Annotated in this window: 83 protein-coding genes, 1 tRNA gene and 1 other RNA gene (2 of these 85 cut by a window edge); 45 read left to right on the top strand and 40 right to left on the bottom strand. The window is 56.5% G+C overall.

All coding sequences use genetic code 11. The features are described from left to right. On the bottom strand, window positions 1-1,321 hold the 5' portion of the coding sequence (locus IEX36_RS04900) for a S9 family peptidase (protein WP_188758163.1). Its footprint begins 764 nt before the window's first position; the window shows 1,321 of its 2,085 coding nt (coding positions 1-1,321); its start codon is at window positions 1,319-1,321; the stop codon falls past the left edge of the window. 141 nt (window positions 1,322-1,462) lie between these two features. Here IEX36_RS04900 and IEX36_RS04895 point away from each other — a divergent pair, with 141 nt between their 5' ends. The 3 genes from IEX36_RS04895 to IEX36_RS04885 all read left to right on the top strand — a co-directional run bounded on the left by IEX36_RS04895 (window position 1,463) and on the right by IEX36_RS04885 (window position 3,742). Next, window positions 1,463-2,161, top strand: coding sequence for a DUF4142 domain-containing protein (locus IEX36_RS04895; protein WP_188758162.1), 699 nt, complete (start codon window positions 1,463-1,465; stop codon window positions 2,159-2,161). 67 nt (window positions 2,162-2,228) lie between these two features. Beyond that, the gene (locus IEX36_RS04890) at window positions 2,229-3,041 is read left to right on the top strand and encodes a TPM domain-containing protein (RefSeq protein WP_188758161.1); all 813 of its coding nucleotides are present in this window, start codon (window positions 2,229-2,231) and stop codon (window positions 3,039-3,041) included. Between the two features lie 119 nt (window positions 3,042-3,160). Then, a complete protein-coding gene (locus IEX36_RS04885; RefSeq protein ID WP_188758160.1) occupies window positions 3,161-3,742 on the top strand; it encodes a LemA family protein in 582 nt (193 codons plus the stop codon). An 87-nt stretch (window positions 3,743-3,829) separates the two neighbouring features. On the opposite strand, the gene IEX36_RS04880 is transcribed toward IEX36_RS04885, so the two are convergent. Then, a complete protein-coding gene (locus IEX36_RS04880) occupies window positions 3,830-4,177 on the bottom strand; it encodes an STAS domain-containing protein (RefSeq protein WP_188758159.1) in 348 nt (115 codons plus the stop codon). A 14-nt stretch (window positions 4,178-4,191) separates the two neighbouring features. Beyond that, complete coding sequence (locus IEX36_RS04875) at window positions 4,192-4,632, bottom strand: ATP-binding protein (RefSeq protein ID WP_229668720.1); 441 nt, start codon at window positions 4,630-4,632, stop codon at window positions 4,192-4,194. A 294-nt stretch (window positions 4,633-4,926) separates the two neighbouring features. Between IEX36_RS04875 and IEX36_RS04870 the strand changes: the two genes are divergently transcribed. The 3 genes from IEX36_RS04870 to IEX36_RS04860 are packed head-to-tail and all read left to right on the top strand — an operon-like array spanning window position 4,927 to window position 8,561. Beyond that, window positions 4,927-6,207 carry a magnesium transporter MgtE N-terminal domain-containing protein gene (locus IEX36_RS04870; protein WP_188758157.1) on the top strand — a complete coding sequence of 427 codons (1,281 nt, stop codon included), beginning with the start codon at window positions 4,927-4,929 and terminating at the stop codon, window positions 6,205-6,207. A 39-nt stretch (window positions 6,208-6,246) separates the two neighbouring features. Next, complete coding sequence (locus IEX36_RS04865) at window positions 6,247-7,314, top strand: CgeB family protein (protein WP_188758156.1); 1,068 nt, start codon at window positions 6,247-6,249, stop codon at window positions 7,312-7,314. Continuing rightward, window positions 7,311-8,561, top strand: coding sequence for an Nramp family divalent metal transporter (locus tag IEX36_RS04860; RefSeq protein WP_188758155.1), 1,251 nt, complete (start codon window positions 7,311-7,313; stop codon window positions 8,559-8,561). The genes IEX36_RS04865 and IEX36_RS04860 overlap by 4 nt, the downstream gene beginning before the upstream one ends. Before the next feature lie 4 nt (window positions 8,562-8,565). Here IEX36_RS04860 and IEX36_RS04855 read toward each other — a convergent pair whose 3' ends face one another. From IEX36_RS04855 to IEX36_RS04835, 5 genes are all read right to left on the bottom strand, one after another. Then, window positions 8,566-9,027 carry a (deoxy)nucleoside triphosphate pyrophosphohydrolase gene (locus tag IEX36_RS04855; protein ID WP_188758154.1) on the bottom strand — a complete coding sequence of 154 codons (462 nt, stop codon included), beginning with the start codon at window positions 9,025-9,027 and terminating at the stop codon, window positions 8,566-8,568. 39 nt (window positions 9,028-9,066) lie between these two features. Next, window positions 9,067-9,792 (bottom strand): HAD family hydrolase, encoded by a 726-nt coding sequence (locus IEX36_RS04850; protein ID WP_229668719.1) that lies wholly within the window; start codon window positions 9,790-9,792, stop codon window positions 9,067-9,069. Between the two features lie 339 nt (window positions 9,793-10,131). Next, window positions 10,132-10,818, bottom strand: coding sequence for a LolA family protein (locus IEX36_RS04845; protein WP_188758152.1), 687 nt, complete (start codon window positions 10,816-10,818; stop codon window positions 10,132-10,134). Continuing rightward, window positions 10,818-11,333, bottom strand: coding sequence for a prepilin-type N-terminal cleavage/methylation domain-containing protein (locus tag IEX36_RS04840; protein ID WP_188758151.1), 516 nt, complete (start codon window positions 11,331-11,333; stop codon window positions 10,818-10,820). Before IEX36_RS04840 ends, IEX36_RS04845 begins: the two co-directional genes overlap by 1 nt. Window positions 11,334-11,613: 280 nt before the next feature. Continuing rightward, window positions 11,614-12,927 carry a M16 family metallopeptidase gene (locus IEX36_RS04835; protein ID WP_188758150.1) on the bottom strand — a complete coding sequence of 438 codons (1,314 nt, stop codon included), beginning with the start codon at window positions 12,925-12,927 and terminating at the stop codon, window positions 11,614-11,616. 136 nt (window positions 12,928-13,063) lie between these two features. On the opposite strand from IEX36_RS04835, the gene rlmN reads away from it, so the two are divergent. Continuing rightward, complete coding sequence (gene rlmN, locus IEX36_RS04830) at window positions 13,064-14,236, top strand: dual-specificity RNA methyltransferase RlmN (RefSeq protein WP_308422278.1); 1,173 nt, start codon at window positions 13,064-13,066, stop codon at window positions 14,234-14,236. 7 nt (window positions 14,237-14,243) lie between these two features. Here rlmN and IEX36_RS04825 read toward each other — a convergent pair whose 3' ends face one another. The 5 genes from IEX36_RS04825 to IEX36_RS04805 all read right to left on the bottom strand — a co-directional run bounded on the left by IEX36_RS04825 (window position 14,244) and on the right by IEX36_RS04805 (window position 18,661). Next, complete coding sequence (locus tag IEX36_RS04825) at window positions 14,244-14,783, bottom strand: outer membrane beta-barrel protein (protein ID WP_188758148.1); 540 nt, start codon at window positions 14,781-14,783, stop codon at window positions 14,244-14,246. A gap of 250 nt (window positions 14,784-15,033) precedes the next feature. Further along, window positions 15,034-15,606: a GNAT family N-acetyltransferase gene (locus IEX36_RS04820; RefSeq protein ID WP_188758147.1), complete on the bottom strand. Its 573-nt coding sequence runs from the start codon at window positions 15,604-15,606 to the stop codon at window positions 15,034-15,036. 383 nt (window positions 15,607-15,989) lie between these two features. Continuing rightward, complete coding sequence (locus IEX36_RS04815; protein WP_229668963.1) at window positions 15,990-17,057, bottom strand: gluconeogenesis factor YvcK family protein; 1,068 nt, start codon at window positions 17,055-17,057, stop codon at window positions 15,990-15,992. 349 nt (window positions 17,058-17,406) lie between these two features. Continuing rightward, window positions 17,407-17,961 (bottom strand): tetratricopeptide repeat protein, encoded by a 555-nt coding sequence (locus IEX36_RS04810; RefSeq protein ID WP_188758146.1) that lies wholly within the window; start codon window positions 17,959-17,961, stop codon window positions 17,407-17,409. A gap of 106 nt (window positions 17,962-18,067) precedes the next feature. After that, window positions 18,068-18,661, bottom strand: coding sequence for a DUF4254 domain-containing protein (locus tag IEX36_RS04805; RefSeq protein ID WP_188758145.1), 594 nt, complete (start codon window positions 18,659-18,661; stop codon window positions 18,068-18,070). 119 nt (window positions 18,662-18,780) lie between these two features. Here IEX36_RS04805 and IEX36_RS04800 point away from each other — a divergent pair, with 119 nt between their 5' ends. Genes IEX36_RS04800 through rfaD form a run of 3 tightly spaced genes read left to right on the top strand, consistent with a single transcriptional unit; the run spans window position 18,781 to window position 22,359 of the window. Then, window positions 18,781-19,869 (top strand): glycosyltransferase family 9 protein, encoded by a 1,089-nt coding sequence (locus tag IEX36_RS04800; protein WP_188758144.1) that lies wholly within the window; start codon window positions 18,781-18,783, stop codon window positions 19,867-19,869. A gap of 39 nt (window positions 19,870-19,908) precedes the next feature. Further along, window positions 19,909-21,384, top strand: a complete 1,476-nt coding sequence (gene hldE, locus IEX36_RS04795; RefSeq protein ID WP_188758143.1) for a bifunctional D-glycero-beta-D-manno-heptose-7-phosphate kinase/D-glycero-beta-D-manno-heptose 1-phosphate adenylyltransferase HldE — start codon at window positions 19,909-19,911, stop codon at window positions 21,382-21,384. Between the two features lie 3 nt (window positions 21,385-21,387). After that, entirely contained in the window at window positions 21,388-22,359 is a 972-nt protein-coding gene (gene rfaD, locus IEX36_RS04790) for an ADP-glyceromanno-heptose 6-epimerase (protein WP_188758142.1), read from the top strand. An 83-nt stretch (window positions 22,360-22,442) separates the two neighbouring features. Here rfaD and IEX36_RS04785 read toward each other — a convergent pair. Then, window positions 22,443-22,518: transfer RNA gene (locus IEX36_RS04785), tRNA-Lys, on the bottom strand. Window positions 22,519-22,816: 298 nt separating this feature from the next. Between IEX36_RS04785 and IEX36_RS04780 the strand changes: the two genes are divergently transcribed. Continuing rightward, window positions 22,817-24,799: a cellulose synthase operon protein YhjQ/BcsQ gene (locus IEX36_RS04780; RefSeq protein WP_188758141.1), complete on the top strand. Its 1,983-nt coding sequence runs from the start codon at window positions 22,817-22,819 to the stop codon at window positions 24,797-24,799. Beyond that, a complete protein-coding gene (gene bcsA / locus IEX36_RS04775; RefSeq protein WP_188758140.1) occupies window positions 24,796-29,268 on the top strand; it encodes a UDP-forming cellulose synthase catalytic subunit in 4,473 nt (1,490 codons plus the stop codon). Before IEX36_RS04780 ends, bcsA begins: the two co-directional genes overlap by 4 nt. Before the next feature lie 8 nt (window positions 29,269-29,276). Here the strand turns inward: bcsA and argJ are convergent, their stop codons facing one another. Then, on the bottom strand, window positions 29,277-30,485 hold the full coding sequence (gene argJ / locus IEX36_RS04770; RefSeq protein ID WP_188759831.1) for a bifunctional glutamate N-acetyltransferase/amino-acid acetyltransferase ArgJ: 1,209 nt from the start codon (window positions 30,483-30,485) through the stop codon (window positions 29,277-29,279). A 226-nt stretch (window positions 30,486-30,711) separates the two neighbouring features. On the opposite strand from argJ, the gene bglX reads away from it, so the two are divergent. From bglX to IEX36_RS04745, 5 genes are all read left to right on the top strand, one after another. Further along, window positions 30,712-33,015, top strand: coding sequence for a beta-glucosidase BglX (gene bglX / locus IEX36_RS04765; RefSeq protein WP_188759830.1), 2,304 nt, complete (start codon window positions 30,712-30,714; stop codon window positions 33,013-33,015). 304 nt (window positions 33,016-33,319) lie between these two features. Further along, on the top strand, window positions 33,320-34,486 hold the full coding sequence (locus IEX36_RS04760) for a hypothetical protein (protein WP_229668718.1): 1,167 nt from the start codon (window positions 33,320-33,322) through the stop codon (window positions 34,484-34,486). 326 nt (window positions 34,487-34,812) lie between these two features. Further along, window positions 34,813-38,358 (top strand): TonB-dependent receptor, encoded by a 3,546-nt coding sequence (locus IEX36_RS04755; protein ID WP_188758138.1) that lies wholly within the window; start codon window positions 34,813-34,815, stop codon window positions 38,356-38,358. A 95-nt stretch (window positions 38,359-38,453) separates the two neighbouring features. Continuing rightward, window positions 38,454-39,800 (top strand): alpha-L-fucosidase, encoded by a 1,347-nt coding sequence (locus IEX36_RS04750; protein ID WP_229668717.1) that lies wholly within the window; start codon window positions 38,454-38,456, stop codon window positions 39,798-39,800. Window positions 39,801-39,818: 18 nt separating this feature from the next. Next, window positions 39,819-42,824, top strand: a complete 3,006-nt coding sequence (locus IEX36_RS04745; protein ID WP_188758137.1) for a glycoside hydrolase domain-containing protein — start codon at window positions 39,819-39,821, stop codon at window positions 42,822-42,824. 144 nt (window positions 42,825-42,968) lie between these two features. Here the strand turns inward: IEX36_RS04745 and IEX36_RS04740 are convergent, their stop codons facing one another. Then, the gene (locus IEX36_RS04740; protein WP_188758136.1) at window positions 42,969-43,709 is read right to left on the bottom strand and encodes a hypothetical protein; all 741 of its coding nucleotides are present in this window, start codon (window positions 43,707-43,709) and stop codon (window positions 42,969-42,971) included. 150 nt (window positions 43,710-43,859) lie between these two features. On the opposite strand from IEX36_RS04740, the gene IEX36_RS04735 reads away from it, so the two are divergent. Next, the gene (locus tag IEX36_RS04735; protein WP_188759828.1) at window positions 43,860-46,271 is read left to right on the top strand and encodes a glycoside hydrolase family 2 TIM barrel-domain containing protein; all 2,412 of its coding nucleotides are present in this window, start codon (window positions 43,860-43,862) and stop codon (window positions 46,269-46,271) included. A 66-nt stretch (window positions 46,272-46,337) separates the two neighbouring features. On the opposite strand, the gene IEX36_RS04730 is transcribed toward IEX36_RS04735, so the two are convergent. Continuing rightward, on the bottom strand, window positions 46,338-47,771 hold the full coding sequence (locus IEX36_RS04730; RefSeq protein WP_188758135.1) for a sigma-54 interaction domain-containing protein: 1,434 nt from the start codon (window positions 47,769-47,771) through the stop codon (window positions 46,338-46,340). A 672-nt stretch (window positions 47,772-48,443) separates the two neighbouring features. Here IEX36_RS04730 and lhgD point away from each other — a divergent pair. The 3 genes from lhgD (at window position 48,444) to IEX36_RS04715 (ending at window position 58,401) form a co-directional block, all read left to right on the top strand. Next, a complete protein-coding gene (lhgD, locus tag IEX36_RS04725) occupies window positions 48,444-49,685 on the top strand; it encodes an L-2-hydroxyglutarate dehydrogenase (RefSeq protein ID WP_308422313.1) in 1,242 nt (413 codons plus the stop codon). A gap of 641 nt (window positions 49,686-50,326) precedes the next feature. Beyond that, window positions 50,327-51,652: a choice-of-anchor D domain-containing protein gene (locus IEX36_RS04720; protein WP_188758134.1), complete on the top strand. Its 1,326-nt coding sequence runs from the start codon at window positions 50,327-50,329 to the stop codon at window positions 51,650-51,652. Between the two features lie 425 nt (window positions 51,653-52,077). Beyond that, window positions 52,078-58,401: a DUF4082 domain-containing protein gene (locus tag IEX36_RS04715; protein WP_188758133.1), complete on the top strand. Its 6,324-nt coding sequence runs from the start codon at window positions 52,078-52,080 to the stop codon at window positions 58,399-58,401. Between the two features lie 131 nt (window positions 58,402-58,532). Here the strand turns inward: IEX36_RS04715 and IEX36_RS04710 are convergent, their stop codons facing one another. The 7 genes from IEX36_RS04710 to IEX36_RS04680 all read right to left on the bottom strand — a co-directional run bounded on the left by IEX36_RS04710 (window position 58,533) and on the right by IEX36_RS04680 (window position 65,448). After that, complete coding sequence (locus IEX36_RS04710; protein WP_188758132.1) at window positions 58,533-59,702, bottom strand: DegT/DnrJ/EryC1/StrS family aminotransferase; 1,170 nt, start codon at window positions 59,700-59,702, stop codon at window positions 58,533-58,535. Continuing rightward, on the bottom strand, window positions 59,699-60,682 hold the full coding sequence (locus tag IEX36_RS04705; RefSeq protein WP_229668715.1) for an NAD-dependent epimerase/dehydratase family protein: 984 nt from the start codon (window positions 60,680-60,682) through the stop codon (window positions 59,699-59,701). Before IEX36_RS04705 ends, IEX36_RS04710 begins: the two co-directional genes overlap by 4 nt. A 98-nt stretch (window positions 60,683-60,780) precedes the next feature. Beyond that, the gene (locus IEX36_RS04700) at window positions 60,781-61,473 is read right to left on the bottom strand and encodes an acyltransferase (RefSeq protein ID WP_229668714.1); all 693 of its coding nucleotides are present in this window, start codon (window positions 61,471-61,473) and stop codon (window positions 60,781-60,783) included. Beyond that, the gene (locus IEX36_RS04695) at window positions 61,463-62,569 is read right to left on the bottom strand and encodes a DegT/DnrJ/EryC1/StrS family aminotransferase (RefSeq protein ID WP_188758131.1); all 1,107 of its coding nucleotides are present in this window, start codon (window positions 62,567-62,569) and stop codon (window positions 61,463-61,465) included. Before IEX36_RS04695 ends, IEX36_RS04700 begins: the two co-directional genes overlap by 11 nt. Further along, window positions 62,566-63,120: an acyltransferase gene (locus tag IEX36_RS04690; protein ID WP_308422277.1), complete on the bottom strand. Its 555-nt coding sequence runs from the start codon at window positions 63,118-63,120 to the stop codon at window positions 62,566-62,568. The genes IEX36_RS04695 and IEX36_RS04690 overlap by 4 nt, the downstream gene beginning before the upstream one ends. Beyond that, window positions 63,120-64,247, bottom strand: coding sequence for a Gfo/Idh/MocA family protein (locus tag IEX36_RS04685; protein ID WP_229668713.1), 1,128 nt, complete (start codon window positions 64,245-64,247; stop codon window positions 63,120-63,122). Before IEX36_RS04685 ends, IEX36_RS04690 begins: the two co-directional genes overlap by 1 nt. A gap of 160 nt (window positions 64,248-64,407) precedes the next feature. Next, complete coding sequence (locus IEX36_RS04680; protein WP_188758129.1) at window positions 64,408-65,448, bottom strand: sigma 54-interacting transcriptional regulator; 1,041 nt, start codon at window positions 65,446-65,448, stop codon at window positions 64,408-64,410. Between the two features lie 344 nt (window positions 65,449-65,792). On the opposite strand from IEX36_RS04680, the gene IEX36_RS04675 reads away from it, so the two are divergent. The 14 genes from IEX36_RS04675 to IEX36_RS04610 all read left to right on the top strand — a co-directional run bounded on the left by IEX36_RS04675 (window position 65,793) and on the right by IEX36_RS04610 (window position 83,607). Beyond that, window positions 65,793-66,932 (top strand): multicopper oxidase domain-containing protein, encoded by a 1,140-nt coding sequence (locus tag IEX36_RS04675; RefSeq protein WP_229668712.1) that lies wholly within the window; start codon window positions 65,793-65,795, stop codon window positions 66,930-66,932. A gap of 392 nt (window positions 66,933-67,324) precedes the next feature. Further along, window positions 67,325-68,008 carry a UpxY family transcription antiterminator gene (locus IEX36_RS04670; RefSeq protein WP_188758128.1) on the top strand — a complete coding sequence of 228 codons (684 nt, stop codon included), beginning with the start codon at window positions 67,325-67,327 and terminating at the stop codon, window positions 68,006-68,008. Between the two features lie 232 nt (window positions 68,009-68,240). Beyond that, window positions 68,241-69,221, top strand: coding sequence for a sugar transferase (locus IEX36_RS04665; protein ID WP_229668711.1), 981 nt, complete (start codon window positions 68,241-68,243; stop codon window positions 69,219-69,221). A 115-nt stretch (window positions 69,222-69,336) separates the two neighbouring features. Further along, a complete protein-coding gene (locus IEX36_RS04660; RefSeq protein ID WP_229668710.1) occupies window positions 69,337-70,851 on the top strand; it encodes an O-antigen translocase in 1,515 nt (504 codons plus the stop codon). A gap of 78 nt (window positions 70,852-70,929) precedes the next feature. Then, entirely contained in the window at window positions 70,930-71,925 is a 996-nt protein-coding gene (locus IEX36_RS04655; RefSeq protein ID WP_188758126.1) for a glycosyltransferase family 2 protein, read from the top strand. Between the two features lie 10 nt (window positions 71,926-71,935). Next, window positions 71,936-72,868, top strand: a complete 933-nt coding sequence (locus IEX36_RS04650) for a glycosyltransferase family A protein (RefSeq protein ID WP_229668709.1) — start codon at window positions 71,936-71,938, stop codon at window positions 72,866-72,868. Between the two features lie 37 nt (window positions 72,869-72,905). Beyond that, a complete protein-coding gene (locus IEX36_RS04645) occupies window positions 72,906-73,952 on the top strand; it encodes a glycosyltransferase family 2 protein (RefSeq protein WP_188758125.1) in 1,047 nt (348 codons plus the stop codon). 77 nt (window positions 73,953-74,029) lie between these two features. Beyond that, the gene (locus tag IEX36_RS04640; RefSeq protein WP_188758124.1) at window positions 74,030-75,514 is read left to right on the top strand and encodes a choice-of-anchor Q domain-containing protein; all 1,485 of its coding nucleotides are present in this window, start codon (window positions 74,030-74,032) and stop codon (window positions 75,512-75,514) included. Between the two features lie 152 nt (window positions 75,515-75,666). Next, a complete protein-coding gene (locus IEX36_RS04635) occupies window positions 75,667-76,611 on the top strand; it encodes a glycosyltransferase family 2 protein (RefSeq protein ID WP_188758123.1) in 945 nt (314 codons plus the stop codon). Between the two features lie 207 nt (window positions 76,612-76,818). Then, a complete protein-coding gene (locus IEX36_RS04630; protein ID WP_188758122.1) occupies window positions 76,819-77,655 on the top strand; it encodes a class I SAM-dependent methyltransferase in 837 nt (278 codons plus the stop codon). A gap of 382 nt (window positions 77,656-78,037) precedes the next feature. Next, window positions 78,038-79,750, top strand: a complete 1,713-nt coding sequence (locus IEX36_RS04625; RefSeq protein WP_188758121.1) for a hypothetical protein — start codon at window positions 78,038-78,040, stop codon at window positions 79,748-79,750. A 106-nt stretch (window positions 79,751-79,856) separates the two neighbouring features. Continuing rightward, the gene (locus IEX36_RS04620) at window positions 79,857-81,266 is read left to right on the top strand and encodes an O-antigen ligase family protein (RefSeq protein WP_188758120.1); all 1,410 of its coding nucleotides are present in this window, start codon (window positions 79,857-79,859) and stop codon (window positions 81,264-81,266) included. A gap of 85 nt (window positions 81,267-81,351) precedes the next feature. Then, a complete protein-coding gene (locus tag IEX36_RS04615; RefSeq protein ID WP_188758119.1) occupies window positions 81,352-82,302 on the top strand; it encodes a glycosyltransferase family 2 protein in 951 nt (316 codons plus the stop codon). Window positions 82,303-82,344: 42 nt separating this feature from the next. Beyond that, window positions 82,345-83,607, top strand: a complete 1,263-nt coding sequence (locus tag IEX36_RS04610; protein ID WP_188758118.1) for a glycosyltransferase family 4 protein — start codon at window positions 82,345-82,347, stop codon at window positions 83,605-83,607. 62 nt (window positions 83,608-83,669) lie between these two features. Here IEX36_RS04610 and IEX36_RS04605 read toward each other — a convergent pair whose 3' ends face one another. Then, entirely contained in the window at window positions 83,670-84,326 is a 657-nt protein-coding gene (locus IEX36_RS04605) for a DUF4082 domain-containing protein (protein WP_188759820.1), read from the bottom strand. A gap of 632 nt (window positions 84,327-84,958) precedes the next feature. Between IEX36_RS04605 and IEX36_RS04600 the strand changes: the two genes are divergently transcribed. Both IEX36_RS04600 and IEX36_RS04595 read left to right on the top strand, forming a co-directional pair. Further along, window positions 84,959-89,614, top strand: coding sequence for a carboxypeptidase regulatory-like domain-containing protein (locus IEX36_RS04600; RefSeq protein ID WP_188758117.1), 4,656 nt, complete (start codon window positions 84,959-84,961; stop codon window positions 89,612-89,614). A 51-nt stretch (window positions 89,615-89,665) separates the two neighbouring features. After that, the gene (locus IEX36_RS04595; RefSeq protein WP_188758116.1) at window positions 89,666-90,262 is read left to right on the top strand and encodes a redoxin domain-containing protein; all 597 of its coding nucleotides are present in this window, start codon (window positions 89,666-89,668) and stop codon (window positions 90,260-90,262) included. Window positions 90,263-90,435: 173 nt separating this feature from the next. Here IEX36_RS04595 and IEX36_RS04590 read toward each other — a convergent pair whose 3' ends face one another. From IEX36_RS04590 to pgm, 6 genes are all read right to left on the bottom strand, one after another. After that, complete coding sequence (locus tag IEX36_RS04590; RefSeq protein WP_188758115.1) at window positions 90,436-90,855, bottom strand: hypothetical protein; 420 nt, start codon at window positions 90,853-90,855, stop codon at window positions 90,436-90,438. A 347-nt stretch (window positions 90,856-91,202) separates the two neighbouring features. Then, window positions 91,203-91,555, bottom strand: a transfer-messenger RNA (tmRNA) gene (gene ssrA, locus IEX36_RS04585). 101 nt (window positions 91,556-91,656) lie between these two features. After that, complete coding sequence (locus IEX36_RS04580; RefSeq protein WP_188758114.1) at window positions 91,657-92,076, bottom strand: EamA family transporter; 420 nt, start codon at window positions 92,074-92,076, stop codon at window positions 91,657-91,659. Between the two features lie 83 nt (window positions 92,077-92,159). Further along, a complete protein-coding gene (locus IEX36_RS04575) occupies window positions 92,160-92,510 on the bottom strand; it encodes an HPF/RaiA family ribosome-associated protein (protein WP_188758113.1) in 351 nt (116 codons plus the stop codon). 454 nt (window positions 92,511-92,964) lie between these two features. After that, complete coding sequence (locus IEX36_RS04570; protein ID WP_188758112.1) at window positions 92,965-94,203, bottom strand: hypothetical protein; 1,239 nt, start codon at window positions 94,201-94,203, stop codon at window positions 92,965-92,967. After that, the gene (gene pgm / locus IEX36_RS04565) at window positions 94,200-95,840 is read right to left on the bottom strand and encodes a phosphoglucomutase (alpha-D-glucose-1,6-bisphosphate-dependent) (RefSeq protein WP_188758111.1); all 1,641 of its coding nucleotides are present in this window, start codon (window positions 95,838-95,840) and stop codon (window positions 94,200-94,202) included. Before pgm ends, IEX36_RS04570 begins: the two co-directional genes overlap by 4 nt. A 239-nt stretch (window positions 95,841-96,079) precedes the next feature. Between pgm and IEX36_RS04560 the strand changes: the two genes are divergently transcribed. Further along, complete coding sequence (locus IEX36_RS04560) at window positions 96,080-98,902, top strand: DNRLRE domain-containing protein (protein ID WP_188758110.1); 2,823 nt, start codon at window positions 96,080-96,082, stop codon at window positions 98,900-98,902. A gap of 99 nt (window positions 98,903-99,001) precedes the next feature. Next, the gene (locus IEX36_RS04555) at window positions 99,002-100,912 is read left to right on the top strand and encodes a glycoside hydrolase family 88 protein (protein WP_188758109.1); all 1,911 of its coding nucleotides are present in this window, start codon (window positions 99,002-99,004) and stop codon (window positions 100,910-100,912) included. Window positions 100,913-100,924: 12 nt separating this feature from the next. On the opposite strand, the gene IEX36_RS04550 is transcribed toward IEX36_RS04555, so the two are convergent. The 4 genes from IEX36_RS04550 to IEX36_RS04535 form a co-directional block, all read right to left on the bottom strand. Continuing rightward, window positions 100,925-101,245 carry an Hpt domain-containing protein gene (locus IEX36_RS04550; RefSeq protein ID WP_188758108.1) on the bottom strand — a complete coding sequence of 107 codons (321 nt, stop codon included), beginning with the start codon at window positions 101,243-101,245 and terminating at the stop codon, window positions 100,925-100,927. A gap of 29 nt (window positions 101,246-101,274) precedes the next feature. Continuing rightward, window positions 101,275-101,685, bottom strand: a complete 411-nt coding sequence (locus IEX36_RS04545; RefSeq protein ID WP_188758107.1) for a response regulator — start codon at window positions 101,683-101,685, stop codon at window positions 101,275-101,277. A gap of 60 nt (window positions 101,686-101,745) precedes the next feature. Then, entirely contained in the window at window positions 101,746-103,440 is a 1,695-nt protein-coding gene (locus IEX36_RS04540) for an ATP-binding response regulator (RefSeq protein WP_188758106.1), read from the bottom strand. Window positions 103,441-103,848: 408 nt separating this feature from the next. Further along, window positions 103,849-104,934, bottom strand: a complete 1,086-nt coding sequence (locus IEX36_RS04535) for a 1,9-bis(guanidino)-5-aza-nonane synthase (protein ID WP_188758105.1) — start codon at window positions 104,932-104,934, stop codon at window positions 103,849-103,851. Window positions 104,935-105,299: 365 nt separating this feature from the next. On the opposite strand from IEX36_RS04535, the gene IEX36_RS04530 reads away from it, so the two are divergent. From IEX36_RS04530 to IEX36_RS04520, 3 genes are all read left to right on the top strand, one after another. Beyond that, complete coding sequence (locus IEX36_RS04530; RefSeq protein ID WP_188758104.1) at window positions 105,300-105,941, top strand: PEP-CTERM sorting domain-containing protein; 642 nt, start codon at window positions 105,300-105,302, stop codon at window positions 105,939-105,941. A gap of 131 nt (window positions 105,942-106,072) precedes the next feature. After that, the gene (pncB, locus tag IEX36_RS04525) at window positions 106,073-107,377 is read left to right on the top strand and encodes a nicotinate phosphoribosyltransferase (RefSeq protein WP_188758103.1); all 1,305 of its coding nucleotides are present in this window, start codon (window positions 106,073-106,075) and stop codon (window positions 107,375-107,377) included. Between the two features lie 29 nt (window positions 107,378-107,406). Then, entirely contained in the window at window positions 107,407-108,384 is a 978-nt protein-coding gene (locus IEX36_RS04520; RefSeq protein ID WP_188758102.1) for a S1/P1 nuclease, read from the top strand. On the opposite strand, the gene IEX36_RS04515 is transcribed toward IEX36_RS04520, so the two are convergent. Then, window positions 108,381-108,941: a DUF2062 domain-containing protein gene (locus tag IEX36_RS04515; RefSeq protein WP_263364956.1), complete on the bottom strand. Its 561-nt coding sequence runs from the start codon at window positions 108,939-108,941 to the stop codon at window positions 108,381-108,383. The genes IEX36_RS04520 and IEX36_RS04515 overlap by 4 nt on opposite strands. A 197-nt stretch (window positions 108,942-109,138) precedes the next feature. Between IEX36_RS04515 and IEX36_RS04510 the strand changes: the two genes are divergently transcribed. After that, complete coding sequence (locus IEX36_RS04510) at window positions 109,139-109,774, top strand: lysophospholipid acyltransferase family protein (RefSeq protein WP_229668708.1); 636 nt, start codon at window positions 109,139-109,141, stop codon at window positions 109,772-109,774. A gap of 6 nt (window positions 109,775-109,780) precedes the next feature. Here IEX36_RS04510 and IEX36_RS04505 read toward each other — a convergent pair whose 3' ends face one another. From IEX36_RS04505 to IEX36_RS04495, 3 genes are read right to left on the bottom strand one after another with little or no spacing between them, the layout of a single operon-like run. Beyond that, window positions 109,781-110,638 (bottom strand): purine-nucleoside phosphorylase, encoded by an 858-nt coding sequence (locus IEX36_RS04505; RefSeq protein ID WP_188758099.1) that lies wholly within the window; start codon window positions 110,636-110,638, stop codon window positions 109,781-109,783. An 8-nt stretch (window positions 110,639-110,646) separates the two neighbouring features. Next, the gene (locus tag IEX36_RS04500) at window positions 110,647-111,882 is read right to left on the bottom strand and encodes a NupC/NupG family nucleoside CNT transporter (protein WP_188758098.1); all 1,236 of its coding nucleotides are present in this window, start codon (window positions 111,880-111,882) and stop codon (window positions 110,647-110,649) included. A gap of 49 nt (window positions 111,883-111,931) precedes the next feature. After that, window positions 111,932-112,999 (bottom strand): agmatine deiminase family protein, encoded by a 1,068-nt coding sequence (locus tag IEX36_RS04495; RefSeq protein WP_188758097.1) that lies wholly within the window; start codon window positions 112,997-112,999, stop codon window positions 111,932-111,934. A gap of 399 nt (window positions 113,000-113,398) precedes the next feature. Between IEX36_RS04495 and IEX36_RS04490 the strand changes: the two genes are divergently transcribed. Together IEX36_RS04490 and IEX36_RS04485 are read left to right on the top strand one after the other, a co-directional pair. After that, complete coding sequence (locus IEX36_RS04490) at window positions 113,399-113,980, top strand: methyltransferase family protein (RefSeq protein WP_188758096.1); 582 nt, start codon at window positions 113,399-113,401, stop codon at window positions 113,978-113,980. 143 nt (window positions 113,981-114,123) lie between these two features. After that, window positions 114,124-115,053 (top strand): aldo/keto reductase, encoded by a 930-nt coding sequence (locus tag IEX36_RS04485; RefSeq protein WP_188758095.1) that lies wholly within the window; start codon window positions 114,124-114,126, stop codon window positions 115,051-115,053. 19 nt (window positions 115,054-115,072) lie between these two features. Here IEX36_RS04485 and IEX36_RS04480 read toward each other — a convergent pair whose 3' ends face one another. Further along, a protein-coding gene (locus tag IEX36_RS04480; protein ID WP_188758094.1) for a hypothetical protein crosses the window boundary here: on the bottom strand, window positions 115,073-115,343 show its 3' end. The gene runs 515 nt beyond the window's last position; only the last 271 of its 786 coding nucleotides appear in the window; its start codon lies off the right edge, out of view — the gene reads right to left on this strand; the stop codon is at window positions 115,073-115,075.

Raw genomic sequence — 115,343 nt, 5'->3', positions numbered from 1 at the left:
TCACGCCGTCGTCTGCTGTCACCCAGAGCCGCTCCGATGCGTAGCGAGACGAGTCGAATCCTCCGGGGACTTCTTGTTGCTTGAGCAGTTTTGAGGTTCCGGCGTGGATGTCGTAGTCATAGACTGAGGCTGGCGATACCAGCGACTGATATGCGTAGCGGAATCTCTGCGTGTCGAATTCGCGGTTGATCTGAGCGCCAGCGCTGTAGGCGGGCTCGGGGAAGGCGATCTCTTTTGATTCGCCGAGTGCGCCATTGGCGTTCATCAGTGTAACGGTTAGAACAGGCAGGCCGAGCTTTCGGCGTGTGCTGGCCGTGAACGATTGGAACACCTCGAAGTCTTCGAGGGGATTCTCGGGGTCGAGCGCGATCAGTTCCGTCCACGATTCGCGCCCTCCTCCGTCTACGGGCACTGTTACCACGCGGAAGTTTTTTCCTACGTCGTTGGTGCGGATGTAGAACAGACCGTCGCGGTGCTCGACGTAGTACTCCTGCTCGTCCACGCGTGGGGCGATGACGAGGAAGACGCCTCCAGGCGTTGTTGCGTCCAGATAGCTGTACTCGGTTGTGGTGTGGCTGCCTGCTTCCAGCAGCAGATATTTGCCGTCGCGCGTCTTGCCGATGCCGATGTTGAAGCGCTCATCGCTTTCTTCGTAGATCAGTGCGTCGTCTATGGCGGCGTCTCCGAGGCGATGGCGGAAGAGTTTGTCCTGGCGCTTCGTTACTTCGTCTTCGGTGGTATAGAAGAGCGTGTGCGAGTCGGCAGCCCAGGCGATGGAGCCGGTGCGCTCGGCAGTGTCCGGCAGGTCGTTTCCGGTGTTCAGGTCGCGGATGTGCAGGGTGTATTGTCGGAAGCCGGTGTTGTCGGTCGAATAGGCGAGCTTCGTGCCGTCAGGGCTGACGGTTAGCGCACCGAGTGACATGAAGGGCTGCCCCTCGGCCAACTTATTGACATCGAGTAAGATCTGCTCTGGCTGTGACTCGTCGTACTCCGATCCCGAAGCGGTCTTCCGGCAATAGATAGCGTATTGGCTGCCTTCGACGGTGCGGATGTAGTAGTACCAGTTGCTGTCGCGGTACGGGACAGATTCGTCGGTCTCCTTGATGTGAGACAGCATTTCGGCATACAGCTTGCCTTGAAGCGATTCGGTTGGCTTCATGATGGCGCTGGTGTATGCGTTTTCCGCTTCCAGGTATGTGATCACCTCAGGTGAAGACTTGTCCCGCATCCAGCGGTAATCGTCTTCGAGAGTTTGTCCGTGCAACGTTGTGGGCGTAGGGTCCTTGCGGGCGAGCGGGGGCGTAAGGGCTTCTTGCGTCATTAATATTCTTGCTCCAGAACAAGAATACCGTGCTGGCCCGAACCTCACAGGGCAACCCTTTCGTGTGTGCGCTACACCAAATTGACTAGACGAATATAGGCCGGATGGGGTTACACTTGTCGGCCAACAGGAGCGTGGGCCATGAAATCGATTGGGATTCGCGTTGTGATACTCGGTGCGGCAGCTTGGATACTTCCGGGGTACGCCATTTGCCAGATGGACTCGACCGCTGTTCTGATCTCTTCGGCGCAGACGAGTCAACCGGGCCAGCCAGCGTCGGAGCAGATTACGCCTCCGTCCGAACAGGATTCAGCTCAGAACGCCACCGACAACAGGCAGGTGGTGCGGGACAAGATGTTCCTGCGGGGCGCGGCAGAATCCGGCATTGCGGTTGGGAAGTTCAGCCAGCTTGCGGTCGAAAAATCTCCCAGCGACGATGTGAGGGCTTTCGCACAGAAGATGGTGGACGAGCATGCGAAGATGAATGCAGATCTTGGCCGTGTCGCTGACTCGCTTGGCATCATGATGCCAAAGGAGATGAATAAGGCTGATAAGGCTGAATACACGAAGCTTCAATCTCTCTCCGGTAGCGATTTTGATAATGCTTATCTCTCACTGATGGTGCGGGAACACCATCGTGCCATGCGTGAATTCCGTATGGAGTCGAATACGGTCAACGACGCCTCGTTGCGCGAGGCTGTGGATAAAGATAAGCATGTTATCCACGAACATCTGGTGGAGGTCAACAAACTTGCGCACGATAAGGGTGTGCCGATGCCGGAGCATGCCCATAACCCTGAGCCGTCTCCTGCACCGCCATCGACGCCACCTTCCATTTAGTGCGGCAAACGTTCAGGATGCGAATTGTATGTAGCAGAGATATTTGCTCGGCGTAAAATAGCTTTTGATGAAACGCATTTCGCGTTGGCTGGCAGTCGCCGTTCTTTTGTTTGTACCGTCAGCCTTTTTGGCGGCTGAGTCGGTCGATTCGCTGCCCGCGCCAGTTGGCTATGTTAACGACTTTGCCGGTGTTCTTTCCCCTTCCACCATTCGGAATGTAGATGATCTCTGCGAGCAGGTTGAGGTCAAGGCCCACGCGCAGATTGCCGTAGTCACCATCAAGACGCTCGACAATAATCAATCCATTGAAGAGTTCGCCACTGCGCTTGAGGATAAGTGGAAGGTCGGCGAGCGGGGCACTGATCGCGGTGTTTTGATGATCCTTGTCATGACGCCGCGTCGTGGCCGCATTGAGGTGGGCTATGGGCTGGAAGGCATCCTGAACGACGCCAAAGTAGGAGATATCGGGCGTTCGATGGTGCCTGCGGCATCGCGTGGAGACTACAACACTGCTGTACCCCTCGGCATCGGGCAGATTGCACAGATTATTGCTTCGGATGCAGGTGTTACGCTCACGAACGCCCAGACAGCACAGCCCGTGCAGCAGTACAACTATTCGTCGCAGCCCGTTCACATCAGCCTGGCCGAGTTGATTATCGGCGGCGGGTTGCTGCTGCTGGTGCTCATCTTTTTGATCAGCACGGGCAACACCGGGCTGATATGGTTCCTGCTGGGCAATCTGCTCGGTGGCGGCTTTGGCGGCGGCCGGGGTCGAGACGACTGGAACCAGGGTGGAGGATTTGGCGGTGGCGGTGGCGGAGGATTCGGTGGTTTTGGTGGTGGTAGCTCCGGTGGTGGAGGCGCCAGCGGCGACTTTTGATGTTTGGAACCAGAAGAGCAGGGAACAGCAGGTCGAGTGGTAACGTAAGTAAGCCAGTTGCCAGTGATTAACCGAATAATGGGACGGATGGAAATCCAGCCAAAGGAAATTGAGACATTATGAAATCATTATGGATCGTACTTGGGGTTGTAGGGCTTCTGATTCTTGTGCTGCTGCTTGGTGCGGGCAGCTATATCAGCACAAAGAACACACTCGTCCAGAAGAATGAGGCCATTGAGCAGCAATATGCGCAGGTGAACGTGGTGCAGCAGCGCCGGCTTGACCTGATTCCGAACCTGGTGGCTTCGGTGAAGGGGTATGTCGCCGAAGAATCTACCGTGCTGACAAACATCGCCAACGCCCGGGCAGCCATTACCAGCGCGCCTGACCGTGCGAGCAGCATTGCCGCCAACACGCGGATGGATGTTGCTCTGGGACCGTTTTTCCGGCTGCAGGAGGAGTATCCCAACCTGAAGGGCAACGAGCAGTTTATGCGTCTGGAAGATGAGCTGGCTGGGACGGAGAACCGCATTGCCGTCGAGCGCCAGCGTTACAACAAGGCGCTTGAGGACTACAACGTCTACGTCCGGCAGTTCCCGAACAGTATCTGGGCCAATATGGCAGGGTTCCACTATCGCGATGAGTACTTCAAGGGCAATCCAGCGAACAGCGAGGCCCCGAAGGTGGATTTCTCGAAGTAGCTGCTCAAGAAAGCAGGTGCAGCAAAAGGCCGTCGCATCCGCGGCGGCCTTTTTGCTCTACAGAAAAGGGAAACGATACTTCCTGAACTATTTGCTGAATGAGGAGATTGCCGACGCTTCATCGTCTTTCACGTCGAAGACGGTGTAGAGCTTCGTAATCTGGAGTAGGTCGTGGACCTTCTTGGTCAGGTTCAACAGCTTCAACTCGCCACCTGCGTTCTTCACGGTGGTGAAGGCGCTGACCAACTCACCGATGCCGGAGCTGTCGATATAGGTAATCTCGGCCAGGTTGAGCAGGATCTTCTTTGAACCCTTGGCGAGCACATCGCGCACGGCGTCGCGAATTGTCACGCTACCTTCGCCGAGAGTGATGCGGCCGCTTAGGTCCAAAATGGTAACGCCGTCGACGAGGCGGGTCTGTACTTTCATGCTCATGTGTAGTTTTCTCCTTAAGTCCCCGGCTGAGCCGGTGTGCGGTGTTTGATAAGAGTCAATTCTGTGCCGGGATGCAACTGGCGAAAGTTTACCTCATCCATAAAAGCACGGATAAGGAAGATGCCGCGTCCGGATCCACGCAGGATGTTCTCAGGCGCCAATGGATCGGGCAATGTGTCCGGATTGAGACCGGGGCCCTGGTCGGCGATGCGGACGATCAACGATTCCGGCGTGGTCTCAAATGATGCCGTGATGTGCTTTTTGGGATCATAAGCATTTCCGTGGAGCACGGCGTTAACTGCAGCTTCGCGTACGGCCATCGCTACATGGGAGGCCGTGTCCTCATCGAAGCCTGCCCGTTGGGCCGAGACCTCGGCTGTCTGCTCAATCTTGTTCACGCTGTCGAGGGACGAGTCGAGCGTGTAGCTGACGCGGCTTGTCGTTGGATCGGCCAAATCTTTCCCTGCGTGAACTCTGTGCCAGTCGTCAACTGCGGACAACAGCAATGATGGCAGTGTGCTTGTGGATTTCTCACTTGTCAAGACTTCCCGTCCCATCTGCTTCCCGTTCCCCATCCTGGCGACCTTCACTCCTGCTGGCAATATCGGCTCGCCGCGGAATTAACATGCGGTACGAGGAATATACGCAGGTTGATACCGGTAACACAACTTGCACCTTCTAGAGTGGCTGATCGCACGGCGGAGTCTCAAGCATGTAAAGTTTGGATAGAGCGCCCTGTTGAGCCGCCTATGACGAAACACCTCAGTCAACAAAAGACCAGCGTCGCTACCTTGATGGGCACCCCGATTACAGACGCCGGGGGGGCTGTGCATGGGCGTGTCCGAGAGGTCGTAGTCTCGCCTGCTGTAGATCCTTCGCACGTCTACGGATTGATTCTTCGTGGGGCAAAGAATGACCGCGGTGACCGCGATGTAATGGTCCTGATAACTGAGCTGATGCTGACTGCGCAGGGAGCGATGCAGCTTCGCGAGTCCGTCCGGCCCGGTCTGCTGCCCGATGACGAGTCCTATCTATTGCTGGAGCGAGACTTGCTCGATCAGCAGATTATTGATGTGCACGGTCACAAGGTCGTACGAGTGAATGACGTGGACCTGGTGTGGGAGTCGCCGCAGCAGCCAGGAGGTGATCTTCGGTTGCGCGTCGCAGAGGTTGAAATCGGCCTGCGTGGTGCTTTGCGGCGTTTGCTAAAGGGTCTTCCGGGTGCAATGGTCGCGAGAATTACTACACGACTGACTCCTAGCATTATTCCGTGGGACTTTGTCGACCTGATTGGCCGCGACCCTGCACGGCGTGTGAAGCTGAAGATCGAGCAGGATCGCCTCTCGCAGATGCACCCCTCGGATATCGCAGACATTCTGGAAGATCTTGCTCCGGCCGAGCGTCACGCTGTTTTTTTGAGTCTCGACGAGGAGGTTGCCGCTGAGGCGCTCGAAGAGGTCAAGCCGAAGATGCAACAGGCGCTTATCGAGGCGCTCGATTCTGAGAAAGTCGCCGACATTGTCGAGGAAATGGACCCTGCGGCAGCTGCAGACTTGCTCTCCGAACTGCCTGAGGAGCGATCGGAAGCCATTCTCGAAGAGATGGACCCTGAGGAGCGGCAGGAGGTCGAAGATCTGCTCGAGTTCTCAGGCAACTCTGCCGCGGGACGCATGACGACCGATTACATTGCGCTGCCCCAAAATGCCATCCTGTCCGATGCAGTCGAGGCGCTGCGCCATTTCGAGGGCGACAACGAGACGATCAGTGACGTGTACCTACTCGATGACGAACAGCGCATCAGTTCGGTAATTCCTCTGGTACAGCTTCTGCTCGCCACACCTGCTGCACCATTGGCCGACCTGCCCGGGGCTCACCTTGTTACCTGCGACATCGATGCAAATGGCCGCAAAGTAGCCGAATTATTCGACAAGTACAATTTGCGCTCACTCCCCGTGCTGGATCATGACAAGCGACTGGTGGGTGTCGTCCACGCTGAACAGGTGATTGGGCTCCTACGCGCCGAGCATTAAACGTAGATCAGAAAGAATTGGGAAGAAAAACGCGACTTCATGAAGATTTTGTACGCATCTGGCCTCTCGCCCAACGACAGCTCGCTCTATCGCCTTTGGGCGCTTGAGCGGCTGGGCCATGAGGTTATTCCGTTCAACACTTATGATTACGTTCCTGCTAATCCTGTGACTCGTCAGATTGTTCTGCGTTATCACACAGGTTCTTCTGTTGCTCGGATGAATAGAGACTTGCTTGGCATAGCAGAACGCGAAAAGCCAGATGTGCTCTGGGCGGACAAGCTGCTTGCGATGCGTTCGGCGACACTCGACCGGCTGCGCACGATGGGTATTAGCCTGGTCAGCTATATGATTGACAACCCATTTGGCACGCGCCAGGATCCGGGATGGCGTCTCTATATGAAGTGCATCCCGCACTATGACTTGCATGTCGTCCAGCGCGACAAAAACATTCTTGACTACACCTCGCGCGGTGGCCGAGATGTCATCAAGATTCAGACGGCCTATGAGCCTACGCTGCATTATCCACCGCCTGTGGACTGGAGTGATAAAAACCGTGACCGTGAGGTCTCGTTTATTGGGACGCCTTACGATGATCGGGCTACCATCCTCAGCAAGCTTGCACAGCTTAATGAGTTTCAGGTCGTGATCTCTGGCAGTCAACGACAATGGCAGAGGGAACTTGCGCCGAAGAGCTTCAAGCAGATGTATCGTGAGGGCGAACTTTTTCAAGAGAATTATCGTGAAGCAATTTGGCGATCAAAGATTAATCTTAGTTTTCTAACGCACGCCAATCAGGACGAGTTCGTTCATAAGAGCTTTGAGATTGCAGCCTGCGGAAGCTTCCTTTTGGCGGAACGTTCCGAGGGGCATCTGCAGCGCTTCAAGGAAGATGAAGAAGCTGTCTTCTTCTCTAACTTCGACGAACTGGTGCAGAAGATTCGGCGCTATCTGCCGGATGAGGCTGCGCGTCAACGCATTGCTGCGGCTGGCCGCCTGCGAGCCGAGCGTGACGGCTATCACAACGATCGGCAGGTGGGGCTGATTATCGAGCGCATACAGGCTATTCGTGCGCGGTCCAGATCAAACGCAGCGGCGGAGGTCAGATGACCGAAGCGCGCCGCTGGAGGACTCGCATCATTTTATTTCTGGCTGTGCTTGGGCCAGGTTTTATCACTGCCAATGTCGATAACGATGCTGGCGGCATTTTGACCTACTCGCAGGCCGGCGCGCAGTTCGGCTATACGCTGCTGTGGACGATGATCCCTATCACGCTTGCACTGATCGTCGTGCAGGAGATGTGCGCGCGTATGGGAGCAGTCACGGGCAAAGGACTGAGTGACCTGATCCGCGAAGAGTTCGGGCTGCGCCTGACGTTTGTGATGATGGTGCTGCTCGTCATCGTCAACTTCGGCAATGTCATCACTGAGTTCTCCGGTATTGCGGGTTCGATGCAGCTCTTTCACATCACTAAATATGCGAGCGTACCGATCTGCGCGTTTCTTGTGTGGGTGCTCGTCGTCAAAGGCGATTACAAGAGCGTCGAGAAGATATTCCTTGTTGCGAGCTGCTTTTATATTGCTTACATTGCTGCTGGTGTTTTGAGCAGACCTGACTGGCATTTGTCTCTGCTGGAGACGGTCAAGCTGCCTCAGCGTGCAGTCTGGAGCGACAAAACTTATATCTACATGACCGTCGGTGTAATCGGCACGACGATTGCACCGTGGATGCAGTTCTATCTGCAATCGTCCATCGTCGAGAAGGGAATCGGCGTGCGACAGTACAAGGCTTCGCGTCTCGATGTCATTGTCGGCTCGTTCTTCACGGATATTGTTGCGTGGTTCATCATCATCGCGTGCGCAGCTACCCTGTATGTTCACGGCATTCGTAACATCGTCGATCCAGCAGATGCGGCTGGGGCGATGAAGCCGTTGGCTGGCGACTACGCCTTCATCCTCTTCGCTGCAGGATTATTCAATGCGTCGCTTTTTGCTGCGTCGATTCTGCCGCTCTCTACGGCTTATACCGTGTGCGAAGGACTGGGGTTTGAGAGTGGACTGGATAAGAGCTTTCGTGAGGCGAAGTTCTTTTACTGGTTTTACAGTCTGCTGCTTGCTGCCGGCGCTGCTGTTGTGCTGATTCCGAACTTTCCGTTGGTGAAGTTCAGCATTCTGTCGCAGGTGCTGAATGGAGTGTTGCTGCCGATTGTGCTGGTCTTTATGCTTCAGCTCATCAACAAGTATGAATTGATGGGAGAGCATACGAACTCGCGTTTTTTCAATATTGTTGCGTGGCTGACTGCGGCTGTTGTGACTGGGTTGTCGCTGGTGTGGCTGTGGGGGATTGTGCGAGGTTGAGTTTCTACAGCAGCTTGCCTTCGGCCAGGTCGTGGATGAGTCCGAGGTCGGCGGCGAGGAAGTCGTAGTCGGGCAGCGTGGTCATCGGAGCCCAGCGGACGTCGTTGAAGATGCGGTTTTCGATCTCTCCGGTGAACTCGCGGACGGTGAAGAACTGGAGATCGACCGCGCCGCCATTGCGGTACTTGTGGCGGATGCGCGCGACGCGTGGGCCGATGGCGGCGGAGATGCCGAGCTCTTCGTCCAGCTCGCGGGCCAGGGCGGCTTCGGGGCCTTCGCCGGGTTCGATCTTGCCGCCGGGAAACTCCCACTTGAGACACATGGGCTGGTCGGGCTTCCGTTGGCAGATGAGGACTTCGGGGGTATCGCCGGAGCTGCGCAGAATCAGGGCTGCAACCACAAACCGGACCGGCTTATGTGCTCCCGTTTCAGCGTGTTCGCCCAACTTCCTGATCTGCGCTTTCACAGCTAACAGTTTAGACGACCGTTGCCGGTAAATGCTGCGTTACTTCGGTGTGACCGATGCTGGGTAGTAAACGGCCCAGCCTTCGCGGGCGCTCTGTTCGAGCAGGGCTGCGGTGGGATTGACGGGGAAGGCGCGGCGGGAGATGGCGAGCATCGCGGCGTCGTGGATGGAGTTGCCGAAGACGGCGTCTGGGGTGATGATGCCCATGCGAGCGAGCGAGACGACCTTGCCCTCGTCGGTGGGGACGTCGAGGACGGTCTCGGTGACGATGCCGTCGCGGACCTCGACGCGGGCGGCGAGAACGCGATTGGGCGGTATGCCGAAGCGGGTGACGCCTTCTTCGATGACCCAGTCGTTGGTGGAGCTGACGGCCCAGATGTCGACGCCTTTGGCGCGGAGCTCGTTGACGAGAGCGAGCATCTCGGGGAAGATGTTCCGCTCGATGCGCTCGGCGAAGAAGTCGCGGGCGGCGTGGCGCATCTCGGACTCGCGGAGGCCCTGGTACATCTGGACCATCTCGCCGCAGATGGCGAGCTCGTTGACCTCGCCGTGCTGGTAGCCGAGGTAGCGGCGGTTGATCCAGTCGACCATGTCGCGGGAGACGAGGCCGCGCTCGAGGGTCCAGTTCATGAAGGACGAGCCGGCGTCGCCGGACCAGAGGGTGCCGTCGCAGTCGAAGACGGCCACGGCGGGGTTGAGGTCGCGGACGGCCTGGTGGAATTGCTCGGTCGCGAGGGGGGTACCCCCCTCCCCGTACTTAGGCACTAAAGTATTCATTTTGCTTGGGTTAAGTACGGGATTTGCGGACTGGTCTGGCATTCTGGCTATTTTGCCTCTGATTTAAGTCTAGCAGATTCGAATGGGAAAACCGCCAATGGTAAGTGGTTTGGTTTGTGCTGGTTGGGTGGTGTTGGGGCTTGACAAGACGAGTGGGTGCGAGAGGTTGTGGCCGAAAGGGTTCGAAGGTATGGGTGAGTTGTGCGGCATCGGGGTCCTTCGACTCCGCTCCCTGCGGTCGCTTCGCTCAGGATGACGGCTCTTTCCTCACAATGACAATCCTGGCTCAGGATGACGGCTCTTTTTGCGGAGCGTTGCGTTTTTGCGCTAGATGGGTGGGAGGCCGTTGACGATGGTGACGCCTGCGGGGGCGTGGAAGATGAAGTCGGAGGATTTGACGGGGACGTTCTCTTCGGATTTTGAGAAGGTGAACTCGGTGATTGCGCCGCCGACTTCTTCGAGGCGCATCTTTTCGATTGCACCTGAACTGGTGACCCAGAGGGTGAGGAGCTTCACGCGCTGCTCCATGCCTTTGGGGATGCCGGTGATGCGGAAGTTCGCTCCGTCGGGGGCGACGGCGAGGTTGTCGAGTTCTTTCTGCAACTGGGTATGGCCGAGCAGAAAACGGAGTGGGGAGCGGAGGTCGTCGAGTTGTTTGGCAGGGACTCGTTGCGCCTGCGCGTCGCCGGGCGTGTAGAACCACGCGTACTTGCCGTCGAGGACGAAGACTTTGCCGATGGGGTCGTCGTAGCTCCAGCGCATTTTGCCGGGCTTCTGGAGGACGAGGACGCCGGATTCGGTCTTGTTCATGCCCATGCCGCTGTATTGCTCGGTGAAGTAGGTGCGGAGCGAGGCGAGATGGTTGTAGTGGTCGTCGACTTTGTGGATGAGGGCGGTGTTGGTTTGGGCGGCCAGTGGCGCGGCGAGGAGGGTGAGGGCGACAACCCACCTTAGCGACGATAAAACTGTCGCGAAGGTGGGGCACCCGATTTTTCTGGGTTGCTCGTGCTGCATTACTGGATGAGTTGGGTGCAGTTGGTGCCGCCCTGCGGGTCGTAGTGGATGGCGTTGTTCTCGTCGGAGCAGAAGCCGCGGTCGCCTGTCTTGCCTACTTTATTGGGCACCGCCGTGATCTCGTAGGAGGTGTACTGGTCCTGATTGTTGATGGTGACCTTGGAGCAGTTGGTGATGGCGAAGGTGTAGCCGGCCTTTTCACCGGAGGCGAGGTCGGGGGCGATGAGCTGGGCGGAATCGGCTGTGGGGGCGCCGGATTTGGGGTCGCCGCCGAGCTGGGCCAGAGAGCAGGCAAAGCCGCGCGTGGGGTAGGTGGAGTTGTATTGCAGCTCGGCTTCGGTGATGGCGCGAATGGATGTCATTGCGGAGGTCTCGTGCGCCTGCTTGGTGAGCTTGAGCAACTGGGGGATGGCCAGTGTCATCAGGATCAGCATCACGCTCATGACGATGAGCAGCTCGATCAGGGTGAAGCCTTCTTCTGTGTTGTGTTCCTTCTGGCTGGCTTGGAGATTCATTTGGGTCGTTGTCCTTGGGTGTGGTTCAAGAGAACTGTATCAGGTGTGGGAGTTTTCTTGATAGTGAGGAGTTTGGCGCGGGCTTTGGCCCTTATTTCTGTCACATCTTTGAGACGTGTTTTGCTGTTGGAAGGTAATGGGAGCTGATCTGAAGGGATGAGTTTTGTGGCCGAAAGGGTTGGGAGGCATGGGTGCGTGAGGAGTTCTCGGGGTCCTTCGACTTCGGTGGCAAAAAGCGCCACCTTCGCTCAGGATGACGGGGCACATTTTCGACTGTTCTTCAGCAGGCGAGGTCGGCGCGGTCTAGCTTCATGGCGCCGAGATTGCCGAGCAGTGTGAGGGCGATGGCTTCGGGCTGGAAGAGCTGCTTCGCCATGTTCTGGATGTCGTCGGGGGTGACGGCGTCGATCTCGCGCATCATCTCGTCGACTCCGAAGAAGCGACCGAAGTACATCTGCTGGCGGGCGAGGTTGGCCATGCGGCTGCCCGAGCTTTCGAGGCCGATGACCATGTTGCTCTTGAGCTGGTCCTTGGCGCGCTTCAGCTCGGCTTCGTTGGCTGTCTCCTCTTTGAGGCGGCGGAGTTCGCGGAGGGTGAGGTCGAGGACCTTGCGGGTCTTGTCGACGGCCGTGCCAGCGTAGATGCAGAGGGAGCCGGTGTCGCGGAAGGGGTTCATCTCGGAGTAGATGGAGTAGGCGAGGCCCTGGTCTTCGCGGATGGTCTGGAAGAGGCGCGAGCTCATGCCGCCGCCGAGGATGGTGTTGAGCAGGAAGACGACGTAGCGGTTGGCGTCGTTGACCGGTGGGGCGGGGACGCCGAGGCAGAGCTGCACCTGCTCGAGCGCCTTCTTGCGCTTGAGGGTGATGTGGGGCGTGGCGTGCGGCGTGGTGAGACGCGCTGCGCTGCCGCTGGCTGAGGCGAGGGCGTTGAATTTTTGCTCGACGGAGGCGACGAAGGCGTCGTGCTCGAGGTTGCCGGCGGCGGAGAAGACGATGTTCTGCGCGTTGAACTGGCCGGCGTAGTAGTCGAAGAGGGTTTGCTGGTTGAAGCTGGAGACGGTTTTGACGGTGCCGAGGATGGGGCGGCCGAGCGGGTCGCCCTTCCAGAAGTTCTGGGTCCAGACTTCGTGGACGAGGTAGTCGGGGTTGTCCTCGTCCATCTTGATCTCTTCGAGGATGACGCCTTGTTCGCGCGCCATCTCTTCGGGGGTGAAGGTGGGGTTGAGGACGAGGTCGGCGAGGACGTCGAGGGCAGGGGCGACGTTTTCGTCGAGGACCTTGATGTTGAAACAGATGGTCTCTTTGCCGGTGAAGGCGTCGAGATTGCCGCCGATGGTGTCGACCTCGCGGGCGATTTGTTGGGCGGAGCGGGTGGTGGTGCCTTTGAAGACCATGTGCTCGACGAAGTGGGAGATGCCGTTGACCTCGGGGTTCTCGTCGCGTGAGCCGGAGCCGACCCATGCGCCCATGGAGACGCTGCGCAGATGAGGCATGCTCTCGGTGAGGACGGTGAGTCCGTTCGAGAGGATGGTCTTGCGGATGTTGCGCGCGGCGTTCTTCTGGGTTGAGACTTCTTCGATCAGGGTTTGGGACATGGCTCTATTCTTTCACAGGAGGCGGTGCGAAACTGGCTTACCGGGTTGGATGAGGGTAAACTGTAGAGGGTCGAGATGATGTTTGCGATGATTTATTATGTCTAATTATATCAATTATTTAAATAAAAATATTCAAGTGGCGAGGCCACTTTTTGGCTTGCCGCTGGATGAGCTGGCTGGGGTGGTGAAAGGGCTGGGGCAGCCTGGGTATCGTGGTGGCCAGTTGGCGGAAGCTATTTATCGTCAGCGTGTTACGGATTTAAGTGAAATAACTACTTTGTCTGAAGGGTTGCGCGAGGCTTTGGCTGCGGAGGGGTACGGGGTTGGGCTGCCAGAGATCGTGCAGGCGGCTGTGTCGGTGGATGGGACGGAGCGCTACCTGATGCGGATGGCCGATGGCGAGACGGTCGAGACGGTTTGGATGCCGGATGGCGATGGGGGCGAGCGTGGGGATGGTTCAGCGGCTGCCGAGGATGAAGAGACAGAAGACGCGCTTGCTGCTCGGGGAGATGCTGAGGCGGCGCTGAAGTATCGGCGGGCGACGATCTGTGTGTCGAGTCAGGTGGGGTGCGCGGTGAACTGCCAGTTCTGCCTGACGGCGAAGCTGGGGATTCGGCGGAACCTGACGGCGGGTGAGATTGCGGGGCAGGTGGCGGCGGTGCTGAATCGGCACAAGGTGGAGCTGGGGAGTAGTCGCGGGAACCCGACACCGGCGAGGATCAACCTGGTGTTTATGGGGATGGGTGAGCCGTTTTTGAACTACGAGAACTTCATGGCGGCGGTGCGGCTGCTGGTTTATATGCGGATTCCTGAGGCGCGGATGACGGTAAGCACGTCGGGGATTCTGCCGGGGATTCTGGCGTTTGCGAAGGAGACGAGCAGGCCGAAGCTGGCGGTGAGTTTGAATGCTCCAAACGATGCGGTGCGTGAGGCGATTATGCCGATTACGCGGAAATGGAACATTGCGGCGCTGCTGGAGGCGCTGGGGACGATTCCGCTGAGCCGGCGCGAGTGGATTACGTTTGAGTATGTGATGCTGGGCGGGATCAACGACTCGCTGGCGGATGCGGATGAGCTGATTGCGCTGGTGCGGGGAATCAAGTGCAAGATCAATCTGATTGTGTGGAACGCGGGGCCGAATATGCCTTATCACGAGCCTCCCAGGGATGGGGTGCTGGCGTTTCAGAACAGGGTGATTGATGCGGGGATTCCGGCGTATATCCGGCGGCCGCGGGGGCGGGATATTTATGCGGCTTGCGGGCAGCTTAAGCGGACGGTGGAAGACGGCCTGGTAGCTATAGGCGGGTGAACAGGACTCAAGGGAGCCGAATGACGATGCCGCTGCCGATGGTCACGAGAGAAGTCGCAGGCGCAACCGGCCCGCCGTTGATTCCAGTCATTCTGGCGTAGCCCACTTCAATCAGACGAAAATCGACATGCGGGAGCACGGTAATGTCCGCGCCACCAAAGACCCCATATTGAAACTTCGTCGTGTAGTGCGTCTGAATCGAGCCGGAAGAATCCGGCCTGACCGCACCGCCACCGACGGAGAACTGCGCATACGGCTTGATCGGAAGAACAGGCGGATTGATTGCGACGCGCACACCGACCAGCCCGCTCCGGTACTTCAGGTGGTTCCCGAATAGGAAGTTACCGCGCGCATCAAGACCTGCGGCAATAGGCCCGGCGTGGATGAAGTTGTAATACGCCCCAAAGTTGGGCCCGTAGAGCCATGTCAGGCTCTGATTGTTGGTGAGATGAGTTGCGTCGAAGTTGCCGTAAATTCCGAGTTGTGCTGGAGACGATGCTGTGGCCAAAGCAAAGAAGGCAAGCAGAACGAGGAAGCGCAGTCTCATGTAATTCTTTCCTGATGAATAGGTTGCGGCGATGGTATCAACGATGCCTCGACGAAGGCAACCAAAAAGCCGCGTGGGAGGGACATCTATGCGGCTTGTGGGCAGCTTAAGCGGACGGTGGACGACGTGTCTTTGGTGGAGTTGGGGTGAGCCATTTCTATGGGTGACGAGAAAAGCAGGTCCTCCCGCCTGCGGCGGAAGGATGACAATTGCATGAGGGTACGGTTTGTTTGATATCGCTTTGTCCTGCTCAGGCGAGGCGTTCGAGCAGTCGGGATTTCACCTGGGGCCAGTCTTCTTTGATGATGGAGAACCAGACGCTGTGGCGGAGGGAGCCGTCGGGCATGATGTAGTGGTTGCGGAAGGTGCCTTCGTAGGTTGCGCCGATTTTTTTCATCGCCGTCTGCGATTGAAGGTTTTCGTGGTGGGTCTTGAGGGCGACGCGGTTGAGGTTGAGCTGCTCGAATGCGTAGGTTAGCTGGAGGAGCTTGGCTTCGGGGTTGATGCCTGCGCCGTGGAACTCGGGTGCGAGCCAGGTGTTTCCCAGCTCGGTGGTGCGGTGCTCGTGGTCGAAGTCGAGGAAGCGCGTGCTGCCGATGACGCGGTTGGTGGATTTGAGCACTGTGACCCAGGGCTGATCGGTTCCGGCTGCTTCTTTCTGGAGTGAGGCTTCGACCCAGGCGCGGAGGTCGGCTGGGGTTTTGACGGGGTGCGTCATGTAGCGCCAAATGCGATCGTCGAAGGCGATCTTTTCGAGGGCGGGGATGTGCGCAAGCGTCATTGGTTCGAGACGAACTTTGCGGCCTTCGAGCGTCGGGGGCATGGGTGCTCCTTTTTAATGATGCTTTGTTGATTTTGCTGTAAGGATAACGCCTGAGGTGTGGGTTTCTTTCAATCTTCAAGGCACCTGCCGGGGAGCAGGTTTCTTCGTCATGCGTGCCGCGGGCGGTAGAGCCGCAATTGAGGATGGGATCTGTGGCGGAAAAGGATCGAGGGCATGGGTGCCTCAGATTGCTTCGGGGTCCTTCGACTCCGCTCCCTGCGGTCGCTTCGCTCAGGATGACAGGCAAAAGCGACTGCAACAGCAACTGCAACTGCGGGGGTTCTACCCCTTCGCATTGCTCAGGGTCAGAATGACAAGCAAAGACAACTGCAAAAGCAGATTCCTCCGCTACGCTACGGAATGGAAATGCCAAAATGCGAATGCTAGTGTGTGAGGGTGGGGGCTGGTTTTGCGAAGCCGATTTCGAGGAGCTTTTCGGCGAGGCGATCGTAGTCGTGGCGGAGGACTTCGTTTTCGTGGATGAAGTTTCCGGTGATGGGCTCGACGCCGAGGGCGCGGATGCGGTCGAGGTCGGGCTCGATGGGGCTCTGGCCTTCGCGGGCGTACTGGTCGAGGCGCGCGGCGGAGATGGGCGCGGTGTTGATGAGGGCGTAGTCGAAGACGGAGGAGGCGATCTCGCCGCAGTGCTGGAGGATTTTTTCGATGTGCTGCGATGCGGAGAGGCCGAGGGACTCGTTGGCCTGGGTCATGAGGTTGCAGACGTAGACCTTGGTGGCCTTCGATGCGGCGAGGGCTTCGGGGACGCCGCGCACGAGCAGGTTGGTGATGAGCGAGGTGTAGAGCGAGCCGGGGCCGAGGGTGATGAGGTCGGCGTTGGCGATGGCTTCGAGCATCTCGGGCAGTGGCTTGGCGTCGGCGGGTTCGAGGACGAGCTCCATGATGCTTTGCTTGCTATGGGTGATGTTGGTTTCGCCGCGCACGGTGGTGCCGTCGTGCATCATGGCGGCGAGGGTGACGTCGGTGTTGGTCACGGGGAAGATGTTGCCGCGGGCGGCGAGGATCTGCGAGGACATCTGGACGGCCTGGGCGAAGTCTCCGGTGATGTGGGAGAGTGCGGCGACGAAGAGGTTGCCGAAGCTGTGGCCTTCGAGGTCTCCGTGCTCGAATCGGTACTGGAAGAGCTTCGAGAGGAGATGCTCGTCTTCGGAGAGCGCGACCATGCAGTTGCGGATGTCTCCGGGTGGGAGCATTTTGAAGTCTTCGCGGAGCCGGCCGGAGGAGCCGCCGTCGTCGGTGACGGTGACGACCGCGGAGAGCTCGCGGATGAGGCAGGGGCGGTTGGGGCATGGTGCGGACGGGGCTTTTTCGGGCTTTGTGTCCTGCGGGAGGCGGATGCCTCGGCGGCGGTCGGGCGTGGCGACGTATTGTTTGAGGCCGCGGAGAAGGGTCGAGAGACCGGTGCCTCCGCCGATGGCGACTACGCGCAGCATTTTTTCACTGGACCCGGGGAGGTTGGACGGCGCCACGTGCGCTCCTTTTTTGACTCTCACCATGGTAGACGATGGGATGGGCAGGAAGGGCAGTGGTGAGGCTGGTTCTGGGGGCCTTTGGTGAAATGCCTGAAGCGTTTCGGCAGGGCTGGCAAAAATGCGGGGGTTCTTCGCTCCGCTCAGAATGACAAGCAAATGCAAGTGCAAAAGCAGGTCCTCCCGTTTCGCGGAAGGATGACAACTGGGTGGCGGGGGATGACAAGAAAGACAACAGCAACGACAACTGCAACTGCAACAGCAGGTCCTCCCGCTGCGCGGAAGGATGACAACTTATTTGGACCTGGTCTGGCTAGGCTTCCGGGTAGAGGAGTTCGGTGAAGCGGGGGTCGTCGGCCATGTCCTGGAAGTCGGAGTCGGCGCGGGCCTGGATGCGGTTGCGCGGGTTCTGACGGATGGCTTCGGTGAGATGCTCGAGGCAGGTGTGCGAGTCGCCGGTCATGCTGGCGAGCACGGCGAGGCCGTAGAAGGCGTAGTCGGCCTTGTCGTTTTCCTTGAGGATGGCCTGGAACTGCTCGCGCGCGTCTTCGTAGTGGCCGTCGTTGAGTAGGGAGACGGCATAGTCGTAGTGCTCCTCGTGATTGGCGAAGGCGGCTTTACCCTTTTTCGTCTGTTGGAGGCAGGCGCTGACGTACATACGGATGCGGTCGGCTAGATCGCCGGGGCCAGCGGCCAGCATCTTCTCGAACGCGGTGTGAGCCTTGTCGAACTTGCCCTCCTGCATGAGGCGGATGGCGGCTTCGTAGCTCTGGAGCATCTGAGTGCGGGCTGCATCGTTTGCAGGTGCGCCAGCGAGGGTTCGGGGAGATTTTTTGGCGGCAGAGTGTTCGTTCTTAGAGTTGGCCATGGTCTTTCCTGTTGCGAGGAGCTTTCCTGAGCTTGCCATTTTAATGTGGGCAGTTGCGTCGTGTTAAGTCTCGTCTCGGTTTTATACGCAGAGAGACGCCTTCCGGTCAACTCCGAGCAGTGCCGTACATAGCTGGATTGAGTTCGGGATCGTTGTACATCTTCATCTGGCGGTAGAGTTTGAAGCGTCTTGTGCCGTTGAGGACTTCGGCCCAGAGGGTGTCGAGACAGGCGGCGAGATCGGCGCGCTGCTCTTCGAGAAGGGCGAGGCGGTTGCGGTTGCGCTGGTGGTGTTTTTCGGTGGCAGAGTCGCGGTGGCTTTCTTCGCGGGTGTGGTAGATCTTGAGCGCGAGGATGGAGAGGCGGTCGATCATGAGGCCGGGTGTCTCGGAGTGGAGTGGCGCGGATTCGTTCTGGTCGAGGTGGTCGAGGAGCCAGAGGTCGATCTTCTCCATGAGGTCGTTGCGGCGCTGGTTGAGGGCGTCGATGGCGTGCTTGATGCGGGTGATCTCGGAGTCGGAGGCGCCGGGACAGCGGGCCTTGTCTTCCTCGTGCCAGAGATCGAAGTTGGCGCGGTGCTGGGCGATGGCAATGGCCATGAGGCCGTCGGCGGGGGCTTCGATTGCCAGTTCGCCTTCGGTGTTGTGCAGGGCCTCGGTTACTTCGTCCTGCATGCGGGTGATGAGGATTGCGTCGAGCATAAGCGGGCTATTCTTCTCGGAATCTGCCCCAGAGAGAACTCTATCAGGTTCCTCGGTAGTTCGGAGTTGATGAGTCTTTGAGTTGCTGGAACTGCCAGGAGCAAGCAGACTAATTAACGATGGATGCGGCGAAGCGGGTACTGATCTATCGGCTGGGAAGTCTGGGCGACACGGTGGTGGCTCTGCCAGCGATGCATCTGGTGGCACGGGCATTTCCGGAGGCCGAGCGCAGGATGCTGACGAACTTTCCGGTGAATGTGAAGGCGCCGCCGGCGGCGGATATTCTGGCGAGCTCTGGCCTGGTGCAGGGGTACTTTCGCTATGTGGTGGGGACGCGGAGTCCGGTGGAACTGGCGGCGTTGTGGTGGAGGATTTGGCGGTGGCGTCCGGAGGTAGTGGTGTATCTGGGCGCGGCGCGGGGTGTGGAGTCGGCCAGGCGCGATGCGCGGTTCTTTCGGCTTTGCGGTGTGCGGCGGCTGGTTGGCGTGCCGGTCACGGAAGACATGCAGCAGAATCGGACGGAGCGGGATGGGACGCTTGAGCCTGAGGCTTCGCGACTGGCGCGGAATCTGGCGGAGTTGGGGAGCGTGGACCTGGAGGATGCTGCGAGCTGGGACCTGCGGCTGACTGAAGAAGAGCATGCGCGCGCGGGTGCTGCGCTAGTTCCGACGGGTGGAAGGCCGTTTGTTGCAGTGAGTGTGGGGACCAAGGTGCAGGCGAAGGATTGGGGCCGCGAAAACTGGCGCGCGCTGCTGGGGGAGATTGCGCGGCTTTGTCCGGGATATGCGCTGACGCTGAGTGGGTCGCCGGAGGAGAGCGAGGCGAGTGAGTTTGCCGCGGAAGGATGGCGCGGCGCAGGTGGCGGGCCGGTGGTGAATCTGTGTGGCGCGCTGACGCCCAGGGAGAGCGCGGCGGTGTTCGCGCGGGCACGGATATTTGTGGGGCATGATAGCGGGCCGATGCATCTTGCAGCGACGGTGGGGACTCCGTGTGTGGCGATCTTTGCGGCGAGGAATAAGCCGCGGGTGTGGTTTCCGTATGGCGGGCGGCATCGCGTGGTGTATCACAAGGTGGATTGCTGGGGCTGCGGGCTGGAGACGTGCGTTGTGGAGAAGAAGAAGTGCATTACTTCGATTACGGTGGATGAGGTGCTGGCGCAGGTCGCAGAGGTGCTCAGTGCGGTTCCTGTTCATGGCGCTGAACGGTGAGGGTGCGATGATACTTCTTGAGGAGTTGACGAGACGACGATGCTGCCGGAACTGCATGCGATATTGAACCTGCTTGAGGGCGGGTTTGGACAACTGAAGGTGCTGGTGGTGGGCGATATTATGCTCGACCGCTATATTCATGGCGATGTTGATCGGATTTCGCCTGAGGCGCCGGTGCCGGTGATTCGTCATGCGCAGCGGTATGAGCGGGCGGGTGGCGCGGCTAATGTTGCAATGAACCTGGCGGGGTTGGGGTGCCAGACTTTTCTGGCGGGGTTCTGGGGCAACGACGCGGAGCAAGCGGAGTTGGCTGGGATTCTGCAGCGGGTTGGTGTCGATACGACGGGTGTAGTTTCGAGCTCGCTGCCTACGATTTCGAAGACGAGGATTGTGGGGCGGAATCAGCAGTTGCTGCGGCTGGATATTGAGAGCCGCGATGTGCCGCCTACGGTTGAGATGAAGCGGCTGGTGGATCGGGCGGCTGCGTTGGCGACTAAAGTTCATGCGGTGGTGCTTTCGGACTACGCGAAGGGTGCGCTTTCGAATGAGCTTTGCGGCGCGGTGATTCATGTGGCGAGGACGGCTGGGGTTCCGGTGCTGGCTGATCCGAAGACGCCGGACTTCAGCAAGTACTCGGGGGCGACTACGGTTTGTCCGAACCTTGGAGAGCTGGCGCTGGCAACGCGTGTGGCTGCGCACCAGACGGAGGCGCTGCTGGAGGCAGGACAGGCGCTTGTTGGCGAGCATGACTTCGAGTTTCTGACGGTGACGATGAGTGAGAAGGGAATTACGCTGCTCAGAAGTGACAGCAGATATCACTCGCCGGCGCGGGCGCGAGAGGTCTTTGATGTTTCGGGTGCGGGCGATACGGTGATTGCTACGCTGGCGGCTTGTCTGGCGGGCGGGTTGAAGCCGGAGACGGGTGTGGAAGTAGCGAACTTAGCCGCTGGAATCGTAGTAGGCAAGGTGGGGACGGTGCCGATTGCGCGGCATGAGCTGGTGGCTGCGCTGACACCGAGCACGGCTACGACATCTGGTGAGAAGGTGCTTGATCTGGAGCGACTGAAGCGACGTGTGGCGGAGTGGAGAGCTTCGGGCGAGACGATTGTGTTTACAAATGGCTGCTTCGACCTTCTACACGTGGGGCACATTACGCTGCTGGAGGAGTGCAGGAGGTTTGGCTCGAAGCTGGTGTTGGGGCTGAATGCGGATGATTCGATCTGCCGCTTGAAGGGACCGTCGCGTCCGATTGTGGGCGAGCGGGAACGTGCGCGGGTGATGGCTGCGCTGGCGGCTGTGGATGCGGTGACGTTATTTGAAGAAGACACTCCGCTGGAGTTGATTCGTGCTGTTCGACCGAATGTGCTGGTGAAGGGCGGCGACTACACTGTGGAGACAGTTGTGGGACATGAAGACGTGATTGCCGCGGGTGGGCGCGTTGAGATTGTTCCGACGGTGGAAGGGTTTTCGACCACCAATATTGTGAAGAAACTGGCGAACAACGAAGGGAAATAGATCGTGATTATTGTTACGGGTGGCGCGGGTTTTATTGGCAGCAATATCGTTCACGAGCTCAACCGCATGGGTGAACGCGACATTCTGGTTGTCGACAACCTTGCGCCTGCGCCGAATTTGAGTGGGCCGAAGTTTTTGAATCTCGCTGGCGCTGAGTACTCGGACTATATGGACAAGCGGGAGTTTCGCGCGGCGCTGAAGGATGGTGATTTTGACAGCGTGAAGGTGAGGGCAGTACTGCATCAGGGGGCGTGCTCGAACACGCTGGAAGATGATGGGCGCTACATGATGGACAACAACTTCACCTATTCGAAGGAGTTGCTGCACTATGTGACGGACCAGCGGATTCCGTTTGTGTATGCCTCGACGGCGGCGGTGTATGGCGCGAGTACGGAGTTTACTGAGGAGTCTGCGAATGAGCGTCCCCTGAATGTGTATGGATACTCGAAGCTGGTGTTTGATGATTACGTGCGGCGATTGATGCCTACGTTCAAGAGCACGGTGGTTGGGTTGAGGTACTTCAATGTCTATGGGCCGCGCGAGCAGCACAAGGGCAGGATGGCGAGCGTGATGCACCACTTTACGCGGCAGCTCAAAGAGACGGGGACGATCCGGATGTTTGAGGGCTCGGGCGGCTATGCGGACGGGGAACAGAGGCGCGACTTTGTGTTTGTGCGCGACCTGGCGGCGATCAATATGTTCTTTGCCGGGATTGGGCCGAATGCGGTGAAGAAGCAGGTCCATGCGGTTGTGAATGCGGGGACGGGCGAGGCGCGGACGTTCAAGGCTGTTGCCGAGGCGCTGATGCAGGTGCATGGGCCGGGGAAGATTGAGTACATTCCGTTCCCGGGTGATTTGAAGAACCGATATCAGCACTACACGCAGGCGGATGTTGCGGGCCTGAGGGCGGCTGGGTATGCGGAGCCATTTACTTCGCTGGAAGAGGGCGTGAGGGAGACGTTCGCTGAAGGATAGAGCTAGCGCCTGCGGCACATGACGTAAAAACGCCTGTTTTATTGTAATTGGGCCAAATAGTGAAAGTAGCAGTGGAGAGAAGATGGTGAGAGCGCTGGGGCTCGAACCCAGGACCAACGCCTTAAAAGGGCGATGCTCTACCAACTGAGCTACGCTCTCAAACCACTGTATTCAAGTTAGCACATTTGACCGTGTATTTCCGCAGGCCGCGGCGGGACGGGCGAGATGAAAGCGGAGAGTGATTCGGTTGGGCAATTGACTTGATTTATCCGGGTTTTTCCCACTGTTTTCTGGCGCTGTAACCCGAAAGTCGCACGGCAATTCATTGACTTGAGAGGACGGCGAACGTAGCCTGAGGCTATTGCACGAGAGGTGTCGGACGTGTGCCTGTGCAATCGCGAATGAGGTGGGTTTTTAGGAAAACGGAACACGAAACGGACTGGCAGCAGGACCTGAAATGAAGGACTCACAGGACACGGACAAGATCGAAGCCCAGGAGGGCGCGCAGCCACCGGAAGACGTCGCGGTGCTGTACTCCTGGGCCAATATGCATGGTGCGCGGTATCGTGACTTTTCCGACTCTCGGCGCGAGCATCGGGCGCAGTTGAGGCAGCGTGCGGCTGAACAGTTGCACGGGCCCGCCGCTGCGAATGTTGAAGGTGATACTGAAGCTTCGAGGCAGCATGGGCCGCACGATGCAGGCCAGGATGTTCGCGTGGCTGCTTCGAATGCCGTTGTGCCTGCTGATCAGGAGATTGCAGAGGCACGTGCTGCGGCACAACGGCAGGCCGAACGTTATGTGGATGCGGAACGATTCAGGAGTGTGCCGGTGCAATCGCATCCTTCGCTGGAAGAGGTTCGTCCGGGACGTAGCCGCCGCGCGGGTGACTTTACTGCTGAGCAGGAGCGACAGGGTTCACGCAGGCCGCAGGGATATCGTCCGGATGATGCTTCGGGAGTGCGTGAGATCTATCGTGGAGCAGAATTGGGCGCTATTGCAGACGATGCCGTTCGCGTGGAGCGGGAACGCCGTGCTCCGCAGGCAGCGAGGCAGGAGATTACACCTGCTTCGGCTTCGATGTATCCGGACAGGCCTTCGGCTGTGATCTTTAAAACACCTCCGGGCGCTGGGCCACGGCGTGGAGATTCGCCGATTCAAGAGCGGCGTGTGCAGAGGCAGGAGATGGAGTTGCCAGCCCAGTTTGCGAACGCGGATCCGGGTTTTGCTGCGCGGAGGGACGATCTGGCTCAGCAGGCCGCGCTGGCGGCACAGCAGAGAGAAGGGGATTTTGCTGGTTCGTCAGAGCAGGCGGGCAGTGTGCTGGCGCCTCGTGGGCGACGTGCACAGGACGATTTTGATTACAAGCAGGCTGTGCCGGGAAGTGAGCCCGTGCGGCGTGCAGTGCCTGAACCGCTGTCGGAACCGAACTATTCCACACAGCGTGCGCAGTTTGCGCCAGAGCCAGCGGGCCCGGCGTGGCTGTATGCGCCGCCGTCACCGCAGGCAGCAGTGAAGCCGAAGCCTGTGCCTGCTCCTGCGCCGCCGGTGCAGCCTTCCGTTGCGGAGACGCTGCAGCATTCGCGCGAACGAGTTGCCTCGCGCTGGTTTGCGTTGAAGGGAGTCTTTGAACAGCCTGGGCAGGAGTTGCCGGAGGCTATTCCGGTACGTCAGAAAGAGACGCGTACGCCGGTGCTGGCGGTGTTTTCGCTGGCGGGCGGTGTGGGTAAGACGAGCATGGTCGCTACGGTGGGACGTGCGCTTTCTTCGCTTGGGGAAAAGGTTTTGCTGACGGATACGACTTCGCATGGGCTGCTGCCGTTTTATTTTGGCGCGAGTGAGTTGAGGCCCGATACGGTGAGGACGTTCTCGCCGCCAAGCGGAAGCACGGATGCGCCGATCTATTTGGTGAGCCACGATATTGAGCAGAAGGGCAGCGATGATGCCGCGCAGGAGGCTCTGGCGGACGAGATCGTCAATAACAGCCGTGGCACGCAGAGGATTCTGCTGGACCTGACTTCGAGCTCAGGCTGGATTGTGAAGAGGCTGGCGAGGATGAGCCCGACGGTGCTTGTGCCGCTGGCGCCGGATATGAATTCGGTGATCAGTCTGCAAGCGGTGGAGCGGTACTTCCAGGGAGTTGCGAATGTGGATGGGCGTCCGCTACAGCCGTATTATGTGCTGAACCAGTTTGATTCGTCGCTGCCACTGCACCTTGATGTGCGAGAGGTGTTGCGACGACAACTGGGCGATCGGTTGCTGCCGTTTGTCATTCGGCAGTCGCCGGTGGTGAGTGAGGCTCTGGCAGAGGGAATGACGGTGGTGGACTATGCGCCGGACGTTCCTGTGGCGGAGGATTACAGGAACCTGGCTACGTGGCTGCGCGGTGTTGCCGCGCCGGCGACGGCGGGCTTCCGCAATGTGCGGTGGAGCGAACGATGACGGACCTTCCTCAGTGGAGGAAGTTCGAATCAAGCGAAGGATTGAGTTACAAGGCACTGCGGGCGCTTTGCGTTGCGGTCTGCGGCTTTCTGCTTTGCTTTACAGCTACTCTTCTGTTGACGTGGCCACAGCAGATTGTGCTGGGACTGCTGACGGTGCTGGTGGTGGTGTGGCTGGACCGCAGCTCTGACTCAAAGATCATCACGCTGACGCTGATGATGGCCTCGATCTTTTCGACATGCAGGTATGGCTTCTGGCGGCTGGAGCGCACGACGCGCTACTTTCGCGATCCGGGATCGAACTGGAGCGGGCTGGATACGTTCTTCATATGCCTGCTATTGGCGGCGGAGACTTATGCGGCGGCAGTGCTCTTCCTGGGGTACTTTCAAACACTGTGGCCGTTGGGACGTGCACCTGAGCCGATGCCGGAGGATACGGCGACGTGGCCCGCGATCGATCTACTGATCCCAACGTATAACGAGCCACTGAGCCTGGTGCGGCATACGGCGTTTGCGGCGATGAATATTGACTGGCCTGTCGGAAAGCTGAATGTCTACATTCTGGATGATGGCCGGCGCGAGGAGTTTCGCAAGTTTGCCGAAGAACTTGGCATTGGATATATCACGCGCGATGACAATCTTTATGCGAAGGCAGGCAATATCAATCATGCGCTGAAGCAGATTGATGCGCCATTTGTTGCTGTCTTCGATTGCGACCACGTGCCTACGCGCAGCTTCATGCAGATGACGATGGGGTTGTTTCTGCGCGATGAACGGTTGGGGATGGTGCAGACGCCGCATCATTTTTATTCGCCCGATCCGTTTGAACGGAACCTACATCAGTTTCGCGCGGTGCCGAATGAGGGCGAGCTTTTTTACGGTGTTGTGCAGGATGGTAATGATTTCTGGAACGCGGCGTTTTTCTGCGGATCGTGCGCTGTGATTCGGCGAACCGCGCTGGATGAAGCTGGGGGAATGGCAGTCGAGACAGTGACGGAGGACGCGCACACGTCGTTGCGGATGCAGATGCATGGGTGGAACACCGCGTATGTGAATATTCCGCAGGCCGCTGGATTAGCGACGGAGCAGTTGAGAGGACATGTGCGGCAGCGGATTCGGTGGGCACGCGGGATGGTGCAGGTGCTTCGGACGGACAATCCGCTGTTTGCGCCGGGACTGACGACGGCGCAGAGGCTGTGCTACTTCAACGCGATGACGCACTTTCTATACGCGCTGCCGCGGCTGATTTTTCTGACGGCGCCGTTGATCTATTTAATGCTGGGGCATGTGAATATTCCTGGCTACTGGGCGGCGATTCTTGCGTATGCGCTGCCTCATCTTGTGCTCGCGAACCTGACAAACTCGCGGATTCAGGGACGGCACAGGTACTCGTTCTGGAACGAGATCTATGAGACTGTGTTGGCTCCTTATATATTGCTGCCGACGTTGTTGGCACTGATCAGTCCGAAGCTGGGTAAGTTCAACGTGACGGCGAAGGGCGGCGTGGTGGAGCGGCGGTTCTTCGATGTGCGCATTGCGCAGCCGTTTCTTCTGCTCTTCGGGTTGAACTTTGCGGGAGTGCTGTGCGCGATTCCGCGCATCTGGCATGTTCCGAGTTCCGGTCACAACTGGGCGCTGAGTGTGCTGGCTTCGATGTACGATGGCCAGCATGTCGGTACGATTGTGATGAATTTGCTTTGGGCGTGCTTCAACCTTGTCATTCTGGGCGTTGCGATTGCTGTAGCGTGGGAGGAGCGGCAGAGGCGGCAGAGCGTGCGGGTGACGATGCATCTTCCGGCAGAGGTAAAGCTCGCGAGTGGAAGTCCGGTGCATGGCGTGACCGCGAATGTTTCGAGTGGCGGCGTGATGGTGCGGATGGAGCGCGGGTTTAAGGCCAAGGTCGGCGGGCACATTAAGGTTGGGCTTCCGGTGTTGAGCGGAACTGCGGAGTTTCCCGCAGTGGTGGCTGGAGTCGATGGCAATATTCTTCGCGCGAAGTTTGGCACGTTGAGCGTGCAGGAAGAGGAAGCACTGACGCTGGTGTTGTATTCGCGTGCCGATGCGTGGCTGGGCTGGGGCGAGGCGCATCTGGCTGACCGGCCTTTGAAGAGTCTGCGGCATATTTTTAAGCTGTCGACTCGTGGCATCGCTCAGACGCTGAGGGGGATGGTTGGAGGTTCGAAGACGGGTGCTGCTGCAGGCCTTGTTCTGCTTGCTCTGGCTGCGACGGGAACGCTGCGTGGACAAATGAGCGCCGCTGCACCGGAGTCGGCGGCCGCGCAGGCATTGCAGGGGACGTTTGATCGTACTGCGACACTGACCGATCTCGGAGTGCAGAACACGATTGTTTTGCATGGCGAAGATGCGCACCGCACGGTGCGGTTTTCGCTGCCGCTGACAGAGCATGTGACGACTGCGGTGTTGAAGTTGCACTATCACTTTTCGCCGGGATTGGTTCCGACGATCAGCCATTTGAATGTGAGCTTGAATGGAGTGCTGGTGACGACGCTGACGGTCGCGCCTCCTCCTGCTGTAACTTCGCAGACTGTGAATGTGCCACTAGGGAATGCGCCCTCAGGCAACGATGCGGCGGATGCCTCGCGTGCTGAGCGCAGTCCTGCGCTTGATGCGACTGTTACCTTACCTGCGGAGTTGCTGGCGCGCGATAACGATCTAAACTTCGAGTTTGTTGGCCACTATAAAGCGGAGTGCGAAGATACTGCGAACTCGACGCTGTGGAGCCATGTGGATACGAGCTCCAGTATTGAGTTTACTGGTGCGCTAGAGCCTCTTCATGATGATCTTCGACTGCTTCCTATTCCGTTTTATGATGCGGCGGTCGATTACCATCCTTCCGTTCCGATTGTGTTTTTGAGTCAGCCCTCGGAGAAGGCGCTGGAGGCGGCTGGCGTCGTGGCTTCATGGTTTGGCATGTTAGCCGATTCGCGGCCGGTTCAATTTCCTGTGAGTGTCGGGAAGATTCCTCAAGGAAACGTGATTGTGCTGAGCGAGAATACGGCGGCACTTCCGCCTACGCTTCAGGTTCATGGGGGCGCGAGTGCGGTGATTGCGATGCGCGACAATCCGTCGGACCTGTACTCTAAGGCGCTGGTGATTACGGGTAGAGATGCAGATGAACTGCTGATGGCTGCGCGTGCACTTTCACTGCAACGAGATATGTTGCAGGGCGATCAGGTTGCGATCAAGTCGCTGGCAATGCCTGCGCCGCGCAGACCTGATGACGCTCCGCGCTGGCTGGACACGGAGAAGATTACGCCGATTGGAGAGTTTACTCAGCCGGGCGATCTTGAAAGCGACGGGAGCACGCCGGTGACGGCTTATCTGCGTCTGCCGCCTGATCTTTACTACGGCACGATTCAGAACCTTGGCTTGCATCTTCGTTATCGTTACAACGGTGTTCCGCTGGCCGATGGCAGCACGATGCAGGTGAGTGTGAATGGCGGGTTTGTGAACGCTGTGCCTTTACCTCATTCGGACAAGGTAGCGACCGGGCCGGAAGTGCTGGTGCCGGTGCCGGTCTCGGACATGCGGCCTTCGTCGAATACGCTGCGGATCAAGTTTGCATGGAGGGTGGCGGAAGACGCGAAGTGCCGCGACGCTGCTGCGTCTGATTTGCAGGGCGCTGTGCTGAAGGATTCTTATCTCGACCTGCGCGGGATTCCGCATTGGGCAGTGTTGCCTGATCTGGAGATCTTTGCGAATGCGGGATATCCGTTTACACGCAAGGCTGATTTGAGCGATACCGCGGTGGTGATGCCGGACGTGCCCGGGCCGGAAGAGATGGAGCTTTACCTGGCGTTGATGGGACACTTCGGGGCGCAGACGGGCTATCCGGTGTTGAATGTGGGCGTCACGAACGCTGAAGGGATGGCGCCGGGCGGCAAAGACTATCTCGTCATTGGGACGGTTGGCGACCAGGATGCGATCGCGCGGTTGAATCCGTCGCTGCCTGTGATGGTGGATGGAAGTGGCCTGCATATTCAGGACACGCAGGGTTTTTTCAGCCAGTTTCAACATGCGTGGTGGAAGGTGCGGAGCTCGGATCGCGTGCAGTCGGGCGAGCTGGAGACTTCGGGCGGTTTGCCTGATGCTTTGATCGAGGCGACACAGTGGCCTGCGCGCTCGGGCCGGTCGGTGGTGTTGGTCGTGATGCGCGACAGAGAGAATGCGAGTGGGTTAATTTCAGCGTTCTTGAGGAACTCGCAATCGTCGGACATCTCACAGACGGTAAGTGTGCTGCATGGTGGGCAGTTCAATTCTTACCGGATCGGCAATGTGATGTATGGTGTGGGATCGCTTTCGATCTGGGTACGCACGCATATCTTCTTTGCAAATTATCCGTGGGCGATGGCTGCGCTGATTGCGCTGTGCTGCATTCTGCTGGCGGTCGTTGCACGCGGTGTTCTTCGCCGACGGGCGTATCTGCGGCTGGATAAGAAAAAGGACTGAAGCGCGATCTAAGTGGAATAGTCGGCGTTGATCTTGACGTATTCCTGCGTGAGATCGCAGGTGACGAAGCGGCATTCGGCATGGCCTGTTCCGAGGTCGATGGTGATGGTGTACTCGCGCTCGGACATGGCGGCGTGGGCGGCGGCTTCGTTGAAGGCTTCAGACCTGACACCGAGTTCGAAGACGGGTTGCGCGCCGATGGTGATACGCACGTTGGCGGGATTGAAGGACACGCCGCTGTATCCGGCGGCGGCGAGAAGGCGGCCCCAGTTCGGATCGGCGCTGGACCACGCTGTTTTGCAAAGTGGTGAATGGGCGATAGATGTGGCTACCTGCTTTGCGTCGGCTTCGGTGCGGGCTCCTGTGATGTGGAGCGTGACGACGTGACCGACGCCTTCGCCGTCGTCGACAATCTGATGGGCAAGCGAAGCGCAGACGAGCTTGAGGGCGTTTTCAAAGGGCTCGCGAACGCGGTCGCTCATTTTGACGCCGCTGGCACCGCTGGCGAGGAGAAGCACGGTGTCGTTGGTGGAGGTGTCACCGTCGATGGAGATGCAGTTGAAGCTGCGTTCGACGGCTGGCGCTAATGCGGCGCGGAGCTCTTCGCTGGTGGCGCTAAGGTCGGTGAAGATGTAGACCAGCATGGTTGCATGTGGCGGACCGAGGCGTGGGTAGATCATGCCTGCGCCTTTGGCTGCGCCAAAGATACGGACCTCGGCGCCGTCGACATCTACGACAGCGCGGGCGACCTTCTTTTTGGTGTCGGTTGTCATGATCGCCTGGGCGAAGAGCTCGGCGTGTTCGTCTGCGCTGCCGATTGAGTCTTTGAGCTTCGGGAGAGCGGCGATGACTTTTTCGGCAGGAAGCGGTACGCCGATGATTCCGGTGGAGGAAGGGAAGACCTCGTCGAAGATGCAGCCGAAGGTTTCGGCTGCGGCTGAGCAGGTGGAGAGACAGGCGTCGATGCCTGGCTGACCGGTGGCGCAGTTGGCGTTGCCAGCGTTGACCAGCACTGCGCCTACGCGCCCGTCTGTTGCGGCAAGATGTCTGCGGCCCACTGTGACTGGGGCGGCTACGACCTGGTTGCGGGTGAACATGGCCGCTGCAGTTGCCATTTTGGGCGCGATGGCTACGGCTACGTCCAGATTTCCACTGGCCTTGATTCCTGCCTTGCCTGCGCCCCACTGGAAGCCTGTGGGCAGACCTGCTGCTTTCATATCCTGCTCAACGATATCCATGACACTACTCTATCAAGTTGGTGAAGCGGGTTGGCCGTCACGAATACAGAAGGGCAGATCAATTGTTCTTGAGTATTTTGCCTGGTCACCTGTATAAACGTAGGCGCAAATTGGCAAGGTAAATTCAGTTTTCTCTCAAATAAATCGATTGAGGGAGACTTGGATGATTTGAGGGATTGCGAAGTTCATGGAGGGAATGGTGACGATGCCTTTGAAGTGGGGTTCCAGATTGGCTCTATTGTGCGTGTTGTTGGTGATGGCCGCGGCTTCGGCTGCCGCTCAGGATGCTCTCTTCAGCTCAGCCGCTAAGCAGAAGGCGGAGTCTTTGCTGAAGCAGATGACACTTGATGAAAAGATTGGGCAATTGAATCAGGCGTCTGGAATCGTGCTGCAGGGACTTGCGGATGAAAAGCCGGACAACCTGATCGTTCAGGGACGAGTTGGTTCTGTCCTTTGGCTGAACGATGTTCACGAGATTAATCGGCTGCAGCATCTTGCGGTCGAGAAGTCGCGGCTGCATATCCCCATTTTGTTTGGATTCGACGTGATCCATGGATATCGCACGGTGTTCCCGGTGCCGTTGGCGATGGCCTCGTCGTGGGACCCTTCGGTGGAGGAACGGGCGCAGCATTTGGCGGCTGAGGATGCGCGTGCGGCGGGAATCGAGTGGACGTTTACGCCGATGGTGGACATTGCGCGCGATGCGCGCTGGGGCCGCATTGTGGAAGGCGCTGGTGAAGACCCGTATCTGGGTGCTGCGATGGCGCGGGCTCAGGTGCTTGGGTTTCAAGGTGAGCATATGGGGCCAGAAAGTGTGCTGGCCTGCGTGAAGCACTTTGCGGGCTATGGCGCAGCCGATGGTGGTCGCGACTACGATTCGTCGTATGTGCCGGAAGAGCTGATGCGTAATGTCTACCTGGTCCCGTTTCATGCGGCGGAACAGGCGGGGGCAGGCAGCTTTATGAGCGCATATATGGACCTGAACGACGTTCCTGCGAGCGGGAACCATTGGCTGCTGACGGATGTGCTGCGGAAAGACTGGGGGTTTCAGGGGCTTGTGTTGTCGGATGCGTTTGCCGTTCAAAATCTGCAGACGCATGGCTATGCGAAGGACCCGGAGGATGCGGCTTACAAGGCCATTACGGCTGGCTTGAATATGGATATGGCGAGCGAGACTTATACACACAATCTTGCCAAGCTGGTGAAAGAGGGCAGGGTGAGCGAGACCTATATCGACCAGATGGTTTTGCCGGTTCTGGAAGCCAAGTACGATCTTGGGCTCTTTGATCATCCTTATGTGGATGAGTCGAAGGTGAACACGGTACTGGATCGTCCGGAGGGTTTGGCACTGGAGCGGAAGCTGGCGGGACGGTCGATGGTTCTGCTTCGCAATGAAGACCACACGCTGCCGTTGTCGAAGGGCTTGAAGAAGGTCGCCGTCATTGGACCGTTGGCGGACTCGACTCAGGACATCGAGGGAGGATGGACGGTCGAGGGTTTGTTTGGGCCGAGTGGCAAGAGCCATCCTGTCACGGTGTATGCGGGAATTAAAAAAATGCTTGGATCTGATGCGGAGGTTACGCTTGTCTCGGGACCGGTGCCTTCGCGTCTGTATCCGGGGCTGCTGGATCAGCTTAAAGGCGTAAAGATGTCTCCTCCTCCGACGCCTGAAGAGACTGCTGACTGGATTACGAAGGTTAAGGCGGCTGCTGCGAATGCTGATGTTGTCGTGGCCGTTATGGGTGAAACGGCAGATATGAATGGCGAGGCCGCATCGCGCGCCACGCTCAATATGCCAGGGATCCAGGAACAGATGCTGGAGGCTGTAGCTGCTGCGGGCAAGCCTGTTGTACTGGTGCTTGAGAACGGACGGCCACTGGATATTCGTTGGGCATCGGAGCATGTGCCGGCGATTCTGGAGGCATGGTATCCGGGCACCGAGGGCGGGGATGCTGTGGCCGATGTGCTCTTTGGAGATGTAGATCCGGGAGGGAAGCTGCCGGTGAGCTGGCCTCGCGTGGCTGGAGAAGAGCCGCTCTACTATAACCACAATCTGACGCATGAACCTGAAGACCAACCTGGGTTCACTTCGCGCTATTGGGACATGAATTCAAAGCCGCTCTATCCCTTTGGGTATGGGCTTAGCTATACGACGTTCCAGTTCGCGAATCTTCGCCTGAGCAAAGCGAGCATGGCTGCGGGTGATACGAATGAGGTGAGCGTCGATGTGACTAACACTGGCTCTGTGGCTGGCGACGCAGTTGCGCAGGTTTATATCCATCAGCGTTACGGATCGGCTTCGCGGCCGGTAAGGCAGTTGGAGGGATTCAAACGAGTTAGCCTGCAGCCAGGTGAGAAGAAGACACTCACGTTTCCGCTGGGGTCGCACGAGTTGCATTTCTGGGACCCTCAGACAAAGAAGTGGGTTGTGGAAGCATCGGAGTTTGATGTGTGGGCTGGAGGAGATTCGAAAGCCAGCCTGCACGCCGGTTTCGCTGTGACTCAGTAGGCCAAATGTTCGCGAGCCCGGACTCGATTGTCTGGGCTCGATCTTTTATGAAAGTGATGTAGTTGGTTTTGGTGGAGTCACTCAAGTTTTCTGCAAGGAGGCTTAGAAGCAGGGTACGGCGCAGCGACGGGGGAAGGCTGCGGCGAAGACAAGAAAGAATTTGGGGTAATCCATATTCATGGGTGAAGATGTTGACATGAGAGTGGAAAGCCCAAGCCCGGAGGAGATTCAGGCACAGGTTCACAAGGTTGCCAGCAGTAGTGGTTTCGTGAGCTCTGAAACGGTGCGGAGTGTCTTTGTTTATTTGACGCAGCAGGCGGTGGAGCATCCGGGGAAGACCGTCAAGGAATATGAGATTGCGACTCAGGTGTTGCGTAGGAACTCGAATTTCGATTCGCGGCTCGATTCGACGGTACGGGCGATTGCCAGCCGGTTGCGCTCCAAGCTGGCAGAGTACTATCTGCATGAAGGGCTGCACGACCCTATTCTGATTGAGCTGCCCAAAGGTAGCTATGCGCTGTCTTTTTCTTTCAGGGAGACGGTACATGCGCCTGCTGCTGTGAGCGCGGGACAAGCAGAGTCACTGGAAGCCACTCAGACCACAGAACAAGTGCGGGCCCAGCGGAGTAAGTGGCCTAGTGCGCTGTTGTGGGTGTTAACGGCATGTCTTGCCGTAGCATGTGTTTCCGAATATGTGGCGATGCGCCGTCCGCCAAAGGCGCAGGTCCCTGCTCCTATCGAGACGTTCTGGGGAGATTTCCTGAGGGGCGGCGACCCACTGATGATTTTTCCCAATCCGACATTTCGTGGGTTGCCGGAGACAGGAATGAAACTGGTCGAGCCAGATGACTCCCATGCGGACGGCACGATCGATATGTTGACGGGCACGGGAGAATCGATGGCGCTGGTGGCCATTACGAAGCGAATCGAGCAGATGGGGCATGATGTGACCCCGAAGCGGGCTCACCTGTTTACATGGGATGATGCAAATCATTCCAACCTGATTTTTCTGGGCGGACAGGTGCAGAATGCCGCCTTTGCGCTCTTGCCGCAGCTGCAGCGGTTCAGCCTGAAAGGTGCGAATGCGGAGCCGTTCCAGGGACAGGGTGCGGTTCTTGACAGTAAGCCGGCGTCGGGAGGGCAACAGTATTACTTTGCGAGCAAAGATTTTAATAACGGAAATGATTATGCCATTGTCGCGTTGACGGAGGGGACAACTCCCGAGCACCGGATTCTGATCCTTGCCGGAACCAACACATACGGGTCCGAGGGCGCGGCGGACTTTTTGTGTAATCCCGATTTGTTGCAGGGGCTGTTGAGCAGCCTTGGGGTCGGTCCGGGAGGACGCGTTCCTCCATTTGAGGCCTTGCTTCTGGTGCCCGAACGGGGTGGCGCACCGATTTCGCCACGGCGGGTTCTGGTATACAAACGGCAGCCTGAGGCTGCTAATGCTGCTTCGGATCACCACTGATTCGGATCGTTTTCTATTGTTCTCGAACCTTCCTTTATTAGAAAGTTGCTGATTCTCGTGCCTCTCATCGCGAGGAGAGGCATGATTCTGCTTTGTTGCCTGGCGATGGCTGACTGTGATCGCGGCCAGCATCTTATTGAAAATAATAGGCAAGTACGGTTCGTACCCTCAGATTACCCGTTTTTACTTTTCAAACACACTCTAAAAGGGCTCCAATTCACCCTATCGCTTTTCTATGTGATGTTTTTATTTCGCTTATGAAAGCCAACTGCTGTTCTTTCATTCGGGGGTGAGGTATGGAAATGATTCGGCAATTTAGAGGGGTGTTGGGACACCTCTTACTTACGATTCTGATGGTGGGAATTTGTGCTGGTGCCTGGGGACAGACGACCAGTGGCGTGATCAACGGAGAGGTAGTGGACTCACAAGGAGCAGCAATTGTCGGGGCAAATATTACCCTGATGGAGCAGCTGACCGGGGTGACGCAGGTGACCCAGACAGATGCAAAGGGTCTGTTTGTGTTTCCGGTGGTGAAGCCGGGAACGTATACCGTCAGCGTGGAGAAGGATGGCTTTAAGAAGCTGGACAAGAAAGGCATGGTGCTGCTGGCGGCAGGTCACCTGTCGGCGGGAACGCTGGCGCTACCGGTAGGGTCGGTGAGTGCGGCGGTGACAGTGACCGCGGACGTGACGCCGGTGCAGACGACGAGCACAGAGCGGTCGACGGAGATTACTTCGGAACAGATGCAAGGGTTGATGTCTCTGGGACGCGACTTCAGCAGCCTGATGCGCATTTTGCCGGGGTCCGATTATGAGGGCAATGGCAATGCCATGCTGAATTCGGCTAGTGTTGGAGACTTCAATGGCGTCAGCAACAACTATGTCAGCATCAACACGGATGGCGTAGCTTCGAACACGCGCAATGTAGGTGTGGTGGAAGGCCCACTGAATATGGACGCGATCCAGGAAGTGAAGGTTCTGGATGCGAACTATCAGGCGGAGTATGGCAAGGTGGCCGGAGCTATTGTGGATGTGGTCAGCAAGTCGGGAACGCGGAACTTCCACGGCAGCTTGGCCTATTACTTCCGCAATGAAGACCTGAATGCGAATAGCTATTTCAATAACCGGAATGGGGTTGCTCGTTCGCGGTATCGGTACAACACGATCAATGGGACGATCGGAGGGCCGATCTTTGGACCCGGCAGGTTGCGTTCTCTGCGGGACAAGTTGTTCTTCTTCTTCTCCGAAGATTATGAGCCGAACTCGCAGCCGGAAGGTATCGGCTATTACACTTTGCCGACGTCGCTGGAGCGGCAGGGCGATTTTTCGCAGAGCTATCAGCCGAATGGGTCACTGTATGTGGTGACGGATCCTGAGACGGGGTTGCAGTTTCCGGGCAACGTAATCCCACAGAATCGTATTAACACGGTGATGCAGAAGCTGCAGAGCATCTTCCCGTTGCCCAACTTTACCAACACTGCGGTAAGCAAGAGGCAATATAACTTCGTCACTTCAGACTCTGCAAGCGAGCCCGCAAATCAACAGATTCTGCGTTTGGACTTCGATCCGTCAGTGAAATGGCGCATCTACTTTCGCGGCACGAATCTTACAGATAACGATACCGGGCGCGCCACTCCTGGGGGCAATGGCGCCTATTGGATGACAGGCACGGAGTTCTATGACACGCAAGCACCAAGCTTTGCGCTGAATATAACCTATGCACCTACCTCAAATATTGTGAACGAATTGGCGTTAGGTACAGGTCTGTGGTTCGAATCTTCGGGCTTGTCGGCGGCGTCATTGAATGAGTTTAGTAAGACAGCACAGGGAATCAGCCTGGGACAGCTTTATCCGCAGAATAATCCGCTGAACTTGATTCCAGGTTTGTCCTATGGTGTTATCCCGAGTTCGCCGGGGATAGGATGGGACCCACGTACCCCTATGGATGATGTGGTTGTGATGGCCTCGGTGTCGGACGGACTGAGCTGGGTACATCGCGAACATACGATGAAGTTCGGAATTTACGCAGATGACGCTGTCTACAAGCAGTCTCACCACTCTGGTAATGCTTCTTTTGCCGGTGCGCTTACCTTCACCGGAGCGAATCCAAATAATCCATATAACACTGGCTATGCTTTTGCAGAGCCGCTGCTCGGCTATTTTGATACCTATCAGGAAAGCTCGGCGCGCCCAAACTACTATGGTCAGGCGAACAGCTTTGAGTGGTATGCGCAGGACAACTGGAGAGCGACGCGAAAGCTGACGCTGGAGTATGGTCTGCGTTTCACTCTGGATATTCCACAAGGTTTGAAGGGTAACGAAGGCGCTGCACTTGTGCTAAGTCAGTACGACGCTTCGCAGGCTCCCCCAATGTATCGTCCTGTGGAAGGAACCAACCCAGCCACGGGGAAGCCAGGCCGAGTAGCCGAGGACCCGACCACCGGAAAGATCTATCCCGCTGCCTATATAGGAGACTTTGTGCCAAATATTGGGAATCCGGCGTCTGGATCGGTAGCCGCATCCAGCCCGAACTTTCCCGGGTTCTTTAAGAGCCAGGGAGTGTTGGTGGTTCCCCGTGTTGGCTTTGCCTATGATGTCTTCGGCAATGGCAAGATGGCGATTCGCGGCGGCTTTGGTATGTTCAACAACCAGAGAGCGTACCAGGGGCAGGTTGGTGGACAGGCATTCAATCCGCCAACGATCTTTTATCCAACGCAGTACTACGGCAATGTGGCGACATTCCTTCAAGCGCAGGGACTGTTGAGCCCGTCGTCCACTTCACTGTTGCAATACAACTCTCATCTGCCACAAACGATGAACATGACGCTGGGAGTACAGCAAGACATTGGCTTCCAGACGGTGCTGGACATCGCTTACGTCGGCGTTCTGTCGCGTCATCTACCTTATGGCATCAATCTAAATGAAGTTCCGTACGGTGCTGAGTTCCTTCCACAGAATCAGGATCCGACAACTACGCAGTCCGCTGCAGGGCCGAACCCGGGCTTGGCATGTACCTCTACCTTGGCTTCACCTCATAATGGACTATTGCCGGGATGCACGCCGCTGCCAGACAACTTCTTTCGCCCACGCCCTGGTTATGGCAGCATCAACTACACCGCATGGGGAAATACAGGAAGCAATCATGCATTGCAGGTACAACTTAATAAACACTTCTCCAAAGGATCTCAGTTTGGTGTGGCTTATACATGGTCGAAGTCGCTGAGCTATAACGCGTCGACGTTGTATCTGCCGCAGCGGACGACATATGGAGTAACCAGCATGGATAGGCCGCAAAGGCTGGTTGCAAACTGGCTAGCCGATTTGCCCAAGGTGCGTGGCTCCATAAACAACTGGGCTACGCGCTCGATCTTGAACGGTTGGCAAATCTCCGGGATTACTACATTCAGCGTTGGCGCGCCGCAGACCGTGAGCTACAGCACTAACACTGGCGAGAACACAACGGGCGGCGGCGACGGAGCCAAGGTTACGGTAGTAGGCAATCCGAAAGTAGCCCGCGGGTCACGGACGTTCTACCGGTACTTCAACACGGCGGCATTTGCATATACCCCCGTGGGGTCTGCTGGAACTGGATGGCATCCTGAGTTCTATGGCCCGGGTATCAATGACTGGGATATGTCACTTATCAAAAATATTCCGATTGAGAACAAGGTGACATTTCAAATTCGGGCAGAAACTTACAATACCTTCAACCATACCCAGTTCTCCAGCGTGAACACGAGTGCGCAATTCGACACGTCGGGATCAGCGTCAACGAATCCAACTTATCATCAGCAGATCAATCCAGCTTTTGGCAACTACACAGGTGCTAGAACGCCGCGGCTGATGCAGCTTGCAGCTCGTATAACGTTTTGATGCACTATGCCTCGCAGCACTGGAAGCATGAAAGATTTCTATCATCCTTCCGGTGCTGTCCTTTTTAGAGCTCAAATTGTGGAGATTTATATAGTATGCGTTGGTCTCGAAGAAGTTTTCTTGGTTGTGCCGGATCGGCCGCGGCCATGCTTTGTGTTTCTTCGTCTGCATGGGCCTTCAGTGAAGGTGAGGAGTCATGCGAAGCGTTGGCTAAACCGACACCATTGCAGCTTGCATGGCAGAACGTGCAGATGGGCATGTTTATCCATTTTGCGCCAAATATTTATTACGATATGCAGGGAGATAAAGGTGGCGTCAGCGATCCGAAGATTTTCAATCCTTATCGGCTGGATGTGAACCAGTGGGTTGATGTAGCTGAGTCGATGAGCGCACGCTACATTGTTTTGACGGCAAAGCATGTAGGCGGTTTCTGCCTTTGGCCTACGTCAACTACAGATTATTCGATTGCCAGTACGCCCTATAAGGACGGGAAGGGTGACATTGTAGGTGAGTTGGCTGTTGCATGTCGAAAGCGCAATGTGCGTTTCGGTGTCTATGTTTCTCCAAGAGATGATCATCATCGCGCGGGACTTGCAGGTAAGGTTCTTTCTGGTAATCCGGAGGAACAGGCGAGATATGACAATATCTATCGTCGGCAACTAATTGAGCTGATGACACGCTATGGCTCGATGTTTGAAGTGTGGTTTGATGGCAGTGCCCGAGCAGAGCTGATTGGTCCTATCGTTCACAAGTATCAACCGCAGGCGATGATCTTCAATACAGCAGCAGGAACGATTCGTTGGGTGGGAAATGAAGAAGGGCTGGCACCGTATCCGTTGTGGGATACAGTGACGCAGCAGGAACATCTGACGGGAGGTGCGTCAGGTGCGGGAAGTCCGGATGGGGATGTGTGGTTGCCGGCAGAATGCGATGTGCCGATTCGCGATGACTGGTTCTGGTCTACAACAAATGCTAAAACGCTGAAGTCGTTAGACAAGCTGATGGAGATTTACTACAAATCTGTCGGCCGAGGAGCCAACCTGCTGTTGAACCAATGTCCGGACAGAACCGGCGTAATTCCGCAAGCGGATGCGGTGCGCACGGCCGAGTTCGGTAGTGAGTTGCGTAGACGATTTGATGCGCCGCTTGCTGAAACCTCCGGTGAAGGTGTGCAGATTGAATTGCGACTGCATGAACGAAGGTGGATTGATCATGTCGTTCTGCAGGAACGAATCGCCGAGGGGCAGCGTGTACGGGAGTACGTCGTGGAAGTAAGGGATGGTGGTCAGTGGAGAACGTTGCTGACGGGAAGTTCTATTGGCCATAAGAGGATCGAGGCTTTTCCGAAGGTAGAAACTGATTCGCTGCGATTGAAGATTATGAAATCTGTATGTACGCCAAAGATTGCATCGTTCGCAGCTTTGTTTGTAGATCGCACCTAAATTATCTGGACAAAATAGATGCCAAATACTTCACGTAGAGAACTTCTTGCCGTATTAGGATCAGCGGTTGCATTCGCTGCTGCTCCTGTCAGTCTTCGCGCGGAAAATAAGAAGGAAATAGCGTACAGCGAGGAGGCTCCTTATACCGTAGCGGACTCGCCGTGGTCGCATTTGTTGGGAAATCATCGCGCGAAAGTTTATGTCGGTGAGCCGAACGTAGCAGTCTGGGCGCATATCAAGTGGAGGCGAGCAGATGCTGATCCAGATCAGAAGGCAGTGTTGGTCTATGCTCCGGATGGTACAGAGGTGCTGAATGCTGCTGCGCCGAATGTCTATGAGGATTACGGTGATGTCGTATTTGAGGCAAAACAGGCGGGAAATTATTTCATTTATTATTTTCCGCAAATGAATGCTCGCCGCTCTGTACTTGGACCGAAAGGGCAGTACAGAAAGCCGGAACAGCAAAGTGAGGCTGGCTGGCAACGGCAATATGCTGGCGCAAAAGATAAGTTGCAGAGTTTGCCGCGAGCTGTGCTTGTCGAATTCCAGTCACGTACGGCACTGGATTCGTTTTATCCAATGTTGGTTCCGGCGACGAAAGACGAAGTCCAGGAGCTTTGTGCCAGGAACTCTGAGGCGGCCTTAATTTTTGTAGAAGATTGCGAGCATCCGATTCAGATGTCCGATCGTCTTCCTCTGCGCTGGGTGCAGCGTGGGACGCAGGAATTATTTTCAGCGACTGTCTTGCGCGGAGAGACCTATGTTTTGCAACTCGGAATTTACTTGCGCGAGGACCATTTCGCACAGGATGTGTCGCTTGATTTGCGGTTCGAGGATCTTGATGGCCTGGATGAGGGTGAAAAGATTCCGGCATCTGCGTGGACCTGCGTAAATACAGATATTGTTAGTGCAACGGGAGAATCGACACACACGCCGGTGAAGGCCATCCCAGGAAAGATAACTGCTTTATGGTGTGCGGTACATGTGCCGCTCCACGCTAAACCGGGTAGGTATCAAGGAAAAATAGTTGTTCGGATTGGTAAGAGTGCTGAGTTTCCTGTGGCCGTCGAGCTCGCTGTGAATAAGGAATTTATTCGCGCGGGTGGTGTGGACCAGGGATGGAGGCTCGCTCGTATTGATTGGTTGAACTCAAAAATTGGTCAGGAAGATAAGATTACAGCTCCCTATAGCCCAGTGCAGGTAGATGGGCAGACGGTGCGTTGCCTCGGCAGGGAAGTTCGCTTTGGGGATACTGGCTTTCCGGTGAGTATTTTGTCCAATCAGCGGGAGCTTCTGGCTGGCCCTGTCACGCTGTCTGTGAATCGAGATAGAACCGCATGGAAAGGTACGAGTAAGGTAGAGAGCATCAACGATGCAAAAGCGGTTCTATCTTCTGTCGGTACATCTGGATTGTTCAAGCTCGATGTGACGACTGTGATCGAATTTGATGGAGGAATCGGTTTTGATGTGAAGTTATCCAGCCGTCAAACGCAGTCTGTTTCTAACATTGTTCTTGAAATTCCATACAAGAAAGAACTGGCTCCTTATGCGGTTGGTATGGGATTAAAGGGCGGTGAGCGTTCCCGTTCATGGCAATGGAAGTGGTCGCAGCAACCTCAGAGATGGAAAGACCAGGGAAGTAATCTCGATTTCTTTTTGTGGATGGGAGATGTGGCGGCCGGACTATATTGCAAACTTTCATCATTACCAGGTGGGTGGAGAAATGATGAGAACGGCTCTGTAAGTTTCAGCGAGAATGGGGGCCGCCTTTTGTTGCGGGCCAGCTGTGGTTCGAGAAAGATATCGGCTGGGGAGGAAGTAAATTTATCCTTCAGGCTTCTACCAACTCCAGTAAAACCTCTCGATCCACAGAGGTGGAAGTATCGCTATTCCCATGCGTACCAGCCTCCGGAGGAGCTGCGCGAGCTGGGCGCGACGGTGAATAACATTCACCAAGGGACTCTCCCCAATATGTACATCAACTATCCATTTCTAAATTTGGATCTATTGACACCGTATGTCAGTACTGCTCATGAGCTGGGCATGAAGATAAAGATCTATTACACGATGCGCGAGCTGACGACTCGACTTCCTGAGCTATGGACGTTCCGCAGCCTTGGCCATGAGATTTATCGCGTAGGAGGGACGCAAGGGCAGGGTGATCCTCAGCTTGATTTTTGGCTGCAGGAACATCTACGCGACGATTATTCCGCGGGCTGGATTACGCTTACTCCCACCGGCGATATTGATACCTCGCTTCGTGTCTATTCCGATTCGCGCCTGGCAAATTTTTATCTGGAAGGTTTGAACTGGTTGCTGAAGAATGTACCTATCGATGGCCTGTATCTGGATGAGATTGGCTACACACGCAAAACTATGCAACGGGTTCGGCGAGTGTTGGAGGGTCGCCCAGGCGCGATGATCGATATGCATGGCAATGATATGTGGTGGTCATGCCAATGCCCAATTGGCTATTACATGGAGCATCTGCCGTACATAGACAGGCTTTGGCTAGGAGAAGGTTTCAATCCCGATTCGCCACCGGATTTCTGGTTGATTGAGATGTCGGGCATTCCCTTTGGGCTAAGCTCCGATATGCTGGAACATCCGAATCCGTGGCGAGGCATGCTCTTTGGCATGACAAATCGTGCTCTCTACACTGGTCCTTTGCCAACACCGATATGGCAGCTTTGGGATAGTTTCGGAATAGAAGATGCCGAGATGATTGGCTGGTGGGACAAGGAAGTTCCCATAAAGACAGGTCGGCAGGACGTGTTAGCGACGGTGTACAAGAAAAAAGATAAGTCATTGATTGCTATCGCAAGCTGGGCTAACCAGACCACCAATGTAAAGTTGGAATTTGATTGGAAGGCACTTGGATTGGATGAGCATCGAACCAAGCTAGTGGCTCATGAGATGGGCTATTTTCAAGGCGCGCAGAAGTTCGATCCTCGGCAATCTATTTCAGTCCCATCTGGCAAGGGATATCTGCTTGTGACGGAGCAGGAAGATCAGATCAGCTAAATCGAACATGCAAGGATTCTCCTCAACCTCCGCTCAAGCGAGATCTAGTTGAAGGTCTTCCGCTGCGGACCAGCCATTTTTGGGGGAAAGAAAACTCAGAAGCTAAGGTCTCTGATTTTTTGTGTGAAAAAGAGCAAGCGCTGACTACTGTTGCTGGTTGTTGTGTTGCTGCTGGCGCATTTTCATTAACTGGTTAAAGATGTCTTGCGGGGTGTGGGCACCGGTGGGCAGTTCTGAGTTTGGGGCTGACTGTGCAGGGGGCGCAGGGGCTGCTACAGCGGGGCCGGCTGGAGCCATTTCGGTGGCAGAGCCTTTGTAGGGTGCGGTTGGAGGCGGACCTGCAGGTTGCTGGTTCTGGTTTGCCGCGCTGGCCATAGGGCTTGGAGGTGTTGCGCTTCCAGAGCGTGGCGTGAGGATCAGCTCCGCAGGCGCCGGCCCGCTGCTGCCTACGAGCATCATGTTGCTGGATGTACCGTCGAGGAGCGAGTTCAACACCTGGGCGGGTGACTCCGGTCCGTAGCTGCCGAAGACCCGCTCGTCTGCGACGCCTCCAGTGATCTTTATACGGGTTTGACGGGAGATGTCGCTGAGGATCTGGTTCAAGCTAGAGTTGTGCGCTGAGACGGTGAGCAATCCGTTTGAGAATGTCACCTGAGCCGGTTGGGCGGGCAGCTCCGCTGGCGTGAGTGACGGGGTTGGCGCAGCTGACTGCTGCAAGGGAGGAGTAGGTGTTGCTGTGATGGCTGTGGATGGTTTTCTGCGCTGTGTGCGATGCGTCTGGGCGCAGAGCAGCGCCGTGAGGAAAGCGCAGGCTGCAGCAGTGAACCGGATTGTTATGTGACGGCACATCTCAGTGGCAGAACGCGAGCAGATGCTGGAAGTCATCGCTCTTCAACAGAAGAAGTTTAGAGCGATGCGGCAGAAGAAGGAAGAGGTGCTGTGTCCTGGTTTGGAAGACAACTGCAAACCCTACAACAATTCTGTAACCGCTTACTTTGTTTAGAGAATTGTGATACCTATGGATTACGAACAGTTATGGACAGACGCGATTTTTTAAAGACGACAAGCACTCTTTTAGCAGCTACCGCCCTTCCTGGCATTCCCGCACATGCCGCCGATCAACCGATCGCGGGTGGGAGGATAACCTATCCATTGAATCGCAATTGGCGCTACTCCCCCAAGAAAGTTGCGGGAGCGGAGATGATCGAGTTTGATGACTCCGGGTTCGAACCTGTTGCACTGCCACATGCTAACGTACGGCTGCCCTGGCATAACTTCGACGACCGGGAATACGAGTTTGTGTCGACATATCGGCGGCGCTTTCGAGTGCCGAGCGGCGCCCAGGGGAAGCGTGTCTTCGTTGATTTTGAAGGAGCGATGACCGCATCCACTGTGTGGATCAACGGCAGCTTGCTGGGTGAGTACAAGGGCGGCTACACGCCATTTTCATTCGAGTTGACGCCTCATCTTCAGCCGAACGGAGACAACGTTCTGGTAGTGCAGCTCGACTCTACCGAGCGTGCCGACATTCCGCCTTTTGGGAACGAGATCGACTACATGACCTTTGGCGGCATCTACCGCGAGGTCGCGTTGAGAATTGTTCCTGCTACTTATCTGGACAATATATTTGCGAGACCTACTGATGTTTTGAGCAGCAAGCCATCGCTTGAGGTGGATTGCTTCCTGGCCGGTCAGGAAGTGGCTGGTGGAGCCCTCTCGCTCGAAGCGGAACTTTGCGAAGGACAACATATCCTGGCCAAAGCGCGCCATACTGTCATGCGCGTAAACAGGTCAGATCCGGATGCATCTGCTGATCCATCTACCAGCGCACCGGTTTATAGCAGCACGGAGACCATCCACGATGGGGCGCGGCAGACGATCTCATTGAAAGAGATTGATGGAATCAAGCTATGGGACCTCGAGACTCCTCATTTGTATGAGGTCCGTGTTCGCCTGTTGGTGGATGGCCGTGTGATTGATGAGGATGCGCGCCGCATTGGTTTTAGAGAAGCGATGTTCACGGACCATGGATTTTCACTCAACGGGAAGATCATCAAGCTACGGGGGCTGGACCGCCATCAGACTTTTCCGTTTGTGGGACAGGCCATGCCAGCACGAGTTCAGCGCCAGGATGCGAAGATTTTGCGGGAAAATTTGCATTGCAACATTGTCAGAACGTCCCACTATCCGCAATCACGACACTTCCTTGACTGCTGCGATGAGATTGGACTGCTGGTGCTGGAGGAGATTCCGGGATGGCAGCATATCGGGCCGGAGGCATGGAAGCAGGTTGCAATTGACAATGTTGGCCGGATGATCCGGAGAGACTGGAACCATCCATCGATCATTCTTTGGGGTGTACGTATTAATGAGTCCAAGGACGATCATGATTTCTACACAAGCACGAATGCACTGGCCCATTTACTCGACCCGACTCGACAGACTGGAGGAATACGAAATTTTCAGGAATCGGAGTTTCTAGAAGACGTATTCACTATGAATGATTTCGGGTTCCCGCTTAAAAAGCCGAATCATCCGCGCTATCTCAATACAGAGTTTGTCGGGCATACGTTCCCAACGAAGACGACCGATGATGACGAAAGACAGCGTGAGCATACCTTGCGCCACGCGCGGATTCACAATCAGCTAGCCTCTGATCCTCAGTACGCAGGCGGCATTGGATGGTGCGCGTTTGACTACAACACCCATGCAAACTTTGGCGCAGGCGATCGCATTTGCTACCACGGTGTGATGGATATCTTCCGTGAGCCGAAACCTGCTGCGGGATTTTATAAATCGCAGTGCGATCCAGCGAAGGAGATTGTGCTGGAACCTGCATTTCATTGGGCGAACAGTGATGAGTCAACCAGCTTTACAAAGGCAGTTGTCTGCTCTAACTGCGATCATCTGAAGTTTTATATCCGCACGGACAGCGTGGAGAGCAATCCCTGGGAACTGGTGGCTGAACTCGATCCAGCACGTGAAGAGTTCGATCACCTGACCTATCCTCCGTTTATTCTCGATCGGAGAACGATCCCCTCCAGCAACAGGCATGGGTGGGGCGATCTCCGGATCGACGGCTACCTGAAGGGTGAGAAGGTCATATCAAAGTCGCTTTCGGGTAGAGGAGTTAACAGGAAATTTATGCTCTTGCCGGACGACACCTCTCTTGTGGCAGATGGTGCGGATACTACACGCGTAGTGTTGCGTGTTACCGATGAGTTTGGCGCGATACGAACGTATGCGAATGATGCCGTCATCCTGAAGCTGGAGGGGCCGGCCGATCTGATTGGCGACAATCCCTTTTCCCTGATCGGAGGGACGGGTGCGGTGTGGGTACGTGCCCAGGAGAAGTCTGGAACAGTCCACCTAACAGCTACGCATCCTCGGCTGGGCTCACAGACGGTGGAGATTATTTTGAACACTGCTCCACCTGAGCTTGTTTGATTTGCTTCACTGGTGGGCATGACATCGCAGCGCCAAATCTGATTTGACGCTGCGATGCGCTAAGGCTCAGGCTACTGAGCTTTCATGATGTGCAGTTAGCCCATGCCGTTGAATTTTATATAAGAGGCTGCGGTAACTGATGTTGAGGTTAATCGCGGCCCGTCTGCGGTTCCAGCCCGAGGCCAACAGGGCGTCTTGAAGCATCCGAATCTCTGCCTGATTCTTGACATCCGAGATTACGTCTTTCATGCCGACAGGGATCGCAGCTTTCTTTTCCTGGATAGGAACTTCGACGGCGACTGCTGTTGTGCATGGTGCCTCAGTCCGGATCTTGGCATGCAGATCGTTGTAGGCAGATCGCTCGTCCTGCAAAATTAGCGTACGGGTGACGAAGTTGCGGAGCTCGCGGACATTGCCTGGCCAGTGGTAATCCTGTGCCGTTTCGATCAGGCGACGAGAGAAGGCAAAGGGTTGCCCAAGCTCAGCTGAGCCACGCCGGGTCATCTGCTCGATAAGCAGCGGAATCTCTTCGCGGCGCTCACGCAAGGGCGGCACGGTGAGGGTCAATGTGTTGAGTCGATAGTAGAGGTCTTCGCGAAATCGCTTTTGCGCGATGGCCTCCTCCATATTGATGTTTGTCGCCGCAAGAGTGCGCACATCGACTTGCGTGGTCGTGCGAGCTCCGAGACGGCAGAAGCTGCCATCCTGTAGAACATGGAGCAGCTTTGCCTGCATCTGTGAGCTCATCTCGCCAATCTCATCGAGGAGCAAAGTGCCTTTGTTGGCGAGCTCAAATTTTCCGGGTTTAGCTTTGGTGGCGCCGGTAAAGGCTCCTGCCTCGTAACCGAAGAGCTCACTTTCGAGTAGTTCGGTTGGCAGCGCGGCACAATTGACATTGAGGAAGGTTTTCTCTGCGCGGGCGTGGTATTTGTGCAACAACATAGCCACTACTTCCTTGCCCACTCCGCTTTCGCCGAGGATAAGAACGGGAATGTCGACGGGCGCAAGTGCACGGACGTCGCGGTAGAGTTTCATCATGGGGGAAGATGCGGCGAGGAAGAACCGATTGTTGTCCAACTCTTCAAGGTGGCAGGATGTCTGGGACGCACCTGTAGAGGGTTGGAAGGATGCGTACTCTTTGGTCTTTTCAGACAGGTTTTCAATATCCTGCCGCCGCAGAGGCAGAGTCAACGTGGTGGCGATGCCACATTTCGCTGCGTAATGCTCCCACGATGTGTCACTGGGCCCCGAGAGAACGCAAAGCTTTTCATCGGTAATTTTCTCAAACAGCCCCAGAGGGGAAGGGGCGGGTGCAAGCTTGTTCGCGTTTGCGTCGAAAAGGATGATCTCCGCCTGGATGCCACGATTAAGAAGATGGATCGCTTCCTGGGAGGAGGGGACGCAAATTGCTAATTGACCACGGGCCTCAAACGTTGACTGGATCAAATTGCGAATATCAACATTGTCGCTAACTGCAAGAATATGTATGGTTTGATGCATTGGAACACCCCAGGCAGAAAATTGGAGAAATACGCAATTACAACAAACAAACTCCAACCAACCGGATACTTTAGTCCGTAAGTTGGTTACATCATCCTGATGTGTAGTGAACCCTGAATAACCTGGCCCGAATATACGACACGCTGTCATAGCAGCGTGGGTTGTCCAAGGCAGCTAGCAAATGATTCAATCCTGCAAGTACAGCAATTGCCGACATCGTGGGTACCTTTCTGGGCGTAACAAGCTGGCAAGTTACTATCCAGACTGCACTTGGCTCTGAGAAAGGGCTCTTATTCGCGTTAAGTTGATGCAATTTATAACAATCCCACAAGTGTGTCAATAAAATTCACAAAAAGTTGTAGTTGGCAAACTTTTGCAAACCTTCATTAATGATGTAAGTCAACATATATAAATAGATGAGAGGCAATAGGCGTGATGCCTAGCTCTCCGAGGAGCTGCATAGGTTGCTGTAAAGTGTGAAGTTACTGACCTCAGCGTCAGTAACCATGAAGTTACCCCTTGTAAAGATTGCATCCGCTAAAGTGCGATCGACAGAGCTAAGGCTGTTGTAGGCGCGATTTCGATTATGTGATGTGAAGATTGACCTGCCGAAGATCCATCGTTAGGCTACGATCTCTCAGGTAAGAGAAATTTCGATTGTGAGCGAACAACATAGCGATCTCTTCTTCAGTTGACGTTGCGATCATCGGCGCTGGCATTGTTGGGTTGGCGACGGCGCTGGAGATTGTAAGCCGCTTTCCCGGCCTTCATGTCGCGGTTATTGAGAAAGAATCACGCGTCGCGGCTCATCAGACAAGCCACAACAGCGGCGTTATCCACTCTGGGATTTACTACAAGCCAGGGAGCCTGAAGGCGAGGCTTTGCGTGGAAGGTGCTGCGGCCCTGATTGCATTTTGCAACGAAAACAATGTGACTTATGACATTTGCGGCAAAGTAATTGTCGCGACGACAGAGATGGAGCTTCCCCGACTAGACGAACTTTACCGTCGAGGCCATGGCAATGGTTTGAAGGGGTTACGGATGTTAGGCCCCGAGGAGATACGTGAGATCGAACCATATGCGACAGGACTCAGAGGTATATGGGTACCTGGAACGGGCATAGTGAACTACCGCGAGGTCGCGGAGGCGTATGCCGCCCTGACAGTGCGACGCGGAGGGGCTATCTATCTTTCATGTGAAGTAACGGGATTGAAGTATCGGGGAACAAGCACGGTGGTGGAAACGACAGATGGAGCGATCGAAGCGAAATGGGTCATCAACTGTGCAGGCTTGCAAAGCGACCGTGTGAGCAAGATGGCTGGCGCAAAGCTTGACCTGACGATTGTTCCGTTTCGCGGAGAGTATTATGAGCTCGTCCCAGAGAAACATCACATGGTAAAGGGCCTGATTTACCCTGTTCCGGATCCGCAGTTTCCGTTTCTGGGTGTGCACTTTACGCGGCGCATCGGGGGTGGCGTGGAGGCGGGGCCGAACGCAGTGCTAGCGCTGAAACGCGAAGGATATAAGAAAACTTCGTTCGATGCTGGTGATGTCGCGCGGTTTGGCTCTTTTCCTGGTTTCTGGTCAATGGCGGCGGAACATTGGCGGATGGCGCTGGGGGAATATCGCAGGTCGTGGAGCAAAGCGGCCTTTGTTCATGCGCTCAGAAAGCTGATGCCGGAGTTGACGGCCGATGACCTACGGGCTGGGGGTTCCGGGGTGCGGGCACAGGCTCTGTCGCGAGATGGTCGGTTGATTGACGATTTCCGCTTCGTCTATACGGAGGGGATGATGCATGTCTGCAATGTGCCTTCACCGGCGGCGACAGCATCGCTGGCGATTGGAAAATATATCGTGGATACGCTGCTGGAACATAGTGGGGAGAACCTTGCCAAAAGCGGCCAGGTCAGATGATGACGTTTGCGTCGGGCAGGAGTGCTTGACTTGCGACGTATTTTTTCGATTTTTTTCGGTCCGCCGAACTACGGACATGAGTGTACTTAGTTGTGCGGAAGGAGAATATGCATAGAGTTGTGTGCATTCTTCTGCTTGATCGAGAAGCTTGGCCCCTGATATAAACGATTTCGGAAGTAACTAACTGATTACTCCAACTAGTAACCAATTAGTGTGATTGCGTAGCCCATTCGGGGATGTCAATCTCGACGAGTGAGGCATAAATGCATTCACTGTGCCGCGATTCCCGATTTGCCTTGTTCTGCGTAATGTGCTGTGAATTGTGTGGTTTTGCGCCAAGGTTCAGGGAACGGAAATCGGCAACCTGGATACCTGCTTACGGGTATCGGGCAAGAAAGAAGAACCCTACTGCATCCATAGACCTCCCCGACTCAGGCGGGTGCAGTGTGTAAGAAAACTTAAGTAGCGTTGCCTCTTGCTTTTTTTGCCTCTGCCTTTAAGTCATGCATTTTTTTGCATGTTTAAAGAGGTGATGTTAGGTGCCGCATAACTACATATTCTCCCCACTCCCCCACCATCCGGCATCAACCGCAATGGGTTTTTGTGTTGATGAAGTCCCTTTTTCGAAAAAGAAAACAGCTGTGTCGCGGAATGGGCGCCTTCGCGTTCTTTTCCTTGCGCTCGTCTGCTGCGTGACGGTAGCAATATCGGGGTGTGGTTCTGGACTCAATGGAGCGGAGGCAGGGATATTTCTGGCGGCGCCTGGGAACGTGGACTTTGGCACGGTTGCTGTAGGCGAGTCTGTAGATAGTACCGTGAGTGTGACCAATGCGGGAGACACTACGGCGAATGTGACTCAGGTGAGCATTGCGGGAGGGTCGTTCTCTCTTGTCGGCGGGGATAATACGCCGATTGCTATCCCATCTGGCGGTACGTATGCAGTCAAGGTGGCGTTTACCCCCTCTGCGGCCTCGGATTACTCAGGCCAACTCACGATGTTGGACGCGTCGGCTAAGCCTGTTGCCGAGGTGAAGATGAAGGGCAGCGGAAAAGGGCATCAACCGGGAACGACGGCGGCGGCGAACCCGCAGTTGACGGTGAGCACGGCGAGTCTGAGCTTCGGGAGTGTGACGGTGGGGTCGGCGACGACGCAGCCTGTGACGCTGACGTCGACGGGGACGACGGCAGTGACGGTGAACGCGGCAGCGATCACGGGTGGGGGGTACAGCATCGTTGGGGGCAGCTTCCCGGTGACGCTGAATCCGTCGCAGTCGCTGACGGTGCAGGTGCAGTTCGATCCATCGGCGACGGGATCAGCGACGGGTCAGTTGACGATCACGAGCAACTCGAGCACGGGGAGCACGGCTGGGGTGACGCTGAGTGGAACGGGTACGGCGGCGGCGAACCCGCAGTTGACGGTGAGCACGGCGAGTCTGAGCTTCGGGAGCGTGACGGTGGGGTCGGCGACGACGCAGCCTGTGACGCTGACGTCGACGGGGACGACGGCAGTGACGGTGAACGCGGCAGCGATCACGGGTGGGGGGTACAGCATCGTTGGGGGCAGCTTCCCGGTGACGCTGAATCCGTCGCAGTCGCTGACGGTGCAGGTGCAGTTCGATCCATCAGCGACGGGATCAGCGACGGGTCAGTTGACGATCACGAGCAACTCGAGCACGGGGAGCACGGCTGGGGTGACGCTGAGTGGAACGGGTACAGCGGCGGCACACGAAGTGGATTTGAGCTGGACGGCGCCGACTACTTCGACCGATCCTGTGGCTGGATATCACATCTATCGCTCATCCGGCAGCGGAGTATTTGCCTTGATCAACTCTGGACTGGATGTGCCTACGGCATATGCGGACAATACTGTGGTCAGTGGGGCCACGTACACCTACTACGTCACGAGTGTGGATTACAACGGTATTGAGAGTGACCCATCGAACCAGGCGTCCTTTACGATTCCATAGAGTGATCTATTTGGGGAGCTAGACCGGATTCTTGTGGAGATTATTGCGCTAGAGGTTTGCATAGCGCAGGTGTTTGCAAACGTTCGGCATGGCGATTTGCACCCCTTTGCATACTTTTAAGCGGATTGTCATTTTCTCTGGTCCCTGGAAGCTGGTTCATCTGGGATCGACATGATCCTGACTGAATGCTTGGCGATTCAGCCCATCTGCTGGGTGAGAGTAGAAATTCGACAACTTAAGTGACTTGGAAAGCTGTGCTTCCCGTGCGCACGAGTAAAGAACGCGACACGATAGCTAATAGATAGTGGTGGCTGCCAGATTCGGCATGTAACGTGCAAGTTTATCTACCGGATCAGTGCGCCGCCATAATAAGTTATAGAGTCTTGAGGGTGTTATGCGCATGGTCAGCCGGAAGCGAGGCCACTATGCCCAACTATCGACGACAGACTTCAAAATGGACCATTTCCGCGTTTCTCGCTGTGCTGCTTGCGACCTTATTTGGCGCGACTGAAGCAGTGCACGCGCAATGCAGCAATCCTGCGAATGCGATTGTTGCTGAGAACTGCCTGCCTGGTAACCCACAAAGCGAGTGGGACATTAACAACGGTGATGCGGGCGATCCCTCGATCCAGGGCTTTGCTACTGATATCAGTGTGAACCAGGGCGGCACGATCTATTTCAAGATCGACACGAATGCATCTGCTTACACAATCAATATTTACCGTATGGGGTATTACGGGGGGATGGGAGCCCGTAAGGTCGCCACGATCACCCCGTCCGTATCCCTTCCGCAGACACAGCCAGCGTGTGTAACGAATACCAGTGTTGGCCTAGCAGACTGCGGTAATTGGGCCGTCTCGGCGTCGTGGGCGGTGCCGGCAAATGCTACTTCCGGTATCTATTTTGCTCATCTGGTCCGCAGCGATACCGGGGGAGACAGTCACATTGTATTTATTGTCCGAAATGACTCGAGTCATTCCAATATTTTGTTTCAAACCAATGATTCCACCTGGCAGGCTTATAACTACTATGGCGGTGGAAGTCTCTATGGACCCAATACTCCAAACTTCGATTTATCTAATCGTTCTTATAAGGTGAGTTACAACCGTCCCGTGTTGACGCGGGGCTTCGATAATGAATCGGCGACGTGGGTTTTTGGTTCGAACTATCCCATGGTGCGATGGCTCGAAGCAAATGGGTATGACGTCACCTACTTCACTGACGTCGACGCGACGCGCTCTGGAAGCCTGATTCTTAACCACAAGATATATATGGCTGACGGCCACGACGAATATATTTCAGCTCCGCAGCGTGCCGATATTAAAGCAGCGCGGGATGCGGGCGTGAACCTGGCGTTCTTTACGGGCAATGGAATGTTTTGGAAGACGCGCTGGGAAAACAGTATCGACGGATCAAATACTCCCTATAGAACACTGGTCTGCTATAAGGAGACGCTTGCGTTTGCGAAGATCGATCCTACCTCGACTTGGACAGGCACTTGGCGCGATCCGAGTTTCAGCCCGCCTTCGGATGGAGGGCAGCCTGAGAACGCTCTTACGGGTACCCTCTTCATGGTGAATGGGCCGGGCGCAGACAATAATGGCCTGGCGCTCGAGGTTCCTGCCGCGGACGGGAAAATGCGCTTCTGGCGTAATACCGCAGTCGCCTCGCAGGCTGCAAATCAGACCTACACCATGCCTCAGGGAACCCTAGGATATGAATGGGACGAGGATGTCGATAATGGGTTCAGACCAGCGGGATTATTTGATCTTTCCACCGCGACCTATTCCCTGGATACCGATCTTCTGCTGGACTACGGTGGAACCTATGGCGCAGGGAACGCGACTCACCATATGACGATGTATCGTGCTCCGAGCGGAGCGCTCGTTTTTGGCGCAGGAACTGTGCAATGGTCATGGGGCCTGGACAGCAACCACGATAATTCGTTCGGCTTCGACACGCCCGATCCAGATCCGAATATGCAACAGGCTACGGTCAACCTGTTTGCCGACATGGGCGTACAGCCAACGACGTTGCAGCCTGGTCTGTCGGCGGCGACAGCTTCAACGGATACAACGCCTCCGGCTTCAAGAATCACATCGCCTGCAGCGAATGCGACAGTCAACACCGGGAATGGGGTTACGATTTCAGGAACAGCGTCTGATGTTGGCGGCGTCGTTGCTGGAGTTGAGGTCTCTGGTGACAATGGAACGACCTGGCATCCTGCAAGCGGACGTACGAGTTGGAGTTATACCTGGACGCCATCGGTTGTCGGCTCGGCCACCCTCTTAAGCCGCGCGGTGGATGACAGCGGAAACATTGAAACTCCAAGCAGCGGTGTTACTGTCAACGTGCAGCCGCAGACTTGTCCGTGCAGTATCTGGAATGCATCGAGTTCACCAAAGACTCCAGATAGCGGAGATGGCAATTCGGTTGAAGTAGGTGTGAAGTTCCGTACGGACTCTGATGGCTCTGTGCTCGGCATCCGGTTCTACAAGGCGACGGCGAACACAGGCACTCATATTGGACATTTGTGGTCAAGCACTGGAGCGTTGCTGGGCACGGCGACCTTCACCAGTGAGAGCGGTTCTGGATGGCAGCAGGTCTACTTCTCTTCACCGATTCCAATTACTGCTAACACGACCTATGTGGCTTCGTATTTCGCGCCCTCAGGCCACTACTCGGACGATTCTGAATACTTCCTGCAGTCGGGATATGACAATCCTCCGTTGCACGCTCTGGAAAATGGTGTGGATGGCGATAACGGTGTGTATCTATACACGACCGCAGGCGCCTTCCCCAATCAGAGTTTTCTTTCGACCAACTATTGGGTGGATGTGGTCTTCACGTCGTCGAATACCTATAGCCTGTCTGGAACGATTGCAGGGACTGGTGGCGGAGGAGCAACCGTAAGCCTGAGCGGAGCTGAGTCGCTTACAACAACGTCTGATACATCGGGGAACTATAGCTTTGATGGATTGGTGAATGGGACATACACAGTTTCGGTGAGTAACCCGGGCGTTACATTTGCCCCGCCAACTCAGACGATCACTATCGACAGCACTGCTGTGTCGAACGTCAACTTCACCGCCACGGTGACAAATCCGCTAAGTATTTCCGGAACAATTAATGGAGGTGCCGGAGCGACGGTCAATCTGGGTGGCGCTGCGACGGGGCAGATCACTGCCGATGCGTCAGGGAACTACAGCTTCACGGGCTTGATGGGCGGATCGTATACGGTGACGCCGGTCCTTCCAGGCTATATCTTTACCCCGTACTCGCAATCAGTAAGCCTGTCTGCCACGAATGCGACGAACGTGAACTTCCAGGGCCAGGTGTGTGCCTGTGTTTCGATCTGGCAGCCGTCGTCAGTGCCTACGCTGGCTGACAGTAACGATGGTACGCCGGTTGAAGTTGGCGTGAAATTCAGGGCGGATGCGACAGGCTACATTGCCGGTGTTCGCTTCTACAAAGCAGCTACCAATGTGGGTACGCATGTGGCCCACCTCTGGTCGGACACGGGAGCATTGCTGGCTACAGCTACTTTTACCAATGAGACAGCATCGGGCTGGCAGCAGGTCAACTTCTCTGAGCCGGTCGAAATATCGGCAAATACGACCTATATCGTCTCTTACTTTGCTCCGTCTGGACACTATTCAGCTGACACGAACTACTTTGCGACGACCGGAGTGAATAACCCGCCTCTCCATGCCCTCGCTGAAGGTGTTGATGGTTCCAATGGTGTTTATATCTATACCTCCAGCGGAGGAGTCTTCCCGGTCAATTCCTACGACTCGACCAACTATTGGGTTGATGTGGTGTACATGGGGTATCAATCCTACAGCATCAGTGGGACAATCAGCGGCGCAGGCGGAGCAGGGGCGACCGTAACGCTTAACGGATTGAATCCGACTACAACAACAGCAGACAGCTCGGGAAATTACAGCTTCAGTGGCCTCTACGCAGGAACCTATACCGTAACTCCGAGCGAGTCCGGTTACGTCATGGTTCCAGGAACCCAGACGGTCACAATAAGCAATGCCAGCGTAGCCGGCGTTAACTTTACTGTTCCGTCTATCTGCCCATGTGACACGATTTGGCAACCTTCGACGGTGCCAACCGTGGTTGATCAGAATGATCCACAATCAATTGAACTTGGTCTGAGGTTCCGCGCGGACAACGACGGCTACGTTGTGGGCGTTCGCTTCTATAAATCCGCCGCCAACACGGGCGTGCATATTGGGAACCTGTGGACCAGTGCGCAGACCGGATCCGGCAGTTTGCTGGCGACGGCTTCATTTGCTAACGAAAGCGCTACGGGATGGCAGCAGGTGACATTTGCCAATCCAGTACCTGTTACTGCGAACACAACGTATATTGCGTCCTACTTCGCACCAGCGGGGCATTATTCAGCAACGTCGGGTGCCTTCGCAACCGCTGGCGTTGACAACCCTCCGCTTCACGCGCTGGAGAATGGAGTTGACGGTCTGAACGGCATCTATTCGTACTCGTCAACGAGTACCTACCCGAGCAGCAGCTATAACTCAGCTAACTACTGGGTAGATGTGATCTATGCTCCAGCTACGACTTTTACCCTTGCGGGTACGATTACTGGGGCGGGAGCAAGCGGAACTCAGGTGACGCTGACTGGACCGGTAAGCTTGACAACGACAACCGGAACAACCGGTGCCTATGCATTTAGCGGCTTGCCCAATGGGACTTATACGGTGACACCGAGCAACGGCGGGATTGCCTTTAGTCCAGCAAGCCAGACGGTGACCATTAATGGAGCCCATCAACTTGCCGTCAACTTTAGCTCGAACCTCCCGTATAGCATTTCCGGCACGATTACAGGCGGTGGCGGTGATACGGTTGCTCTGACGGGTTCGGCCACGCTCACTACGACGGCGGATGCTTCCGGCAACTACACGTTCCAACAGGTGACAAACGGGACCTACACGATCACTCCTGGAACAGCGGGATTTACGGTGAGCCCGGCGAGCCAGAATGTGACGGTGAATGGAGCATCTGTCACGGGGGTGAACTTTACAGCTACGGTGGTTACGTATGCGATCAGCGGAACCATCACTGGAGGAGCTGGAGCGACCGTTTCTCTGAGCGGTCCAGCAACGGCGACAACGACGGCGGATGCCTCCGGAAACTATAGCTTTGGGGGACTTGTTAACGGGACCTACACAGTGACGCCGTCGGTTCCAAACCTGATCTTTAATCCGGGCAACCTAACTCTGGTCGTGTATGGTGCGAACATTACCGGTGCCAATTTTGCTGTGTTGAGCAACTGCCCATGCGACACGATCTGGCAACCCTCCGCCACACCTGGGTCGCCTGACGTGGGCGACACGAATTCGGTGGAGCTGGGCGTGAAGTTCCGTGCTAATGCGGACGGATATGTGTCCGGTATCCGGTTCTATAAGTCGTTCTCGAATCAGGGAACTCATCAGGGGAACCTGTGGACAAGCACGGGAACGCTGCTGGCAACGGCAACCTTCATCAACGAAAGCAGCACTGGTTGGCAGCAGGTCATCTTCTCGCAACCTGTTGCTGTGAAGGCGAACACGACGTATGTAGCGTCGTACTTTGCGCCCGATGGGCACTATTCAGCCGATTCAGGGTTCTTTACCTCGCAAGGGGTGAATGCGCCTCCGCTAGATGCGCTACAGAACGGTGTAGACGGACCGAATGGCTTATACGGCTACTCGGCAACGAGTGTATTTCCAACCAGCAGCTCCAATGCTGCCAACTACTGGGTGGATGTGATCTACTCACCGACCACGACCTATACCGTGGCGGGTGTCATTAGCGGGGTTGGAGGGCCTGGTGCAGTAGTGAACTTGAGCGGAGCTGCGACAGCCACGACGACTGCGAACGCTTCAGGTGCATTCAGCTTCAATGGGCTTGCGAACGGGACCTACACGATCACTCCTGTCCTGGCGGGCTATGTATTCAGTCCCGCAGCGACGACGGTGACGATCAACAATGCTCATGTACTAAATGTGGCAATCTCATCGAGTCAGGCTTTCAACATCTCCGGCACAATCAGCGGTGCGGGAGGGTCGGGGGCAACCGTAACTCTGGGAGGCGCAGCAACGGGTACTGTTACCGCTAATGCGTCTGGTGTGTACACCTTTACCGGATTGGCCAATGGGAGCTATACCGTAACACCAGCAAAGGCGGGATACGTGATGACACCGTCAAGCCAGGCGGTGACGTTGAACGGATCCAACGCAACGGCCAACTTTAGCTCGCAGTTGCAGACCTATACTCTGAGCGGCACGATTAGCGGAGCCGGGGGCAATGGAGCGACAGTGACCCTGAGCGGAACATCGTCAGCGACGGTAACGGCGAGCAGTACGGGTGCGTATAGCTTCACGGTGACGAACGGGTCCTATACGGTGACGCCGACAAAGGCCGGCTTCATCTTTACTCCAGCTAATCGGGCAGTGACGGTAAGCGGCGCCAATACGACGGCGAACTTTACCTCAGCACAGACTTTCTCGATTTCGGGAACGGTCAGCGGACTTGGCGGAGCTGGAGTTACGGTCTCTCTGAGTGGAGGTGCGACTGCTACGACAGTTACAAACTCATCCGGAGGATTTACTTTCAGCGGGCTGGTGAGTGGTACATATACGGTGCAAGTAAAGAAGTCCGGAGTAATCTTTGTCCCCTCAAGCAAGTCAGTCACTATCAAGACAGCGAATGTGACGGGCGTGAACTTCCTTGCGCTATAGGAGACAGGGCGATGAACGATGTGTACCAGGAAGCAGAGGCAGGAGTGCTGGTGGTTTTCAGCCAGCACTCTGAGCCCTGTCTGGAGATCTGCGGGTAGCAGGACTTCAGCTCCATGCCTGGGAAGGTCTTCTCAGAGGACTATGGTCTGGAGTGACTCAATGATGTAGTCCTGCTCGGTCTCGGTCATCTGATGGAAAAGCGGCAAGATGAGTCCGGTGTCGGTGGCCAGATTGGTGTGAGGCAGTGAGCGGTCCCATGCCGGGGAGCGGTAGGGAAGTTCGCGGTGGATGGCCATAATCGCGCGGCGGGTGGAGATCTTCTTTTCGAGTAACTGCTGCATAATTGCATCACGATTTTTTGCGTGGTCGCCGATGAGGCGCACCATGTAGGACTGGAAGTTGTGGCGGCAGTTGGCAGGGACTGCGGGGGTGATCATCCAGGGAAGATGCTGGAGTGCGGCGGTATAGCGCGCGGCGAGATGACGCCGGCGCGCAAGGAAGCTGTCCAGGCGGCCAAGCTGTGTGATGCCGATCGCGGCCTGCATATCAGTCATGCGAAAGTTGAAACCGACTTCGTCGTAGGTTTCGGTGACGACCTGCTTTGCATTGTGACGCGCCACGTCGGAAAGGCTCATGGCGTGTTGTCTAAGGCGGCGGAGACGTTCGGCGATCGCGGTATCACTAGTGGTAATCATGCCGCCTTCGCCAGTAGTCAAAACCTTTCTGGGATGGAAGCTGAAGCAGGCCATGGTTCCCACTGGCGCACCGATCAAGTGTCCTGCGTATTCGGAGCCGATGGCGCAGGCGGCGTCCTCGATGATGGCAAGATGATGCTTTTGGGCAATCTGCGCCAGGGCGTTCATCTCCGCGGGTAGTCCGATCTGGTGGACGACGAGAAGAGCTTTCGTGCGCGGTGTAATGAGTGCCTCGATGCAGTGGGGATCGAGGTTGTAGGTGGCGAGGTCGATGTCGCCGAAGACAGGAGTTGCTCCGACATAGGCGATGGAGTTTGCTGTAGCGATAAAAGAGAGGCTGGGGCAGATGACTTCGTCGCCCGCGCCGATATTGAGCGCGATCAAGGCCAGGTGGAGCGCGGTGGTGCAAGAAGACACACCGACTGCGTGTTTGCAGCCGACATAGGAGGAGAATTTTTGTTCAAATTCGGCTACACGCGGGCCCTGTGTAACCCATCCGGAGCGCAACACCTCGATGACTGCTTGTTCTTCTTCGGCGCCGACGAAGGGGCGCGCAACAGGGATGGTTGTCGAAGGAGTATCTGTGAGAGATGCGAGAACGCTCATCGGACACCTCCGGCGGTCAACTCAGATCTGGCCGCTTCGCGCCACTGAATCAGTGCCTCGAGTCCGCTTGCAAGATCGACCTGCGCTGTGAACCCAAGCATTTTTTGCGCCTTATCGATAGCCGCCCTGCGTGCCTGGACATTATTAACCTTGCGCGCGGGAAGATACTCTGGCTGGAGAGAGGAGCCGGTGACCTTTAGCAGGAGATGGCAGAGTTCGTTCAGCGTTGTTTGCACTCCGCGGCCGACATTGAAGACCTCGTCGGTTGTGTCGGAGACCAGGCCGGCAAGATTGGCGCGAGCGACATCTTCGATAAAGACGAAGTCCATGGACTGCGAGCCGTCGCCGAAGATCTTCGGCTGCTGGCCAGCTTCGATGGCGTCTAGCCAACGGATAAGGACTTCGGTATAGACTCCATCGATGTCCATGCGCGGGCCGTAGATGTTGAAGTAGCGGAAGGCGACGTAGGGAAGTCGGAACATCTCGTAATAAGAGCGAAGCATCTGCTCGTTGGCGATTTTTCCTGCTCCGTAAAGCGTGCGGTTGTTGAATGGGTGAGCCTCATCCATTGGGAGGTAGGAAGGATTGCCATAGACAGAGGCCGAGGAAGCGGCCACAATCTTTTTGACCTTGTGGCGCACGGAGCTTTCAAGGACGTTTGACATACCGTCGATGAGAACTTCGACAGCCTCGCGCGGTGCCTCGGCGCACCTTGTGATGCGCAACGCAGCTTCGTGGAAGACATAGTCCACGCCAGCTATGGAGCTGTCGACCAAGTCGCGGTCGCGGACATCGCCTTCAATAACAACCAAGCGTCCTGTGCTTCTAGCCTTCTCGACGTTTCGGAGGTTTCCACGGATAAAGTTGTCGAGCACGCGGACTTCGGCCGCGCCAGCTTCAATTAATTGGTCCGCGGTTGTACTGCCGACAAACCCAGCCCCGCCGGTGATGAGGATCGTCGTTCCTTGAATGGGGTTCATTGCTCTCCTCCGCTGCCTGTTTGGCTGTCTAATGCCGGTCTTCCTGTTATAGGTTTAAAGCCTGCCGTCAAAAATATATGGAGGCAGATTAGGACAGGTTACTCCTTGCGGTGCCGGATAATCCTGGCGGGCACGCCCGCGACTACCGAGTACTCGGGGACATCCGCCGTAACGACTGCGCCGGCACCGACGATGGAGTGAGCGCCGACGTGAACGCCGGGCAGAATGGTTGCGTTGGTACCTATGTCGGCGCCATAGCCGATTACGACAGGCTCAATTGTGAGTTCGGTTGCGATGATAGGTACGTCGAGCGGTTCGCCAGTATGTGCGGAACCGAGCACTTTAGCTCCTGGACCCCATCCTACGTAATCCTCCAGGACGAGGTTGCGGGCATCGAAATAGGCATGGGGACCGATCCAGACATGACTGCCGATGCGACAGGTTCCATCGAAGCGGCCCTGGATCATTGTCTGCGCACCGATGAATACCGCGTCGCCCAGTTCCATGGTCTCGGGATGTTTGACGACAACTTCGGGGCCAACCTGCAGCGCATGTCCGGCAGTGCGGCACATGGCGCGAAAGATGATGCGACGCAGCAGAGACTCGAATGAGCCCTCTTCACTGCGATATCTGGAATAAAGCGCGAGCAGTTCTCCGGGCGAATGAGTCTGTTTCAAGTGAGCGGCAAAGTCCCACTCCCAGGCAGGGTCGTTCATGACTTGCGCGCCGCCAAAAACAGCAGGGACGATGCGAGCACAAGTGACGTCCGTGGGTTGTTGATCAGACGACAAGGCAACCCTCCTTGAGTTCTGCTGCGACTCTTTCGATTGCCTCAGTCTGGATGCCCGGATACATCGGTAGCGAGAGGATGCGGTTCTTCGTCCGCTCTGTTATAGGGAAGTCGCCTTTCTTATAGCCGAGCGAGCGGTAGGCTTGTTGCAGATGGAGGGGTATGGGATAGTGCAGGCCGGATTCTATGCCTGCGTCGGTCAACTGCTGGCGCAGAGCATCTCGGTTCTCGGATTGGACAACATAGAGATGGTAGACGTGGCGACCGTATGGCATCTCTGTGGGAGTGGTGATCCCGGAGCCAGCCAGTGCATGGTTATAGGCCGTGGCGGCGTGACGACGCTGGTCGTTCCACCGGTCAAGATGTTTGAGCTTGACGGAGAGAATGCCTCCCTGAAGTCCTTCCATCCGCATGTTGAGCCCAGGGAAGACGTGCTCGTAGCGTTTGGATGATCCGTGGTCGCGCCACATGCGGATCGATGCGGCGAGTTTCGAGTCGTTAGTGGTGACTGCACCGCCTTCGCCACATGCGCCGAGGTTCTTCCCGGGATAGAAGCTGAAGCAGCCGGCGATGCCGAAAGAGCCAGCCTTTCGGCCTTTGTACTCGGCTCCATGCGCCTGACAGGCGTCTTCTACGACGGGGATTCCGCGGCGTTCGGCGACTTCTAGGATGGGATCCATGTCCGCAACCTGGCCGTAGAGGTCAACGGGGATGATAGCGCGAGTGCGAGTCGTGATGGCCGATTCGAGAAGCGTAGCGTCCATGGTAAAGGAGACCGGATTAATGTCGACGAAGACAGGTCGTGCACCTACTGCGGTGATCGCCTCAGCGGTGGCGATGAAGGTGTGGGGAACAGTGATGACCTCGTCGCCAGGACCGATGCCCATCGCAGCCAGCACAAGATGAAGTGCGGCAGTGCCTGTATTGACTGCGATGCAGTGCGCAGTGCCGGTATATGCGGCGAACTCCTGTTCAAATTGCTGCACCTCCGGTCCGAGGACAAAGGTCGAGTTGTCTAGGACTCGGACGAAGACTTCGCCGAGTTCTTCTTTGATCTCGTTGTGGAGGGACTTCAAATCGACAAAGGGAACCTTCATTTCTCCTCCGGCGCGTTCACAATCGTTCTCAGCACACGGGCGGGGTTTCCCGCGACGATCGTGTTCGGGGGGACGTCACGGGTGACGACGCTGCCCGCACCAACGATGGCTGATTCTCCTACAGTGATTCCGCACAGAATGGTGGAACCGGTGCCGATCGAGGCTCCCCGCTTGACTACCGTGGAGATAACCGTCCAGTCGTCTTCTGTTTGAAGGCCACCGCCGTCGCTGGTGGCGCGGGGATATTTGTCGTTGATGAAAGAAACATTGTGACCGATGAAGACGTCGTCTTCTATCCTCACGCCTTCGCAGATAAATGTATGACTGGAGACTTTGACATTGCGTCCAATGGAGGCATTTTTTTGAACTTCGACGAAGGCGCCGATGCGGCTGTTGTCGCCAATGGAGCAGCCGTAGAGATTGACGAATGCGAAGAAGGTCACGTTTGCGCCAAGCGTCACGTCCGGAGCAATGCGGCAGAAATCCGGAACACGGGAAGGCGCCTGCAGGTCTTCTTTGGCCTCAGAGTCGAGGTGGGCTGGTACTGACATCATGCAACTCCAACGGTTAGGACAGGATTGAGCGCAGGGTTGAGAGTATGGGGTAGCAGGGAGCCGGGTACAGGAACCGGCGGCCTGAGATCGACCAACCGGCCACGGTGCTTCATTGACCGGGAAGCGCTCTCAAGAATGCGCACTACACGGAGTCCGGCTTGGCCTCCGGTAATTGGCTCGGCGCCGGTGCGGATGCACTCGACGAAGTGCTGTATCTCAACCTTCAGGGCCTCAGATACATCCAGATGCGGAGCGTACATGTCGCCGGAGCGGTAGCCGACCAGCGCTTTGTACACAGAATCGCGCGACCCGTTCACTGTGACACCCTTGTCGTATACTTTGATTTTTTCACTGGGCTCCATATCGTCGTACACGACCATCTGCTTGCTTCCGCCGACCAGAGTGCGGCGTACCTTCACAGGAGAAAGCCAGTTGACGTTGACGTGAGCGATGACATTTTCGTCGAAGAACATAGTGAGATAGGCGAGGTTTTCGACACCTCCGAAGAGGTGGTTGATCCCGGTCGCTGCGACGGCGCATGGGGATGAGGGCAGGATATAGTCCATGATCGCGAGGTCGTGGACCGCCAGGTCCCAGATGACATCGACATCACGCTGAAACAAGCCAAGGTTGATGCGTGTGGAATCGTAGTAGAGGACGTCGCCCAGTTCTCCCGACGAGACAATCTCCTTAATCTTGCGCACGGCTCCGGTATAGACGAAGGTATGGTCGACCAGCAGAGTGAGTTTGCGGCGGCGAGCCTCTTCGATCAGGTGGGAGGCTTGTTCGGAGGTTGAGGTCATCGGCTTTTCAACGATGACATGCTTGCCGTGCTCGAGTGCCTGGAGCGCGAGTTCATAGTGGGTCGAGACAGGCGTCGCAATGGCGATTGCGTCGATATTCGGGTTTTCGAGCAGATGACGATAGTCTGTCGTTATTTCAACTGAGGGATAGCGGCTTACAACCTGCTGCAATCGATCTTCTCGCATGTCGCTCACTGCGATGAGCTGCGTCTCCGCTACTTCGAACAGGTTGCGAACCAGGTTCGGTCCCCAATAGCCATAACCAATGACGCCAAAGTTAATCACAAGTCCTCCAATCATCTGCGTACGGGCTAAATTCAAAGTTGCACCATTCGAGTGCAAACATGTTGACAATTGCTTGCATAGCCACAGTTTCAGGGCGGTCTGGATGAAAATGTCTCGTACTTCCATCCCTGAATCAGGACACTTCGTGCAGTCTGGAAGTGTCGCTTATGGTTAAGCATGTCTGTTTCCAAAAAACCTACGGGGCACCGACCTTTCCCTGACCCTGTATGGAGCATTGCTCCAGCGGAGGTTTGGTGGAGCGTACTGAGGGCAGTCCAACTTCCTTGATCTTGTGCAGCAGCGCACGATAACTAATGCCAAGCGCAAGAGCCGTCTTGGTGCGGTTCCATGAGTAGGTTTGCAGCGCGCTCAAGATTACATTGCGTTCCAGGTGTTGAACTGCGCGCTTGGTCTGAACACGCAGGGGCGTGTCGAGATCAACGGTGGAGGGCGATGCTGCGCGAACGGCCTCGGCGCCACGGAGCACTGGGATGAGGTGCTCTTCTCCACCAAGCAGCACATATCGTTTGGCCATGTTTTCCAATTCGCGGATATTGCCCGGCCAGTGGTAACACTGCAGCAGATTGATAAAGGGTCCACGTAAAGGTGCGGGTGTTCTGGAGAATTGTTCGGCATATGTCTTGATGAAGTGTTCCACCAGGATGGGTATGTCCGAGATGCGGTCCCGCAAGGCAGGCATGTCGATATGTAGAACGTCTATGCGATGGAAGAGATCGATTCTGAATCTTCCTGCTGCGACTGCCTCTTCGAGATTGTGGCTGGTCGCACAGACCAGACGGACCTCTGCCGGAGGGCCATCCGGAGTGCCAAACCGTGCAGGAGGGAAGCCGTTAACCGCGCGCAGCAGACGGGATTGCAAGGGAAGATCGAGTTCCGCGATCTCGTCGAGGAATAACGTGTCACGGTGGGGTCGAAGGCGATCCTCCGTAGGTGGTATCTCAGGGTTATCTTCCACCGTGTCAGCACCAAAAAGTTTGTCCTCGAATATCTCGTGCGGAACGGAGGGGCAGTTGATTTTAAGAAATCTGCCGTATCGGCGTGCGCTAAGGTTATGCACAGCTTTAGCGGACAGTTCTTTGCCGGTGCCGCTTTCACCTGTGATAAGGACGGGAACATCCGTCTGGGCAGCTCTCCTCAACTGCTCACCGACGCGAAGGATTGCCGGTGACGTTCCCAGAAGAGATTCTGCCGGCGCACTGTGCTTGATATCGAACATCGGTCTTCTGGAATCTCGGGCATGTGAGTTGCCATTCCTTCCGAAAGAGAAGAGTTTTCAGCGAACACCTGCAGATGAATTTCGTCTGGGTCTGTGCGGTTGAGCCTGAAGAAGTGGTGTTTCACGGGAATAGGGCCCCGATAGCACGAAATATGTGCATAGTTTGCAAAATGCTGCAAAGATTGGTGCCGTCTGGTTGCATGCCGGGACAAGATGCCTGGGATTTGCAAATAGATTGTGGTGGAAGCCAACCTGCTATGTAATGGTGCGGGGATGATCGTCGCACATTCCCTGGGAGAGGTGACAGGGAAGTGCTTGATCGGCGGAATTACAAAAGAGTGGTGTTGGCTGGATTTCTAGTGTTTGCGGCGATTGCTGGCTCCGCGCAGACGAGCGAAGGAACGGCTTCCATGAACGGGAAACATGCGGAGGTGCCTGCGCAGCCGGCCGGTGTTCCCCAAAAACATGGTGTTATCCGCACATACTATATTGCGGCCGACGAGGTGGACTGGGACTATACACCGAATGGTCGGCATCTGGCCGGCGTGCCGCGTAGGGAGACCGGAGACGATGAGAGCTTGACGGGAACACAACATCGCGTCTATCACAAGGCAATCTATCGCGAGTACACCGATGCGACATTCAAAACGTTGAAGACGCGGCCGCAGCAACTAGCGTATCTGGGCATTCTGGGGCCGCTAATCCGCGCTGAGGTGGGCGATACAGTGCGGGTCGTCTTCCACAACAATACCCATCTGTCGCTTACCATGCATGCGCACGGTCTGGAGTACAAGAAGGATGCGGAGGGGGCGATGTATGAAGACGGGACGACAGGGGCGGCGAAGGCAGACGACCTGGTAGCACCAGGGCATACCTATACCTACATCTGGGCGGTGCCTGAGCGTAGCGGCCCTGGACCAATGGATGGCAGCTCCGTAATTTGGATGTATCACTCGCACTTTGTCGAGTCATCTGATATGAATACGGGACTTATCGGACCCATTATCGTGACCAGGCGAGGCATGGCGCGTCCGGACGGATCGCCAAAGGATGTAGACAGGGAGTTTGTTCTCGACTTTGCAATTTTCGATGAGACAGATAGCTGGTTCTTTCACGGCAATTCGAATGGGAAGTCAACACCGATTCGCGTGAAGTCGGACGACCCAGTGGTTCGCGAGCAGAACATGCTGTATTCGATCAATGGATACATTGAGGGCAACCTACCCATGATGACGATGAGACGGGGCGAGCATGTGCGCTGGTACTTGCTCTCTAACAGCAACGAGGATGATGTGCATATGGCGCATTGGCATGGCAACACGGCGCTGTGGAATGAAATGCGCGTAGACTCCGTCCCACTAGAACCTATGTCGATGGCGGTAGCGGACATGGTTCCTGACAATGCAGGAATATGGCTGCTCCATTGCCATGTGAACGAGCACTTCAAGGGCGGGATGGTGGGTAGGTATCAGGTATTGCCCTAGCCGATCGAAACGCGCGAGTTGGCAAGAGATGGGGACACGTTGTGCAGGTTGTTTCATATAGTTGATACGATCTGAGGTCCGGTGGGGTGGGCGCGGGCGGCAGGTTGGGGTAGAGCGTGGGTTTAGAAACGCTTGTCGCGGTGAAGACTGGCATCGGGAATGGCTTGCAACTGGCAGTTAAATTGCAAATGACTCGTGTAAGTGAGCATCTGGCTTGAATGGAAGGCTTCCTTGACCGATTACGAATCATTCATCGGTTGCGGTGGACGGAACGAGAGCAACTCCTTCAGTCGGTCAGAGACAGATTTTCCACAGTGACACTTTGTGAGTCACAAGCGCGGAGCGTTGCATAAAATAGTCGCTCCATATTGATTCTGCAAGGTTTAGGGGGAATGTTGAATCGTCTGGCGAATCCAGTATCGAACCTGTCTCCTTTGCCTATGCTGCCTTCGGATGTGGCGACCCGGTGGTACGCGGTCTATACCCGCCCGCGTCATGAAAAAGCTGTAGCAGACGGTCTTCGGAGCAAATCGATCGAGGTCTTTCTGCCTACGGTGGTGACGGAAAGCAGATGGAAGGACCGGATAGTGCGCATCGAGTCGCCGCTGTTTCCGGGGTATGTGTTCACGAGGATTCATTTGGGTGAAAGGGGTAAGGTGCTGAGGGTATTCGGTGTAGTACGGATGCTCTCCAGCCATGGGGCGCCGGCATCGATCGACGATGCCGAGTTGGAGTCAGTGCGGCTCTGTGTTGAGCACGGTGTTCGGCTGGAGGTGGGGCCGTTTTTGAAAGTGGGACAGCGGGTCCGGGTGCGAGCTGGCCTGCTCGAAGGGGTTGAGGGAGTGATCGCACGTCGCAAGGACTCTCGAAGCCTGATCGTTCCGGTCTCGTTGATTCATCAATCGGTAGCAGTAGAGGTGGATGCTGGTCTGCTGGAGCCACTAGGATCGTCGGCGGTCGCGAGCAGAGCAGTTGGCAGTGGACTTATCGAGAGAGGGCGCAGAGGAAATGCTGCGGGACCGATGCACATGGCGAATGGCCATGATCATGATGTAGCTAGCATGTATCGGGCTTGAGTTGGGTTCTGAGGTAAAGCATCTTGAAACATCAGATTGCATGAAGGACTGAGGATTTTATATGGGTACTCAGAAAGTTGTTCCATTGCCTTGGATAAGAAAGTCGACCAGCCAAAAGGACTCAATGGTTGTCGCAGAGGTACGGCACAAGGCGGCAGTGGTTGATGAAAGCGCCTTTCTTCAAATGCTGCGATTCGAGCGCCGCCGAAGCGAACGGTCGTCGAGGTCCTTTATGCTCGCGCTGGTGAGCGGCGCCGATCTCGACCCGAAAGCAGGGAATTCCCTGATTCATGAGATTGTGGATGCAATCTTAGCCTGTACGCGGGAGACCGACATTCTGGGTTGGTACAAGAGCGGCCAGACGCTGGGCCTTCTGATGACGGAGATCGGTTGCGCCGATTCAGCAACGGTAAGCACGCTGATCCGGAAGGTTTCTGATGCAGTGGGACGGGCGGCGAGCCCGGACCGAATCTGCAGACTTAAGCTGACCTTTCGGGTGTTTCCGCAGGATGCTGCGGAACTGCCTACCGATGAGTTTGACGTGTTCTTGTATCCAGACATCTCCGGGGGAGGATGTGTCGACCGCCGCGCGCGCACACTGAAGCGTGCGATGGACATTGCTGGGAGCCTGATGGGGATTATGGCGTTTTTGCCAGTGTTTATGATCGTTGCGTTGCTGGTGAAGCTGACTTCGCGCGGTCCTGTGTTCTTCTCCCAGAAACGGGTAGGTCAGTATGGCAAGGAGTTTAATTTTTACAAATTTCGCACCATGCTTACCGGCAATGATCCCCAGGTCCATCGTGAGTACATTGCAAAGCTGATTGCCGGAGGCACGGATTCGAGCTACGAAAAGGGAGTGTACAAGATCACCAAGGACCCACGCGTGACACCAGTAGGACGGTTTCTGCGCCGGACGAGTCTGGACGAGCTGCCACAGTTCTTCAACGTGCTCAGGAATGATATGTCGCTGGTCGGGCCGCGGCCTCCTTTGCCATACGAATATGAGCGATACCGTGTATGGCATAGAAGGCGCGTGCTTGAACTGAAGCCAGGGCTTACAGGACTCTGGCAGGTAAAGGGCAGATCACGGACGACCTTCGATGAGATGGTGCGCATGGACATCCAGTACGCGAATATCCGCTCTCTGTGGATGGACATCAAAATCCTTCTGCAAACCCCGGCGGCGATGTTTTCGGGCCGGGGCGCCTGCTAAGGCTTTTCTGCAGTAGCGACGACTGAAGTGAACAAAGACAATTTTTATGACTACGGTATCGTGCGAAACCGATTTGCATCTCGCTCCCCCTTGCACTGAGGCTGAGTTGTGCCAGGTGGAAGAGGAAAAACAGGGAAGTTACGGCCAGATACTGAAGTCGTCGGCAATGGTGGGCGGATCTTCAGCAATCAACATCGTCATAGGTATGGTGCGGACCAAAGCGATGGCGATCCTGCTTGGCCCAGCCGGATTCGGCCTGTTTGGTCTGTTTGGGTCGATTGCGAACCTTACCCAGACAATCGCCGGCATGGGAGTCAATAGCAGTGGAGTGCGTCAGATTGCAGAGGCGTCCGGAACAGGCAACAGTGTTAGGGTGGCGCAGACCACGATTGTGTTGCGGCGGGTATCCGTGCTACTGGGTCTACTGGGTGCAGTGCTGCTGATTGTATTTCAACGGCCTGTGGCGCGGTTGACGTTTGGTTCCGCGGAACATGCCCCCGAGGTCGCTTTATTGTCCGTCGCCGTATTCTTTACTCTGGTGTCGGCTGGACAGGGTGCGCTGATTCAAGGAATGAGGCGCATTGCGGATCTGGCGAAGATGAGCGTTCTGGGGCCTCTGTTTGGAACGATCGCTGGTATTGTGCTGGTGTATTTCTTCCGCGATCGTGGTGTAGTGCCTGCGTTGATTGCCGTAGCGGTGATGGCGGCAGCGGCCTCGTGGTGGTATAGCCGAAGGATCAAAATTGAAAAGCCCTCGCTGACCGCGATGTATGTAACGCAGGAAGTAGGCGCGCTTCTGAAGCTGGGCTTCGCTTTTATGTCCAGCGGTTTGATGACAATTGGAGCGGCGTACGCCGTACGCATCATGGTCCTGCACCGTTATGGGCTCACTGACACGGGGCTTTACCAATCCGCCTGGACACTGGGCGGACTTTATGTGGGGGTCATCCTGCAGGCGATGGCTGCTGATTTCTATCCCAGGTTGACGGCGAGTGCGAACAACAATCCGGAGTGCAATAGACTCGTGAACGAGCAGGCCCACGTGGGTGTGCTGCTGGCAGGTCCGGGAGTCATTGCAACCCTGACGATTGCACCACTGATTATTGCTCTGTTCTACAGCTCGAAGTTCGGCGCAGCAGTAGGGATTCTACGGTGGATATGCCTAGGAACGATGATCCAGGTTATTAGTTGGCCGATGGGTTTCATCATCGTCGCCAAAGCGCGCCAGGTCATCTTCTTCAGCTGCGAGTTGGCGTGGACGGTCGTCAGTCTGGCATTAGCGTGGATATGTCTGGAGCATTTCGGCATCGATGGCGCTGGGATCGCATTCTTCGGCTCCTACATCTTTCACGCGGTCATGATCTACACGGTTGTGAGCTGGTTGAGCGGGTTCCGCTGGTCGACAGGTACAGCACGCGCCTGTGTGCTGTTCCTCACGATCGTGGGCGTGGTGTTTGCAGGATTTCACCTGCTGCCTTTTATGTGGGCGTCGGTCGCCGGTGTCGCGGCAGCGATACTCAGTGGAATCTATTCTGTGCGCGCTCTACTGCACTTGGTTCCGGCGGGGAGCGTTCCAGTCCGCGTGCGAAAGATATTTGTGTTGTTACGGATGGCGCCGGCAATCTTTTAGGCAAGGGATATGACTCTAGCTACATCGAACATCGCTATCGGTGAAGAACCAGTTATTGGTCGAGTGGAGAGCTCAGGCATGAGTTCTGTCGATGTGATCGTGCCTTGTTATCGCTATGGACACTTTTTGCGGGAGTGCATCGAGAGCGTGCTTGCGCAGACAGAGGTTGAGGTTCGCGCGCTGATTATTGATGATGCTTCTCCCGATAACAGTGGCGAGGTGGGCGAGGCACTGAGTCGGGAGAATAGAAGGGTTTCCTGCATTCATCACGCGGTCAACAAGGGGCATATCACCACCTACAACGAAGGGATCGAATGGGTTGAAGCGGACTACTACATTCTTCTGTCAGCGGACGATTATCTACTTCCCGGTGCCCTGGGACGCAGTGCACGGCTGATGGACGCACATCCCGCCATGGGATTGTCGTTCGGACAGGCGATTACGCGGATGGAAGGTGAGGCTGCCAACCTGGTTCCGTCATCTGGAGACGGCTGGCGTGTGCTGTCGGGGTCGGAGTTCATCAGGGTGAGTGGGGCGAAAAATATAGTGCCGACACCGACGGCCGTGGTGCGGACATCGTTGCAAAAGCGGCTTGGCGGCTACCGCGTGGAATTACCTCACTCCGGCGACATGGAGATGTGGCTACGGCTGGCTGCTCACGGTGATGTCGGCATACTTGACCAGTATCAGGCGGTCTATAGGTTGCACGCTGCCAACATGTCAGCTCGTTATTATGCGAGTCAGTATCTGCCCGATTTGCAACAGAGAAAGGCGGCTGCCGATTGCTTTCTGGACACATGCAGCGACATTCTGCCAGATGCCGGGCATATGCATCGCAGGCTGATTGAACTGCTAGCGAGAGAGACGGTGGGCTTTGCCAGTTCGGCCTTCAACGCTGGCGAACTTGATCTTTCTCGGCAACTCTCCGAGTTTGCGCGCGAGTTGGATCCAGCCGTGGTACGGTCTGGACGATGGATGAAGCTTGCGTTCAAACGGTGCGTCGGAACAGAGCTGTGGAACATGATGCGCTCGCCGATGCAAAGGATGCGCAGCCGTGCGAGGCACGAAGGGTAGGTATTGCGACATGCATACGAACAAGCCGGGCCGGATGGTTCAATATATCGTCATCAGTCCCGTGCGCAACGAGGCTGAGTACCTGGAAACGACCATCCGAGATATGGCGCGGCAGACGGTCAAGCCGCTTCGATGGATTTTGGTGAATGACGGATCTACAGATAGCACGCCAAAGATCGCAGATCGCTGGGCGTCGGAGTATAGGTGGATTGTTGCGGTGCACCTGCATAGTCAGAAACGAGATGTGTCGGGGGCCACGCACGAGGGTCAACAGGAACGTGGACGCCGAGCACGCGAGGCCAAGGAGATCATTGCCTTTTATGAAGGCTATGCAACGCTTGCAAATGTGGAGTGGGACTTTCTGGTAAAGCTCGATGGCGATGTCGGTCTGCAGCCGGACTATTTCGAACGTTGCTTCCAGGAGTTCGAGCGAGACCCAAAGCTCGGCATCGGCGGAGGTGACATCTGTAACTTTATCGATGGGGAATGGCGGGTCGAGGAGAATCCGCGCTTCCATGTGCGTGGGGCAACGAAGATTTATCGCCGTGCCTGCTGGGATGATATTGGAGGCGTGGAGCGTGGGGCTGGATGGGACACACTGGACGAGGTTAAAGCGAACATGAAGGGATGGAGCACGCGCAGCTTTCCCGGCCTGCAGGTAGCTCACTACCGCTATACCGGGGCCGCCAACGGATCCTGGCAGAACGCTGTCAAGAAGGGTGAATGGAACTACATCTCGGGATACCATCCATTGTTCATGGCGATGAAGTGCGTGAAGCGAATAGCTCAGAAGCCGCTGGTTACCGGCTCTGCCGGCCTGCTTTGCGGTTATCTACTGGCGCTGTTTAGGCGCGTTCCGCAGGTGGATGACAAAAAACTTATCCGCTACATCAAGCAGCAGCAGCTCCGGCGCCTTACGTTCCGCTCGACGATATGGAAATAGTGGCACGCTGAACACATCTGCTCGGCAGATTTCAGACATGGCAGACCTTTCAATCATCATCGTGAACTGGAACTCTCTGGAGTTTCTGAAGAACTGCATCGCCTCCATTGAGGCAACCACACATGATGTGGACTACGAGATCATCGTGGTTGACAACGACTCTCCTGAGCGGGGATGTCATGAGCTTCGGGTGCGGTTTCCAGACGTGAAGCTCATTGTCCTCGAGCGGAACATAGGCTTTGGAGCGGCGAATAACGTTGGAGCTGCGCAAGCGAGAGGCAGAGACCTGCTGTTTCTCAATCCCGACACGCTGGTGACAGAAAATGCTCTAAGTCGAATGATGGCTGTGCTCGATGCGCAGGAGGAAGTTGGCGCTGTGGGGTGCAGGCTTCTGAATGGGGACGGCACGCTGCAAACGAGTTGCGTGCAGTCCTTTCCTACGATCCTGAATCAGTTGCTGGCGTTCGACTGGCTGAAGTGTCATTGGCCTAGGCTGCCGCTGTTTGGTATTCGGGCTCTCTATACGAACGAGGGGCGCGGGGTTTACGAGGTCGATGTTGTTTCTGGAGCCTGCATAATGCTGAAACGAAAGGCCTTTGAGCAGGGTGGCGGATTCCACCGGGACTACTTCATGTACGCGGAAGAGGTGGATTTGTGTTATCGCGTCCGGAATGCAGGAATGAATGTGCAGTATGTCGGTGACGCGCAAGTTATTCATTTTGGAGGGCAAAGCACGAAAAAGAAGGAAGACGGCTTTTCCGATATCCTTATGCGCGATTCTGTGTTCAAATTTCTTAGGCGTTCTCGGGGAAATCCCTACGCCAGGCTGTATCGGATCGCGCTTTTTTTGAGTGCAACGGTCCGTATGGTTGTTCTGGTGGTCGTCTTTCCTTTTTCTGCCATCCCTAACCGGTTTATCCGTCGAGATGCTGTGAAGAGGGCCTTCAAAAAATGGAGCAATATCGCAAGGTGGAGCCTTGCGCTGGCAAATCGGACACTCGGGGCCGCAACAGGTTCCGGGCTTGATTTTGCAGGCAATACTCGCATTTTTGACAGTGGCCCCGGAAGTCAGGAGAACGCATGACAGCGCTCTCGCGGAAGCCTACCGTGCTTGCCGAACACCATGTAGCATCCGCTGATCGGCCGGGCAGGAGATCGTTTATGAAGCTATTGATTGCTATGTTATTGGCGGCGTCCTTTATGCTCGCCACGGTTCCGCTCAACGCCACGACTTACTACGTAGCTAAGTCGGGGAACGACTCAAGCAATTGCACGTCCGCCTCAGCTCCCTGTCTCACGATCGGTCGCGGTGTTTCTGTGGCGACGACTCCGGGGTCGATCGTGCAGGTCGGCGCAGGCACCTATACGGAGAGCATCACGATGTCCAACGCGGGAACGGCGAGTGCGCTGATCACGGTGCGCGGACAGGATGGTTCCGGTTGTCCCACGACTGCGATCTCCGATGTCAACTCGCCAACAGGCACGCGGCCAAACTCTTCCGTCATCATTGTGGGAAGCTTTCAGGTGAATGCCAGCTATGTTGCCGTCGATTGCTTTCACCTTGAGTCCAATGGCAACGGCGGAATTGGGTCGAACTCAGGACTGATCGGCAACTCTTACACCAACATTGAAGTCGATGGCAATGGTTGCACGTCGTGTGGAGGAGGATTTTACATCGCCGGCGTTGGGTCGGTATCGTCCTCGGGTTACTCGTCAAACTTCACCATCAGCCGCAATTACGTCCATGGCGTATCCAACGGATTTTATGGTGCGTGCTCGAACTGCACCTTCTCGGACAATGAGTTTTACGCGCTGCAAGGCGACGAGCCGGGCAGCGACCACGATTACGTTGATAGCTGGGGCGTGGGCACCATCTATCGCCACAATTACATGCACGGCAACACGAGCAACTCCTGCGATGGCTACGACTGCCATATGGACTGTATTCAGACCTGGAACACGACTGGCGATGGCACGGAAGTCTCGAAGAACGTCATCGTCGATCGCAATGTCTGTTTCAACCACCACGAGGGTGTCATCGTACAGGACAATGCGGGCAACGGCGATGTCAGCAATTGGACCGTGACCAACAATGTGTTCGCGTATCCTCCCTGGGACGATGGCTCGGGGCATCCGAGCGTGGCCGGGTCGGTGCAGCCGTGGTGCTGGGTATTTGAGGATGGAAAACTCGGTGCGAACGTCTTCTACAACAACACGTGCATCGATGGCGCCGAGGGTTTCCGCAACAATTCAGGAAGCGCATCGTTCAAAGACAATCTCTTCTACAGCGCAGGCACTGATACGTCGGTGTACGACACTTCATCGGCGACGGTAACAGGTGCGAACAACCTGTACTATGCAGTTTCCGCCAACTTCGGCGGAGCGCAGTTCACGGGCGACATTACCAACAAGAACCCGAACTTTATCTCACTGGGAACCTCTACGACCCAGTGCATCGGGTGCAACTTCAACATACAAAGCACAAGTGCCGCGAAGGACGCAGGCGTGTCAACTAGTCCCACGGTGATAAACGATTTGCTTGGTACGCCTCGTCCGCAAGGGGCGGCATACGATATTGGAGCTTATGAGTATGCGGGGACGGCGAAACCTGGTACGCCTTTGAATCTGGGAGGCACTGCCCACTAATCGTGTGCAGACGGACCCTAGTCGTGCGTCAAGCCTGGACGTAAAGCCAATCCGGAGGGCGAGGGAATTGCCCTCCGGATCATTGCTACAGCCAATCTTTAGCGAAACGTAGCTTTCGCACTTCTGTGTTTATTTCAGCCTTGGAGGTGACCATGCGAGCCGACCCGCTGGTCAGTGTCATCATCCCCACATATAACCGGGCCGGAACCGTTGGCGAATCGATCGACAGCGTGCTTGGCCAGTCCTATCCCAACATCGAAGTTATTCTCGTGGATGATGGGTCTACGGATAACACGCAGGCTGTGCTGCGGAGCTACGGAGATAGCATCCGAGTAGTGACACAAGCCAATGCCGGCCCGGCAATCGCGCGCAATCGCGGTATCTCTGTCGCGAGGGGCGACATTATCGCGTTGCTGGATTCCGACGACCTATGGCTGCCAGACAAGATCGCCCGGCAAGTTAAGTCGCTATGCGATGCAGGCTCCGAGGTGACGGCATCTTTGTGCAATTGCACGGTGCTGTATCCCAGCGGCAGGCGCACGTCGACTTTTGACATTGGTGACACGATGCCGAAGTGCTCGAGCGGAATATGGAAGAACCCTGCCGAGGTGTTGCTCAATCGGTTTGTGATGTTCAATCAGGCCGTGGCGGTACGCCGCGAGGTACTCGAGCGCGTGGGGTACTTCGACGAGACATTGCGTTTTGGCGAGGACTACGATCTACCCTTCCGTCTGGCTCTCGAAGGACCATGGACGATCTTGCGCGACGAACTGGTGGTGTATCACGCAGGCAGTGAGGGAAGCTGGGCGGAGAAGGCCATGCGCGAGGAAATTCGGATGCGCGAAGACCTGGTGAGGATTCGTGAAGGCATGGCAGCCTCGGTGGCGGCCAGGCCACCTTTTGCCCATCTGCGCCGGCTTGCGTCGCGCGAATTACGGCGCGAACAGCGCGAGTTGCGGATTGCACGCTTCACAAGAAAGCAGATGCTAGGCGCGGCAGTCCTGGGCAAATCTCTCCAGGTGGTGGAGCGACTGCGGCGAGCACTATTCCGGAGAGGGCCATTTTATCCACGCCTCGTGGTGGAGAAACTGCGATAGGTCAGCATTGTGCTTTGCGGATATGACAGGAGCTTCATAGTATTACCGTTGTCGTGCGGCAGAACAGGGGAATGGAAAATGATGTCCGGCCAACCATCTTCGGAGACGGCCTCTTACCACGGTGGACAAGATCCACTGGGCGGTCTTCCTCCGTGTCAATGCCCAGTATGTGGATATCCTGCCGGTGCGCTGCATCAGGCGCGTGAGATGATGCTAGGCACACGCGATGTCTTTCCCTACTGGGAGTGTGCTGAGTGCGGATGTCTGTCGCTTTCTGCGCCGCCCGCAGATATGAGCGCCTACTACCCCAGCGACTACTATAGCCTTCAGACTAGATCCGTCAGCCTTCTGCGTGCGTTGCGAGACTTCCTCTATCTTTCGCCGGCAGGGTTTCTAGTGAACTGGAGGCGAAGGACTGATCTTGATGCGATTCGGCGAGCACATTTGACCAAGAGGCAGACGCTGCTCGACGTAGGTTGTGGCGGCGGATCACTGCTGGCCGATCTGCGAGAGCTGGGTTACAAGGCGAGAGGTATTGATCCGTTTGTCTCGTCCGATGTTTATGACCGCTGCGGTTTGCGGGTGGAGCGCAAGACGCTGGCCGAGGTCACGGAGAGCTTTGATGTTGTCTTGTTTCGCCATTCGCTTGAACATATGCCGATTGACACACTTAAGATTGCACGAGCGCGCGTGAAGCCAGGAGGAGTCTGCGTCGTATGTATCCCGGTCGTCGGCTGGGCTTGGCAGAACTATAGTACTGACTGGTCTCAGCTTGACGCTCCACGCCACCTTTTTCTGCATAGTCGGAAGAGCTTTGAGATGCTTGCCGCCAAGAGCGGATTTCGTGTTGAGAACGTGGTCTTCGACTCCAATGAGTTTCAGTTCTGGGCCAGCGAGTCGTACCGCCACGATATTCCTTTGTCGCAAGCGGTGCGACCATCACCCGCACAGGTCCGGGCCATGCGCAGATCTGCTGCGTCGCTAAATCGGCGGGAACAGGGTGACACGGCGCAGTTCTACCTGCGGCCGGTAGAACATGCTTAACCGATGTACTTAAATGACTCGTATGATTCCCAATTCCAACGTTTTTAAGGATGTAGACGGGCGATGCGGACATCCGCCACGGTATTTTAAGTGCGGCATCGCACGGTTCAGCGTCACATTTTTTCTAGAAACGCTGTTCGGAGTCTTCGTTCTTGTGTGCTCCACCAGTTCGAGTTATGGTCAGGATCTTGTTCTGTTGCACGGCAACCAGTCATATGAATTGGAGCAGCAGGAGATTCAAGCTCTTGCCAGTTTTTATGGCGTTGGTCTGATCTCCGCGGACACCAGTTCTCCGGATGCAGTGTCTAAGGCCGTCCAACGGGTAGCTGCTCCTGGTACGCTTGCGGTTCTTGCCACAGAGGATGCGCTCGCAGGATCTGACATGAATGTACTTCGAGGAGCGCTTGAACGGCACGGCAGAGCCAGTACCCCGTTGCTCATCTTCGCCGTCACAGCGCGAGGGAATGGGAATGTGGTGAAGGCGTGGTCGGCGGGCACTGTCAGCGAGTGCGCTACCTTGTCTGACCGCGCTGAACCTGACACGGTTCATGTGGAACAGGCTGAGAACCTGGCCGGTGTGCTTACCGGCATGAACTTTGCAGCCGTTGCATCTCCCACATGTAGGCTCGAAGGAGCAGCCGTTTCCTCTGCAACGGTAATCTCTTCAAGATGGGCGGGCGGCGATTCCATACCGTTGCTTGTACGGGCACAAATCGGATCGCGCGAGGTCTATTTCGCCCCACACATGCGGCAGTTTGACGATTCCTTCCTGGGCAAGCCGTCGGGAATGGAGAAGAGTTTCTCATTGCTCGCGCCATTTCTACTCTTTCTCAATCACGTCGTCGGAGAGTACGGTTGGCATCTTGACGGGCATTACGCTAACTTCACCATCGACGATCCATGGTTGACTGATCCCTATGGCGCTCTGAACTATCGTGGCTTGCTTGATCAAATGGACCGGCACAACTTCCACACAACCATCGCTTTTATCCCCTGGAACTACAACCGTAGCAAGGCAGATGTGGTCGCATTGTTTCGTGCGCATCCCGATCGCTACTCCATCTGCATTCATGGCGACAACCATATACACCGCGAATTTGATAGCTACGCCGTGAACCCGCTCGATGTACAAGCACGGGAGATACGGCAGAGCGTCGCGAGGATGGATCGGTTCCATGGGTTAACCGATATTCCTTACGACCATGTGATGGTGTTTCCTCACGGGGTAGCGCCGTTGGATACCTTCCGAGCGTTACGTGCATATGGATTTTTGGGTACGGTGAACTCACTCGATGTGCCGCTTGGCGAGCCTTTTCCTGACGATCCGGAATTCCTGCTACGACCTTACACAACGAACTATGCGGGGCTGCTCAGCATGTTGCGCACTTCAGCGGCGGTGCCGATACCCAGAACTGACATTGCCATTCAGATATTTCTTGGCAACCCTCTCCTGTTTTACGCGCACCACGACTTGTTCGAGCGCGGCATAGGCGCGTTCAACCAGATTGCGGACATGGTTAACCAGATGCAGCCTGACACCATCTGGGCTGGGCTGGGTGAGACTATACGGCACACGTATCCAATTCGTCGGAGGATGGACGGCGACTACGATGTGCGCATGCTCTCCACGGAGATAGATCTTTCCAACTCAGGCGGTAGCGGGGCTGTGTTCCATGTAGAGGCTCCAGAAGGGCTCTCACCTGAGGCTAATGTGACAGTCGATGGTGCATCCGCTGTTTTCGAACTCGACGCGGGTTCCTCGGCTCTGCAGCTGACCATCCCGGCGCATCAGACACGCAAAATTCGTATTGTGTCGAACGGCGGCTTCGACCCAAGACGCGAAGACATCCGCAAGCGCAGCCTCTACGTGTATGCCCTTCGTCGGATATCCGATGTACGAGACATGGAGATGTCTCGGTTCTCATGGGGCCGCGTCATCGTAGCCGCCTACTACGGAGGCAACGCGCAGGAGTGGGAACTTGCACTGGAACATAGTCGGTGGCTCATGCTTCTATGCGGCGCGTTGCTCGGAGTGCTTTATCTGTGGCGACGGAGCAGGCACCGTAATGTCAGTAATGTCGGCAGCAAAAAGTAACTTCGCTACGTAGCAGAAGTATCAATACAGAAGTGCCAGGATAGCTATCTGCTCCGGCCCACAGCGCGGTCATCTGGTCCGGACATAAGAATTGGAACGGGTCTCCATGATTCTTGTCATCATTCTCGACTTCCTCGTGGTTGTCACTCTGCTCGTAGTAGCCATGCAAAAGGGCTTTACCGCCACTTTGCCGGTAGCTGCGTTCTTCCTGGTTCTCTTCCCAGAGGAGTCCAAGATCTCGATCGGTGGCCTTTTCGACATAACAACTCAGCGCCTTGTCGTTTTGATGCTGTTCTTTTTGGTGTTGCTCATGACCAAGCAAAGAGGCGCCTCGCCTGAGAAGCTTCCGCTCAAAGGATGGATTGTCCTGTTGACGGTGTGGTGGACACTCTCGGCGATAAACTCCATTGCCTTTACCGATAGTGCGAAGTCATTGTTCTCACTGCTTCTTGACTACATTGCGGTCTATGTCATCTATGCCAAATACGTTCCTGATGTCGAAACTGTGAAGAAGGTTCTCTTTGGACTGGCCAGCGGGGTGATTGTTTGCTCTGTCTTCGGTGTGATGGAGGCCTATGGCCACTGGTCCGTTATCTCACTGTTTCCAGTTGAGATTCACCGCTTTGGCGCCAGCGGCGATTTGTACCAGGACACGGCTCGCGGACTTCGGGTACAGTCTACCTTCGGCCATCCGATCTTGTTCGGTACGGCCCTGGCTCTAGCTATCCCCATGACACTGTACTTGCTGTCGCTGGCTAAAAAGGGTCGACGCAAAACGTTTCTGTGGATAGGTATTTTGCTGATGTTTACCTGCATCTTTAAGGCCTCGAGCCGCGGCCCATGGATGGCACTTGCAGCGTCGCTTGCGCTGCTGCTTTTCTTTGGCCGGGGAAAGATCAAGAAATACATGGTTATCATCTCGATGCTTACCCTGACTGTGCTTGTGGTGCGGCCGGGTGTGTGGGAGACGATCTGGAACGACTACGCTGCAACAGTCGACCCCACGTCGTATCAAGGGCAGTCGTATCAATACCGTTATGAACTTTACAGCCTGGTTTCAGAGCGGCTAGACCAGAGCTTCGATCGAATGCTGCTTGGTTTTGGACCACAGTCGTTTCCGATGCTTCACCTGACTGGCAAAATTGAAGGGCGCACGATGTCATTCGCAAGTTGCGATAGTGCCTTTGCTGAGTTGTGGGCTGAGACCGGATATGTGGGCTTGCTGATTGTTTGCCTTATGCTTGCTTTGGTCATCTTCAGAACGGTCCGTTGTGCGCGTCGACTGCCATCACCCGATAACAGGTTATGCCTGCTGTTTTTTGTTAACCTGGCTGCCTTCTGCTTCGAGATGACCAACGCTGAGATATTTGGATGGGGACAGCAGGCGATCATGCTGTGGATTGTCATAGCCCTTACTTCCACTTATCCCTATCTCGTCAAGGCCACCCTTCCGTCAGAAGAAGAGATAGCCGCCGTGGACATATTAGTGAACGAATACCATACGGTTTCGTCGTGACTGCAGAATTTGGAATACTGTCGGATGAATGAGTCCGGAAGACGAGAAATGTGAAGAGCAATCAGGAAATTGCTCTGAGGTGAGTATGCAGGTTAGTGTAATTATTCCGACTTATAACCGGGCTGAGGTTCTCCGCAAGACGCTGATTGGTTATGCGGAGCAGACTGGAGACCACAACATGAGCGAGGTGCTCGTGGTCGATGATGGCTCAAGAGACCACACAGCGGATGTGGTTCGTGAGTGTGCTCATCTGTTCTCCTTTCCGCTGCGCTATTTCCATCAGCAGAACAGCGGTCTAGCTGCGGCGCGCAACCACGCGATCCGCGAAGCAGCCGGCGACCTGATCCTTTTTGGAGACGACGATATCATTCCTGGCCCGCGACTCGCGGAGGAACATGCCCGGTGGCATAAAAAATTCCCCGAGGAACATATTGGAATCCTAGGCTTCGTTCCGTGGTTGCCCAGTGTGCGTCCCACACCGTTTATGAAGTGGTCAGGACTCTATGGGCCTCAATTCAACTTCGGCTATTTCAAACCTGGCATGGAGCTCGACTTCAGGCATGGCTACTTCTGCAATACCAGTGTGAAGGCTGCGTTTCTTGCCCGGCATGGTGTCTTCAGCGAGGCGTTTCGCACCTACGGATACGAAGACGTAGAACTCAGCTATCGGCTCAAGAAACAAGGCTATCGTCTCCTCTACAATCCGGATGCCGTTGGGTATCACAATAAATACGAGACGCTGGAGAACACTATTCAGCGTGTCGAAGCGCTTTACCGCTCATGGCCGGAGTTTGGAAGGACTGAAGCAGGACAGCACTTTCTGGAATTGTGGCGAGGGCAGCGCACAAGGCCACCCAGTGCTGCCAAGTCTGCAATGAAGACTCTCCTACGCCCGCTCAAAACTGCTGCCATTCCAATTCTAAGGCCGCTCGTGAACACGCACATTCCTTTGCCTCACTGGATGTATGACCAGATCCTCTACCACTATGTCACTCCATTTTCCTCTGTTGTTGCGGCCTCAGAGCATGCCTGTTGAGCATCCGTCCAGTTCTATGCTGGTACAAATCAGCCGGCGACCATGTACAAGCAGAAAGATAATACTGGTTCGTGTGCAATTGCCCGAGCCGGAGGTGACGAGTCGATGAGAATCTGCATGGTGGCATACACATTTTATGAGACCGACAACCGCGTGCGGCGCTACGCTGAAACCCTTGTTCGCCGTGGTGACGAGGTGGATGCCATCGTGCTGCGCCGTGAGGAGCAATCTTCTTTCGACATAATCAAGGGCGTTAATGTTTATCGTATTCAGCGTCGCGTCATCGACGAGGGAGGCCCATTCAGCTATCTCGTCAAACTGCTTCTGTTCTTCGTCCGCTCGATGTGGCTACTGACGCTGCGCCACGCAAAGCGCCCCTACGATCTCATCCATGTACACTCCGTGCCGGATTTTCAGGTCTTCTCGACACTTTTCCCCCGGTTGATGGGTGCCAAGGTGATTCTTGACATCCACGACATCGTGCCCGAGCTGTACGCAAGCAAGTTCAGGATCAGCGAGCGTTCGCTCCCGTTTCGGATGCTAGTGCTCATGGAGAAGCTATCGGTTGTCTATTCCAATCACATGATCGTAGCCAATCATCTCTGGATGGAGCGGTTGGGTTGCCGTTCGGGGCACCCGGAGAAGTGCACCACGATCCTCAACTATCCCGACCCGGTTATCTTCCGGTCACAGCCGTCGAAGCCTCGACAGGACGGTGAGTTTGTCATGTGTTATCCCGGCACGCTGAGTTGGCACCAGGGCGTCGATCTCATCATCGATGCTATGGCGCGGCTTGGAGACAAGGCCCCCAACCTGCGACTGATTATCTTCGGCGATGGTGCAGAGCGTGAGCGACTCACGGCCATGGTGAAGGATTACGGACTTGGGGACAGAGTTTCGATCGGCGGCGGTATACCGATTGAACAGGTGGCAAGCACGATGGCGAGCGTCGATCTCGGTATCGAGCCCAAGCGCAAACGCTCGTTTGGCAATGAAGCGCTTAGTACAAAGATCCTCGAATTTATGGCGGTTGGCGTTCCGGTACTTGCCTCCAACACGCGGATCAACCGCATGTACTTTGAGGATGGCCTGATTGGCTTCTTTGAGTCCGAGGATATCGACGATCTGGCGGCGGGAATACTTCGGCTGATCGAACAGCCTGCTTGCGCTTCCGCAATGAGGGAGCGTGGACTGAAATTCATTGAAGAAAATAATTGGAATATTAAGAAGCACGAGTACCTGGACCTAGTGGACGGCCTCGTGTACGGTACGGTTGAAGAGCGGGTGGAAGTCGAGACACAATAAAACCCGCCAATGGTCCACGAGTGAGAACCTTGGTCTTGTGCTCGCGCGCCTCCACCTCATGCTCAGCGTTTCAGACGGCGTAAGCCCGTGGCAGCGAGTCCGCAGATGCCACTGACGACGAGACAGATTGATGATGGTTCCGGCACAGGCGTAAATGTGAAGTTCGGGCCAAAGTCTCCCGGATCGTTGCCCGCATAACTTCCGGTCGCAAATACCGGAATGGAGGGCGGATCGCCATAGTTACCATAGCTCGCAATTCCGAACGTTACACCCGGAGCGGAAGTGAATCCTTCGGCGTCTGTAAAGTAATATTCGCCGGCAAAAAACTGCGAGACAATCTGGTATTCGGTGTTCGCGGCCAGCGTCACAGGGGTACTCAACGCGGTATACGTAAAGTAAGTGTCGATGGCGCTTCCGTATGGTGTCGTCACTGTCGCCAGTGCTCCAGGAACCATCTGCTGGGTGGCCACATCGAAGATCGCAATGGTATGGGTTCCTTGATACACATCATTGATGTATCCCAGCGAGTCCACAACGATCGGATTGTTCCCGACGGTGAACGTATAACCCAGTTCGGCGGTTCCTGGGTCGTCATCGCGGAACACGGCCGATGTGAAACTGAACGCCTGAATGCCATCGGCAAAAGAGGGAACGGCAGGCAGAGCAACAGCGAGAAATGCTGCTGCTAAGAACAGGTGGGATCCCAAGGAACGCTTCATGTTTATCTCCAACGAAACTCCGGGCCTAAGTTATACCCAAACCTTGTAGTTGCTATCGTCTTGCAGATGCAACAATGGGAGCAATTGTGTGACCATCTACTGCTACTTCGCACTGCTGAATAATCTATAGCTTCCGAAAGCCACAACCGCACAAGATTGCAATTCCTTGCGCAGGGAAGTGGTAATTCTTTCGACTCTGAAATGTAGCAGCTCGCCCGGATTCAGAAAGTGTGGCAGCCCCGCATCTAGTGGAAATTTGCTATTCCTGTGGCATTCGACATGCTGCAATTACCGCTGCAACTCGCTTGCTCAACTGCATCAGCGACAGCGTATTACCAGGAGGATGCAACTCATCTATTGATGATGGCTCCTCTGATTTCGCAATGAGGAACAGGCGTGCCAATGCCATAGCAGATATTTTCGTTGCTCGTGTCTGCGTGCAGGTACGAGAACGAGTAGTAACAAAGGGCCAGCTTTTGACCTCCCCAGAATGCGTATTTTGAAGCTCTGACTGAAACGTGAGGGGGAGAACTATGTTCGCATGTGTAACGTCAATCGCGTATCAATCGCAATCTTGCAGGCCTCAGATTATATGTAGCGCGAGTGGATGCCGACACAGACATTTGCTAGATGTGTCAAGCCGCAGGATCGTTGTGTGGCTGGTGTACATGATGCTGGCATTGCTTGCAGCCGCGTCTGCGCATGGAGCGATTGCTACCGATGTCACTGTGTCGCAGGACCACGCGACTGCGAGCACGACAATCACTAGCCCAGCGTTTTCCACTGGAACAGGAAACGAGCTATTGCTTGCCTTCGTGTCTACGGATTATCTGAGCGGCAAAAATACAACGGTGACGGGCATCTCCGGCGGCGGATTGACCTGGGTTCTGGTGCGAAGGACCAACGGGCAGAGCGGAACTTCTGAGATATGGCGCGCCTTTGCGACTTCCTCTCTCAGCAATGCGACGGTGACGGCGACCTTGTCGCAAAGTGTCATGGCATCAATGACAGTGATGAGTTTTGCAGGGGTGAATACGTCCGGAACGAACGGATCGGGCGCGATTGGGGCGACAGCTGGCGCAAGTGCATCCCGAGGGGCACCGACCGCCTCGCTTGTGACCACGGTCGGCGGATCGTGGGTGATTGGCGTAGGTAATGACTTTGACAATGCTATCGGGCGAACTGTGGGCTCGGGGCAGGAATTGATTCACCAGTACCTGTCGCCGGCTGGTGATACGTATTGGGTGCAGATGCGAACGACGCCGGTGGACACGGCAGGCACAAAGGCGACGATCAACGACACTGCTCCGACCGGCGACAGGTACAACCTGAGCATTTGCGAAATACTGCCTGCGGCAACTGGCGCTACAACGTGGGATCTTTCCGGAGCCATCACCCCGGTTGCGGGTGGAAGCGGTGCTACCGTGACGTTGAGCGGAGCGGCCAATGCAACGACGGTAGCCGATGCCAACGGGAACTACTCATTTGCCAGTCTTGCCAATGGATCCTATACCGTTACGCCGAGCGCGACCGGTTACACGTTCACCCCGGCGAGCCAAGCGGTCACGATCAATGGAGCGAACCAGACGAGTGTGAATTTTACTGCGCAGGCAGTCGTGGTAAGCGGCATCCAGCTTATCCAGTCCAACGCGAACGGAAACGAGGCGACGGCGGCATCTATATCCACGACGTTTACGGCCAATAACGTGGCAGGAGATTTTCTGCTGGTGCAAGGCACGATTGCGCGACCGGCGGGCTCGTTGGCTGTTTCAGACACGCTGGGCAATACCTACATTCCAGTTGCCACTCCAGCGACTGATCCCAACCAAGGCGTGACCTCGTATATGTGGTATGTACCCCTTTGCAAGGGTGGAGCGAATACAGTGACGTTGACCCCGGCAGTTGCTGGGGCACTAGAGATACATGTTTCTGAGTGGACGGGATTGTCCGCAACCTACCCCGTCGATGTGTCGACGTCCGCTGCAGGTACGAGCGCGAACGTGTCGAGCGGAGCAGTGACGACGACAACTGCCGGAGAGCTGATTTATGGCTACGGGTTCGTGTTCAACACCGCGACCGCGGGCTCAGGATTTACTCCGATGACTCTGGTGAACGGTGATCTGGACGAGTACGAGATTCAGGCATCGACAGGCAGCATAGCAGCAACGTTTACGCAGGTCAGCGGGACGTGGTTTGCTACGGTGGCCACCTTCAGGCCGAGCAGCGCGACTGTTCGGACAATCGCCGGCAGTGTCAGTCCATCGGCGTCCGGAGGTGGAGTTACAGTGGCATTGACCGGAACGGTAAGCGCGACTGTGACTACGGACGCGAATGGGAACTACTCGTTTGCCGGACTGCCGAATGGCACCTACACGGTGACGCCGAGTCTTAGTGGTTCCATCTTCAGCCCGGTGAGCCAGGCGGTCACGGTCAATGGGGCAGACCAGACTGGGGTGAACTTTACGGTACAGACGACCGGCTCCACGTGGAGTGTCTCGGGTAGTATCACTCCCGCGACCGGCGGCGGTGGGACGACCGTAACCCTGACCGGAGTATCGAGTGGCAGCGTAACTTCCGATGCTGGTGGAAATTATTCATTCTCTGGACTCGCCAATGGTTCCTACACCATTACGCCCAGCAAGACTGGGTACACTTTCAATCCGGTGAGTCAGAATGTGACGGTTAACGGAGCGAATCAGACAAGCGTGAACTTTACAGCCTTGGGAAATGGTCCGACGTGGAGCATTTCGGGCACGATCAGTCCCTCCTCTGGGGGGAGTGGTGCGACACTTGCGCTGAGTGGGCCATCGAGCGCAAGCACAGTCGCGGATGCTGGGGGCAACTATTCATTCAGCGGGCTGGCGAACGGCCTGTATACCGTGGCTCCAGCGAAGAACGGCTATACGTTCGATCCAGCAAGCCAGGCGGTAAGCATCGGAGGGGCAAACGCGACCGGCATTAACTTCACTGCTGTGGCACCGTCGAATTCGATCAGTCTGGATGTCGACAAGTCGCAGGATGAATCGAGTCCGATCACGACGGTAACGAGCCCAGCGTTCTCCACGGCAGCGAGCAATGAGCTGCTGCTGGCGTTTGTGTCGACCGACTATCTAAAAGGAGCGAACACCACAGTAACGGGTGTCACAGGAGGAGGGCTGACCTGGGAACTGGTCGAACGAACGAACGGGCAGAGCGGAGATGCGGAGGTCTGGCGCGCCTTTGCAACTTCTACGGTCAGCAATGCAACGGTGACGGCAACGTTGTCGCAAGGTGTCGTCTCGTCAATCACGGTGATGAGCTTTTCCGGGGTGGATACGAGCGGGACAAACGGATCGGGCGCAATCGGAGCAGTGGCAGGGAATAGCGCGTCTTCAGGAGCACCAACGGCGTCGCTGGTGACCACGGGGAATAATTCGTGGGTACTGGGAGTCGGAAACGACTTTGATAATGCGATCGCTCGCACAGTAGGTTCGGGCCAGAGCCTAGTACATCAATACCTGACACCCACCGGCGATACGTATTGGGTACAGATGTTGAGCAATCCGGTCGCTGCCGGCGGGACAACAGCTACGATCAACGATACAGCGCCTACAAAGGACCGCTTCAACCTGAGTATCGTTGAGGTGCTTGCAGGCGGAGGCGGTACGAACACGACGCCGCCGACTGTGTCGATGACCTCTCCGGCGTCGGGCGCGCTGGTGTCGGGACCGGTCACCGTATCTGCTATGGCGTCGGACCCGATTGCCGTCAGTGGTGTGCAATTCTTGCTGGACGGATCACCACTTGGGACTCAGGTCACGACACCTCCGTATTCGATGACGTGGGATTCGACAACCGTAGCGGATGGGCCGCACACGCTCGCGGCGATCGCGACCGACAACTCAGGGCTCTCAACAACATCATCCTCGGTTCCCATCACGGTCAACAACTCCGCCAATGCCGCGATTGTCGGAAGCTGGTCGTCCCCAATCGCTACGCCTGCAGTAGCAGTGAACCTGATCTTGCTCCAGAACAACCGTGTGCTGTTCTATCCGAATGGATCGGACGCGACGGTCTGGGACTATGTGGCCAACACGTTTACTAACGTTCCCGTCTCCGTGGATCTTTTCTGCTCCGGTGCAGCCATGATGTCTGACGGTCGAGTCTTTGTCGCCGGCGGCTATGGAGAGAGCAGCACGACGATTGGCATCAAGAGCGCCGAGATTTTCGATCCGTCGAGTTTAACCTGGACGACATTGCCGAACATGCAGTACCGGCGCTGGTACCCGAACGTGACGGCCTTGCCCGACGGCCGGATGCTGGTGGTGGCAGGCTGGCAGACGAGCGCGAACACCAACGCGGGGATTTCGGAGATCTACGATCCCTCGAGCAACGCGTGGACCTCGCTGACCAATGCGAACAATCCATTCGAGACCTATCCCTTCCTCTATGTCATGCCGGACGGCAGGGTCATCCACATCGGCGGTTCGGAGTATGCGACCGATACCGATATTCTGGACCTAACAACAACAAGTTGGTCGGTGATTGACTCAAACATCGTGGATGGCAGCAGCGCAACCATGTATCTTCCAGGCAAGTTCATGAAGGCAGGTAGTGCGGCCGACAGCCAGAACGTCGGACCATCGTCCAATACGACATTCGTGCTGGACACGACGCAGCCTTCGCCTGCGTGGCGTCAAACGGCTTCGATGGCCTATCCGCGGAGCTTCATGAATCTGACCATGTTGCCCGATGGCACTACGCTCGCGACCGGCGGTGAGACGGACAAGAATGGGGGAAACATTGCGAATGCAGTTTATGCGGCGGAACTGTGGTCTCCCTCGACTCAGACCTGGTCGACGATGGCCTCCATGCATACCCCCAGGGAGTATCATGGTACAGCGCTGCTGCTTCCCGATGGCCGCGTGCTGGAGTCAGGGATGGGCGACGATTTTGGCAATGTCCCGGACGAGGACAGCGCCGAGTTCTACTCGCCTCCATATTTGTTCAAGGGAGCGCGACCAACCATCACGCAGGCACCAAGTCAGATTCAATTAGGCACGACCTTCTTTGTGGCTACACCCGACGCGGCGTCGATTGCGAGCGTCGCACTGATAAGGACAGGAGCGGTAACGCATTTCTTTGATCAGAATGAGCGTTATTTGCCCTTGAGTTTTACTCAAACGAGCGGCGGATTAACGGTGACGGCACCGGTCAATACAAATCTTGCGCCTCCGGGTTACTACATGCTCTTCATCGTCAACAACTCCGGAGTGCCATCGATTGCACCGTTTGTGCAGGTTCCGTAGCTCAGGGACCCGCGTGACTGCACGCGCAAGATCAACCCGAGGATGATCCCTATGAAGAAGTTCCTACTGGCTGCCATTCTTTTAGTAACATCAGTTCCCACGATATGTCAGGAGTCGCAGTCTTACCATCTGGGCGGACAGGTCATGGGATTCACCGTGCTCAATATGAAGGGACATGCGGTGAACTACCGGAATTTTAAGGGGAAGGTGACTGTGGTGATGTTTTTCTCAACCCGGTGTCCGCTTTCCAATGCTTTTAACTTCCGCAGAAATATGCTTTATCGGGAATACAAAGACAGAGTGCAGTTTATTGTTGTGGACTCCAACGGGAACGAATCTCTGGCAGAGGTGAAGCAGTATGCCAAAGATGTGGGCTTTGCCTTTCCGGTCTATGTCGACCAGAAGAATGCTGTGTCTGACCGGTTTGGAGTGCTTGCCACCACGGACAACTTTCTCCTGGACGCCTCTGGTGTGATGCGTTACCACGGCTACATTGAGGACGCACCTAACCCGGCACGCACGACAAAGCAAGGCCTTAAACTCGCGATTGATGAGGTGCTGGCTGGGAAGGCGGTAACCATGCCCGAGACAATGGCGCGAGGATGCTCTGTTCGAAGAGCCAAACTCAAAATCCATTACATAAAATGAAATCAATAATATAGATATGGTGGAGGCGGCGGGAGTCGGATTATTGCAGTGTACTGAAAACAAATAACTTATTGTGTTTTCAACGCCGCGAGAAACGCACGAAACGCCCGAAACGCGCTTTTGAAGTACGTGTGAAGTACACGGATGTGAGGGCTACGCGCGGCCATTGATTGTCAGGTGCGAATAGGTATCCGCAGCGGGATCAAACAAGGCTTGCCAGAAGCAGTTCCTCCATCCATCACAATCACAAGCTGCGTGCGCCAATAGTTTGGAGGGTCACAAAAGGCATTGACGTAAAGCAGCTTCCTTCCCCCCTGGCGCATCGGCAGGTATTGCCTGAAATATCCTTCTGGATGATCGATATGAATCGACGTGTTTTCTGCCTTCAGATTGGCAATTTGCGAGATGCTAGCCTCGGCCCGATCAATATCGACCTTCATTGGATTCCACGTGCCTTGCGTGGTAACCAAGCCCCCAGGAATCTTCGTCTGAAGGACAACGAATTTCGCTTCTTGCTGTGCGCTGGCGCCAAAAATGCCAGTGCTAAGAACAAACAGACTGAGGGACCACATAAGGCGCGTTGCGACTGCCATGTCCTCACCGTGGGGATAACGTTGCTTGCAATTCTATGCCGATATGCTTTAGTTAGGGCATGACCCAGAAGGAGTTGGAAGAGAAAATAGCCAAACTCGAAAAGGAAGTCGAGACATTAAAGAATCGGCAACCGCTTGTCATTCCCACAATATCTTGTCCCTTACAGCACTATCCACAGAATCCTTGGCCGCCATATCCAGGCTACCCGACGATTCTCTGCTATAAGGCGGAAAACATAGTCTTTTAATCGATTCGTTTTCAATAACATGCATCGAGGCTAGGTACGCTACAAGTACACGCGCCATTTCGATGTCCGCTAAGTATAGCGGACACAATAATTTAGAGTTGGTGGAGGCGGCGGGAGTCGAACCCGCGTCCGAAAGAGCTTACAACAGAGAGCATTCATGCTTTTTCCGGTTCGTTTGGTCTCGTCGGCGACGCTTAGAACGGACGAAGATGCGGCGCTGACCAGCCTGATTGATCTTGCCGGACCCGCTCAGACGGTGCAGGGACGGCCAGCCTACTGTGCGACGGACGGTACGGGCCCATAGGCGAAGCCCGAGCGTCCGGCTACTTAGTTAATTAAGCAGCGAGTGCGAATTGAGGTTCGGCACTTATGGTTTTGTGAGCGATTACGGGTGTCCACACCCCGACATGCCTCTCTGCCACAAGCAATCCCGTCGAAGCCGTGACGCCCCCATTCGGAGCTGGCACCAACATTGCATTGGGCGCTACCAAAGAACTGTTGCCATTATAGATGTTTCCATCGTGTGCTGGATTCATCATGGTTTCTATCTGGTTTATGCGAAGACGAGCATGATGGCGCCGACGGCGATGAGGGAAATTGCTCCGAGTTTCATCAGCGACATGCCTTCGCCGAGGAAGGCCCAGGCGCCGAGGACGACGAGCACGATGCTGAGTTTGTCGATGGGCGCGACGCTCGATACTGGGCCGAGCTTCAAGGCGCGGAAGTAGCAGAGCCACGATAGGCCGGTGCAGATGCCAGAGAGTGTCAGAAAGATCCAGCCTCGGCGGCCGATCTGCGCGATGGCGTGGTGCTTTTCGAGCGCGATGGCAATCGCCCAGGTGACGACGACCACGACCGACGTGCGAATGGCCGTGGCGAGATTGGAGTCAATGCCTTCGACGCCGACTTTAGCCAGCAGCGCCGTGCCGGCGGCGAAGGTAGCGGAGAGTAGCGCCCAGAATACCCAGGTCATGCGCTGAGGATACCTGAATTGACGGGCATGACGAGAACACCCCAGCCCTTGCGGCGCTGGGGTGTTCGGTTTGCTATGGGAGATTACAAAGCTTCGGAGTAGGCAGGTTCCGGGGCGTTGAAGCGGCGGTCGGCGAGGCGTCCGAAGGTGGCTTCGAGCTGACGTTTCATCTTTTCAGCTGCTCCGGTGACGCACTGTTGTGTGTTGGACGCTGTGCCGGTGACGACGAGGGGTTGCAGCCCTCGGGGGCGGGCTTCGAGCGTACAGCGTTTTCCTCGGGCGTGTTTGGTGCGGGTTTCGCCGCTCAGATGGACTTCAACCCGGGTGAGCTGGGTGTCGAATCTGTGGAGTGTGCGGTTCAGTTCGGTTTCGACGAAGTTGGAGAGTTTGGAGTGGAGAGTCACGTTTTTGCCAGGGTTGATCTGAATCTGCATGAATCCATTTCTCCTTCGAGCAGAGGGTGAGCTCTGTTCGTTTCCCATTAGACGCTGCCCTGGGCGGTAGGGAAGTCTGCCGCACGAGGCCTCGTGTGGATGGCAATAGTAGCACCGGAGAAGGTGGAAATGCGCGGACGAAAGTTGCAGATGAGGTTCGCCGGGGTAAGGGAAGATTGTGGGGTACCCCCCTCCCCATACTTAAGTACTAAAGTATTCGAAACAAATGGGATAAGTACGAACGTTTTGCGCACGTTGGATGCCATTTGCTTGTTAAGTTGAAAAGCCCGGCGCGATGCCGGGCTTTTCTTTCTCCTGATTTAAGGTTATCAGCGGTGTCAAGGGATGGGTGTGGAAATCCTTTCCTGCAGCCATGGACAAGACGCAGAGACTCCCTGCGGGAATGACAAACAATGGAAACGACCTCTGCGGGGGGAATAGCTATGGCTGGCCGTCAGTGTTTGGGCATCAGATTGATGCCGGTGCAGGTTGGGTCGGCCTTTGGAGTGACAGCGAGCATGGTGAAAGAGCCGGGGTTTTGCCTGATTTGCGCGTAGAGGGGCGGGATGCTGTTGCTCTTTGAGTCTGTCAGATCGATTTCTATCTGGAAGTGGTTTGGGGCGGAGGTGCAGGAGCGGACAGCGCCGAAGGTTACGCCTGGAATGTCGTCGCCGTCTTTGTGGAGCGAATAATCGAATCTGTTGTGCGTGTTTTGCAGGTTCTGGCCTGGCGTGGCGGACCAGCCTGCAACTGTGCTCCAGGGTTCCTCAAGCCATTGGTTCACGAAGTCTCTCGCGTTAAGTGCGACAGGAAGGAGTATGAACTTTCCTGTGTTGGTGCTGTAGCGCAGGATGCCCGGTTGAAAGATGAGGTCTGAGTCCCTGCTGGCAACGTGAACACGCAGTTCAAGACCATTGGCTGTGCGGCTGAATCTCGTGTCGAACGTTCGGATGTAACCGTCTGCCGCGTGATCGAGATGTAGTTGGGAAGAGGTCGCCGTCGCAGGTTGGAGCAGATCGAGATCAAAGTCACTGTAGCCCGAAGTACACCATGGATGCCCGTGCACGACTGCAACCAGTGGCTGCACCTCTGTGGGGCCGGGAACTGCGTCGTAGAAGAAGATGTCTCCGAAGGCGTCGGAGGGTTTGGTGTATTTGTCGCTGTACCAGTGGAGACGCTGGCGCCATTGGCCATCTTCTTGGGTGTAAAGGAAGAGGAGATTGTCGTCGCCGCATTCGATGCCGAAGTTGAGAACGACGAAGAGTGAGTTGGGAAATGCTTTTGCCGGGATTATCTGGATTTGCAGATTTGCGCCGTAGATTCCATCAACCGCATTGCCGTTGTTATTGCGTTTGGATTGGTCGGTATGGAGGAATGCAGAGAGCTTTTGCTGGAGCGATGCGGGGTTTGAGTCATCACCTGCTTCACAGCGGAAGAAAGCCTGTGTTGCGACATCGAGGGTCTTGCGGAGCATTACAACATCGCGGCTGACGTCTGGAGGCGCGTCGAGTTCGGCGTCGTCGCCCGTGAATTTGTGCGCGAGGAGCTTGTACTGAAGCGCGAGCGGGAGCAGTGCTGCTCGTGATGCGTCGCCAGGAGCGCACGTAGATTGCGCGTGTGAAAGCGTGACCCCGAACAGCAGAATAACGGCTGTGGCGAGTTGTTTGTGCCAGCGGGTCGTTGTCTGTTTCATGCGATGGCGGCGGAGACGACGGCTTTGGCTTCGTTCTGGATTTGCTTGAGGTGGTCGGGGCCTTTGAAGCTTTCGGCGTAGATCTTGTAGACGTCTTCGGTCCCTGATGGGCGGGCGGCGAACCAGCCGTTTTCGGTGGCGACCTTCAGGCCGCCGATAGGAGCGTGGTTGCCGGGGGCTTCGGTGAGGATGGCGGTGATGGGTTCTCCGGCGAGCTGTTTGGCTGTAACTTGCGCGGGTGAGAGTTTAGCCAGCTTGGCTTTCTGCTCTTTGGTCGCGGCTGCGTCGATGCGCTGGTAGACGGGGTTGCCATACTTTTCGGTGAGAGCTTTGTAGTGTTCGCCGGGGTCGCGGCCGGTGCGGGCGGTCATCTCAGCGGCGAGCAGGCCGGGGATGAGGCCGTCTTTGTCGGTGGTCCAGACCTGGCCGTTGCGGCGCAGGAAGGTGCAGCCGGCAGACTCTTCGCCGACGAAGCCGAGTGAGCCGTCGATGAGTCCGTCGACGAACCACTTGAAGCCGACGGGGACTTCGAGCATGGGGCGGTTGAGGCCTTTGGCTACGCGGTCGATGATTGACGAGGAGACGAGCGTTTTGCCGATGCCTACGCTGGCGGCCCAGCCGGGACGGTTGGTGAAGAGGTATTGAATGCAGACGGCGAGGTAGTGGTTGGGGTTGAGCAGGCCGGTGGTGCGGGTGACGATGCCGTGGCGGTCGTGGTCGGTGTCGGCGGCGAAGGCTACGTCGTACTTCTGCTTGTTGGCGATCATCGACGCCATCGCGTAGGGGCTGGAGCAGTCCATGCGGACGCGGCCATCCCAGTCGCAGGTCATGAAGCGGAAGGTGGGATCGACGTTGCGGTTGAGGATGTCGAGCGCGAGATTGTATTGCTCGGCGATGCGCGGCCAGTAGTGGACGCCTGCTCCGCCGAGCGGATCGACGGCGAGCCTGAGTGTGGTGCCGGCGAGAACGTCGAAGTCGATGACGCTGGAGAGGTCGTTGACGTAGGCGGTGATGTAGTCGTGGCGGTGGGTCGTTTCGGCAGCGAGCGCGCGGGCGTAGGTGGTGCGCCTGACCTCTTCGAGTTTGCCGTGGAGCAGGGTGTTGGCGCGGTTTTCAATCCAGCGCGTGGCGTTGGTGTCGGCTGGACCGCCGTTGGGTGGGTTGTATTTGAAGCCGCCGTCTTCGGGAGGATTGTGCGATGGGGTGATGACGATGCCGTCGGCCTGATGCTCGCGGTGTGAGCGGTTGTAGGTGAGGATGGCGTGCGAGAGCGCGGGTGTGGGGGTGTAGGCGAGCTCGGCGTCGACGAAGGTCTCGATGTGATTGGCGGCGAGGACTTCGAGCGCGGTGGTGAAGGCGGGTTCGGAGAGCGCGTGCGTGTCCTGCGCGAGGAAGAGTGGGCCGGTGATGTCGTGCTGGCGGCGGTAGTCGCAGATGGCCTGGGTGATGGCGGCGATGTGGTCTTCGTTGAACGAGGACGCGAAGGCGTTGCCACGGTGGCCGGAGGTGCCGAAGGCGACACGCTGCGCGGGGACGTTGGGATCGGGATGCAGTGCGTAGAAGGCCGTGATGAGCCGCGGGATGTTGACGAGGTTTTCGGGAAGAGGTGGCTGGCCGGGCTGATTGGTTGTGCTCATGCGGACTGGTCCTTTTGCGGTGCTCGCTTTCAGAACTATATGGGATGCAGGCTTGGATGTGGAATGCATGGGCCGGTTTTGCCTTGGGCGATGCGAGTCGGAATGAAAAAGATGCTTGTGTTTTCCGAGGGCTTGTCCTAAAACGGGAATGCCTCCAGTTTTTTAGGGGAAATGTTGAGTCTGCTGGTCCCGAGTCTTTCGTGACAGTGGACGTGCACTGTTGAGATGGGATCGTCTGCATGGGGCTGGTTCGGGGACGTGTTGCGCTTTGGGCCGTAGCGGTGTGGCTGTGTGCCGCTTTGCCGGCGGTCGCGGTGGAGGCGACGCTGGTGGCCGACGCGCATGTGAACAGCGCGCAGCCCCAGGTGAATAGCGGGGCAATCTCCAATTTGAATGTGGGCGGCGGGTATACCGCGCTGGTGCAGTTTGATCTTTCGACTCTGCCTGCGGGGACGACTGCGGCGCAGATATCGAAGGCGGTGTTGCGACTCTACTGCAACCGCGTGGATACGGCTGGAACGGTGAGTATCGCGCCGGTGAATGGGGCTTGGGGCGAGTACAGCGTGACCTATGCTTCATTGCCTGCGCTGGGGAGTGCGGCGACGACGGCGCAGGTGTCGCAGGCAGGCCAGTATGTGACGGTCGACGTGACCGCGTTGGTGCAGGGATGGGTAACGTCTCCGGCGACGAACAATGGCGTGGCGTTGACGGCGGCAACGGCGGCGGTAGAGTTCGACAGCAAGGAGAATGATCTGACCGGCCATGCGGCGGAGCTGGATGTGACGCTGGCTTCGACTGGTGCGACTGGGCCAGCCGGGCCGCAAGGACTCCAGGGAGTGGCTGGCGCGGTTGGGCCACAAGGGCCGCAAGGAATCGAAGGGCCTGCGGGACCTGCTGGGGCACAGGGATTGCAGGGGGTTGCTGGGCCGCAGGGGCTGCAAGGGCCTCCGGGACCGAGCGGGGGCGCGGTGACGGGGCTGAACTATCGCGGGACCTATAACTCGACCGCTACGTATGCGGTGAATGACTTTGTGAACTATGACGGGTCGAGCTATATCTCGGTGATTGCCGGGAACCAGGGCAATGTTCCAAGTTCGACTTCTTTATCGTGGGCGCTGCTGGCGCAGGGCGGTACGGGGCTGATTGGCCCGCAGGGGCCGGTGGGGCCGCAGGGACTACAGGGATTGACTGGAGCGCAGGGGCCGGTCGGTGCTCAGGGGCCATCTGGCGCTGCGGGTGTGAATGGTTCGCCGGGATTGGTGTATCGAGGGGCGTACTCTTCGTCGACCAATTACTCGCTGGGCGATGTGGTGTTCTGGCAGGGGGCCAGCTACGCTTCGCTGATTGCGGGGAATCTGGGGAACACACCGTCGTCGAGTCCGGCGGACTGGGGTGTGCTGACTGCGCAGGGGCCTGCTGGTCCGCAGGGGATTCAGGGTGTGGCCGGGCCGGTGGGAGCGCAAGGGCTTCAGGGGGCGACGGGGCCTGTTGGTGCAACTGGACCGCAGGGGGCGCAAGGTATTCCCGGGCAGGCTGGAGCACAGGGGTTGACGGGATCAACGGGTGCCCAGGGATTGCAGGGGCCGATGGGGCCAGAGGGACCGGCCGGGCCGGCGGGCATGACGTTTCGCGGGACGTATGCTTCGACGACAAACTATGCGCTGGCGGATGGCGTGATCTACAACGGCTCGGGTTATGTGTCGTTGGTGGATGGCAATCATGGGAACACTCCGGACCAGAGCCCCGCGGACTGGGCGTTGTTTGCTTCGGGCGGGATTGGGCCGCAAGGGCCTGCTGGGCCACAGGGTCTGCAAGGATTGCAGGGGCCAGCGGGGCCGCAGGGAGCTACGGGTGCAACGGGAGCGACGGGACCGATGGGGCCTCAAGGGCCCGCTGTGGCGAATTACACGGGCAACTATTCGGCGGCGACGAACTATGGCTTGCATGATGCGGTGAGTTACGACGGCTCGACGTACATCTCGCTGGTCGCGGGAAATGTGGGGAATACGCCTTCGTCGAGCCCGACGCAGTGGGCGGTGCTTGCGGCGCAGGGGCCGGCTGGGCCAGCGGGTGCTACGGGTGCGACTGGTCTTCAGGGGCCTGCTGGGACTGCTGGTGCGCCGGGCGCTACGGGACCTGCCGGGCCTCCGATGAGCTTTATGGGTGAGTGGCTTTCGGGGACTTCGTATGCGGTGGGTAGTGCGGTGAGTTATGGAGGATCGAGCTATATTGCAACCGCTGCGAATGTGGGGCGAGAGCCGGATGTGAGTCCTGCCTACTGGGCGGTGCTTTCGCAGGCTGGTATACCGGGCGCGGCTGGCGCTACGGGTGCTGTAGGTCCACAAGGGCCTGCGGGCGCTGCGGGGGTGAACTTTCGCGGAGCGTGGAGTTCGGCGACCGGTTATCTGGCGAACGATGCGGTGACGTTTGGCGGCTCGACGTATCTTGCATTGACGGGGAGCCTGGCTTCGGAGCCGGATACTTCTCCGGCGCAGTGGGCGATGCTTGCTGCGAAGGGCGTTGCGGGGCCAACCGGACCTGCCGGAGCTGCGGCGACGGTGAGTATTGGCACGGTGACGACTGGTGCGGCGGGAACGCAGGCTTCGGTGACGAACAGTGGTACGGCGAATGCGGCGGTGCTGAACTTCACGATCCCGCAGGGTGCGACTGGTGCGAATGGCAGCGGCGGTGGCGGTGAGACGAGCGGGATTCCATTTTCTTCGATGTACCACGCGGTCTCATTTGCGACGAGCTACTATTCGGTGAACAACTCGAATGCGAGCGCGACTGAAGGCCAATCGGTGCTGACGTGGGTGCCTGCTGGCTGCACGGCTACTTCGCTTGCGGTTTATTCGACGCAGGGCAACACTATTACGGTAACGATGCGGCAGGGAGCTCCGGGTAGCATGGCGGATACTGCGCTGGCCTGCACGGCATCTTCCAACGCGAGTTGTACGGTTTCGGGGAGTATTGCGGTGGCTGCCGGGAGCTTTGTGGATCTGAGCATCAGTGGTGCGAATGGGACAGCGGCTGGGGTGTGGACGGCATTGTCCTGCAACTGAACTGCTAGTGAAGGGAAAAGAAGGGTTGGCCGCATCTGCATTCGAGCAGGTATGCTGTTTGTGTTTGAAGATCGAATTTTATTGGTGAGGTTGGGAAGAATGCGGTTGATTGCGGCTCTTGTGGTGGTGGGATGCGTGATGGCGCAGGTTGGCGTGGCGCAGGAGTCGCCTTCGCGGCAGATGGCACAGACAGTGATCAAGGAGTGGCCGGCGGGGATGATCTCGACCCTGGGGCACCCGGGCAAGTGGGGCTATGAAGAAGGTGTGCTGCTGGATGGCATGGCCGCGGAGTGGCATACGACGGCTGATGGCGCGGACTTTCACTACATCAAGGCCGCGGTGGACAAGTATGTCAATGACGATGGAACTCTGACTGGATATAAGCCCGGCGCGCATACGCTCGATGAGATTGAGATGGGACGCGCGATTCTGCTGGTCTATCGCGTGACGCATCAGCCGAAGTATTACAAGGCTGCGAAGTTTTTGAATGACCAGCTTGCCGAGCAGCCGAGGACGGCGAGCGGCGGGTACTGGCACAAGCAGATCTATCCGAACCAGATGTGGCTGGACGGCGCATACATGGCTGAGCCGTTTCGCGCAGCGTATGCAGCTACGTTTCAACAGCCGGATGACTTTACCGATATTGCGAAGCAGTTGCTGCTGATGGACAAGCACATGCGCGATCCGAAGACGGGGTTGCTGCGGCATGGATGGGACGAGTCGCGGAAGATGCCGTGGGCCGATCCGAAGACGGGGCTCTCGCCTGAGGTGTGGGGCCGCGCGATGGGGTGGTACGAGATGGCCTTGGTGGATGTGCTGGACTGGATGCCAGAGAATCAGCCGGAGCGCGCTGAAGTGATTCGCGCGTTGCAGCGCACTGTGGCTGCGGTCGTAAAAGCGCAGGACAAGGATTCGGGTCTGTGGTGGCAGGTGATGGATCAGCCGGGCCGCAAGGGGAACTACTTTGAGGCTTCGGCGAGCTGCATGTTTGTTTACGCGCTGGCGAAGGGCGTGAGGATGGGCTACCTTCCACAGGCGTATGAGGAGAATGCGCGGCGTGGGTGGGAGGGGATTCAGAAGAAATTTATCGCGACAGGGCCTGATGGGTCGATGGTGCTGAATGGGACGGTGTCGGTGGGTGGGCTGGGCGGCAAACCGTATCGTTCGGGGACGTATGACTACTACCTGAGCGAGAAGGTTGTTGCTAATGACGCGAAGGGTGTTGGTGCGTTTTTGAAGGCGGGGTCGGAGATGGAGCAGGCTTCGACGGAGGCGCTGGGGCAGGGCAAGACCGTGATGGTCGATGCGTGGTTCAACTCGCAGACGCGCAAGAACGCTGCCGGGCAGACGGAGCTTTATCACTACAAGTGGAATGACGATACGAATGATGGCTTTGCGTTTTTAGGGCGCGTGTTTCAGCGGTATGGAGCGCGGTTGGCTACGGAGAAGGCTGCGCCGACTCTCGTGGATTTGAAGCGAGCTCAGATCTATGTGATTGCGTCGCCCGATATTCCGGTGAAGAATCCGCACCCGCACTACATGGACAAGGCCAGCGCGCGCGCGATTGCAGCGTGGGTCAGGGGCGGCGGAGTGCTGCTGATGCTGGAGAACGATCCGGCTAATGCCGACATCGAGCACTTCAACACGTTGAGCGATATCTTCGGTATCCATTACAACGCTGTGCTGGCGAACCATGTGGTGGGCGCTGATTATCCGGCCGGGAGCGTGGCGATTCCGGAAGGAACGGGTGTCTTCGCGCATTCGCACCTGGGATACATGAAGGACACGTGCACGATTACAACATCGCGCGGCGCGAAGGCTGTCGTCACGAAGGACAGCAATGTGATGATTGCCGAGGCGAAGTATGGCAAGGGGACGGTGCTGGCGGTAGTGGACCCGTGGGTCTACAACGAGTATGTGGACCATAGGAACCATCTGCCGGTGCAATACGACAACTTTGCCAGCGCGATTGATATGGCTGGATGGGCCGTGAAGCAGGCAGAGAAGTAGGGAATCGAGGAATTAAAGGCCCGGGAGGGTTTGGCGGAGCTGCTTTGCAAGTTCGGTGAGAGTGAGGAGCGTTTCGGACGTAGGGGTTTTGAGCGCGTGTTCCATTTTGCTCGCTACTTCTGATCCTTTTGGATAGCCAAACATGCCGAGGTTGCCGGCGAGCTTGTGGGCGATGGACTGAGCCTCTGCGCGCGTTGCTTCTGTTAGTTTGCCTGAGGCGGCTTCGGCAGCGGCGCGATCGAGCATGTCGAGACGGTCACGCAGGCTGGGCAGGTTCTTGCGCCAGAGTTCTGCGATGAGATGGTCGACTTTCGCTTCGGTCTTCTGATCCATGATGAGTTCCAGGATGAGCTCCAGCGCGCTCAGGTGGAGGGAATCGCCGGCGGAGGGTCGGACGTGCCCTCTTTCCATCCAAGAATATCGGAGATTTGTTGCGCCAGGGTGAGCGGGTCAAATGGCTTGAAGAGAATTCCATTGACGCCAAGATTGGCGAAGCGTCGCTGGTCTGCGCCCTGGACCTTCGCCGTGAGAAGCAGCACAGGGATGTGGGCGATGGTAGGGTTTTGCTGCATCAGCCGGAAGGTCGTGGGGCCGTCCACCTCAGGCATCATCACGTCCATCAGGATGGCGTCGGGGCGCTCGGCTGCGGCAACTTCAATGCCCTTTGTGCCGCAGTTTGCAGTGAGGATTTGCCAGCCCGCGGTGGCTTCGAGTGAAAGGGCTGCGACCTCGCGGATATCGTCTTCGTCGTCGATGATTAAAACGCGTCTCATGAGCGAAGTTATTCTCTCATGAGACGCGAGTTAGATGGGAGTCAGGTTGTTGATTTTCCGCTAAGCGGCTGGTCCGGCGGCGGCCAGATCAGCGTATTTTGTGCGGATGTGGTGCACCATCGAGAGGACCAAATCTTCTACCTCTTTGGGCTGCACCTTGGCTTTGGTGAGAAACTCAGTGGGGCCGAGACGCAGTTTGTTCATCTCGGGATCGGAGATCTCTCGGCCGGAATAGACGACCAGCGGCAGAGTGGCCAATGGTGGCTGCTGGCGGAGCCATTCAACCAGCGAGAAGCCATCTCCGTCGGGAAGTGTGAGGTCGAGGATGAGCAGGTCAGGGCGACGCGTGATGCACTGGCGGATGGCCTGTTGGCGGGTCGAAACGTGATCAATGTGGACGGCCGCGTTTTCAAAGCTGGCAATGACGACGCTGGCCAGGTCGTGGTCGTCTTCGACGAGCAGAACATAAGCCGGACCTTCGCCGTGATGGAGCACACGGCCCAGCTCGGCGAAGAGCATGTTTTCGTTGAAGGGTTTCTGCACCCAACCCTGCGCATCTCCGGTGAGCTGCGGACGGAGAGTGGAAGACAGCACGCTGAGAACAACGACGGGGATATTGGCCGTGACAGGATTATTGCGGAGGCGCTGGAGTGTCTCCCACCCGCTGAGGCCGGGCATGTAGAGATCGAGAAGAATCGCTTCCACCTTGTTTTCAGCCGCAAGCACGAGGCACTGTTCACCGGAGTTAGCTTCTATGACGCTATAGCCCTGGCGTGTAAGATTTTCTCCTACTACCGTGCGGATTCCAGGATCGTCGTCGCAGACGAGGATGGCGCCTTCGCCGCGTGGTGGCTGTACCGGAACGGCAACGTCGGTAGAACGTGTGGTGCGGGGGAGCATGACGTAAAACGTCGTGCCGATGCCAAGGTTGCGCTGTGCCCAGATCGAACCCGAGTGTTGCTGTGCGATGCTGCGGCAGATGGCGAGACCAAGACCCGTGCCACCTTTCTGGCGAGCGTCAGAGGGTTCGACCTGTTGGAAGCGGTCGAAGATGCTATCGAGCTTTTCTGCCGGAATGCCACGTCCCTCGTCGACGACTTTAAGCAAGATCGAATCTGCCGTCGCATCAGTGTGAACCCGGACGGTCGAAGCTGGAGGTGAAAACTTAATGGCATTTGAGAGCAGGTTCGTGATGACCTGCAGGATGCGATCAGGGTCGCCGTCGAAGAAAAGCGATTCGGGCGAAGTGACTGTAGGCGAGGAGACCAGTTCGAGGTGGACCGTGTTGGAGTCTGCCATCGCCGTCATGGTTTCTATCGCTTGTTGCGCCAATTCGCTCAGCGAGCAGCGGCGGATCTGTAAGGGCGCACGGCCTGATTCCATGCGCTCGAGATCGAGAATGTCGTTGATGAGGCGGATGAGCCGATCAGTGTTGGTTACGGCGATACGGAGCAGGTTTTGCGCCTTAGCGTCCACGTCTCCGATGACGCCGGAGGAGAGAAGGCCGAGCGCGCCGCGAATACTGGTCAGCGGGGTACGGAGCTCGTGCGAGACCGTTGAGATGAACTCATCCTTGAGATTGTCGAGCTGCGAGCGCTCGTTCAGTTTGAGGTTGTTCTGATGTTGTTGCTCACGTGCCTGGGTGAGCTGATCGGCAAGATCGCGAACCGTGCGTTGAGCACGCAGGAATGCGAACAAAAGAACGCCGCAGGTGGCGAGAAGCGAAAGAAATCCAAGGAGGGAGAAAATATGCATGAGCCAGCCGGGGTAACTTACATCGGTAACTGCTGTATTGAATAATGGTAATCTATCTTGATTCCTGCCTGGGCAGTATTTCAACGAATCGTGCGCAAAAAGTGTGGTTTAGGGGCTGGCGTAGGACAGATGGGAGGCATCCAGGAAAGGACGGCTGAGGGAGCCTGAGCTGAACCGATCGTGCTGGCTGAGGATTGGCATCTTTAGAGTCGTCCTTCCAAGGGGGTTGCAACTGATATTCAACTTCAGAGTGAGGATGCCAGAAGATTTGCAAAAACGGCAATAACACCTCAGGGGGTTATCCACGATGCAAACAGTTTCGGTGACGAATGTGGGACGAAGTTGCAGAAAAGCAAAGCCCTGGCTTGTGGCCAGGGCCTGTTTGAGGGGCTCTCTTGTTCTCAGAAACTAAACTTCAACCGTTTCCTGCACTTTATCTAGTATCTGTGACCACTGTTTGCCTTTGCGGGATGACGCTGACTGCTTGTGATAGGCATATCCGGCGATGATTGGCAAGGCCAGGGTGGCTTCGGAGTAGACCATCTGTTCGTAGGTCAGGTCTACCTTGCCCCAACTGCTGGCTTCCTTGAGGGTAGAGCCGGAGAGAGCGCCGTCGCGGGCGTCGGCCACGGTGATCTGGATGGCGTACTTGTGCATGGAAGCATCGACGCCGAGGACATCGGCCGCAACGACGATGTCCTGAGCGAAGTTTTTGGGGACGCCGCCGCCGATCATCAGAAGGCCGGTGGTGGGGTTGGCAAGCTTGAGCTGCGTCAGTTCGTAGAAGTCCTTGGCCGAGTCGATCGAGACCATCGGCTTGCCCTGGCGCTCGTGCTGGTGTGCGACGAAGCCAAAGCCGGCGGAGCAGTCCGAGAAGGCCGGGCAGAAGATGGGGACGTTCTTTTCGTAAGCGGCGAGGACGATGGAGTCGCGGCCACCTGTCTTCGATCCAGCCTGGGGGGTCTTGCCGTTCTTGACGAGCCAGGCTCCCATCTCTCGGATGAACTCGCGCGAGCTGTAGGGTCGCGGCTGGAGCGAGTTAGTGATCTGGTGGAGGGTCTCGTCGCAGATGCGGAGCTCTTCCTCGTCGATAAAGGTGTCGTAGATCCGGTCGATCATCAGCTCACGGAGCTCTGCGTCGCCCGCGCCGTACTTGTACTCGTCGCCGGCGATGTAGTGGTTGAAGCTGAGGGCTTCGAAGAAATCCTGGTCGACGATGTTGGCGCCGGTGGAGACGATGGCGTCCACCATATTGCTGCGGACGAGGGTGACGATGAGCTTCTGCAGGCCGGCGGAGATGAGCGAGCCAGCGAGGCAGAGGATGACGCCGCAGTCGGTGTCGCGGAGCATCATGTCGTAGATGTTGGCGGCGCGGGCGGTGTCGCGCGCGGAATAGGCCATATGCTGCATGGCTTCGACCAAGGGGACGACGTTGTGCTGAGCCAGATCGAGGTGCTGAATAGGACGGTTGAGGAGCTCTTTTTTGGTTGCCATGACAAGTGTAAGGATAGCAATTCTGCACCATGCGGTGCGCTATACCACGTGTGAAAATCCGCAGCGATTTAGCATTGCCTTAGAACGCAGGAAGGGGCTTTGATCGAGCGTCAGTTACTTTGCAGTTAAGTTGCAAGACTATGCATGGTAAGCGGCAGGTAATTACATTTACCGATTAGAGTTTGGTGAATTTGCACAGGCGACGTTGCCTTTTGCGATTTTGTCTCGGGATGGTCTAAATTGATTTTTTTGTGTAAGTTGCAATCGGATGCACAAGGAGTTGCAATAGCCCTGCAAAACTTTGGTGGAATAAGTGCATCCATTTAGACGCCGGGACTAGTCTGTTCCTGATTTTGGAGGCGTCGATGAAAAAGCTGCTTTCTTCCAGTGTTCGTTTTTTGCTTTGCATGCCCGCTCTATTGCTTATGACAGGGGTGCTTCACGCGGATACCGTCTTTTCCGAGAACTTTAATGAGGTCACGCCCGGATTAGGGGTTGCGACCGCTGGTGCCTTTCAGGCGATCGACGGCACCAACGTCGATGTCGTGGGCGGTGCGCTGTTTGGAAATCTTTGCTCTGGACCGGAGTCGGGCAACTGTGTGGACATGGGCGGCACGGGTGGAAAGAACCCGAGCGGCAATATCGATCTGATGACCGCTCTGAATCTGGCACCGGGAACTTATTATTTGAGCTTCGACCTGATTGGTTCGCAGCGCGACACGACGACTACGACGACGGTGAACTTCGGACCCTATTCACAGACGTTTACGTTGGGACCCGAAGACTTTACCTCGGGCATCGTGACGGACCAGGCAGTCGTCTGGGGTGGAGGAAATATTCAGTTGCAGTTTACGGATAACAGCCCGGCGAACAATATTGGAGCGCTGCTGGATAACATCACCGTTACAACGACCCCAGCTCCTGTACCTGAACCGGAGAGTCTGGTGCTGCTGGCGACCGGATTGCTCGGAGGCGCAGGATTGCTGCGCCGGAAGTTCTTCGTATAAATCGGAGGACCTGGATACGTGGGAGGCCGCGATTATTCGCGGCCTTCTTCATTTAAGAAACGAAAACTATGTGAGAGGCAGCTTGAATTGTCCGGTTGCGTGTTGGCGGCGGTCCGGGGGAGACTGAAGGCATGAACGTCAACTTTGCCGAGCGGGCGCATAACCACAACTGGAAGCTGGACCCTATCGTTCGGTCTCTGCTCGACACAGACTTTTACAAGCTGCTGATGTTGCAGTTTATCTGGAAGAACTTTCCTGGCATTCATGTAACATCCGAGGTCACAAACCGTACGACTGCTGTCCGGCTCGCAGATCATATATCGGCTGGTGCGCTGATTGAGCAGATGGAGCACGTGAAGGATTTGCGTTTTCGCAAATCGGAATTGATCTGGTTGGCGGGAAACACCTTCTATGGCACGCGAAGCATTTTCGAGCCAGCGTTTCTAGTGTGGCTAGAGGATGGCTTTCGTCTTTCGGACTACGAAGTAACCGAGCGCGATGGCCAGTTAGTACTGCGATTTTCCGGCCTATGGACTGAGGTGACGATGTGGGAGATCTATGGACTTGCACTCGTCAGCGAGATGAAGACGCGTGCAGCACTAGCCACGCTGAGTGAGCTTGAGCTGGATGTGCTCTACGCGCGGGCGAAGACAAAGTTATGGGACAAGATTGAGCGGCTGCGTGGGGTATCGGGGCTAAGCATCTCCGAATTCGGTACTCGGCGGCGACATAGTTTTTTGTGGCAGGAATATGTGGTTGAAGCGATGCGGGGGGCGCTTGGCAGGAGCTTGGCGGGTACATCGAATACGTTTCTTGCGTACAAACACGACTTGGAGGCGATGGGAACAAACGCGCACGAGTTGCCGATGGCGCTGGCTGCTCTGTCGAACACGGACGAAGAACTGCGCGCTTCACAGTATCGTGTGCTGGAGCTTTGGCAGAAGAGTTATGGTGGTGAGCTGCTGATCCTGCTACCCGACACTTTTGGGACAACGCAGTTTCTGGAGAATGCGCCGGACTGGGCTGCAGACTGGACGGGGCAACGGTGCGATTCGAAGGATCCATTTATTGCGGGCGATGAATATATTGCGTGGTTATTGAAGCGTGGCCGCGATGCGAGACGGAAGCGGCTGATCGCATCCGATGGGCTCGACGTTGATGACATTCTGCGTTTGCATGATTACTTCAATGGACGGATCCGGTTTAGTGCGGGTTGGGGAACGCTGGTGACGAATGACTTTCGCGGATGCCATCCGAGGGGAGAACATGACTTCGACCCGATCAGTCTTGTCTGCAAGCTGATGACGGTGGAGGGGCGTCCTGCCGTAAAACTGAGCGATAACGCACATAAGTCGACTGGCGTGCCGTCGGAGGTGGAGCGCTATCGCCGTATCTTTGGCACGAAAGCAGTCGAAGGCCCTGCCGTAGTGGTGTGAATTTAAAGCTGATGAGTATACTGTCGGGCATGATGAAAGCTAAAAATCTGGTGCGTTTTGCGGCAGCGGTTGCGCTGCTCCCTTTGATGCTGGTTCAGCAGGGATTCGCATGGGGCAATGATGGGCACCGAATGATCAACTGGCTGGCTGCGAAATATCTGCCGACGGATGTTCCCGCCTTCCTGCGCAATGGTGGCGCACTTGATGCGATGGATTACCTTGGACCCGAGCCGGATCGCTGGCGCAACAAAGCTGAGGCCGAATTGAATGCAGCGCAGGCGCCGGACCACTTCATCGACCTGGAAATGGCCGATATGGTCGGCACGTTGCCGAAGGAGCGCTATGACTTTATTCGCGCATTGGCAAAGGTGCAGGCTGAGCACCCGGAACTTGCCCTGACCCCTGAGAAGGTCGGTATGCAGCCGTGGCAGGTGGAAGAGGTCTACGAACGCTTGAAGGTTGGTTTCCGCGAATATCGTAAGCTGATGGCTGCGAATGAAGACACACGGCCCATTGAACTGGCGATCACTTTTTATGCTGCGTGGCTGGGGCACTATGTGGGCGATGGCTCGATGCCACTGCACACGACGATTCAATACAACGGATGGAAGGGGCCGAATCCGAATGGCTACACAACGGAGCATCACATCCATTCATTATTTGAGAGCACTTTTGTCAGCGCAAATGTGAAGCGTGAAGCCGTTGTGCCGCTAGTAGCTGCGTCGCAGCCGAAGGCACTTGATGATGAGTGGACGGATTACCTTACTTATCTGCGGCACTCGAATTCATTGGTTGAGAAGACTTACCAGATCGAAAAGGCTGGAGGCTTTGCTGGAGCGGGAACGCCGGAGGGCAAGGAGTTCACTGTGCAGTGTCTGGCTGACGGTGCGATTGAATTGCGAGACATGATCTATACAGCCTGGTTGCGGAGCGCTGATCCGGTAGAAGAGTTTCATGGCGAGGCTCGTATGCCAATGAATACCCACGCAGTCGTTGCCGGCAATTAGGCGTTGTGCTCTGCGTGTTCGATCGGGTGCAGGATAGGGTATTGATGATGCTCGACGCGAAAGAGTAGCTTGCGTAGCAATGGCGTCAGTGCCAGGGCGATGAGCGGAACTGCTACCGTTGCCAGTGCAGCCCAGAGCACAAAGGCATGCCACTCCCACTGCCATAACTGGCGGATGAGTTCGATGGGATGCTTCCGGGCGAAGTGGAAGAGTTCGTTTGCCGAAAACGGAATTGGCTCCAGATTAAACAGTTTGCTGGCGATGTGGATGAACGGAATGACGAAGAGCAGTTCGAGAGGATAAACGACGTGGTTTGCCAGCTGTGATGCGACAAGATTGAGTCGCAGGATAAAGGCTGCGGCAAGGCAAAAGACAGTTGTAGTTCCGAGTAGAGGATTGATCCCAATGAGAAGACCAACTGCGATGCTCCATGCGAGCTTTCTGGGCGATGCTCCCATGCGGAGCAATGCGAGGATAGGCAGAACGGTGCGCCGGTAAACCCAGTTGTGGTGAATGGGTCGCGCACTCTTTCGAACCGTTGGATTGCCTGAGGTCACTCATGACAGGATAGACTGCGGACGAAGATTTGTGTGCAGAGTGGTGAGGTTTTGATCTGGTGAACTTTCTTCGATCGCTGTGGCGAAGCGTCCGGTTGGCTTGCTTATTCGCGGTCGCGTGTATGGAGTTAATAGTGCAGCGCCCGAAGACGCGAGAGGCCAGAGCTGACTGGCTGCATCGATTCGCTGCTCGTACTGTGAAGCGATTGCGAATCGAAATCAGTGCTGTTGGCGAGTTTCCATGGCGTGGTGCGGTCATCGCCAATCATCTTGGCTACATGGATATTGTTGCGTTCGCCGCGCTGCATCCATGCGTGTTTGTTGCGAAGGCCGAGATGGAATCGTGGCCTGTGCTGGGCTGGATGACGACCATGGTGGGCACGGTCTACGTGGCGCGTGGACATGGTGGCTCTGCTGCGAAGGCTCGTTATGGCATGCAATCTGCGATGGCCGAGGGCTTGCCGGTGGTGTTTTTTCCTGAAGGGACGACAACCGATGGAAGCACACTGCTGAAGTTTCATGCTGGATTGTTGGCACAGGCAATGGCAAGCGGCTTTCCGGTGACGGCGGCACACGTGCATTACAGCCTCGGAGCGGGAAACGCAAAGGGCGCTTCAGTGGAAAACGACGTATGTTATTGGGGCGATGCGAAGTTGGTCCCGCATATCTTTCGCTTTCTTGGTTTGCGCGAGGTAAAGGTGGAAGTGAGGTTTGCAGAAAAGTCGATCCAGTTTTCTGATGCTGCACTGCATCGCAAGTTGGCTGCGCTGGAAGCGCGGGCGGCGGTGCTTGAACTTGCAGAGCAGGGCGAAAGCGCCGGGGTTTGCGGATGATTCAAGCTACGCCGGATTCGCTGCTGCTATCTGCGGAATGATGGCCGCGAGCAAGCGGGTGAACTGGCCTTCAATGCGGCGACCGATCTCCATGACCTCTTCGTGATGGATGGGTTCATCGAGAACGCCTGCAGCCATGTTGGTGACGACGGAGAGACCGAGGACTTCGAGTCCCATGTGACGAGCCACGATGACCTCGTGCACCGTGGACATGCCAACCAGGTCTGCTCCTAGTGTGCGAAAGGCGCGGATCTCGGCGGGCGTCTCGTAGCTTGGGCCGAGGACTGCGATGTAGACACCTTCGTTGAGCATCCAGCCTTGCCGCGCGGCTTCAGTTATTGCGAGCTTGCGTAGTGTGGGTGAATACGCGGCGGACATATCGAAGAATCGCTGCCCTGCGCCTGGGATTGCGGCGAAGCGCGGCTCGTTCAGGCCAAGCGCGGCGTTGGTTCCGGTGAGGTTGATGTGGTCGGAGATGGCGACGATGGCTCCCTGGCCGTAGCGGGGATTGATGCCGCCTGCTGCGTTGGTGACGATGAGCCTGCGCACGCCGAGCAGGCTGAGCACGCGCGTAGGAAACGTGACCTGTTCCATCGAATAGCCTTCGTAGGCGTGAACGCGGCCTTGCATGACTGCGACGCCGATGCCGGCAATTGTGCCGAGGACGAGCTTGCCGGAGTGACCCTGCACGGTCGATTGCGGGAAGTGTGGAATGTCGGCATAGGAGATCGTCGTGGCTTGCTCGACCATCGATGCAAAGTTGCCGAGACCAGAGCCGAGGATGATGCCGAGCGTCGGTGCCAGTGCGGCGCGAGAGCGAATGTATTCTGCAGCGGCGGTTGCTTGTGCGTACTGGTCGGTCATGGAATTCATCATCGGATAAGAAGAGAGACAATGCTTGCGGACATGAGGTTGGCCATGGTGCCGGCGAGCATCGCGCGGAAGCCGAGGCGAGCGAGGTCGCCACGGCGCTCGGGCGCGAGTGCACCGATGCCGCCGATCTGAATGCCGATGGAGCTGAGGTTGGCGAAGCCGCAGAGGGCAAACGTTGTGATGGTGAAGCTGCGTGAAGAGATGAGCGCCTTTTGCGCGCCGAGATCGGTGTAGGCGACCAATTCGTTGATGACGGTGCGTGTGCCGAGCAGGTTGCCGACGAGTTTCGCTTCGTGCCATGGGATTCCGATCAACCATGCGACGGGCGCAAAGAAGAAGCCGAGGACTGCATTCAGCGTGCTGGGAAACGGAATGTCGTGCGGCGCGAGCATGTTGTGGACTCCGCCGAAGACCATGTTGATGAGGCTGACGAGCGCGAGGAAGCTGATGAGCATGATGGCGACGTTGAAGGCGAGCGAACCACCATCGATGGTGCCACGCGTGATGGAATCGAGCAGATTTTCGTGCTTTTGGTCTTCGGACTCAGGCATTTTGACGATGCCTTGCGTTGCTGGTGTTTCGGTTTCGGGCACGAGCATCTTGGCGATGAGGATGGTTCCAGGCGCGGTCATGATGACGGCGGCGAGCAGGTCCGATGCGTGGATTCCATAGGCGATGTAGGCGGCCATGATCCCGCCGGAGACGTGGGCCATTCCGGAGGTCATGATGGTCATCAGCTCGGAGTAGGTTGCGCCGTTGAGGAATGGACGGATGGTGAGCGGAGCCTCGGTCTGGCCCATGAAGATGCTGGCGGCGACGTTGGTGGATTCGGCTCCGGAGATTCCCATCGTCTTCTGCATAACCCAGGCGAAGGCGCGGATGACGAGTTGCATGAATCCGATGTGGTAGAGGATGGCGAAGAAGGCGGAGATGAAGATGATGGTTGGGAGGACGCGGAAGGCGAAGACCGCGACCGCGGAGTTGTTGCCGCCGAGTGGGCCGAAGACCATCTCGGAGCCGGCGACGGAGTTCTCGAGGAGTTTGTTGACGCCGTTGCCTGCGAGCTGGAGGAGGTGCTGGCCGAGGGAGGACTTGAGGACGACGAGGGCGAAGATGAATTGCAGGCCGAGGCCCCAGGCGACCGTGCGCCAGCGGATGGCGCGGCGGTTGGTGGAGAAGAGGTAGGCGATTGCGAGGAAGGTTGCTAGGCCGAGCAGTCCGGTGAATCTTGCCAAGGCGTGGGCTCCAGAGTGGAGGTTTTTGCAAAAGGGAAGTGTACCGGAGTCAGGCGGGTTCCTGCTGGGAAAGGCAGTGGAGGGTGCCGAGTCCCCAGACGAGGTCGACGGCGTGGATGCCGATGACGTCGCGGGTGGGGAAGCAGGAGGCGATGGTGTTGAGGGCGTGGCGGTCGTTGGGGTCGTTGAAGGTTGGGACGAGGACGATGCCGTTGGCGATGTAGAAGTTGGCGTAGCTGGCGGGGAGGCGCTGGGCGTCGAAGACGACGGGCGCGGGCATAGGGAGCTCGACGATGCGGAAGGGCTGGCCGTGGAGGTTGCGGGCGGCGCGGAGGCGGTCGAGGTTTTCGGCGAGCGGGAGGTGGTTCTCGTCGTGGGTGTTGGGCTCGATGCAGGTGAGGATGGTGTCTTCGGCGACGAAGCGGGTGATGTCGTCGATGTGGCCGTGGGTGTCGTCGCCGGCGCAGCCGCGGTTGAGCCAGATGGTGTGGTCGATGCCGAGGTAGTCGTGGAAGGCTTGCTCGAGCTGCTCGCGGGTGACGCCGGGGTTGCGTTGCTGGACTTCGGAGAGGAGACACTCCTCGGTGGTGAGGAGGATGCCGGCGCCGTTGGTGTCGATGGAGCCGCCTTCGAGGACGAGGCGGTGGGGTTTGCCGTCGACTTCGGTGTGGGGCTGGAACTCCTCGACGCCGTAGTGGCGGGCGACGTGGTGAGGGACCTGGTCGTCGCGGTGGTGGTTGGGATACTTGGACCAGGCGTTGAATTTCCAGTTGGTGAGGGCGAGGTCGCCTTCGGGGTTCTTGAGGAAGATGGGGCCGGAGTCGCGGAGCCAGACGCGGTCGGTGGGCCAGTGGTGGAAGTGGAGGCGGGCGAGGTTGGCGCCGGCGCGGAGGAGGATGCGGCGGACGCGGGTCTCGGCGGGCTGGTCGTTGACGAGGATGTGGACGTCCTCGACTGCGGAGAGGTGGCGGACGATCTCGGAGTAGACCCAGGGGATGGGCTGGAACTTGCCGGGCCAGTCCTCGGCGTTGTGGGGCCAGGCGATCCAGGTGGCGGAGTGGGGAGACCACTCGGCGGGCATGCGGAAGTGGCGATCGCGTGGTTTCGGACTGGTCATCGGACCCCCTCCCCCCGGTTTTTTGCTAAAGTCTTCCATTGATGAGGGTTAGATTCGGCGAATTTTGCTAAAGTCTTGAATCTATTGGGTGTTGTGGCTAAAGTATTCATTCTGAATGGGAAATGGGAGATTTTAGGGTCTTTTACTAGTTGTTTTACTACTTGTTTTAAGTATAGCTGTTTGGGGAAAACTCGACCGCCAGGTTTATCTTGTTTGTTTGCCTTGGTTTAGGTGAGTTTGGGGCTTGACATGCGATTTTGCTGGGGTTTTTGAGGGTCCGCTGTCGATATTTTAATCTTGCGGGGTTTCGGGCGCATAAACTCCTCTTGCTGGCCTGCGTTGTTTGAGAACTGCTACTAAGACATTATTTGAGAATTGCTCAAGATTCGGAGGTCCTGCGTGCTCTGGTTCTATGAAGCCTTCTTTCCTGTGGTGTGGATCGTCTTTCTTGTCTATTGGCAGATCGTCTGGGCCAGGACCGGCGATAGCAAAACTGTCCAGCGGAATGAGCCCGTGGCCTCGCGCCTCGTGCGTGCGCTCACCTTCGTGATTGTGATTATTCTGCTCTCGACAAATTGGGTTCCGCTGCATTGGCTTTATCGCCAGCTCTGGCCGGTTGGGCTCTGGTCTTTTTGGATTGGGGCGGCTGTTACTGTTGCCGGTCTTTTGTTCGCGGTGTGGGCGCGGGTGCATCTCGGCAGCAATTGGAGCCGCCTGGTAACGATCAAGCAGGGGCATGAACTGATTACTACCGGTCCTTATGCTCTGGTTCGTCACCCTATTTATACGGGCATTTTGACGGGGTTTCTTGGTACTGCCATTGCGCTCTCCGAGGTGCGCGGGTTTGTTGCTTTCGTTCTGGTGTTCGCTGTGCTCTGGGCCAAGTTTCGGATGGAGGAGCAGTGGATGCGTTCTCAATTTGGGGGGACGTATGCGGCCTATGCGCAGAAGACTGCTGCGCTGGTGCCGTACCTCTTCTGAGTGCTTCGTTCAATCGATGGCAACAAGCAGTGTGTCGGCTGTGATGATAGACAAACGTTTGTTTTAATATGATTGGAACTCATGGTAAGCGGCCAAGCAGGAGTGGCTGTGTATATACTCGACGTGAAATGTGGGAGAACAATATGAAGATCGATAGGGGCAGCAGCGTGCGTATGCTGAGTCGTCGGGCAGTGCTGAAGGGAGGAGCGCTGGCTGCGGCGGGGTTGGCGTTGGGCCGCGCAGGATGGGCTGCCGATGAGCAGGTTTCGATACCGCATATTCAGCTTGGCAATCAGGTGAAGATGCCGGTGCTTGGGTTTGGAACGTATGGCTTGACCGGGGATGTGTGCGCGGAGAGTGTTGCCGACGCCATTGCTGCGGGCTATCGGCTGATTGATACGGCCAAGGTATATAAGAACGAGGAAGCGGTTGGGGCTGGAATCAAGAAGAGTGGGATCGATCGCAAGTCTCTGTTTGTCACCTCGAAGATATGGGTGGACGATGCGGGATATGAGCCGGCGAAGCGAGCATTTCAAACCTCGCTCGATAAGCTTCAGCTTGAGTACCTCGACCTGTACCTGATTCATCGGCCGCGTGGAGATGTGCGGGGTTCGTGGAAGGCGATGGAAGAGCTGAACGCAGCGGGCAGGATTCGAGCGATTGGCGTGAGCAACTTCGATCCGGCTCAGCTTGCGAGCTTGACTGTGGGAGCGAAGACGAAGCCGGTCATCAATCAGATAGAGACGCATCCGTTCTTTCAGGAGACGGCGGAGCGCGAGTCGTTGCGCGGCGTTGGTGTGCAGATGGAGGCCTGGGCTCCGTTTGCGGAAGGACGCAATGGGATGTTTACCAACCCGGTGTTGGAGCAGGTTGCGAAGAAGCATGGCAAGACGGTTGCCCAGACGATTCTGCGCTGGCATCTGGATCGCGGGTCGATTGCGATTCCGCGCTCGTCGAACCCGAGCCATCGCCGCGAGAATCTGGGTGTGTTCGATTTTGCGCTTGATGCGGAGGACATGCGCCTGATCGCGGGACTGGACCTGAATAAGACGCAGTTTCCGGAGTGGAGCTAGTCGAATCAGTGAGACTGGATCAGTGAGACATGGAATCGGGCATGGGCGGCGCTGGTGAGCCGTCGGACCATTTGTCTGCCACGATGAACAGGATCGTGATGCGTTCCTGGGGATCGTTCGCCGTGATGACGGGTGAGTTGGGGGCGTCGGCCGTCCAGCTCTTCGTCATGTCGCCGGAGTAAAAGAACATGACGTGCGGATGCCATGCTATATCGTGGTCGTTCAGGTACTGCTGCTTCGACATCATGTAAGCCATCGCACCGGGTTCGAGCGGAGGCAGCTGCTTGCTG

It is taken from the genome of Edaphobacter acidisoli (assembly GCF_014642855.1).
Lineage (GTDB): Bacteria > Acidobacteriota > Terriglobia > Terriglobales > Acidobacteriaceae > Edaphobacter > Edaphobacter acidisoli.
This window is presented reverse-complemented; position numbering and strand designations above follow the sequence as displayed.

Excerpts from the sequence above, each read along its gene's own strand:
- IEX36_RS04895 (WP_188758162.1), top strand. The coding sequence starts at position 1,463 with ATGAAATCGATTGGGATTCGCGTTGTGATACTCGGTGCGGCAGCTTGG.
- IEX36_RS04890 (WP_188758161.1), top strand. The coding sequence starts at position 2,229 with ATGAAACGCATTTCGCGTTGGCTGGCAGTCGCCGTTCTTTTGTTTGTA.
- IEX36_RS04885 (WP_188758160.1), top strand. The coding sequence starts at position 3,161 with ATGAAATCATTATGGATCGTACTTGGGGTTGTAGGGCTTCTGATTCTT.
- IEX36_RS04880 (WP_188758159.1), bottom strand. The coding sequence starts at position 4,177 with ATGAGCATGAAAGTACAGACCCGCCTCGTCGACGGCGTTACCATTTTG.
- IEX36_RS04870 (WP_188758157.1), top strand. The coding sequence starts at position 4,927 with ATGACGAAACACCTCAGTCAACAAAAGACCAGCGTCGCTACCTTGATG.
- IEX36_RS04865 (WP_188758156.1), top strand. The coding sequence starts at position 6,247 with ATGAAGATTTTGTACGCATCTGGCCTCTCGCCCAACGACAGCTCGCTC.
- IEX36_RS04860 (WP_188758155.1), top strand. The coding sequence starts at position 7,311 with ATGACCGAAGCGCGCCGCTGGAGGACTCGCATCATTTTATTTCTGGCT.
- IEX36_RS04845 (WP_188758152.1), bottom strand. The coding sequence starts at position 10,818 with ATGCAGCACGAGCAACCCAGAAAAATCGGGTGCCCCACCTTCGCGACA.
- IEX36_RS04840 (WP_188758151.1), bottom strand. The coding sequence starts at position 11,333 with ATGAATCTCCAAGCCAGCCAGAAGGAACACAACACAGAAGAAGGCTTC.
- IEX36_RS04835 (WP_188758150.1), bottom strand. The coding sequence starts at position 12,927 with ATGTCCCAAACCCTGATCGAAGAAGTCTCAACCCAGAAGAACGCCGCG.
- IEX36_RS04825 (WP_188758148.1), bottom strand. The coding sequence starts at position 14,783 with ATGAGACTGCGCTTCCTCGTTCTGCTTGCCTTCTTTGCTTTGGCCACA.
- IEX36_RS04820 (WP_188758147.1), bottom strand. The coding sequence starts at position 15,606 with ATGCCCCCGACGCTCGAAGGCCGCAAAGTTCGTCTCGAACCAATGACG.
- IEX36_RS04815 (WP_229668963.1), bottom strand. The coding sequence starts at position 17,057 with ATGCTGCGCGTAGTCGCCATCGGCGGAGGCACCGGTCTCTCGACCCTT.
- IEX36_RS04810 (WP_188758146.1), bottom strand. The coding sequence starts at position 17,961 with ATGGCCAACTCTAAGAACGAACACTCTGCCGCCAAAAAATCTCCCCGA.
- IEX36_RS04805 (WP_188758145.1), bottom strand. The coding sequence starts at position 18,661 with ATGCTCGACGCAATCCTCATCACCCGCATGCAGGACGAAGTAACCGAG.
- IEX36_RS04800 (WP_188758144.1), top strand. The coding sequence starts at position 18,781 with ATGGATGCGGCGAAGCGGGTACTGATCTATCGGCTGGGAAGTCTGGGC.
- hldE (WP_188758143.1), top strand. The coding sequence starts at position 19,909 with ATGCTGCCGGAACTGCATGCGATATTGAACCTGCTTGAGGGCGGGTTT.
- IEX36_RS04780 (WP_188758141.1), top strand. The coding sequence starts at position 22,817 with ATGAAGGACTCACAGGACACGGACAAGATCGAAGCCCAGGAGGGCGCG.
- bcsA (WP_188758140.1), top strand. The coding sequence starts at position 24,796 with ATGACGGACCTTCCTCAGTGGAGGAAGTTCGAATCAAGCGAAGGATTG.
- argJ (WP_188759831.1), bottom strand. The coding sequence starts at position 30,485 with ATGAAAGCAGCAGGTCTGCCCACAGGCTTCCAGTGGGGCGCAGGCAAG.
- bglX (WP_188759830.1), top strand. The coding sequence starts at position 30,712 with ATGCCTTTGAAGTGGGGTTCCAGATTGGCTCTATTGTGCGTGTTGTTG.
- IEX36_RS04750 (WP_229668717.1), top strand. The coding sequence starts at position 38,454 with ATGCGTTGGTCTCGAAGAAGTTTTCTTGGTTGTGCCGGATCGGCCGCG.
- IEX36_RS04745 (WP_188758137.1), top strand. The coding sequence starts at position 39,819 with ATGCCAAATACTTCACGTAGAGAACTTCTTGCCGTATTAGGATCAGCG.
- IEX36_RS04740 (WP_188758136.1), bottom strand. The coding sequence starts at position 43,709 with ATGACTTCCAGCATCTGCTCGCGTTCTGCCACTGAGATGTGCCGTCAC.
- IEX36_RS04735 (WP_188759828.1), top strand. The coding sequence starts at position 43,860 with ATGGACAGACGCGATTTTTTAAAGACGACAAGCACTCTTTTAGCAGCT.
- IEX36_RS04730 (WP_188758135.1), bottom strand. The coding sequence starts at position 47,771 with ATGCATCAAACCATACATATTCTTGCAGTTAGCGACAATGTTGATATT.
- IEX36_RS04715 (WP_188758133.1), top strand. The coding sequence starts at position 52,078 with ATGCCCAACTATCGACGACAGACTTCAAAATGGACCATTTCCGCGTTT.
- IEX36_RS04710 (WP_188758132.1), bottom strand. The coding sequence starts at position 59,702 with ATGAGCGTTCTCGCATCTCTCACAGATACTCCTTCGACAACCATCCCT.
- IEX36_RS04705 (WP_229668715.1), bottom strand. The coding sequence starts at position 60,682 with ATGAACCCCATTCAAGGAACGACGATCCTCATCACCGGCGGGGCTGGG.
- IEX36_RS04695 (WP_188758131.1), bottom strand. The coding sequence starts at position 62,569 with ATGAAGGTTCCCTTTGTCGATTTGAAGTCCCTCCACAACGAGATCAAA.
- IEX36_RS04690 (WP_308422277.1), bottom strand. The coding sequence starts at position 63,120 with ATGTCAGTACCAGCCCACCTCGACTCTGAGGCCAAAGAAGACCTGCAG.
- IEX36_RS04680 (WP_188758129.1), bottom strand. The coding sequence starts at position 65,448 with ATGTTCGATATCAAGCACAGTGCGCCGGCAGAATCTCTTCTGGGAACG.
- IEX36_RS04670 (WP_188758128.1), top strand. The coding sequence starts at position 67,325 with ATGTTGAATCGTCTGGCGAATCCAGTATCGAACCTGTCTCCTTTGCCT.
- IEX36_RS04665 (WP_229668711.1), top strand. The coding sequence starts at position 68,241 with ATGCTCGCGCTGGTGAGCGGCGCCGATCTCGACCCGAAAGCAGGGAAT.
- IEX36_RS04655 (WP_188758126.1), top strand. The coding sequence starts at position 70,930 with ATGAGTTCTGTCGATGTGATCGTGCCTTGTTATCGCTATGGACACTTT.
- IEX36_RS04650 (WP_229668709.1), top strand. The coding sequence starts at position 71,936 with ATGCATACGAACAAGCCGGGCCGGATGGTTCAATATATCGTCATCAGT.
- IEX36_RS04645 (WP_188758125.1), top strand. The coding sequence starts at position 72,906 with ATGGCAGACCTTTCAATCATCATCGTGAACTGGAACTCTCTGGAGTTT.
- IEX36_RS04640 (WP_188758124.1), top strand. The coding sequence starts at position 74,030 with ATGAAGCTATTGATTGCTATGTTATTGGCGGCGTCCTTTATGCTCGCC.
- IEX36_RS04635 (WP_188758123.1), top strand. The coding sequence starts at position 75,667 with ATGCGAGCCGACCCGCTGGTCAGTGTCATCATCCCCACATATAACCGG.
- IEX36_RS04630 (WP_188758122.1), top strand. The coding sequence starts at position 76,819 with ATGATGCTAGGCACACGCGATGTCTTTCCCTACTGGGAGTGTGCTGAG.
- IEX36_RS04625 (WP_188758121.1), top strand. The coding sequence starts at position 78,038 with ATGAATGTACTTCGAGGAGCGCTTGAACGGCACGGCAGAGCCAGTACC.
- IEX36_RS04620 (WP_188758120.1), top strand. The coding sequence starts at position 79,857 with ATGATTCTTGTCATCATTCTCGACTTCCTCGTGGTTGTCACTCTGCTC.
- IEX36_RS04615 (WP_188758119.1), top strand. The coding sequence starts at position 81,352 with ATGCAGGTTAGTGTAATTATTCCGACTTATAACCGGGCTGAGGTTCTC.
- IEX36_RS04610 (WP_188758118.1), top strand. The coding sequence starts at position 82,345 with ATGTACAAGCAGAAAGATAATACTGGTTCGTGTGCAATTGCCCGAGCC.
- IEX36_RS04605 (WP_188759820.1), bottom strand. The coding sequence starts at position 84,326 with ATGAAGCGTTCCTTGGGATCCCACCTGTTCTTAGCAGCAGCATTTCTC.
- IEX36_RS04595 (WP_188758116.1), top strand. The coding sequence starts at position 89,666 with ATGAAGAAGTTCCTACTGGCTGCCATTCTTTTAGTAACATCAGTTCCC.
- IEX36_RS04590 (WP_188758115.1), bottom strand. The coding sequence starts at position 90,855 with ATGGCAGTCGCAACGCGCCTTATGTGGTCCCTCAGTCTGTTTGTTCTT.
- IEX36_RS04580 (WP_188758114.1), bottom strand. The coding sequence starts at position 92,076 with ATGACCTGGGTATTCTGGGCGCTACTCTCCGCTACCTTCGCCGCCGGC.
- IEX36_RS04575 (WP_188758113.1), bottom strand. The coding sequence starts at position 92,510 with ATGCAGATTCAGATCAACCCTGGCAAAAACGTGACTCTCCACTCCAAA.
- IEX36_RS04570 (WP_188758112.1), bottom strand. The coding sequence starts at position 94,203 with ATGAAACAGACAACGACCCGCTGGCACAAACAACTCGCCACAGCCGTT.
- pgm (WP_188758111.1), bottom strand. The coding sequence starts at position 95,840 with ATGAGCACAACCAATCAGCCCGGCCAGCCACCTCTTCCCGAAAACCTC.
- IEX36_RS04560 (WP_188758110.1), top strand. The coding sequence starts at position 96,080 with ATGGGGCTGGTTCGGGGACGTGTTGCGCTTTGGGCCGTAGCGGTGTGG.
- IEX36_RS04555 (WP_188758109.1), top strand. The coding sequence starts at position 99,002 with ATGCGGTTGATTGCGGCTCTTGTGGTGGTGGGATGCGTGATGGCGCAG.
- IEX36_RS04550 (WP_188758108.1), bottom strand. The coding sequence starts at position 101,245 with ATGGATCAGAAGACCGAAGCGAAAGTCGACCATCTCATCGCAGAACTC.
- IEX36_RS04545 (WP_188758107.1), bottom strand. The coding sequence starts at position 101,685 with ATGAGACGCGTTTTAATCATCGACGACGAAGACGATATCCGCGAGGTC.
- IEX36_RS04540 (WP_188758106.1), bottom strand. The coding sequence starts at position 103,440 with ATGCATATTTTCTCCCTCCTTGGATTTCTTTCGCTTCTCGCCACCTGC.
- IEX36_RS04535 (WP_188758105.1), bottom strand. The coding sequence starts at position 104,934 with ATGGCAACCAAAAAAGAGCTCCTCAACCGTCCTATTCAGCACCTCGAT.
- IEX36_RS04530 (WP_188758104.1), top strand. The coding sequence starts at position 105,300 with ATGAAAAAGCTGCTTTCTTCCAGTGTTCGTTTTTTGCTTTGCATGCCC.
- pncB (WP_188758103.1), top strand. The coding sequence starts at position 106,073 with ATGAACGTCAACTTTGCCGAGCGGGCGCATAACCACAACTGGAAGCTG.
- IEX36_RS04520 (WP_188758102.1), top strand. The coding sequence starts at position 107,407 with ATGATGAAAGCTAAAAATCTGGTGCGTTTTGCGGCAGCGGTTGCGCTG.
- IEX36_RS04505 (WP_188758099.1), bottom strand. The coding sequence starts at position 110,638 with ATGACCGACCAGTACGCACAAGCAACCGCCGCTGCAGAATACATTCGC.
- IEX36_RS04495 (WP_188758097.1), bottom strand. The coding sequence starts at position 112,999 with ATGACCAGTCCGAAACCACGCGATCGCCACTTCCGCATGCCCGCCGAG.
- IEX36_RS04485 (WP_188758095.1), top strand. The coding sequence starts at position 114,124 with ATGAAGATCGATAGGGGCAGCAGCGTGCGTATGCTGAGTCGTCGGGCA.